Origin of the sequence: Neisseria sp. DTU_2020_1000833_1_SI_GRL_NUU_006 (genome assembly GCA_032388755.1) — a bacterium.
Lineage (GTDB): Bacteria > Pseudomonadota > Gammaproteobacteria > Burkholderiales > Neisseriaceae > Neisseria > Neisseria sicca_C.
The window spans coordinates 2,473,193-2,579,073 of sequence record CP135593.1; the positions used below are offsets into that span (position 1 = coordinate 2,473,193).

A 105,881-nucleotide genomic window follows, 5' to 3' on the forward strand; every position below is an offset into this window, starting at 1 on the left:
TATCGACAATCTGAAAACCGAACCCGTCGGCGAATTGCGTATCTCCCTAACATCCAGCGTTATCAGTTCCCGCGCTTTTCAGACGGCGTTTGCAAGATTGCAAACCGAGTTTCCCAAAATCCGCCCCGTCCTCAATTTCAGCGATACCTTGGACGACCTGCAACACAATCAGACCGACATCGCCATACGCGGCGGCGACCGCGCTTTGGATGATCCCAACCTTGTCGCGCGCCATCTCGTTACTTGGCCGTACACCATTTGCGCCGCGCCCGATTATCTCGACCGCCATCCGCCCATCACCCATCCCTCGCAGCTTCACGCCCACCGCTGGCTGCACTTCCTGCCCGTGCGCACGACCTTGCAACACGGCGGCGAAAGCTATTTCCTCGACATCGCCGACAGCATTGCCTGCACGCATCTTGCCGCCGTGCGCAGCCTGACCGAAAGCGGTTTCGGTTTGTCTTTGCAAGTGGGCGGCGAAGTTCGGGAAAAAATCGCCCAAGGTCGTCTGAAAACCGTTTTGCCCGAATGGACGCTGCCGCCGGTCAGCCTCTATTTGGTGACGCCTTATCGCGTCCAGTCCGCCAAAACCGAAGCCGCCGTCCGTATCTTCACGGAAAGTTTCGCCAAGGAAGCAGACGCATGAACGCGGAAAATTGGTGCGTTTACCTGATTCTGTGTGAAAACGGCGCGCTTTACTGCGGCATCAGCAACCGCCCGCAAGAGCGGTTCGCTGCCCACCTCGCCGGCAAAGGCGCGAAATATACGCGGCTGAACAAACCGACGGCGATGCGTATCGTTTCAGACGACCTCTCCAAAAGCGAGGCGCTGAAACAGGAAATCGCCATCAAAAAACTGACGGCAGGGAAGAAGCGGGAATTGTGGGAAGCGGTGGCGGGAAATATTTTCCCTATCCAATAGCATGGATATTTCCGGCAGTTGTGTGATAAAAGGTCGTCTGAAAAACAGAGTTCAGACGACCTTGATTTTCTGTAAGCCGTCGAATTTAACATTCCTGAAAGATAAGTTGAAATTCCCTAACCGGCAGCATAGTATAATGCCCGCTTTCCGCAAATCTTGAGGCCGCCATGAAACCGATACCCTATATCCTTGCGGCTGCGCTCTGCCTCAGCAGCTCAGCCGTATCCGCAAATCCCGTTACCTATATCTGCAAAACCGCAAACGGCATCGTCTTTACCAACCAGAAAACCGGTGCCGAATGTACCGTGTCCCATGTTGACGGCAGCGCGACCGTCAGCAGCGAAGAAGCCGACAGCGCCGTTCCCGAAACGGTCAACCTGAAAGAAGCCATCGGTCAGGCAGCCCCCGAAATCGACGACATCAAAATCCTTCCGCGTCCGGCAGTAAGCAGCGTAACCAACACCGCAGAAGCCGCCAATCCCCGCCTGGATGTGAGACTGCGCAACCAGCCGGATGCCAAAGCCGCCAAAGCGCGTACCGCAGAGATGAACCGCAAAGCCAAAATCCTTCCTGCGCCCGTTGTATCCGCACCTGCGAAGCCACAAATGTCGCGTAAGCAAATCCTTCAAAAAGAAGTCCGCAACGAACAGGCCGCACTCGCCCGCGCCCAATCCCAACTTGCCGCCGCCCGCCGTCAGGGGGATCAGGCAAAAATCAACCGCCTGACCCGTGATGTCAGCGACAGGCAGGCAAGCATCCGCGCCATGCAGAACGAAATGGGGCGTTGATTCTTTTTTATAGCTTTATTGCAATCCACCTTCAAAAGGTCGTCTGAAAAGTAGCGGAACCCGCTATGGATATTTCAGACGACCTTTTTGCGTTGTTTTCCCATGTTTGCTAGCGAGAGTTTGAAAGATCGGAATGTAGCGTGGGCTATGCCCACGAGTGCAGTTGGCGGGAGTCATGGCAGAGGAAAAGTTGTGTTTCCCTGACTTGGCAAGCTTCTGCTGCCAATTCTTTTCCTTGCGATAGAAGACGGTAAGCGCAAGATGAAGGATTAATTCTACAAATCAATACCGTTGCGACGGCGTCTCAAATTTTCTTTCTGTATTTTCATTCAAATATAAATATCGTCTTAAACGACATATCCATAAATGCAATATGAGAGTTTGGCATGAGAATTGCAGGGTTTAGACATAGTTCCACTTTTAAAAGTAAATATACGTTAAAAAATAAAAGAAACTTAAAGATTATCGGAGCTTATTTTGTATGAGCGGTGATTTGATGAAGTTTCTACACTATATCTACTGATATAGATATGTTCTAAAAATTGTATCTAAGTGACAATTAACGTCAGCTTGATTGGTTTTCAATAATATATAAACAAAATAAATGAATGCCTGTCTCATAAAATCCGCGTGTGCCTGAAGAAGAAGATCCGGCGGCGGGGCAGTGCGGGGAGTACGTCTTGTTTTGATTGTATATGCCTGAATCCAATCCGATATTTTTAATAAATCCAACCAAGAGAGATTGTTATGAATAAGATTTTCAAAGTTGTATGGAACCGTACCATCGGCTCTTTCGTCGTTACTTCCGAATTGGCGAAGGGACGTGTCAAATCAAGCAGCGAAGGTGCTGAAGGGGATGTGCGCGCCTCAGAGGAAGGTCGTCTGAAAACCTTATTCAGACTGACGGCGTTGAGCGCGGCATTATTGGGATTTTCCGAAGTGGCTTGGGCTGAGATTCCAGAAAAACCTGCAACAGGTGGGGCGACATTTGCCATCGGTAATGGTTCGACTTCAGCAAATGGAACGGGGGCTCTTGCTATTGGTAACAATGCACAAGCTAAAACTAATGGAGCTTTGGCAATCGGTCCGAATTCAACTAATACGACTATTGCGAATGGTAATAATGCTATTGCAATCGGTGTTAATCTTCAGACAACTGGACAAAAGGCGATAGGGATTGGTACGGATACTACTGTTAATGGAACAGGTGCTATTGCGATTGGTAACAATGATTCGAATAGGATGACGAATCAAGGTGTTAACGGGAATGGTGCCATCGGTGTGGGTAGTAATTTAACAGCGCGTGGTAACAATGCAATTGCTGTGGGTACGGAATCTCAGGCAACGGCAAACCATGCGATTGCTATCGGTACTGGTACGCGAGCAACGGGAGAAGATTCTATCGCTATTGGTAGGTCTGAAGGCATCAAGTGGACGCGAGCAGACAATAAGCAAAGTGTAGCTATCGGTTGGACGGCACAAGCAACAGGTGCGACCCAAGCAGTTGCTATTGGTCCGGATGCTGTTGCCTCAGGCACGCAATCCACTTCTATCGGTAATAATACCCGCGCAACAGGGGATTCATCCATTGCCATCGGTGGCGACGATTGGAATATCGTACGGACCAAACAAGTTGCAGCAGCAGGAAATAAACTGGTCCATCAGGTATTCCAAGACTTGACCGGTATGCCAATGAAGCAACAAGGTGAGGCTTATGGCAATCCATTTAAAGGTACGACTGCCGGCGATGCCGCCGTCGCTATTGGTGTAGCCGCACTCGCTGAAGGTGCGTTATCAACTGCTTTTGGTTCGGGGACATCTGCATCAGGCGTGGGGGCTGCTGCATTTGGTGTAGGCGCAACCGCCAGTCAGAATAAATCCGTCGCCATCGGCGCGGGTTCGCATACGCGTACCGATGCAACGGCTGTGACTGAAGCAACAGTTAATGGTGTCACTTACAGAGGTTTTGCGGGAACAGAACATATCACTACCGGCTCTCAGGTTTCTTTCGGTTCGGCAGGCTATGAGCGTCAGCTCAAGCACGTTGCGCCGGGCGCGATTACTTCAACTTCTACCGATGCGATTAACGGCAGCCAACTTTACGCTCTTCATGTAGGGGCGGGTAATATTGCCAAATCGGTCGCCGATGCATTGGGCGGTGGTGCGGCTGTCAGCAATGATCCGACAAATAATCAGGGTTCTTTCGTAACCTTACCGTCTTATGACGTGCTCAAAGGTAGCGACACACCGAATATGGCAGGTAATGGTACAGCTAACTTCAATGCAACTCCTGCTCGGAGCGTTGCTGATGCGCTGACCAATCTCAATACTTACGTCAACCAAGGCTTTGCCGTCAAAGATAATTCGGGCGCGGCGAAGGGCATTGTTTCGCCCGGCGAAAGCGTGCAGTTTGCCGACGGCAATGCAACTACCGTTACCGTTGATACCGAAGCAGACGGCAATACTAAAATCAAATACGACGTTAAGGTGGACGACAAAACCATCAAGGTTGTTGACGGTAAGCTGACCGGTACGTCACAAACCCATTTTTACAGCGTCAAAAACGAAGATCAAACTAAAGGTAACTACAACAACGACGGTGCGACAGGCGACAACGCGCTTGCCGCAGGTGTAGATGCTTCTGCGACTGCCAATGGTACAACTGCGGTAGGTCTGAAGGCTCAGGCATCGGCTGAATCTGCCATCGCAGTCGGTAGCGAAACCAAAGCAGCGGCGAAAAATGCGGTAGTAATCGGTAACAAGGCTTCCGTCGAAGCAGCCACAGGCTCTGTTGCTAGTGTCAACGGTACGACTACGGGTGAAGGCTCGGTCGCCGTGGGTGCGGCAAGTAAAGCCAGCGGTACGAACGCGACCGCGGTCGGTCAGTCGGCGAATGCTTTTGGTCAGAATTCTTTTGCAGGCGGTCAGGCATCCAATGCATTGGGCAAATCTAGCGTAGCATTGGGCGATGGTGCAAATGCACTTAATGACTCTGCTGTGGCTTTGGGTGCTTATACCAACGCGAATAATGCAGGAGCAACGGCTGTCGGTTTCAATACCAATGCTTCGGGCTGGGCATCATTTGCAGGTGGTCATTCCGCCAAAGCCGAAGCAAGTAGCGCGGTTGCTCTCGGTCATGAGGCGCAGGCAGTAGGCGGTAAGGCAGTCGCTATTGGTAAGTCTAGCCATGCTACCAAGGAAAGTGGCATTGCGTTGGGTGATGGCGCGAAGGCTGCCGAAGTGAATGCTATTGCTATCGGTTCGGGCAATAATGCTTGGAAAGAAGATTCTATCGCGTTAGGGCGTTTAGCCAATGCAGACGGCGAGGCTTCTTTGGCGCTTGGTTTGAACAGCCATACACGTTTGGAAAACGCTATCGCTTTAGGTAATGGTGCAAACGCTGATCATAGCAATAGCATCGCCATCGGTAAATCCAGTCATGTAGTTGCATCCGCGGGAGTTGCTATCGGTAATGATGCACAGGCTTTGAAATATAGCTCCGTTGTTATCGGTGATCAGGCTCAATCCAATAACTCGCGCTCTGTTGTCATCGGCTATAACGCTTCTGCAACCAATCCTGCAATGTCTGCATCCGGACAAGATTACAATCAAACCGTTGCTATCGGTTCATATGCCAATGCATGGGGTGATCAATCTACTGCCATTGGTAACAATGTAAAAGCACAAGGCAATTCTTCTATCGCTATCGGTGCGGACGACTGGGAGAACGTTGCGGTGAAAACTGTAGCCGGTACGGGTAAAACGGTTAAAGAGGTTTATCAAGACTATACCGGTGATGTGATGGTAACCGGTCAAAATGCTACTGAACAGACGACCTCAGGCGAAGCTGCGGTAGCGATTGGTACTAAATCAAAGGCAACAGGCGAATTGTCTACCGCCTTTGGTACGGGTACACGTGCCGAAGGCGTTGCCTCTGCTGCATTCGGTATGGGCGCGAAAGCTACTAAAGGTAACTCTGTGGCAATCGGTGCGGGCAGTAAGACTGCAACCGATGCAACCAAAGTCAACGAAGCTACTGTCAACAATCTGAAATACTCAGGTTTTGCAGGCGGCAACAATGTTAATCCGGGCGACCAAGTGTCTTTCGGTACGGCAGGCTACGAACGTCAACTGAAAAACGTTGCCCCGGGCGAAATCTCTAATACTTCTACGGATGCCATCAACGGCAGCCAGCTGTACGCGGTACAAAACGTTTTGGGCAATACTGCTAAAACTGTTAAAGGTGTATTGGGCGGCAATGCTGCAGTCGGCGAAGATGGCAGCTTTACAATGAGCAACATCGGCGGTACAGGCAAAAATACCATCGATGAGGCAATCCGTGATCTGAATGCTAATGCGTACAAACCGTTCAAGCTGACAACAGCGAAAACTGCTAATACCAACGGTACGGTACAAGATGACTCGCTGCAAAACATTACCAGCGGTTCGACCATTACGCTGGAAGCGGGCAAAAATATCTCCCTGCGTCAAAACGGTGCAACCGTCAGCATCAATACCGTCGATAATCCTGAATTCACGGGCAAAGTTACCGCTAAGGGCGGATTGGATATGGGCGGCAACAAGATTACCAATGTTGCCAAAGGCGATACTGCCGGCGACGCGGTTAATCTGGGTCAGTTGCAAGAAGCAATGGCAAACCTGAGCGTCAGCACGCTGACGACTGTCAATAATGATGCGCCGTTCTCCTATATAGATAAAGACGGTAGATTGCTGAAGCGGGAGGTAACCGTAGATTCAGGTACGGGCGCGAAAACTGTATCGTTCAAACATATGGACGACAGCACTCCGTACACGGGTGACGTAACCATTGCCGCATTAAACCCGACCGATCCGCAAACCACTACTCCGACCACGGTCGGCAATGTGAAGAACGGTGCTAAAGACAATGATGCAGTCAATGTTTCCCAGTTGAACAAAATCGCCGAAGCCATCGGTACGAAAGTGAATCCGGACGGAACGATTACTGCACCGACTTACAACGTCATTTCAGGCAACCCTTCGACTGCAAGCGTAGCTAATTACAACAAAGTGGGTGACGCGCTCACCGCTTTGAGCGATGCCGTACGCACACCGTTGAATTTCGAAGGCGACACAGGCACGAAATTTGACCGCCAACTCGGCAGCACCGTAGCAGTCAAAGGCGGACAAACTGATAAGACTAAGCTATCCGATAATAATATTGGTGTAGTTTCAGACGACCAAAATCACACGTTGAACGTCAAATTGGCAAAAGAATTGACCGGCCTGACTTCCGCAGCCTTCGGCGATGGCGTTACTACTGGAGGTACGACTGTTAACGGCTCCGGCGTAACCATCGGCTCCGGCAGCAACCCTGTGAGCCTGACTGCGGGCGGACTCTCCAACGGCGGCAACAAGGTTACCAACATTGCTGACGGCGTGGCAGATAATGACGCAGCAAGCTATAAACAAGTCAAAGCCGCGAAAACCGAGGTTCAAGGGGGTACGAATGTTGCCAGCGTAACCAAAACCGATAACCCGACTGACGGTCATACGGTTTACACCGTCAACGCCAAAGGTGCAGCCGTAGCGCTCGACAGTAGTGTGGACGGTCTGAAACTTACGTCGTCTGAAGATACAACCACCAATGTCACTACCTACAAACTGGATTTGTCAGACAAAACCAAAGCCTCTTTGACAAAAGCCGACAGCGCATTGCAAAACATCGGCGTACAAGTCAACGGCACAGATGCTAAAACCTTGACTAAAGACGATTCAACGCTGAACTTCGTTAATGGCACAGGTACGACTGCCGAAAACAAAGGGGGCACCGTTGCGTTCAATGTCAATAAATCTACGTTGACAGCAGGTACTGGTGGCGTAATCAGTGCGGATACAGCAGGCGATGCATTTGCTACCGCAACTGATGTTGCCAATGCCATCAATAAAGCCGTTGCCGACAGCGAGAAAATCAGCATCGTAGCGGCAGGCGATAATACCCATGTTACTTCTCAAGTTACTGGTAATCAGACACTTTATACCGTTCATGCCGATAAAACGACTGTGAGCGTAAAAGCTGACGGTAAGCTGGCATTGAATCCGACTGAAGCGACAAACAGTAACCAAACCAAAACCACCAACTACGAACTCGACCTTACAGACGACGCCAAAGCCGAGATTCAAAAAGGCGTGGAGGCGAAAACTGCTGTCGACAGCAAGGGTGTTGCATTTGCGGGTAACAACGGAACAACCGATGCCGCCAAACTGGGTGAAACCGTCAATCTCAAAGGCGACGACCAAAACGTCGTTACTGAAGCTGGAGCAGACGGCATTAAAGTCAAATTGAAAGACGAAATCACTGTCCAAACCGTCAATGCCGATAAACTCAAAGCAGGTAATAGTGTTCTGACCACAGACGGACTGAACACACCGCAAGTCACCGCAGGCGATAGTGTGTTAAACGGTAATGGATTGAACATTGCCAATGGTGACAATCCTGTATCCCTGACCAAGTCCGGCTTGAACAATGGCGGCAACAAGATTGCCAAAGTAGCCAAAGGTGCGGCAGACACCGACGCGGCAAATGTCGAGCAAATCAAACCGCTTGCAGCCGCATTGAACACGACCGTCGGTGCGGACGGTACGGTCGGACAGCCGAGCTTTACCGTCAAACAAGCCGACGGTACGGCAGGCACGCCTGTACATACCATTCAAGATGCTTTGAACAAAGTCAGCGACGAGTTGAACAAAGGTCTGAACATTGCCGCAGACAACGGCAATGCGGACAAAGTCAACTTGGGCGAAACCGTTACCTACACAAGCAAAGATAAAAATATCGTAACAACTGTAGGTAGCAACGAAATCGACTTCAGCCTTGCCAATACCGTCACCGTCGGCAAAAACGCTTCAGGCGGCAATCCTGTTACTATCGATGGCACGAAAGGTACAGTAAGCGGACTGACCAACAAAACGTTAGGCGGTACGGATTTCGCAGCCAAAGGTCAAGCTGCAACAGAAGAGCAGATCAATGCCGCACAAACCAATCTGGCAAATGTTTTGGGTACAGGTTCAATCAACCAAAACGGTACGGTAACGGTTACCAATATTGGTGAAACAGGCAAGACCACCGTCAGCGATGCGATTAAATCCGTCAAAGAAACCGCTGAAAAAGGCTGGAATCTGCAAGCCAACGGCGATACTGCCGAAAAAGTGGCGGCAGGCGAAACGGTAACGTTCAAAGACGGCAAAAACATCAAAGTAACCCGCAACGGTAAAAATATCACCGTAGCGACTTCAGACGACGTCGAGTTTAATAAAGTAACCGTCGGCGACAGTGAGTTGAACGGCAGCGGATTGACCATCTCTAACGGCGCGGCAGGATCTTCCGTATCCCTGACTAAAAACGGTCTGAACAACGGCGGTAACAAAGCCTCCAACATCGCTAAAGGCACTGAGGATGCCGACGCGGTAAATGTCGAGCAACTTAAACCGATTGCAGCCGCATTGAACACAACAGTCAACCCGACAACGGGTGAAGTGGCTGCGCCCGCGTTCACCGTAACTAAAGCGGACGGCACGAAAAATACCGCTGTCGGTACGGTTCAAGAAGCCTTGGATAAGGTGGGCGAAGAGTTGAAGAAAGGTTTGGTCATTGCCGCTGATGAAGGGTCGTCTGAAAAAGTCAACTTGGGCGACACCGTTACTTACACCGGTACCGATGGCAACATTAAGACCAAAACCCTGCCGGGAGGCAAAGTTGATTTCGGTTTGAACGACAAAGTTACGTTGGGCAAAGCCGGCGGCACTCCGATTGTACTTGACGGTACGAACGGCACGGTAAGTGGACTGACCAACAAAACCTTGGGCGGTGCGGACTTTGCCACCAAAGGCCAAGCCGCGACTGAAGAACAGTTGAATGCCAGCCAAGCAAACCTGAAAACCATCTTGGGCGGTGATGCAGAAAATACCAACGGCAATATCACCATGAGCAATATCGGTGGTACTAACCAAAATACGGTTCACGACGCAATCAAGTCTGTGAAAGAGACGGTGGAAAAAGGTTGGAAGCTGCAAGCGAACGATGATACTGAAGAGAAAGTTGCTGCCGGCGAAACGGTTAACTTCAAAGACGGCAAAAACATCAAAGTAACCCGCGACGGCAAAAACATCACCGTAGCTACTTCAGAAGATGTTGAATTCAATGCCGTCAATGCCACCAATGTGATTGCAGAAACCGTTATCGCAGGCAACAGCGTCTTGACTACCGAGGGTCTGAAAATTGGTGCGGATAATTCTCCGAGCCAAGTGTCCCTGACTAATACTGGACTGAACAACGGCGGCAACAAGATTGCCAACGTAGCCAAAGGTACGGCAGATACTGATGCGGTTAACGTCAGTCAAATCAAACCGTTGGCAACAGCGTTGAATACGACTGTTGGTGCGGATGGTTCTATCGCAGCACCTAACTTTACCGTCAAACAAGCCGACGGTACGGCAGGAACTCCTGTACATACTGTTCAAGAAGCATTGGACAAAGTGGGCGACGAGTTGAACAAAGGTCTGAAGATTGCCGCTGACGAAGGGTCGACTGAAAAAGTCAACTTAGGTGACACCGTTACTTACACCGGTACCGATGGCAACATTAAGACCAAAACCCTGTCGGGAGGCAAAGTTGATTTCGGTTTGAACGACAAAGTTACGTTGGGCAAGACCGGCAGCACTCCGATTGTGCTGGACGGTACGAACGGCACGGTAAGTGGATTGACCAACAAAACGTTGGGCGGTACAGACTTTGCCACCAAAGGACAAGCCGCGACCGAAGAACAGCTGAACGAAACCCAAGTGAATCTGAAAAACATCTTGGGCGGCAACGCAGCCAACAACAACGGCAACGTAACGACCAGCAACATCGGTGAGACTGGAGCAGACAACGTTCACGACGCGATCAAGTCAGTGAAAGAGACTGCCGAGAAAGGCTGGAAGCTGAAAGCGAACGACGAAGCCGACAGCGACAGCGAAAAAATCGCCGCAGGCGACACCGTGACCGTGAAACAAGGTAAGAACATCCGAGTGAAACGCAGCGGCAAAGATCTGACGGTTGAAACTTCAGACGACGTTGAGTTTGATCATGTCAAAGCTGATTCAGTGGCAGCGACCAGCGTGGTTGCCGAAAGTGTTATCGCAGGCAACAGCGTCTTGACTACCGACGGTCTGAAGATCGGTGCAGACGGCTCTCCGAACCAAGTGTCACTGACTACTGCCGGTCTGAACAACGGCGGCAACAAGATTGCCAACGTAGCCAAAGGTACGGCAGCCACCGACGCCGTCAACGTCGCCCAGCTGAACGAACAACTCGCCGCCACCGAAAAAACCACCACCGTCGTTGCCGGTAAGAACGTGACCGTCAGCGAAAAAGTGGACGGCAACAACACCGAGTACACGGTTAACGCCGACAAGACCACCCTCAGCCAAGCGGCGGGCGGTGCGGTTAAAGTCAGCGAAGGTGCGAAAGACGCCGACGGTGTTACCGATTACACGCTGGATTTGACTGACGAAGCCAAAGCCGACATCGCCAAAGGCGTCGCGGCGAAAGACGCGGTGGACAACAAAGGCCTGACCTTTGCCGCCGACAACGGCACGACCGGTGCGAAGAAACTGGGTGACAGCCTGAGCGTCAAAGGCGACGGCAACATCCTGACCCGCGCCGACGAAAACGGCATCGGCTTCTCGCTGGCCGACAAGATTACCGTCGGCAAAGCCGGCAACGGCAACAAACCGCTCGTAATCGACGGTACCGCCGGTCTGATTTCCGGTCTGAGCAACACCACCCTGGGCGGTGCGGACTTTGCCACTAAAGGCCAAGCCGCAAGCGAAGAGCAGTTGAACGCAGCCCAAGCCAACCTGGAGAAAATCCTCGGCGGTAACGCGGCCAACAACAAAGGCAACGTGACCACTACCGACATCGGCGGTACCGGCAAAGACAACGTCCACGACGCCATTGCCGCAGTGAAAGAAACTGCCGACAAAGGCTGGAACCTGAACGCCAACGACGAAACCTCGTCTGAAAAAATCGGCGCAGGCGACACCGTAACCTTCAAAGAAGGCAAAAACGTCAAAGTCAGCCGCGACGGTAAGAACATCACCGTAGCGACTTCAGACGACGTCTCCTTCGACAAAGTGACCGTAGGCGGCAGCGTTCTGACCGACAACGGACTGACTGTGGGCAACGGCAAGGCAGGCAAACCTGTCAGCCTGACCAAAGACGGTCTGAACAACGGCGGCAACAAAGTCACCGACATCGCTGCAGGCGAAGCCGACACTGACGCAGTGAACGTTGCACAGCTCAAAGCAGCCGCGGCGAAAGCCACGTCCAAAGTGGACAGCGGCAATGACAACATCGTCGTCACACCAGAGCAAAATGCCGACGGCAGCACCACTTACAAAGTGGCGACCGCGCCCAACCTCAAAGCCGACAGCTTCACCGCAGGCGATACCGTTGTGAACAACGACGGCGTCAAAGTCGGCGATAAAGTGGCATTGGGCAAAGACGGTCTGAAAGCAGGCGATGTGAACATCACCGCCGACGGCATCAACGCAGGCAACAAAGCCATCAGCAACGTTGCCGCCGGTGTGAAAGACACCGATGCCGCCAACGTCGGACAGTTGAACCGTCTGACTGCCGCCGCCAAGACCGAAGTCGAAGCCGGTACCAACATTGCAAGCGTTACCGGCAAACAGGGTGCGAACGGTCAAACCGTTTACACCGTCAACGCAGACGGCGCGAGCGTCTCCGCAGGTTCCGACAACATCGTCGTGACCAAAGGCAACAAAGACGCCGACAACGTAACCGACTACGCCGTTGACCTGTCTAAAGCCGTCAAAGCCGACATCGCCAAAGGCGTCGCGGCGAAAGACGCGGTGGACAATAAAGGCATCAGCTTCGCAGGCGACAGCGGTACGACCGTTGCCAACAAACTGGGCGATACCGTCGCCGTTAAAGGCGATGCCAACATCACCACCACCGCAGGCGCGAACGGTATTCAGGTCGGCCTCAACAAAGACCTGAAAGTCGACAGCGTCAAAGCAGGCGATACGGTTGTGAACAACAACGGCGTCAACGTCGGCGACAAAGTGGCGCTGGGCAAAGACGGTCTGAAAGCAGGCGATGTCAACATCACTGCCGACGGTATCAACGCAGGCGGTAAGAAAGTAACCGGCGTCGCCGCAGGCACCGTCGCCGCAGGCAGCACCGATGCCGTCAACGGCGGACAACTGCACCGGGTTTACGAACTGATCGGCAGCAACGGCGGCAACGTCAACACCGCACCGCCGGCAGTCGAAGCAGACGGCAAAGCAGGCTTGGGTAATATCAAAAACATTACCCTGGTGGACAACAGCAACAATCCGAACGTGACCAACGTCACGAACGAGACCAAGATTGCCCAGTCCAACGGTTACAGCCTCGTGACCTACAACGTCGAAGACCAAGGCATGTACGTGACCAACAACGTCATCGAAGCCGTAGGCCGTATGAACGAACAAGGCATCAAGTTCTTCCATACCAACGACGGCGAAGTGAACCCCGACGTACAGGCACGCAACGGCGAAGACTCCAGCGCGAGCGGCGCATACGCCACGGCGGTCGGCTTCCAAGCCGCCTCCAAAGGCACCAACGCCATCGCCATCGGTAAAGGCGCCAAAGCCAACGCCGAGAACACCATCGCCATCGGTACCGGCAACATCGTCAGCGGCAAAAACTCCGGCGCCATCGGTGACCCGACCGTAGTAAGCGGCAACAGCTCTTACTCCATCGGTAACAACAACAACGTATCCGCCGACAACGCCTACGCATTGGGCAGCAACATCAAAGCCACAGTCAACGACTCCGTCTACCTCGGCGACCGCGCCCAAACCCAAGGCATCCATACGGCTGATGCGGCCAAAGGCGAAGCCTATACCTACGGCGGCCTGAACGACAAAGCCGTGGCAGGCAAAGCAGGTTCGACTGCCGCCGCGAACAAAGTCGTCGGCGTCGTCACCGTCGGCAACGGTACGGACGAGACCCGTCAGGTACAAGGTGTGGCGGCAGGCGTGGTATCGGCGGATTCGACTGATGCGATCAACGGCAGCCAGTTGTATTACACCAACCAGGCGATTGCCAACGTAGCGACACAAGCGACAGCAGCGAAAACCGAAGTTACCGCAGGTAAGAACGTCGTCGTTAACCAAACGACCGGCAACAGCGGACAGACCGTGTATAACGTTGCTACTGCCGATAAACTCGACGTAACCAGCGTAACCGCAGGCGGTGTAACCGTTAACGCGCAAGGTGTCAGCATCGCTGCACCGACCGCCCATAATCCGGCGAATACCGTCAGCCTCAGCCCGATCGGTCTGAACAACGGCGGACAACGCATCACCAACGTCGCCCCGGCGAAAGAAGGTACCGATGCGGTCAACCTGAACCAGCTCGCCGGCGTGGGTAACGCCCTGCAAAACAACATCGAACGCGTCGGCAAAAAAGCCTATGCAGGCGTGGCAGGTGCGATTGCACAAGGCTCGATTCCGCAAGTAACCCGTCCGGGTGCAACCGGTATCGGCGTGGGTAGCGGCTACTACGGTGGTCAATCCGCCATGGCAATCGGCGTGTCTGCGATGAGCGACGGCGGTAACTGGGTTGTTAAAGGCAACTTCTCTGCCAACACAGACGGCCACGTCGGTGTCGGGGCAGGTGCGTTGTACCAGTGGTAAGCTAACGGCTCTTAGCTGAAGCAAAGCAAAGGTCGTCTGAAATCCAAAACAGGGTTTCAGACGACCTTTTTATATCTTGTATGAGGGATAAATTGGTTTTATTTGAAATTCATGGCTGGAAGGATGATGGAAGTTGGATTTCTTCTGAAATCTAGAGCGACATCACGACTTTTCAGACGACCTTTGGTGATTCAATTTACCAAATCCCTGTAAACGTTTTTTCCGCCCGCCAAAATTTCCAACGCGATTTCGGTGTGAGTGTTAATACGCCGCCGTTTTCCCCATCGGTCGTCAAGGTCAGTTTTTTCAGACGACCTGTGTGCAGCGCCTGCCAAATCGGGTCGAACCAGCGTTGTTCCCAATCCTGCAAAATATCTTGGTAGGCCAGTACGTCCGCCGTCGACCCGGTAACGGTCAAACCATCCATAAAAATGACGGCAGTGTCTGTTCCTGTTTCTTGCATCCAAGAGGCAAAGGCGCGAAAGTCGTATGGTGCATCTATGCGGTCGGAGGCAAATTGCGCCCACGGGCTGTCGGAGAATAGGGCGGATGATTGCTGCGTCCCTTGAATATCATGCCACAGCCACAGACCGTTTATCGGCGGTGTTCCGAGTTGGTTGCGAATGTTGTTGATCGGGTGTTGGTGCAGCCACATTTGAATTTCTGTCTGCTTGGCTAACCATTGTCCGCTATCTTTGCCTGATGCTTGTTCAGATGACCCCATTTGTCCGTAAATATCCAATATGGGCTGAATTTGCCAGTCTTGCGGATTGGGTAATAAGACAAGCCACAAATCGGGGCGAACGGGGACGAACCGCCAACCCTCGTCCTGATAAAAATCAGACAGTTCGCGACATAATTCATCTGCCTCGTCAGTGGCAATACCGATATATTCGCCGCCAACGACGCTGACTTGGTGCAAACCCATCTGCTGCCATAGCGGGGAAACCAATGCGGCAGGTTGTTGCTGTGGAACGTTTGCAGCAGTTTTTGCGTGTTTGAGCAGGCTGCCGTCCCATAAATAACGCCCGTAAAATTTTGATGTTTCAACTGCTTGTTTGTGTAAATGTCCGAAGCGAAGCAGACGGTTGAAGGCTGGCAGGGTAAGAGGGGGGACGGATTCGTCGCTTTGGCGGTTTAGCGACGGAATGGCAAGGGTCAGGTTCATGGCAGGCGGCAGGTTGGGAAAAAGCATCATTTTAAGGGAGAATGCCGGCCATTCCCAAATGTCTATGGGATGGGACGTTTGAAGCAATATACGCGATTGTGATATAATTACGGACGTAAATTTCAGAAAAAACGGGTGTAAATCAAAACAATAGCCTTGATAATACGCCCTTGGTTCCCCATTGTGCTGTTTGCCGGACTATGAAAAAGGTCGTCTGAAAGACGGATAAATAGCAGACAGTCTTCTTTTAAATGAAAATCACATTGCCCGTGCGGATTGATAAAGCAGCCGCACCGCCGCATTAAAAGGATAATTCGTGATCGAAACAACCCGATTTCCCTTATTGCGCCGATTTTGGCACAACAAACCTATCCGCTGGTCTCTGTTGGGCATCCTTTTGCCCGTTTCCGGCGCGATGACTGCCTATGCAGTAACCGAACCTGTTCCCGAGTATCAAGGATTTAAAGTCGAGCGCGTTTCTGAAGAGCTGCCGGCGGTTTATGTTGAAACCGGCAATTTTCAGTCCAGTTACTGGGCGCAAGAAGTCGTCCAGCAGGGCGACTCACTCGCCGATGTGCTTACCCGCATGGGGGTCCCCCAAACCGACATCAAGCAAATCATGGCGAAAAACAGTGCGGAACGCGATATGCAACATTTGCGCGCCAACCAGTCTGTCAATATCCGCATCGATGCTTCGGGACAAGTTACCGACGTACAGTTTTTCACGGATGAAGAGCTTGAGCGCAATCTTGTCGCTTTGGAAAAAGTCAAAGGCAAATGGCAGGCTTCTACATCGGAAGTGGATATGAAGACCATGCCGACCCTGCGTTCCGTCGTTGTCCGCACTTCCGCGCGCGGTGCAATGGCGCAGGCGGAAATTCCTGTCGAAATCCGCGAGTCGCTGAGCGAAATTTTCTCCGACGTACTGAGCTTGGAGGATTTGAAAGAAGGCGATGTGATACGATTGCTGTATGACAGCATGTATTTCCGCGGACAACAAATGGGTACGGGCAATATTCTGGCAGCCGAAATTGTCAAAGGCGGTAAAAGCTATCAAGCCTATTATTACAGCCAGGGTAAAGGCGACGAAGAGAGCGGCAGCTATTATGATCAAAGCGGCAAATCGCTCCAGCAAAAAGAGGGCTTCAACATCGAGCCTGTCGTCTATACGCGCATTTCATCCCCGTTCGGTTACCGGGTCCACCCCGTTTTACATACCGTCCGTATGCATACCGGTATTGACTACGCGGCTCCTTCCGGTACGCCGATTAAAGCGACCGCTGACGGCGTGATTACCTTCAAAGGCTGGAAGGGCGGCTACGGTAATACCGTTATGATCCGCCATTCTAACGGCGTTGAAACCTTATACGGGCATATGAGCGCGTTTACCCCTGCCCAAGGTACGGTGCGTGCAGGCGAAGTGATCGGATTCGTCGGTACGACGGGACGTTCTACCGGTCCGCACCTGCACTATGAAGCACGCGTGAACAGTCAGCCTGTCAACCCGACTACGGTTGCCCTGCCGACACCCAAGCTGACGCCAACCAATATGGCTGCATTCCGTCAGCAGCAGAAATCGGCAAATACCATACTTGCCTCTATCCGCGGGTTGCCTGTTTCTGTGGCGCAGTTGGATTAATCAGGCTGCCCATAGTATTGGGGTATGCCTTAAAAGGTTGTCTGAAAACCAGGTTTAAGGTTTTCAGATAACCTTTTGCATTGGGATAAATACGAAAACTTTTTTCAGTTCATATGGCTTGAGGAAAGTTTTTTGGGAGGGATTGCAAATAACAGAATGCGCTAGAATCTCAATGATATAGTGGATTAACTTTAAACCAGTACGGAGTTGCCTCGCCTTGCCGTACTATCTGTACTGTCTGCGGCTTCGTCACCTTGTCCTGATTTAAATTTAATCCACCATATCAGGACGGTATTTCTGCGAGAGAGATTTAGAGATATGTATTTGCTGTCATTTTGAAACATGTCTTCATGGCGGAGAGTACATTTGTTTTTGAGCAAGATCGGCAGGTAACGTTTTTATTTCATGTGTTATGTTGTGTGATTGCCATAAGAGACTTGTTATCAAAAAAGGTCGTCTGAAACCGAATTTGAGGTTTCAGACGACCTTTTCGTTTTTTGATACCGATGTGTGGTTTTCAGCGTTTCTTTCAGTTTTCTTGTAAAGAAACCGTCTGTTTGGCGAGGGGAGCAGGATGCAGTGCAGTCAGCTTCTTCGTCAAGATATTCAAAATCACACCGTAGGCTGGCAGGAAGAAGAGGGTGCAGATGGTGAGTTTGAACAGGTAATCGACAAAAGCGATGTCCTGCCAGTTTGCTGCCATAAATTCATCGCTGCTGGCGTAGAAGGCAATGGCGAAAAATACCAGCGTATCCAGGGCGTTGCCGATGACGGTTGATGCGGTCGGGGCAATCCACCACGCTTTCAGACGACGTAATTTGTTGAACACAAAAATATCAAGGATTTGTCCGAGTGCGTAAGCGGCAAAGCTGGCTAAGGCGATGCGTCCGACAAAGGTATTGAATTCGGATAGCGCGCCTAAACCTGTCCAACTGCCGTCGTGGAACAAAACGGAAAAGATGTAGGAAAGCAAAAGGGCGGGGAACATGACCCAAAAGATAATCCGCCGTGCCAAGTGCGAACCGAAAATGCGGACGGTCAGGTCGGTGGCAAGGAAGATGAAGGGAAAGGAAAACGCGCCCCAAGTGGTGTGGATGCCGAAAATTTGGAAGGGGAACTGCACCAGATAGTTGCTGGCGGCAATGATGAGGATATGGAAAAGCACCAGCCAGAAGAGCGCTTTCTGTTGTTGCACTGTTGTAAATTCGTACATGGAAATCTTTCGGAAAGGCTTTCAGACGACCTTCTCGTGAAAAAGGTCGTCTGAAAATGCGTAAAAAGGGGATGGATTATTGGCTGTCGTGTTCGAACAGGCGTTTGCGTGCCAGTGTTTCGAACTCGGTACCTGCTTTGCCGTAATTGGCAAAGGGATGAATGGCGATGCCGCCGCGCGGTGTGAATTCGCCGAAAACTTCGATGTATTTCGGATCCATCAGGGCAATCAGGTCTTTCATGATGATGTTGACGCAGTCTTCATGGAAATCGCCGTGGTTGCGGAAGCTGAATAGGTAGAGTTTCAGGGATTTGCTTTCCACCATTTTGATGTGCGGGATGTAGCGGATGTAGATGGTGGCAAAGTCGGGCTGCCCGGTCATGGGGCAGAGGCTGGTGAATTCGGGGCAGACGAACTTGACGAAATAATCGTTGTCGGGATGTTTGTTGTCGAATGCTTCAAGAATTTCGGGAGCGTAGCCGGTCGGATATTGGGTTTTTTGATTGCCCAAAAGAGAGATGCCTTGCAGCTCTTCGGTATTGCGGGACATAAGGGTTTCCTTAGTTTTTTAATGTGGGAGGTTTTCGAACCACGAAAGGCGGATTGTAATATAAGGCAGGGGTGATGTGTAACCTTTATGCAGCATCGGAGGTCGTCTGAAGCTATTTGCAATTAAACGATTTGAATTGTAACCACAATTTTAAAAAATGATTAAAAATGTAATTTTTCAAATGATTGCTTTATTTTCAGCTTATTTCTGTCAATTACAGGTAAATAAAGCCAAGCAATAAGAACTAAGCAGGTGTCGGAAAGTCCTAAGAATCGGTTTGATGGAAGACAAAAGTTGGTAGTTCGCTTTTATGCAAAATAATGTTTTTTGCATAAAAAGTACCATTCGTTATTAACTTTAACCGATTGTCAGATTTTCATCAGAAGAATAGTCAATTAGATTAGTATGTTCACATAAAACAAATATTTGGCATTTTGATTCAATGATTTTTTCATCGTTGCTCCCATCGGATGGGGCGGCGATTGAAGTTGGTAATTAAGAGGAATAAACCATGAGTTTTTCACAAACCGATTTGACCACGGCATTAAAAACCCTATCTGACCGCCTGCCTCAATTTTCCGAGCAGCAGACCAGGGCTGGGCGGATGTTGCGGGTCGTAACCGAACGCCTCAGTTCGCATCTGAATGATAATCTGAAAGTATATGGCATCAATGAAAACCTCTGGTTTGCCTTGATGGCGGTTTACGTCAGCCCCAACAGTGAAATTTTACCATCACGCTTGAGTGATTTGATGGATCTGACCCGTACCAGCGCGACCAGATTGTCGGACGAAATGGTCAGCCGGGGCTGGGTTGCACGCTATATCAACCAGCAGGACCGCCGTCAGATTGTGCTAAAATTGACCCCCGAAGGTGAGGTTTTTATCCAAAAAGTATGGCCGCAGGTTTCCAGTACGAACCAAGAGGCTTGGAAAGATTTCACCGATGAAGATTACAACCAATTGCAATATTTGTTGGGTAAGCTGCTGCGCCGGCTGGAGGGCTGATAAAGCGGATGCAGGATGTGGCGGATACCGATAATAAAACGGAGTATTCCATGAAAGCCAATCCCTACAAACAGGGAATCTGTATCGCTACCGCCATTCTACTTTCTGCCTGCGCTCAATTCGGTAAACAGGCTCCTTTGGAAGAACCTACCAATTACGGGCTATCTGAAGGTAAGTCTGCAGCCATGGTTCAAGATGCGTGGTGGATGCAACTGAACGACCAAAAACTTAACCGATTAGTTGCACTCTCTATCCGTAATGCTCCCGATTTGCGTATTGCTAAGGCGCGCTTCGAACAAGCACAAGCGCAGCTGGGAATCACTGAAGCCGCAAGCAAAATGCAAATCGGGTTGTCCGCGCGAGGGGCGGGAGCATATGTTGCTCCTAAGCCCTCATCCGGTCATATTGATACTGACCATACCTTATTATTGGCAAATACTGCTTTACAGGGTACTTGGTCGTTTGACTTTTGGGGTAAGAACCGGAAACAGGCCGCGTCCATATTAGGAAAGCGCAAGGCCATTTTGTACGAGGCCCATCAAACGCGTATTGATATCGCCAATGCGGTTGCATCACAATATTTCACATGGCAGATGTTGTTAATACAACAAAATCTATTATCCGAGCGTATGGAAACTGCAGACAAGATGCAGCAACTGATACGCAGAAGGATTAATGCCCGCCTGGCTTCTGCAGAATCGCTTTATCCGGTTGAAATGCAACAGCAAAGTATGCAGTTGGAAAAACTGGAGTTGGAGCGCCGAATTGCTAAAGTGCGTCATGCTTTAGCAATATTAAGCGGGACAACACCTGACGGTTTATCTTTGTATATGCCTGAAAAAATGGCAGCAGTTCCTGTCGCTCCAATCAATAAAATCCATGCAGATTTATTGGGTGCCCGCCCGGATATTGCTGCACAAAAAGCTATGTTGGAATCTCGGTTCAATACGGTTAAAGCGACAGAAGCTGAGTTCTATCCCAATATAGAACTCAAAGTTTTGGCAGGTCTGGCACATATTGATGCTTTTAATGTTGTACGAGGGCGTACATCGGGTATGATCGGCGTACTTCCTGCCTTAAATCTGCCAATTTTTACTTCAGGAGCATTACAATCTAAGTTGGCAGGGCGGCGTGCCGAATATAATGAACAGGTAGCCCTTTATGACCGTACTGTTTTAAATGCCATGCGTACTGCTGCCGATGCGGTTGTTGACTATCAAAATATGCAGAAACGACAAAGCATTTGGGAGAAAATGCAGGAAACTGCTGAAAAAACAGTCCGTAACGCGAATAGCCGTGTCAATGCGGGATTAGATAATGGTCTATCTGCTCTGCAAAAACAGAACGAACTTCTGCAATTAAAAATGCAGAAAGCACAATATCAAGCCGAGTCATTGATTGCATGGAGCAATTTAAATACCCAACTGGGCGGAGGATTTAAGCTTGAGCCTTTGGGACGAAATGTCTCAAAAAAAAGTACAGGTAAAAAGGTACGCTGAGGAAAACAATGGCAGCTTGTTAATCAAGCTGCCATTTTTGTTTTCTCTTGATTGCTAATAGAGTATAAGTGGATTGGTAAAAACTAGGGAATGTAAAGACAGTTTTATAGAAATGCCAATATGATCCTCGATCAATGTACTATATTAGTTTTCCCTTTGGCGTGTTTGTATATAGAACCTGACTGTTCAGGGACGATTACTAGGTTTCAAATGATGTTTTACTTGCGAAAAACACAAAACCCGTTACTTAAAAAGCAGCGGGTTTTGTGTTATTCGGTTTTGAGTATCTGATATAAGGGGAACAGTATGTCTCGTATATGCGCACTCCGATGAGATAAGAAAATGAAAAGGGGGGAATCGTTGTTTAATGACTCGGAGCAGGACGGCATCCGAGTGAGTACTATTATATAATAATAGTAATTATTATCAATAAAAATTTTCAAAATTAATATAACTTATTGAAAAAATATTAAAATTATTTTTTAGATTTGAATGAAGGCTGAAGCAAAAGATGAAAATATTAAGTATCTGATTGAATTTACTAGTGTTTGAATAAGATGTTTTGAGCAGCTATTGGTCTATTGGTGTAGGGTAAGGTATGTATTAATCAGAAGGTCAGGGGGGAAAGCAAATATCAATTTTCAAATAACAGATTCTTATGAATCTTACGGCTTGCTCGCTATAAGCAAAGCTTCATAATCCATTTAAATATTATTCTTAAAATAAAGCGGTCTCGCTACTTTACTTGCAAGACCGCCTTATTTTCAATAATTTAAAATTTTGGTTTTAGAATAAGGAATCTAATTGTTTATTATTGCCGGTATTGCTTGGCAAAACTGGCTCCTCTTGTAAGTCTTGGCGGTCAAGACGGTTAGAGCTTTGTGGATCAGGCATATCATCGTCAGAAGATTGGCTGGTACGCTTAGATGGTTGAGAGATCGGGCGTGGTGCTACTCCACCGTTTTCCAAGGCTAAGTCAGAACTGGTAGTTAGTCGTTCCTTCATATAATACTCGCCACCATTAGAAACTATGCCTTCAGGTGCTTTCATTCCCTTGATCTCAGTGCCTTTGAGAGCGTAACGCATATAATCTACCCATACCGGAATTGCAATCGTTCCACCATAACCTGCACGCCCCATACTGCGGGGTTTGTCAAAACCAACATAAACAGCAGTTACCACTTTGGGATTAAAACCGACAAACCATGCATCCTTGTTGTCATTGGTCGTTCCGGTTTTACCGGCAATGTCGCTTCGACCTAATGTTGTTGCACCTCGAGCAGTACCAGCACGGACTACGTCTTGCATAATTTTATACATGATATATGCGTTTCGAGGATCAATTGCCTGAGGAGCATTTTCTCCTGCAACTAAGGGTTGCATCTGTGCTTTCAGACGACCTTGGCTATCGTAGATTTTGTCAATAACATAAGCTGAGATTTTATAACCACCATTGGCAAAAACACTATATGCCTCTGCAATACGGAGTGGAGTAGTTTCTCCAGTACCCAAAGCCATCGATAAACTTGCGGGAAGCTCAGACGGTTTGAAACCAAAACGCTGAGCATATTGCTGGGTGTATCCGATTCCGATAGACATCAGGATGCGGATAGAGACCATATTTTTCGATGCAGTTAATGCTTGGCGCAATGTAATGTAACCAGAATAACGCCCATCTGAATTTTTTGGAGACCACACACCACCATTTGCTCCTTTTCCTGGTAGAGATATTGGGGCATCATTTATCATGGTTGAGGCTGTCATACCTTTAGCTAGTGCAGCAGAATATACGAAAGGCTTGAATGTTGAACCAGGTTGGCGCATCGCCTGAGTTGCACGGTTAAAAGTTTTGCTATGGTAGTCATAGCCACCAACTAATGCTTGAACAGCTCCAGTTTTGGCATCTAAAGAAACAAGTGCGCCTTGTAGTAAAGGTTCTTGTACAACGGTCCAGCCATTGCCAATATTTTTCACTCTGATGACTGAACCGCGCCGGATACGGTCTTCCCCCATCTTTTCATTATTAACTGCTTTAGCTGCAAAACCTAACGATTTAGTGTCAAGGGTAATTTTACGACCGTTGGGTAGTTGGATTTGTACCGCTTTTCTAGAGGCTTCTAAGACAACCGCAGGAACCATTTTATCCACGGTATATAAAGTAGATAAATATTGGCTGACTGTTTCTTCAACATCATCTGTTTTGCTGAGGTCAATGTAGTTTTCTGCTCCTCTGTAGCTACTGCCTCGGTCAAAGTTTCTTAAGACCTTACGCAATGCTTCGGTAGCAACACGCTGATTTGCAGTATTTACGGTTGTATAAACATGAAAGCCTTGGGTGTAGGCTTCTTCACCATATTTTTCATATAGTTCTTGACGAACCATTTCTGCTACATACAACGCGTTTTGATCAATTTTTTGTACAAACCGCTCGTAATGTAATTCTTCTTTTAATGCGTCGTCACGTTGCTGAGAAGTAATCATCCCTTCTTCCAGCATATTATTCAGGATATAAGTTTGTCGCAGTTTGGCGCGTTCTGGATTCACAATGGGATTGTATGCAGAAGGAGCCTTAGGTAGCCCGGCCAACATGGCAGCCTCGGCCAAAGTCAAGTCTTTAACATTTTTATTGAAATAAATCTGCGCTGCCGAAGTAAACCCATAAGCGCGTTGTCCCAAGTAAATCTGGTTGAAATATAGCTCTAAAATCTTATCCTTGCTCAAGGATTGTTCAATTTTATAGGCTAAAAGTGCTTCGTTAAATTTTCGGGTAAATGTACGTTCACTGCTTAAATAGAAGTTTTTGGCAACTTGTTGGGTGATAGTGCTTGCACCAGATTGAACGCCTCCTGCAACGATATTACTAATCGCTGCTCGAGCAATACCCCAAACATCTACGCCCCAATGTTCGTAAAAGCGTTTGTCTTCAGCGGCAATAACCGCGTTCTTGAGAATATCGGGAAAATCGTTGATTTTGGTAAATTCACGCCGTTGCTCACCATAGACGCCAATAATTTGCCCATCTGCCGAGTAAATAGTCAATGGCATTTTGGGTTGGTAGTGTTGTAAGGAGTCTAAGGGAGGGAGTTTGGGGTAGGTTACTAAAATTGCTATAGCAATCAATCCAGTAGTAAAAATTGCTAGGCCCAACATCAAACCGATACAGGTTGTTATAATCTTTTTAATCATGACTAGGTAATAATTTTGCCATTATTGGTATTAAATAAAGTAAAATAGATATCGATTTCTATAAAACACGGCATTTCTCGTGTAAAGAGCAAGTCCTTTACGGATATCGAAACAGTTACTCACTCCTAATAATACAGGGAAATCTTATGATTGGCTTATCAAAAAACCCTAAAAATACAACTAGTAAGGCTGGAAAGTCCTCTTCAGGGTTAAGCAACCGTTCTGCCATCGGCATCGATATTAGTCAGCATGCCATCAAGATGGTTCAGCTGTCAGGGCGTAGTTTAAACCAAATTCAGTTGGAAAAATACGTTATTACTAAATTACCTAAAAATATTGTAAAAGGTAACAAAATTCAAGACTACGACCAACTTGTTACTTATTTGCAACATGCATATTCGCAATTGCGCAGTTCTTGTAAGAATATTATTGCAGCTATTCCTCAAGGATTAGCGACGATTGAGCAAGTGGTTTATTCACAAAAGGATACTGAGTTGGATTTGGATGAATTTGCAGAATCCGAAATCTCCTCAATCGGACCTATCGATGAAATAAATTATGATTATCAGGTCGTCGGTGCGTCTGTTATTCCGGCGGGGCAGCAGATTTTGACGGTTGCAGCGCGTAAGGATGACGTTGAACCCATGATCGAAATGTTTGAGGGGGCAGGATTGTCCTTATCGGCGTTAGATTTGGATTTATTGGCACAGCGTAATGCCTTCGTATTTTGGATTAACCAGTACGCTCCTGAATTAACAAATGAAAAAGTTGCTATATTTGGAATTTATGCAACACAGATGTATGCGTTGATTATTCAGAATGGGCAAATTCTATACAGGCAGGAAATGCCTGTAAGTACTGAGCAATTGAACCAGTTGATTCAACGTACATATCAGGTTACGGAAGAAAAAGCTGCCCAAATGATGGTATCTACGAGTAAACCAACTGATTATCAAGCACAAATTGCAGACCGTTTTAATGTTCAAGTGGCTCAGGAAGTGCAAAGAGTATTACAGTTTTATTACACAACACAGCCGACAGATGCTTTTTCAAATGTGAAGCATATTTTATTAACTGGCTCTGCATCGCAACAGACTGGTTTGGCTGAAAGCATTTTTTCGCAGACAAATACAGCAACACAATGTATTCAGCCAGTTACATATGTGGAGCGAGGCGGTAAGGTCGATTTGTCACAGTTACAAGTTGATGCTTCTGCTTTAACACTTGCATTTGGATTAGCATTAAGGGGATTGTAATATGACTGAATTAATTAAAATTAACTTTCTTCCATATAGAGAAGAAATTAAGCAACGTAAAAGACAGCAATTTAAAATTTTGATGCTTTCTTCGTTATTAATAGGAGTTGGTTTATCTGCAATAGCTTATTTAGCGATCAATAATGCTATTAGTGATCAAGAAAGTAGGAATGCATTTTTGGAAGCAGAAATTACCAAGTTGGATAATGATTTAGGAGAAATAAAAAAATTACAGCAGGAAAAAGAAAACTTCTTGGCTAAAAAGCAAAAAGTTGAGGAGTTGCAAGAAAAACGTTCCCAAGCTGCATATATCATCGATAGTTTGAATGTGGTTATTCCAGATAATACTTATATTACTTCTCTTGATGCAGAAAATCCGACTTCTTATAAGATTACAGGTCGGGCGATTAGCGATAATAAAATTGCCATGTTTATGCGGTCTTTGCCAAGTACAGGTATTTTTACGCAGCCAGAACTTTTGGAAATTAAGAAAATTGATAATTATCAAGAGTTTAATATTAAATCTATGATTGGTTCTGCGAGTATTCCAGTCAAGTCGGAGAGAGAAGCAATTAATGATGATCCGACGAAAGCACAGAACGGGGAGGAAAAGTAAATGGCCTCAGCAAAAGTAAAAAATTTGGATATTCAGAATTTATATTTGTTGAACCCTGCTGCAAAGTTTGTATTAGCTGCATTAGCAGTTGCAGGGGTATTGGCAGTTGGCTATGGAATAGTATTTCGTGATCAGCTGGAAACACTTTCAACCCAAGAGGCAAAGGAGGAGGAGTTAAAGGAAACATATACGAAAAAGAGTATTGAGGCTGCAAGTTTGGATAACTTGAAAGCTGAATTAATATCTATTCGTTCTTCATTTGACATCTTGTTAAAACAGTTACCGACTGATGCTGAAATTCCTACTTTGATTCAAGAACTGCACCAGGCAGGTTCAGCAAACGGTCTTCGCTTAGATAGTGTAGTTCCACAGGTTCCGGTCAATGATGGGCCAATACAGAAGTTACCGTATGAAATATCGATTACGGGCAAATATAATCAGATTAACCAATTTGCTAGAGATGTTGGTGGTTTATCGCGGATAATTACATTGGAGTCGTTAAAAATATCTCATGTTTCAGATAGTAAAAATAGCAAAGATAGTAAAAATGATATTTTAACGCTCAGAGCAATTGCGACGACTTATAAAGCCCGCCCGTCAGATGAGGTAGCAGCGGAACTTGCCGCTCAGCAGAGTCAGGCACAGGGAGATTCAGAAAATGGCCAAGCCAATTCTGAACAAAAATAATAAATGATAGGAAAATCATGAAAAATAAAATTTTCTTACTTACAAGTGTCCTGTCATTGACGGGGTGTACACCGGCATATGACGATTTGAATGAGTGGATGACTAAGACACGTCAGGATGCCAAGTCTCATATCATTCCATTTGAGGCTCCGGTAGTGAACCCTCCGGCTGTTTATAATCCACCGGCTTACAGTGGTTTAAATGCATTCGATTTTCGACGGTTGGATAATGCACCTAAAGGTAGCAACGCTCCAAATCCTAATCGTCCAAAAGAAGCATTGGAAGCATTCAGTTTAGAAAATATGCGGTACGTAGGGATGCTGAGCAATGGCAGTAAAACTGCCGGTTTTATTGATGTAAATGGACATGTCTATACAGTTTATCCGGGGAACTATATCGGACAAAATTATGGAAAAATCCAAAGCATTACTGATGATTTGATTGTTTTGACAGAGTTAGTTGAGGATAGTTCGGGCAATTGGATTTATCGAAAGGCGGAATTGCCATTAAGCAATAATGCTGAAAATAGTTCAAATGATGCCAGTAATGCTTCAGCAACGAATTCAAACTAATTTAAGGGGTCTCACTTCATGAAAACTAAGAATATGACGAAATTATTTGCCGGTATCAGTATGATTGCAGCAGCACAAATTGCATTGGCTGGTAATATTACTGATATTAATGTATCAACTTTGCCGGATAGTCAAAAAATTATCAAAATCCGTTTTGACCGGGATGTGATTAGCCCGAGCGGCTTTGTTACATCCACTCCGTCCCGAATTGCCTTGGATTTTGCCAAAACAAATATTCAATTGGCTCAACCTGTATTGGAATACGCGGATTCTTTGTTAAATCAAATTACTGCGGCTCAGAATAATGACCGATCTCGCATTGTTTTGGGATTGAATAAAGCGGCGCAATATAATACCGAAGTCCATGGTAATGAAGTATGGGTATTCGTTACAGAATCATCTGATCGAACCACAACTTCTGCGGCTATTTCAAATAATGCAAATGCACGTCAGAAGGCAGGCTCGTCTGAAGCAGTTAAACAAACGGTAAATTCAGCTAATATTGACTTCAGGAAGGGTGCACATAACTCAGGTATTGTGGAATTGAATGCGCCTGCTTTTACAGGAAAACCTGAAGTGAAGCAACAACGTGATCGGGTTATTATTACTCTGAAAAATTATCCGTTGCCGACACAAGCGCAACGCAGTTTGGATGTTGCCGATTTCAGTACACCGGTTAAAAATATTACGTTAAAACGTATTGGAAATGATGCTCAACTAATTATTCGTAATAATGGCAATTGGGATTTCAATACCAAAGCTGCAAATGGTCAATTTGCTTTTGAAGTAATGCCTAAGTCCGCAAGTACGGAATCAAGTGGGCTGAATGCAAATCCAAACAAATCTTTCCGCGGCCGTAAAATTTCCCTGGACTTCCAAGATGTTGAAGTACGTACCATTTTGCAAATCCTTGCGAAGGAGTCAGGGGTTAATATCGTGGCCAGTGATTCCGTGAATGGCAAAATGACACTTTCTTTAAAAGATGTGCCTTGGGATCAGGCTTTGGATTTGGTTATGCAGGCGCGTAATTTGGATATGCGTCGACAAGGCAATATTATCAATATCGCACCTCGTGATGAATTGTTGGCTAAAGATAAGGCTTTCTTGCAGGCGGAGAAAGAAATTGCCGAACTGGGGCCTTTATATTCCCAAACTTTCCAATTGAAGTATAAAAATGTAGAAGAGTTCCGGAAAATTTTGCGTTTGGACGACAACAATAGTGGAAACTCCAATGGTAGAAATACCTTATTGAGCAGCCGTGGCAGTGCGCTGATCGATCCTGCGACGAATACTTTGATTATTACGGATAATCGAAATGTTGTAGAAAAATTCCGTAAATTGATTGAGGAATTGGATGTACCGACTCGTCAAGTCATGGTTGAAGCCCGTATCGTTGAAGCAAAAGACGGTTTTTCGCGTGATTTGGGTGTGAAATTCGGTGTCGCAGGATCCAAAGGAAGCAACGCTTGGGGTAACTCTTGGAGTAATGCGCAAGATAACCAGGCTGTTTTGCGAGGCGATGCAAATTACCGTACATGGTCTTTACAACCGAACATTAGCCTGCCTGCGGCGGCGGCAACTAATAATATTGCTCTAGTACGAGCTTTGTCATCAGGTGCATTGGGTTTGGAAATTTCTGCTTCGGAGGCTACCGGTAAAAGTAAAACCATTTCTAATCCGCGTGTCCTAACTCAAGACCGTAGAGAGGCTACTATTGAGTCCGGTACCGAAATACCGTATCAGGAGGCTTCTTCCAGTGGTGCAACTTCAGTTTCGTTCAAAAAAGCCGTGTTGGGCTTAACGGTAACGCCGAATGTAACGCCTGATGGTCAAGTTATTATGACTGTAAAAATTACCAAAGATACGCCGCAAGACTGTACAGTGGACTCTTTGATTACCAAATGTATTCAGACTAAAAACTTGAATACTCAGGCGATGGTTGAAGATGGTGGCACGTTGATTGTTGGCGGTATCTATGAAGAAGATAATAGCGATACGATTAACAAAGTACCATTATTGGGCGATTTGCCAGTGGTAGGCAATTTGTTCAAATCCCGTGCGAAAAAAGAAGAGCGTCGCGAATTGCTGGTTTTCATCACTCCGCGAATTATGGATGGTGTAGGCAGCAATCTCCGCTACTAAAATTGGAAAAGGCATATACTCGGAAGGGTATATGCTTTTTTAATTGGCACAAATTAGATAGGGAATTTTAGGGATTTTTGTTTATTTTGGAAGGAATATGGTGAAATATCCATAAATGGTAATAGCTATATTCGATGATGTATTTCTATTTATTGAGGAGTTAAATCTAGACTTCGCCACATAGTAAGAGATATTGAGTTTTTTATACACTGAAGGCTACTTTCATTCTAAATTGTTTGTGACAAATGAGTGGGGCAAAGCTGCTATTACTATAAATAGGTCGTCTGAAAACATCACGTAATCTTTAATACCATCCATGGTCTTAGGTAAGCAGGGTTAAACACGATATAATCGGTATTGTCGGAAAACTAAGTATAAATAAGCGCCAACGCATGCCTGGCAGTATTCATAAATCTTGTATCGGATGAACACCTTCATGGAAAAGCTCAATGGTAATTTAATTCTTATCGGATTGATGGGGGCAGGAAAAACAACGCTGGGAAGGCAGTTTGCTCAAATGTACGATTGCCCGTTTTATGATAGTGATTTGGAAATTTGCTCAGCGTCAGGTGTTTCTATTTCCACTATTTTTGAGATGGAAGGAGAGGAAGGATTCCGCCACCGTGAGACTTTGATGCTGAAAAAGCTGTCGGCATTAAACGGCATTGTGTTGTCGACGGGAGGGGGTTCGGTTTTGCGTGAAGAAAACCGATGTTGCCTGCGTGAGCATGGTACGGTGGTTTATTTGCATGCATTACCTGAGGTGCTGTTGGAGCGTACACGTTATGATAGCAGCCGCCCGCTTTTAAAAACGGACGATCCTTTAAAAAAATTACGCGAATTGTATATGGTTCGGGATCCGATTTATCGTGAGACCGCGCATATCGTTATAGAGTCGGAGAGCTGTGCTAAAACCCTTCGAAAATTGGTTGAATGTTTGGATGGGCAGAAATTCATTGAATATGATGATTGAAGGTGTTGCCTTTGTTGATTAGGTCGTCTGAAATGTAAAAACGGTTTCAGACGACTTTTAGTTATATGTTCGCCCCCACCTATTGGTTTTGCTTGATAAAATGTTCTTTATCTAACTAGTCAGTTTTCAATAGAGCGGTAAGCGTATATTATTTTGCGTTGTTACTACATGATTTATTTTGACAAGGAGTCTTCTCCTATGCGTACTTTGACTGTTCAAACTCCGTCTCACCAATATCCTATTTTTATCGGGTATGACCTTATCGGGCAGGCTGATAGTTTACTTAAGCCTTATTTGAATAAAACAGCCGCAATCATAACCAACGAGACTGTTGCGCCTTTATATCTGAAAAATCTTCAAATGAGTTTGGACAGAATCGGTATCAGGCATTTCAGCATTATCTTGCCGGATGGCGAAAAATATAAAAACTGGCAGACATTGAACCTTATTTTTGACGGATTGATGGAAAACAGAGCCGAACGGAAAACTACACTAATTGCATTGGGTGGCGGGGTAATCGGCGATATGGTCGGCTTTGCCGCTGCAACGTACCAACGAGGTGCGCCGTTTATCCAAATTCCGACAACTTTGTTGAGTCAGGTGGATTCATCCGTTGGTGGGAAGACGGGTATCAACCATCCGCTTGGAAAAAATATGATTGGTGCGTTTTACCAACCGCAGGCGGTCTTGGCTGATTTGGAAACATTGAAGACCTTGCCGCGCCGAGAATTATCGGCAGGTATGGCAGAAGTTATTAAATATGGTGCGCTTGGCGATGTTGATTTCTTTGAGTGGTTGGAACAAAACGTTACGGATTTGATGGCGCAAAACCAAGAGAAATTGACGCAGGCGGTATATCACTGCTGCAAAATGAAAGCCGACATTGTTGCCAAAGATGAAACCGAACAAGGTATCCGCGCGTGGCTTAATCTCGGCCATACTTTCGGACACGCTATCGAGGCGGAAATGGGTTACGGAGTATGGTTGCATGGTGAGGCAGTGGCAGCGGGTTGCGTGCTGGCAGGTAGATTATCCGAAGAATTGGGTAAAATTTCCGATGCGGACACACGTCGAATCGCTGTTTTAATGGAGGCTGCAGGATTACCGTCATTGCCGCCTAAATTCCCGTTTGAAAAATGGATCAGCCATATGAGTCATGACAAAAAGGTCAGTAGCGGCGTGATGCGCTTTATCGGGCTGAACCGTTTGGGGGAAGCCAATATTACTGAAGTTAGCGATATTGATATTTTAAAGCGGACTTTGCAGCCGTATTTGTAATGCGCATTCCAGTAAATGTGCCGTGCATATTCATTGTCGCATGAGTCAAAAATAGAGAAGGTCGTCTGAAAAGTTTTCAGACGACCTTTTTATATGATTAAGGTAGGAGTGGAGTTTGTATCAAACCGAGTTTTTCATCAAAGCCGAACATGATATTCATATTTTGAACAGCTTGTCCTGCCGCCCCTTTAACTAAGTTGTCGATGACGGACAGAGCGATCCATACATTGTCAGACGAAGATTTTTGGATGCTGACACGGCAAAGGTTTGCCCCGCGCACGCTGCGGGTTTCTGGTGTTGAACCGGCCGGCATGATGTCCACAAAAGGACTGTCCCGATAAAATTCGCGTAAAACAGCTTCCGGATTGCAACCGTCCTCAAGATGCAGGTATAAAGTGGCGTGCATACCCCGGATCATGGGTGTCAGATGGGGAACGAAAATGAAATGTTCGGCAATTCCTGGTTGCAATGTGGCGATGGTTTGCCGAATTTCGGGCTGGTGTCGGTGTCCCGTAATGCCGTAGGCTTTAAAATTATCCCCTGCCTCGCAAAGCAGCGAGCCGGTATTGGCTTTCCGACCTGCGCCGGATACGCCTGATTTACAGTCCGCAATCAATGGCATCTGCGGTTTCAGACGACCTTCTTTCAGCAATGGGAGTAAAGGCAGTGAAACGCAGGTCGGATAACAGCCGGGGTTGGCAACGATTTGTGCAGATGCGATGGCATCGCGGTTTAATTCACTTAACCCGTACACCGCTTGAGGAACAATATCGGGGCTGGCGTGCTTCATTTTGTACCAATGTTCCCATGTGGGAATATCCTGTATACGAAAGTCAGCGGATAAGTCGACGATGCGGATACCTTTTTCCAAAAGACGGGGGGCATCGTTCATGGCGATTCCATTTGGGGTGGCGAAAAAGACAATATCGCATTTTTCTAAACCGGCGTGTTCGGGGGATTGAAAGGTCAGATCGTAGACTCCCCTCAGACTGGGAAAGTAATCAGAAACTGCTTTACCTGACTCGCTGCGGCTGGTTACCGTTGTAATTTCGATATTCGGATGACTGCTGAGAAGCCGTAAAAGCTCTACGCCGGTGTAGCCTGTTGCACCGACGATGCCGACTTTGATTTTCGAATTCATAGATTTCTCCAAGAGTAATTTTTAGATGTAGGCAGATTTGCCGGTATCGACTTCGTTCGAATACTGTTGTCCATTATAGAGGAACGGTGATGTATAGTGGAAACAGCCACTATGAGCAATACGAAAAAGTACTGACATCTATAAAAGAAAAAGTCGTCTGAAAACATGGAAGACGAGTTTTCAGACGACCTTTAAAGGGAAAATACTTAATGGTTATTTCCGTCCATACAGGATAAGTGGTGAGCAACCTATTTTATTTTAAACAGTTACAGGGCAATCTCTACTTAAAACAGCAATGAAGTAGGATCTCCGTCTGCCGGCAGATCATATTTGGGATAGGAAGGTGTAGAAGCCGCCGGTGGGGGATTGTATTCGGCAGCTTTGGGTTTGCTTGGTGAGTATTCCGAAGCCGCTTTCGGAGTCGGAGTATCTTCGGCATCTATTTCGATTTCAGAACCGGCGGGTAATACTTCATCTTTCACCGGGGCTGGTTTCGGCATGACTTTCGGTTTGCTGAAGGCACTTGAGCCGCTCATCCATGCCAAGGATTTCAGCGGGGTTTTCAATTTGACGCCTTTAGCACAGGTCAAACAGTTTGCCGCTCCGGTACGCGCCTTCAAAATTGCATCGATACGGGCGGCATTAATCGTTTTGCCGTGCGCCTTAGCCCAGGCGGCAATACTTTTTTTCAGAGCATCGGTATCGAGGTTCTTTTTATTGTAAGGATCGCGATATGCAGCCAGCCAAAGATTTTTATTGGCATCTTCGTTGAGGCTGGCAAGTTGGTAAATGACGGAAGCAGGGGCGCCGGTTGCGATGGTTTTTGCAAATTCAAGCGCATCCGGAGACTTCATGCGCACACAACCGTGGCTACGGACGCCCGGTACGCTGGCAGGCGCGTTCGTGCCGTGAATGCCCAAACTGAATTTCGGATCGCCCAAGCGGACAAAGACAGGACCCAGAGGATTATTGGGGCCGGGCGGTACGGATTTGACGCCGTCTCCGCGTTCTTTTTGAATAGATTTCGGAATGTGCCAAGTAGGATTAAAAGCTTTGGCTCCGATTTTGTGTTCCCCAAGGTTGGTTTGGGTCATGGCTTTGCCGACAGCAACGGGATAAATTTTTGTTAATTGTCCGTCGGTATAGAGGAACAGACGCTGTTGCGGAATGTTGATGACAACATGTTGACCTTGTGAGACGGGGGAAACATCAGGAACAGGTGTGTTGGCAGTTGCGTAGGCGGCCAAAGCTGCAAGGCTTGTACTGAAGAGAATTTTTTTCATGTTTTAAAATTTAAAAAAGGGGGGGGGAAATATTTCGGGCAATCATACCTGAATCTTTTTGGTTTTGTGCGAGAATATGCGTTTTTGCAAACAAAATGTGCCCTGTCGGGCAAAATGGATTTTCTTGATGAAGATGCGGACAGATAACAGGCAATATGAGGGCGAGGCGGATATTTTTTCTTTGGATTATGAAGGAAGAGGTGTCGCGCGCGTTAATGGTAAGGCATTGTTTATTGAAGGAGCGATGCCGGGAGAGCGGGTGCGGTTTGAAATCATCCGTTCAAAAAAACAATTTGATGAAGCACGGGTCATTGACATTACCCGATATTCGGAAAATCGAGTTGAGCCGAAGTGTAGGTATTTTGATACATGCGGTGGTTGTTCAATACAGCACATTGATTCGACAGCCCAGATTGCATTTAAACAACGCATTATGGAAGAGCAGTTGGAACGCATCGGCAAAATCCGACCCAAGCAGATTCTCCCAGCTATATATGGAACACCATGGCATTATCGGGAGCGTGCCAGACTGAGTATTTCAAAGGATGCAGGTGGTCGTCTGAAAATCGGGTTTAAGGCAAAAAAGAGTCATGAAGTGATTGATGTCGATTCATGTATGGTGTTGCCGGCTCATATTTCTGAGAAGTTGCCAAAAATAAAGCAAATGTTGCAAAGTTTGATAGATTTGGATTTGCTATTCATTGAGTTTTTTAATAGCGAAAAACTAACGGTTTTGAACATTTGTTCCGGAAAAAAAAACCGCCTAGTCAAAAATTGAGACAACTTGAAAAATGGTTTGATACGATATTCGGTCATGAGAAAAAACAGTGGCAGATTTGGCTGCAAGCCCGAAGACAGGAGGCCCAGCCATTCTATCCGAAAGATTGTCAGCCTTTGGGATATGCTTTACCTGAGTTTGAGGTTGAAATGCCGTACAAACCCGGGGATTTTACCCAGATTAATGCAGGCTTAAATGGAGTGATGGTTGGCAGGGCTTTGAAACTTCTAGATATTCAGAAAAACGAGCGTATTGCAGATTTGTTTTGCGGGCTTGGAAACTTCAGTATTCCTATGGCAAAAAGCGGGGCTGAGGTGGTTGGAATCGAAGGTGAAGGTTCGTTGGTTAAGCGAGCACGAAACAATGCTTCGGCTAACGGTTGTTCCGATAGGGTATCCTTCTTTGAAGCGGATTTGTTTGAAACAGATGAGGTTGTGGTAGCGTCATGGGGTCAATTCGACAAGATGTTGCTTGATCCCCCGAGAGGCGGTGCCTATGCTGTTGTCAAATCACTACATGCTCCGTATTTGCCGGTAAGGATAGTATATGTTTCTTGCAATCCGGCAACCTTTGCCAGAGATGCGGAAGTGCTGGTAAATAAGGGCTATAAGCTGAAATTGGCAGGGGTAATGAATATGTTTGCACAGACTTCGCATGTCGAATCTATAGGTGTCTTCGATTTGGAAAATAGTATATAGGTATTTGCAAAATGGTTTTTTATGTAATTATCGGTTGAATCATGTTATCATAATTCACTCAGAAAATAAGATGATTCGGCAATTTTGATGGTTGCTGGATATGAATATAAAATATAGTTTGTTTGCTGCTCCACAGTAACGGGAGGTGTTCTTGGATTATTCACTTTTAATCGTATTGTTGGCGCTTTTGTTGGTTGTATTGCTGTTTATCCGCTTCAAACAAAGCGGAACGACACATAAAAAAACAACTAAGGTTGCCAAATCATCAATACATCATAACAAACCAAATCAAAAAGATGAGGATGTTGTTACTCCGGATTGGATGGATCAGGTCAATCAATCCGTTTCTAATACTGAACAACAGGATTGGGAATGGGGTGGTGGAGAGACCTCTGGCTCAACAGCATCAGTATCTGCCCAGGAAGTTGATCCTCTGACTGAATATCAGGTGTACAAACAGTTCGGTTATGAAAGCAAGGCTGCGGAGTCTTTAGCCGGGTATCTGAACGGATTAGGTGATGGAGCTCCCGAAAAGCTGGTTCATGAATTAATCGGGCTGAGTCTCCGTGTCGGTAATATCGATATGTTGGCTGATGCGTTGGAAAAACACGGATTGGTTTTGTCCGAAGAGAGTTTGGCTGAATACGTTAAGGTCGGTTTAATGACTGAGCCGACGCACTTGCGCCTGCGTGTTTTGGCGGAGGAGCGTTTGAGATGGAGCTTGCAGGAAATTGAGCGCAGAATTGGTGAAACTTCAGGAATAGAAGATTCTCCAGAATCGGATTCAACTTCATCAGATGATGTGCAGCACACTTCTCCAACTTCTCAAGCTTCAAAACGTTCTTTAATCGTGTTGGGAAAAAAAGAATTTAATGACATCACCCCTGAGGAAATGGGTGCAGTTATTGGGTTTGTTAAACCTGAGCACGGTGCGAAAATTTTGAAGGATAAGGTTGATTATAAAACGGCAGTACAACAATACAACCGTGCTATTCAAACCTCTCCAAAACCTGCCAGCTTAATTATTGATGCTTTGAAGTTGGACTACCAAAATGAAGAAATTGGTCAGTTTGCGCAACATTTATGGAAGCTTTATCACTCACTCGGCCAATATGGCCGCCAAGTGAAAGAACGTATGCTCGGCTGGGGATATAGTCTAGGCTATCATGAGGTTTTTGATGATTTGGAAAAGGGACCAAATGAGAACCGCGTAAAAGAAATCGGTTTGGCCAGAGGTTATTTGCAACCTACTTCTTTGCAAATGAAGGCAAAATACCGAGATTTGGTACAAAAAGACTCGTCCGTTATCAGCATGAATTCTTCACCTGCTGATGAGGCTCTAAAAGAAGTCGAGTCGCTATTGATGTATGGTCAGTTGGATTTGGCTGTTGATACTTTGGAGCAGGCCGTACTGCAATATCCGCAAGAGTCTCAGCTATATATCATGTTGTTTGATCTTTACGAAAGAGTTGAAGACTGGGCACGTTTGGAACATTTCTTACGCATCTTGCGTGAACGCGTTGTCAGTTTGCCGGAAGAGGTTATTTTGGCTATGAGCCGTTTGCTTCAACGCGTAAATCAATATTCAAAAAAATAAAATAACATTTAGAGAGTACCATCTATGGACAATCTGTTACCTAAAATTAAAACCATACGGGTTATGCTTTGTGATATGAAAGAGCAGCAGGAAGCTGTATTCCGTATGGCTTTCAAAATGCACAATACGACGAATTATCAAATTATTGGTACGGGTTCTGCTGAAAAGCCGGATTTGGTTCTGGTAGATACAGATACGGCTGACGGTATTGAGACTTGGAAAACGTTGAAAATTGAATATTCCGATATTCCAGTTGCGATGTTTTGCTCACAAGAACCTTCCGTGGAGACGCCATATCTCCCTAAACCGGTCAAATTTGATACCTTGTTTCCTGTATTGAGAAGTTTGGCTCAAGGTGGCAATGTTTTTAATCCTGCTGATAGTGAGGCAGCAAAACAAAATACTCAGGGTAATGGTAGTACCGAAGGGCGAAAAGCAACAATCAAACGGTTTAATCCGAATAAAGGATTGTTGGGAGCATTGAAGTTCGCTAGTCAAGGCCATCAGGATATTGCCGTTTTACATGAGGGCAAGCCGGTATTGATAGTTTTCCCAAGTATTCAGCGTGTTTTGTTGACTGTTAATGCGCATGATTTGGAGGGGCTTTGTAAAGATGACGATCTTTCTGTGGTATGCAAAGTAGTACCTGATAATCCTCAATGGAAGGAGAAAGCCAAAGTTACCATTATGTCTTGTCTGTGGCAGATGGCGATTTGGACTGCACAAGGTCGTCTGATTTATCCGATGACACCTCAAACTATTTTTACATTGAAACGTTGGCCCAATCTGACCAGGCTGGCTCCTGTGCCTGAATCTATGAGACTGTCCGCCTTTTTGACTAAAACATCGGTTAATCTGAATATCCTCTATAAGGTTATGCCGTTGGAGATGCCTGATATATTGAATTATCTTGCAGCTACCTCCGTAACCGGTTTCTTGGCAACGGACACTGAATACGCACACAATCAGACTAATGTTTCCGAACAAGTTGATGTAAATAGCAATGTGCCTGATAGTCAGATGGTAAAAGATGCTGAGAAGATTGCAGGACCGTCGCAAGAACAGCCACGCGGACTGCTGCAACGATTGATGCGTAAGTTATTGGGAAAACGATAAGAAGGACATGTAATGAAGGAAAATAAGATTATCTTTACCGGTCCGGTCGGAGTGGGTAAAACAACAGCTATTTCAGCTTTGTCGGATGAGCCTCCTGTGCAAACGGACGCATCAGCTTCCGATATGACATTGGTGCGAAAAGGTTATACTACTGTAGCAATGGATTATGGAGTTATTCATTTGGATGAAGAGGTGAAGGTCCACCTTTATGGTACACCGGGGCAGGAACGCTTTAATTTTATGTGGGAGATTTTAAGTCAAGGTAGTATGGGTTTGGTTCTACTTTTGGATAATACCCGTACTAACCCACTAAAAGACCTGCAATTTTTCTTAGAGGCTTTCCGTGAATTATTGAAAAAAGCCCCGCTGGTTGTCGGTGTCACCAAGATGGATATTCGATCATTGCCAAGCGTTGACGTTTATCAGAAATACTTGGCTCAAAACAATTTTAATGTGCCGGTATTTGAGATTGATGCTCGAAGAGAAGATGATGTAAAACAATTGGTAAGTGCAATGTTGTTCTCAATCGACCCGGGTTTAGAGGTATAAAATAAATGGAATCGACTCTTTCTTTACAATCAAATTTATATCCTAAAGTTACACCGGCAGGGGCATATTATGCGGTGACGAGTGATACTCCCAGTGCCAGCCGCACTTTGTTATATAGTTTGCTGAAAGCAAGCCCGACAGAGGTTATCAGCAGTGAGAAAATTTTGGCATGGGCAGATACGAGCGATATCAATACCGCTTTGAATTTACTGTACCGTCTACAACGCCTTGAATTTTTGTATGGTGATGAAAATGCCAGTAATGAGGATATGCATCTTACTGACGAGCAATTGCCTTCCTTATTGGAGCAACTTTCAAGCTCAGGTAAGGCATTATTGGCAGACGAGAACGGATTGTATTTTGCAAATGCGAATTTTCATCACGAGGCTGCCGAAGAGTTGGGGCTTTTGGCCAGTGAAGTGACAAAGATGGACAGCAGCCATCGCCTATTAATCCGTAATAATCTGCATATTAATAATAATGCATGGGGTATTTGCGATCCTTCAGGACAAAGTGAGTTGACTTTCTTCCCCTTATATATCGGTAATACCAAGTTGATTTTGGTTATCGGCGGTATGCCTGATTTGAACAAGGAGGCATTTGTAACCTTGGTCAAAGTTTTATACTACCGCTATGGAAGCCGTTAACACACTAGATACCGATTATTATTTTAGAATGGAATATGTATGCAACAATTATTGATTTCTGTATTGAGCGATTTGAATAATACCTCTCCTGATATTACTGCTTCAGCCGTTATTTCTACTGACGGTTTGCCTATTGCAACCATGTTGCCGACGCATTTAAATGCAGACCGTGTTGGTGCAATGTCGGCAACATTGCTGGCATTGGGTAACCGCTCCGTCCATGAGTTGGCTTGCGGTGAGCTTGATCAGGTCATGGTGAAAGGGAAGACAGGTTATATTTTGCTGAGTCAGGCAGGAGAAAACGCTGTTTTGGCTTTGATGGCAAGGGAAAGCGGTAAGCTGGGTTTGATTTTGTTAGATGCCAAGCGTGCTGCGAAGCATATTGCTGAAATTCTATAAATTCCGGTTTCCATCTGTATTTTGGGAACTTACGCCATTGTATTTTTTTAAAATAGTGTTGACGTAAGTTACTTCTTTCTCTATAATTCGCAATCTTTCCCCGATAGCTCAGTCGGTAGAGCGACGGACTGTTAATCCGCAGGTCCCTGGTTCGAGCCCAGGTCGGGGAGCCAAATATAAAAGCCTGATTGTTTCAGGCTTTTGTCTTATTTACTTAGAGGTCGTCTGAAATATTTCAGACGACCTCTCTCGCTTTTTATGATGTTTTAAATACGACGCATCCTTATTTATAGGAAATTTTCCAATCAGGAATACACAGCCTAATCCTTGATTCTTAGGGAAAATAGTGGTTCAAGAACGTTTAGCGTTATGATGCTTGTACTGTTGCTTTTTATTATATATGTTCATTTACTAAATAAGAAAATGCATAGGGTAGATATGTAGGATTTTTGAAGCAGTATAAGTGGATACGATTTTCAATAGTTTTCGTGTTTTTCATCAAACGACATCTTCTATGGGGAAATTCTCACAAGGTGTTCACGCTTGTTTTGGCTTTCGTCTTGAATCTGTTGCTTGGTGAACAAAAAAAGCTACTTGGAAAATTAAATGTTGGTAAATTCAAGGAAATCTTGGAAGTATTTTATATTTGTTTTTAGCAGGCAGAGTTGATGAATGATAAGATGGAAATGAATGAAAAAAGAGTGATGACATTAGATGACTGGATACGGCAGTCTCCACTACCGCGCATAGAGGCACGTATGCTTCTGCAAAAGTCAGGAGGTTACAGCCGTGTTCAATTAATAATGCAGGGAGCAGAAGCGATTCCGGCAGATGTTTTCGTGCGGTTGGAGAGTTTGGCGGAACGTCGTCTGAACGGTGAGCCAATGGCTTATATCATGGGTGGCCGGGAGTTTTATGGCCGTTGGTTTGAAGTCTGCCCTGATGTTTTGATTCCCCGTCCGGAAACCGAGCATTTGGTTGAAGCGGTTATCGAACATCTTCCGAAAAACGGACGGATTTGGGATTTGGGTACCGGTAGCGGAGCGGTTGCCGTTACGGTGGCATTGGAGCGGAAGGATGCAGAAGTACGCGCGTCTGATATTAGCAGGCAGGCTTTGGTTGTTGCCTGTCGAAACGCAGAAAATTTGGGCGCAGCAGTTGAGTTTGCATCAGGATCATGGTTTGATACAGATAAAACGTCGTCTGAAGACAAATATCGTTTTGACGTTATTGTTTCTAACCCTCCTTATATTGAGGCAGATGACAGCCATTTGAATCAAGGAGATTTGCGCTTTGAGCCTCAAACGGCATTGACCGATTTTGCCGACGGCTTGACCTGTATTCGGGAGCTGGCACAGCGTGCGCCTGAATTTTTGAAAGAGGGCGGGTGGTTGCTGTTGGAACATGGATATAACCAAGGTAGAGTGGTACGGCAGATTTTGTCGGAAAATGGTTTTACAGAGATTGAAACCCGACAGGATTTGGCCGGTTTAGACAGGCTGACTTTGGGCATCAGGCGACATATTGAATAAGAGTTTTGGTGGTTTGAATAATAAAAAACCAAACGTCAAATCCGTACACACCAATACAGTTTGGAATTTAAAAAGGTCATCTGAAAACCCAATTTTTGGTTTTCAGACGACCTTTTTTAAGATTACGCTTTACAAATCAAATTCAGCCACGACCGGCGCATGGTCGCTCGGGCGTTCTTGCGCGCGCGCGTCCAAATCGACATAAACGTCTTTCAACACGGCAGACAGGGCGGGGCTGATGAGCTGGTGGTCGATGCGCAGTCCGAGCTTGCGTTGGAACATTGCGCCGCGATAGTCAAACCAAGTGTAAAACGCGCCTTCGGGGTGGATTTGGCGCAGGCTGTCGGTCAAGCCCAAATCCAGCAGATTTTTGAACCACTGTCTCTCGATGGATGAGCAGTGGATTTTTTCATGCCATTTTTCAGGATCGTAGCAGTCGGCATCGGCGGGCGCGATATTGAAGTCGCCGAGCAAGACCAGTTTTTCGTGGCGGGTCATTTCGTCGCGGACAAATTCAGTCAATGCGGCAAACCATTGTTCTTTATATTGAAATTTCGGGCTGTCGAGGGCTTCGCCGTTGACGCAATAGACATTGATGACGCGCACGCCGTTGACGGTTGCGGAGATGACGCGGCGTTGCGGGTCGTCGGGCAGGGTAGGCAGACCGACGTGCACGTCTTGCGGTTCGCTGCGGCTGATGATGGCGACGCCGTTGTAGGTTTTTTGTCCGCTCCAAACGCTGTGCCAGCCCATCATTTGCAGGGCGGCAGCAGGAAATTTGTCTTGGTCGAGCTTGAGTTCTTGCAAGACGAGGACATCGGGCTGATGGTCGGCAAGCCAGTTTTGCACCTGCGGCAGGCGCACGTTGAGGGAATTGACGTTCCAAGTGGTGATTTTCATGCGGATTCCGTGTGTGAGGGTCGTCTGAAAAGCGTTTCGGGCTTTTCGGGCAAAATAAGGACAAAACAAAAGCGGTTCATGAAAACCGCTTTTGTTGGGTAAACGGGACGCTATTGTAACATTAGGGGATTTCGGCGGCTGCCGGTTTTGAAACAAAAATCCGTTTGAGAAAACAAGGCTCAACAGCCTTTAGGCGGCTTTACGGTTTTCCAAATGGCGCAGCGTATCGAGGATTGCGGCGGCTTCTTCGGATACCAGCCTGTATTCGATGATGCGGTGGTAGCGGGTGAAATCGATCAGACCTTCGGAGCGCAGGCGCGCGAGGTGGTTGGAAACGGCGGTCGCAGGCTGTCCGAGCGCTTCGGATAATTCGGCGATGCTGCGTTCGCTGTCCATCAGCATAAACAAAATGGTCATGCGTTCGGGGTTGGCGATGAGTTTGAGAAGGGAAGAGAGACGTTTGGTTTCCATGGTGTATGCCTTTCTGTTCGTGTAGTTTGATTTGAGAAGCATTACAAAAAGAAGATGATTGTGATTCTTCTTATATTTTTACGAAATTTCAAATGCTTACGTTTGTAAGTGTACATCAATCAGGCGCAAAAGAGAGCATTTGCGTTTAAATTTGCCGTAAATAATTGTTGTTTGAACAAATACCAATGTAATTTAAAATAGGCAAAAAAGACGATTTTTTAGAAATGAAAAACAAGGTTTAATTTATAAGGAAATGAAAAGGCAGATGTGTAGATTTGGATTAAAATTTAAAAAATAATTTATAAACAGATAAATATAAAAAGCAAAGCTGTTTTTCCGATATTTGTATTGATAGCAGACAGCTGTTTTTGAAAATTAACGAAGTTTTAGGGAAAGCCTTGGCTGTATGTTTTCAGTCTGTAAAAATTTTACAACAGTTACTATTAATTTTGTTATTTGATTTGAGGGTGCATCTTGATGGGGGCGGCGTGCAGACAGTCAACGAGGTATCGACTGCCTGCGTATTCGGCTATACAATCCGACCACCTTTCTTTGGTATACCTTTATGTATATTCTGATTACCTTTTTCTTCAAACTCTTCGCCGCCATGCCGCTGCGCCTGCTGCACGCATTGGCGGGCGTGTTGGGCTGCGCGGTTTATTATCTGCGCCGTGAGGATCGCGAACGCGTATTTGACAATATGCGGACGGCCGGTTTGCAGCCCGATGAAGCGGCGGTCAAGGCTGTGTTCCGCGAAACGGTCAAAGGCGGGTTGGAATTGCCCGTGGCTTTTTTCAGACGACCTGAAAGCATAGAAAAATTGTTTGTAGAAGTACGCGGATGGGAACATGTACAGGCTGCGTTGGATGCGGGCGAAGGATTGTTGTTTATTACCCCGCACATCGGCAGCTACGACCTTGCCGGACGGTATATCAGCCAACAGCTTCCGTTTCCACTTACGGCGATGTACAAACCGCCGAAGCTCAAAGCGATGGATGAAGTCATGCAGGCGGGGCGCGTACGCGGCAAAGGTAAAACCGCGCCGACCAGTATTCAAGGCGTTAAGCAGGTCATCAAAGCCTTGCGTGCGGGCGAAGCCACTATCATTTTGCCCGACCATGTCCCCGCGCCCGAAGAAGGTGGAGACGGTGTGTGGGCGGAGTTCTTCTGTAAACCGGCTTTTACCATGACGCTGGCAGGCAAGCTCTCGCAGGTAAAAGGGGTTAAGGCATTGTTTTTCTGCGGAGAACGCCTGCCGCAAGGACGCGGGTTTGTCCTACATATCGAACCTTTACGCAGCGAACTGAACGGCAATAAAGAACACGATGCGCGGGTAATCAATGAAAATACGGAATATTGGATACGCCGGTTCCCGACGCAATATCTGTTTATGTACAACCGCTACAAACAGCCCGCAGGTGCGCCGGAGCCTCCCGGGCATGGGTGAAAAAATGTGAAAGGTCGTCTGAAAACCTGGGGTTTGAGTTTTCAGACGACCTTTTTTAATCATTTTTGTGGACGGATTCCACGCTATGGGTTTGTTAGTAATTCGAGGTGGGGCACAAGATACGCCGTGCTTAGATTGATTTGAAACCCAACGAAAATCGGATAATTCGCAATGTTGGGTTCGACAATCCAATTTGCCTAAAGGTCGTATGAAAAGTATTTTCAGACGACCTTTTGCCTTGATGGCGCAGATGGTGGCGTGAGCTTTGCCTACGAAAATAGCGGGTAAAAGAGGTCGTCTGAAATTTTGGGTTTGATTCGTGGGCAAAGCCCATGCTATGGGTTTGGTGTGATTGGCGGGTGGATACGCGCTACGCGGTGGATGGCTAATCCCCTGTAATATCTGCTTTATCCGAGCTTCGCCACCTCCCCGAACACTTCCCGCCACAATTTCCTGACATTGCCGTAATGGGACAGCAATTCGTCGGTTACTTCGGTTTTTTCTGCGTCGCGCAGTTTGGTGTTGTGTTGCTGCTGGCGGTAGAAGCGGTAGGCGGTGCGGCTTTGTTCGGCGAGGGTTTTGCCGATGAGGCCGCAGTCGGCGGCGATGTTCAAGAGGGCGATGTTGCCGTAGTTGTCGAGGAGTTGCGGATATTGGCGGGCATGGGCAAGGATGAGGTATTGGACGATAAATTCGACGTCGACCACGCCGCCGCGCGCGTATTTGACGTTGCTGTCAACCGGCGGATGGGTGGGGAACATTTTTTCGCGCATTTCGATGATTTCGCCTGACAAGGCGGTTTGGTCGCGTTCGGCGGTGAGGATTTCGGTGCGGATGCGGTCGAAGGTCGTCTGAATTTCGGGTGTGCCACAAATAAAACGGGCGCGGGTGAGGGATTGGTGTTCCCATGTCCATGCGTTTTCGCGCTGATATTTTTCGAAGGCGGCGATGCTGTGGGCGAGGAAGCCGGCGTCACCGTTGGGGCGCAGGCGCAGGTCGGTTTCGTAGAGGCTGCCTGCGCCGGTGGCGGCGGAAAGCCAGTTGGTCAGGCGGCGGGCGAGGCGGCTGTACACGTCGCCCGCGTCGGGGTGGGGATCGTCGTAGAGGTAGACGAGGTCGAGGTCGGAGGCGTAGCCGAGTTCTTTGCCGCCGAGTTTGCCGTAGCCGACGACGGCGAATTGCGGGGTGTCGCGGTGTTTTTTGGGCATGTCCGCCCATGCGCACGGCAGGGCGGCGGTGAGGATGGTGTCGGCGAGGGCGGAGAGTTGGTCGGAGAGGGATTCTACCGTCCACAGTCCGGCGAGGTCTTGGACGGCGAGGCGGAAGACTTGGGCGTGCTGGAAGCGGCGCAGGGTGTCCATTTGCGCTTCGGTGTCGCCGCCGCAGGCTTTGAGGTCGTCTGAAAGGGCGGCGGCAAGGGCTTGCCAGTCGAACGCGGTATCCAAAAGCTGCGCGCTGATGAGTTCGTCCAGCAGAATCGGATATTTGCTTAGATACGCCGCCACCCATGAGCTTTGGCTCATAATCTGCGCCAGTTGCGCCAGGGTTTGCGGATGTTCGTTGAGAAAGGCGAGATAGGCGGAGCGGCGGTTGATGTTTTCGAGGAAGTCAAACAGCCGCATCAGCGTATCGGTCGGGTTGTTTTGCTCTGCCGCCGCCTGTACCAACAGCGGCACAATGGCGTCGAAACGCGGCTGGGCGTGTGCGGAGAGATGGCGGTATTTATGACCGTGCCGGATTTGGTCGAGCCTTGCGGCGATGGTTTCGGCATCGAACCCGTGTTCTTTCAGACGGCCTTGCCGCTCTTCTTCGTCGGGTTTTTCCTGCCATGCCCACTGCCATTCGCTGTTGTCCTGTGTTTGTTCTTCGGGTTCGCTCAAAATTTCGTTGAACAACTGATTGACCTTGTTACGATGAACGTTGAGGTCGTCTGAAAAGGCGGCGTAGCTGTCGAAACCCATGCTTTCGGCGAGCAGTTGCTGCTGTTCGGGCGAGGAGGGCAGGGTTTGGGTTTGCTGGTCGTCCCAGTATTGCAGGCGGTGTTCGACGTCGCGCAGGAAGCGGTAGGCGGCAAGCAGGGTTTCGACGTTTTCAGACGGCATGATGCCCAGCTCGGCAAGCTTCTTCAGCGTTTCCTGCGTGCCTTTCAGTTGCAGCGCGCGCATTTGCCCGCCGCGTATCATTTGGAAAATCTGGGCGATAAATTCGACTTCGCGGATGCCGCCCGCGCCGAGTTTGATGTTGTCTGCCATGCCTTTTTTGCTGACTTCGCTGCGGATTTGGCGGTGCAGGTTGCGCATCGCTTCATACGCGCTGTAATCCAGATATTTGCGGAACACGAAGGGGCGCACCAGCGATTTGATGTCGTTCGGATACGGGGTAACCACGCGGCCTTTGCACCACGCATAGCGTTCCCATTCACGCCCCTGCGTGATCAGGTATTGCTCCAGCGCGGTTTCGCTCAATACCAGCGCGCCCGAATCGCCGTCCGGCCGCAGCCGCATATCGACGCGGAACACCTGCCCGTCGGCGGTGATGTCGTTCAGCAGCGCAATCAGTTTCTGCCCGACTTTGGTGAAAAACTCCTGATTGCCCCGTTCGCGCCTGCCGTCGGTGTCGCCCGATTTGGGATAGACGAAAATCAAATCGATGTCGGAAGACACGTTCAACTCATAGCCGCCCGCCTTGCCCATCGCCACCACGCTCAAATGCTGCGGCGATTTGGTATAACGCCCGATCGGCGTGCCGTACATGTCCCGATAATAGGCGTAGGCGAAATCCAGCGCGGTATTGACGGCAAAATCGGCAAACAGCGTAATCGTGCGGGTTACTTCGTTTAAATCGCTGATGCGGTTTATATCGCGCACGATAATCTGCGACACGACATAACGGCGCAACTCGCGCAACTGCCGCGCCAATTCTTCATCGTTTTCTTCCGCGCGGATTTGGTCCCAATCGGCAAAGGCTTGGAAATCCGCTTCGGTTAAAACCTTGTCCAACATGGGCAGGAAAATTTCGGGCTTGAGTTTGCCGTTGTCGAGCTGGCGGGCGAGGAACAGGGAATGGCGGCGGGCGGTGTCGAGGCGGTTGTCGGACATTTCGGATTCCGTTTGGAAGGATGACGGGAATGTGATAGTGGATTCACTTTAAATCAGGACAGGGTGAGACAATGCCGTACCGGTTTAAAGTCAAGCCACTATATCATAGCAATCTTGGAGGTCGTCTGAAACAGTAAAACACCTTTCAGACGACCTTTGCAAAAGCTGACGGCAAAGCGTTTACATGGCAAAATACCGCCTGTTTGCAGGTCATCCGAATTTTTCAGACGACCTTTTACCCTCTTCAAAAGGAATCCCCATGTCTTTGCAAAACATCATCGAAACCGCCTTTGAAAACCGCGCGGACATCACCCCGACCACCGTTACCCCCGAAGTCAAAGAAGCCGTGTTGGAAACCATCCGCCAACTCGATTCAGGCAAATTGCGCGTCGCTGAACGCTTGGGCGTGGGCGAATGGAAAGTCAACGAATGGGCGAAAAAAGCCGTGTTGTTGTCGTTCCGCATCCAAGACAACGAAGTCCTCAACGACGGCGTAAACAAATACTTCGACAAAGTGCCGACCAAGTTTGCCGACTGGTCTGAAGACGAATTCCGCGCCGCCGGTTTCCGCGCCGTACCCGGTGCCGTTGCGCGCCGCGGCAGCTTCGTTGCCAAAAACGTCGTCCTGATGCCGTCTTATGTCAACATCGGCGCATACGTTGACGAAGGCGCTATGGTCGATACTTGGGCGACCGTCGGCTCTTGCGCCCAAATCGGTAAAAACGTTCACTTGAGCGGCGGCGTCGGCATCGGCGGCGTACTCGAACCGCTGCAAGCCAGCCCGACCATTATTGAAGACAACTGCTTCATCGGCGCGCGTTCCGAAATCGTCGAAGGCGTGATTGTTGAAGAAGGCAGCGTGATTTCCATGGGCGTGTTCATCGGACAATCCACCAAAATCTTCGACCGCACTACCGGCGAAATCTACCAAGGCCGCGTACCGGCAGGCTCGGTTGTCGTGTCCGGCAGCATGCCTTCCAAAGACGGCAGCCACAGCCTCTACTGCGCCGTCATCGTCAAACGCGTGGACGCGCAAACCCGCGCCAAAACCAGCGTCAATGAATTGTTGCGCGGTATTTAACCGGCGAACAGAAAAGGGGAGGTCGTCTGAAACAGCCCGAAACATAAACGGGCTTCAGGCAAACGGTTTCCCTGTTTGAATAGAAAAAGGTCGTCTGAAAAACCGGATTTCGGGTTTTCAGACGACCTCTTTATTTACGGTATGCAGCGATATTGCGTTGTATAGTGGATTAACTTTAAACCAGTACGGCGTTGCCTCGCCTTGTCGTACTATCTGTACTGTCTGCGGCTTCGTCGCCTTGTCCTGATTTAAATTTAATCCACTATATGACTTAAAATAGAGAAGTCAAAAAATATAATTTAAAACAATATATTATCCTGTTTTTCTAGAATTGTTGTATGCAATCGCGTATAATTCTGCGATTAATTTGTTTAACGGTCGTATCAGACGCATGCCGTCTGAAACCGGATACAGGAGCCCAATTACCATGATGACCTTATATTCAGGCATTACCTGCCCGTTCAGCCAACGCTGCCGTTTCGTGTTGTACGAAAAAGGCATGGATTTTGAAATCAAAGATGTCGATATTTTCAACAAGCCCGAAGACCTTGCCGTAATGAATCCGTACAATCAAGTACCTGTTTTGGTTGAACGCGACCTCATCTTGCACGAGTCCAACATCATCAACGAATATATCGACGAACGTTTCCCGCATCCGCAACTGATGCCCGGCGATCCCGTGATGCGCGGACGCGGGCGTTTGGTGTTGTTCCGCATGGAAAAAGAATTGTTCAACTTCGTCCATGTTTTGGAAAACTCCAACGCGACCAACAAAGAACAGGCTAAAGCGCGCGAAGCCATCGGTAACGGGCTGACAATGCTGGCTCCTGCTTTTGCGAAGAGCAAATACATCCTCGGCGAAGATTTTTCTATGATTGACGTAGCGCTGTCTCCTTTGTTGTGGCGGCTTGATCATTACGACATCAAACTCGGCAAATCCGCCGCACCTTTGTTGAAATACGCCGAGCGCATTTTCCAACGCGAGGCTTTCATCGAAGCACTGACGCCCGCCGAAAAAGCCATGCGCCGATAAGCTTCCGAAAGGAGATACCATGACGACTTCGACCAAGCCCTATCTGCTTCGTGCCTTATATGAATGGTGTATCGATAATAGCCAAACGCCGCATCTGGTCGTTTGGGTTAACGAACATACCCGCGTACCCATGCAATATGTCCGCGACAATGAAATCGTACTGAATATCGGCCCGACCGCCAGCCATAATCTGAATATCGATAGCGATTGGATCAGCTTTTCCGCCCGTTTCGGCGGAGTGGCGCACGATATTTGGATTCCCGTCGGTCATGTCATAAGCATCTTCTCACGCGAAAGCGGGGAGGGGATGGGGTTCGAAGTCGAGCCTTACGAGGCGGATGCTTCCGGTAAGGAGGCGCAGCAGGAGCCGGCGGCAGATAAGCCGACTGACGGAGAACCCGCCAAGTCAGGCAAGGTATTGAAGTTCGTCAAATAAAACGAAAGGTCGTCTGAAAGTAGATTTCAGACGACCTTTTTACTCATATGCATGATCTTTCAGGTTGGGTTCTTTAGAGGAAATTACGTTATCCGTTTGCCCAAGATAACCACATCCGCTTCAAATGTTTCCAAATCGCACACTGCGGGCAATCTGCCCCATTCTTGAAAACCGAACGAGTGGAAAAGATGCAGGCTGGGGTGGTTGTGTCCGAAAATCACGGCCAAAACGTTTTTAATGCCCAAGGAGGGCGCACGCTCCAACATATTGCGCAGCAGGATTTTACCGACGCCGACCCCGCGCATATTGTGTCGGACATAAATACTGATTTCCGCACTGATGTGATACGCGTGGCGCGGATAATAATCGCTGAAGCTGCCCCATGCCAGCAATTCGCCGCTATGGTTTTTCAAGACATAAAGCGGACGTTTGCCGGAATGTGCTTCAAACCAAGGCTTGCGGGTTTCGATGCTGACGGGCGATAAATCGGCGGTAGATTGGCGCGCTTCAATCGTACTGTTGTAGATTTCGACAATGTCGGGCAGGTCTTCTGTTTTCGCTAGAGTAATCGTATATTCCATTTTCAGGCGACCTGACGGCTATTGGATGAGTTTGGAAATGGTTTTAAAGGCAGGATGTTTCGCATCCCCCATCAGGTTGAATAATAGGCTCTCAACGTTGGATACGGCGGCTCCGGCAGTAAGCATCTGCTGCAAGGCATTGTCTTTGTTAAGCGCGTTTCTGGAGGTGGTGCATTCGTAAGGAATGTGGACGCGGATATTGTGCTTGAGCAAGTCCAAGGTCGTCTGAAGCATACAGATGTGCGCTTCCGCACCGATTAAGATGATGTTTTCGATTTGTTTCTCTTTCAGAATAGCCATGACTTCGGGTGATGCGGCGGAAAAACGGGTCTTTTCAAATATCGGCGTATTGTGCAGAAGCAGGGATATGGCGGGAGTCGTTTTACCCAAACCCTTCGGATATTGTTCCGTTGCTGCAAACGGTATGTTTAGAGCCGACAAGCCTTGCAGCAGGATGCGGCAATGTTCGACCATTTGTTCGCTGCCGTGCAATGCGGGCAGCAGGCGTTCCTGAATATCGACAATCAGGCAAAGCGTATTTTCCGTGTTCATTTGGATTTCCTTTCAGACGACCTAGGTAGGAGAGATTTTTGTATCATTGCCACACAATACAGTAAAAGTACTTAAAATCAGTTTATTTTAAGAAAAATAAACACCATGGCAGGACAGTTTGCCAAAGTGTTCTGTATTATGCAAAGGCTTTTCAGGGTTTCCGCTTCTAAGGGATCTGGGAGAGCTGATTAAAACAACTTTGAAAATCACACGGAGGTAATATTATGGGATGGATTGTTACGATCATCATCGGTTTTATCGTCGGCGTCTTGGCAAAATTCCTGCATCCCGGCAGAGAAAATTTAGGATTCATTATGACTACTCTCTTGGGTATAGCCGGATCGGCTTTAGCCGGATTCGTAGGTCAAAGTTTAGGTTGGTATCGTGTAGGCGAGCCTGCAGGATGGATTGCATCAACCATTTTTGCAGTAATTATTTTGGCAGTTTATACCCGTTTTTTGAGAATCCGTTAATAAATATGGATTAAAATAGGGGTTGGCTTGTCGGTCTGTCTCTTTAAAGCGTAATATAAATACCATACTGTTATTTTCTTTCTAAAAGAAAAGGTAGTATGGTATTTTTTAATTCTTTTGGGTAAAAGAAAGAAATACGGCAAGGGTAACTGAATATTTAAAGATAAAAAGAAAAAATCCTGCATGATATTTGCAGGATTTTTATTTTGGGGTGGCTGATGGGGCTCGAACCCACGACAACTGGAATCACAATCCAGGGCTCTACCAACTGAGCTACAGCCACCGTAAAACTAAAATTTTGGCACGCCCGACAGGAATCGAACCTGTAACCCCCGACTTAGAAGGTCGGTGCTCTATCCGGTTGAGCTACGGGCGCTCATGCCGATTCGTGCTAAAGCATTATTGGTCGGGGCGGTGGGATTCGAACTCACGACCCTCTGCTCCCAAAGCAGATGCGCTAACCGGGCTGCGCTACGCCCCGACTTGAAGAATGAAACTATACAGATAGGTTGGTGAAAGGTCAACTGTATTTTTAAGTTTGTTTTTATTTATTTTCCTATCTTTCTATTTTTTATTAAGATTTATTTTTATGGGTATGTCAGGAAACAGAATGGGAATATGAGTTTGAATGTGCAGGAATGTGGTTTTACGGGATGTGTCAAACCGGTTTAAAAATGCGATAATCGCCGATATTGTTCATTTTGATTGGGAAGGATGGTTTATGGCTGCACAATTAATCAACGGTAAAGAGGTGTCGGTCAAAAGACTGGCAAAAGTTGCCGAAGCGGTGGTAAAGCGTCAGGAAGATGGTTTGCGCGAACCTTGTTTGGCGGTCATTCTGGTGGGTAATGATCCTGCCAGTGCGGTATATGTCCGCAATAAAAAGCTGGCTTGCGAAAAATGCGGTATCCGTTCTTTGTCTTATGAGCTGCCCGAATCGACTTCCCAAGAAGAGTTGTTGGATTTGGTAGGGCGGTTGAATGAGGATGATGCTGTAGACGGTATTTTGGTGCAGCTTCCGTTGCCGGCACATATCGACAGTCAGGCCGTTCTGGAAAATATTGTTCCACATAAGGATGTGGACGGCTTCCATCCTTACAATATAGGACGGCTGGTGGTGAAAATGCCGCTGATGCGGCCATGTACGCCCAAAGGCGTAATGACGCTTTTGGAAGAATACGGGGTCGATCCAAAAGGGAAAAAAGCGGTTGTTGTCGGTGCTTCAAATATTGTAGGCAGGCCCCAGTCTTTGGAACTATTGTTGGCACGCGCGACGGTAACGGTATGCCACAGTGCGACGCAGAATCTTGCTGATGAAGTGGCTGCGGCGGATATTTTGGTCGTCGGCGTGGGTATCCCGAATTTTGTTAAAGGCAGTTGGATTAAGCCCGGTGCGGTTGTGATTGATGTCGGTATCAACCGTTTGGAAGATGGCAGTTTGTGCGGTGATGTGGAGTTTGATGTGGCAAAGGAACGGGCGGGTATGATTACCCCTGTTCCCGGCGGCGTCGGTCCGATGACGATTGCGACGCTTTTGGAAAATACCTTGCACGCGGCTGCACTGCATGACTGAATGATTTAAATTGTTATGGAAAAGCCGAGCCGGAATACACGGGAGGAATACAGTATTCCGCGTGTTCCGGCTTGGCTTTTTGATGTTGTGGTAAAGGTCGGCGGATTCGCATTTGAAGTGCAACTTTCCATAACAGAAAAAGGCCAGCATGCGGCAGCATACGGCCTTTCCTGCAAGAAAGATTGCCATGAGCTACACACAACTGACCCAAGACGAACGATACCATATCCAATACCTGTCCCGCCACTGCACCATCGCCGAAATCGCCAAACAACTTAACCGCCACAAAAGCACCATCAGCCGCGAAATCAAGCGGCACTGCATCCAAGGACAGCAATACAGCGCCGAAAAAGCACAGAAGCAAAGCCGGCTGACCAAACAGCACCGGCGAAAACCCTATAAGCCCGATTCGCAGCTGGTTCAACACATCGACACCCTTATCCGCCGCAAACTCAGTCCCGAACAAGTATGCGCCTATCTGCATAAACACCACGGGATCACACTCCATCACAGCACCGTTTACCGCTACCTTCGCCAAGACAAAAGCAACGGCGGCACTTTGTGGCAACATCTCAGAATATGCAGCAAACCCTACCGCAAACGCTACGGCAGCACATGGACCGGAGGCAAAGTGCCCGACCGCGTCGGCATAGAAAACCGACCTGCCATCGTCGACCGGAAAACCCGCATCGGCGATTGGGAGGCCGACACCATCGTCGGCAAAAATCAGAAAGGCGCGTTATTGACCTTGGTCGAACGCGTTACCCGCTACACCATCATCTGCAAATTAAAGAACTTAAAAGCCGAAGACACTGCCCGGGCGGCCATTAGGGTATTAAAGGCATATAAAGCCAGAGTCCACACCATCACCATGGATAACGGCAAAGAGTTCTACCAACACACCAAAATAGCCAAAGCATTAAAGGCAGAAACCTATTTTTGCCGCCCTTACCATTCGTGGGAGAAAGGGCTGAATGAGAACACCAACGGACTCATCCGGCAATATTTCCCCAAACAAACCGATTTCCGAAACATCAGCGATCGGGAGATACGCAGGGTTCAAGATGAGTTGAACCACCGGCCGAGAAAAATACTTGGCTGCGAAACGCCAAGTGTTTTATTCTTAAATCTGTTCCAGCCACCGGTACCCTGGTGTTGCACTTGAAATCCGAATCCAAGGTCGTCTGAAATCAGTCGGTACATGATTGTCCCTTACGATTTCAGACGACCTTTTTTATTTTTTCAACAGGTGCAGCAGATATTGGCCGTATTGGTTTTTTGCCATCGGGCGGGCGAGTTCTTCCAAACGCTCGTCTGAAAGCCAGCTGTTGCGCCAAGCGATTTCTTCGAGGCAGGCGACTTGCAGGTCTTGGATGTTTTGCACGGTTTGGACGAATGAGGCGGCTTCGTGCAGGCTTTCATGCGTACCGGTGTCCAACCATGCAAAGCCGCGCCCCAAAAGCTGGACGGATAATGAACCGTCGTCAAGATACATTTGGTTGAGCGTGCTGATTTCGAGTTCGCCGCGTGCGGAGGGTTTGACTTGTTTGGCAAATTCTACGACGCGGTTGTCGTAGAAATATAAGCCCGTTACCGCCCAGTCGGATTTGGGCTGTTTCGGTTTTTCTTCGATGGATAAGGCATTGAAGTTTTCGTCAAATTCCACGACGCCGAAACGTTCGGGGTCTTTGACCTGGTAGCCGAACACGGTGGCGCCGTGTTTTTTAGAGGCAGCTTGCTTCAGGGTTTGGGAAAACGACTGGCCGTAGAAAATATTGTCGCCCAAGACCAAGCAGACGTTGTCGTTGCCGATAAACTCTTCACCGATGATGAATGCTTGCGCCAAGCCGTCGGGGCTGGGCTGCTCTGCGTAGCTGATGGAGATGCCGAAATCGCTGCCGTTGCCGAGCAGTCGTCTGAAAGAGGGATTGTCTTCGGGGGTGGTGATGACTAAGATTTCGCGTATTCCTGCCAACATCAATACGGACAGGGGGTAGTAAATCATGGGTTTGTCGTACACGGGCAGGAGCTGTTTGGATACGCCGCGCGTGATGGGGTAGAGGCGCGTGCCGCTGCCGCCGGCAAGGATGATGCCTTTCATAAGTTTCTCCTGAAGGGGTGTGTTTTAGATTTTCAGACGACTTCCCTGACTGAGAAGGTCGTCTGAAAACTTATTTTCCTGTTCCTAAACGTTCCAAGCGGTAGCTGCCGTTCAATACATTTTGCCACCAGGTTTTATTGTTCAAATACCATTGCACCGTTTTGCGGATGCCGGATTCGAACGTTTCCTGCGGTTTCCAGCCCAGTTCCCTGCCGATTTTGGCGGCATCAATGGCGTAGCGCACATCATGGCCGGGGCGGTCTTGCACAAAAGTAATCAAGTCTTCGTAACGCGCCACACCGTCAGGTTTTTCGGGAACAAGTTCTTCCAACAGGGCGCAGATGGTTTTAACCACTTCGATATTGGCTTTTTCATTGTGCCCGCCGATATTGTAGGTTTCGCCGACGACGCCTTCGGTAACGACCTGATACAACGCGCGGGCATGGTCTTCGACAAACAGCCAGTCGCGGATTTGCATCCCGTCGCCGTACACGGGCAGGGGCTTGCCGTCGAGCGCGTTCAGAATCATCAATGGAATGAGTTTTTCAGGGAAGTGGTACGGACCGTAGTTGTTCGAACAGTTGGTTACGATGGTCGGCAGACCGTAGGTGCGCAGCCATGCACGCACAAGGTGGTCGCTGGATGCCTTGGAGGCAGAGTAGGGGCTGGACGGAGCGTAGGGCGTAGTTTCGGTAAACAAATCGTCCGTGCCGTGCAAATCACCATAGACTTCGTCGGTGGAAATATGGTGGAAACGGAAGGCTTCGCGTTTTTCAGACGACATCTGTTGCCAATAGGCGCGCGCAGCTTCCAGCAGGTTGAACGTGCCGACGATGTTGGTTTGGATGAATTCGCCGGCGGAATCGATAGAGCGGTCGACATGACTTTCCGCTGCCAAGTGCATTACGGCATCGGGCTGGTGTTGTGCAAACACGCGGTCAAGTTCGGCACGATCGCAAATGTCCACTTGCTCAAAAGCGTAACGGGGACTGTCGGCTACGTCGGTCAGTGATTCGAGATTGCCCGCGTAAGTTAATTTGTCGAGATTGATGACGGAATCTTGGGTATTTTGGATGATGTGGCGGACAACTGCAGAGCCGATAAAGCCCGCGCCGCCGGTAACGAGGATTTTTTTCATGGGATGGGTCTAAGATACAGTACAGCCTCGAATTATAACTGTATCTATTTTTTTTGCAGCTTAAAATTTAACTTAATGTTACGTAATTTTCTATTGGTTCTATTTTTCTTTACAGGCATGTAGCGTTTTTTATGACATAAAGGAACAACCCTGTTGTTTTAAATTCAATTTGATAATGTAACTGCTTTTTTAGGGCAAAGACTTTTCGCATGTGGCGGGAGTTGGGCGTGCCGGAACATAAAATGCGTCCTGCCATATATCTTGCTTTTGCCGATATGGTGCTCGGTATGATTCCTGTTGTCGGTACGCTTATCGATATTTTCTTGCAACCGAGCCGCCGTACTTTGAAAGTCATCAATGAATATGTGCGCAGCGAGTATGGCGTGGATCGTGACCTGCATTTGGAGTGCCCGTTTATGCACGCGGCTTTGGAGAAGAAACAGCAACAATCAGATTTTTGGCGCAAACCTGTTGCGGCTTGGTTTTATCTGCATCTACCGGATTTTTTTGGTTTGATTGTGTTGGTGTTGATGGGCTGGATAACGGTGCAGTAAGTAAATGGGCGTGGAGCGGTATGACTTATCTGTTTCACGCTGTTGCCGGTTGGTTTTGAATGTTTGTGATTTGAATGGAGATATATAGCAGGTTAAGTTTGAATCAATATTGCGTTTTAATGTCCGAGGTATAGGGAGAATTGCTCTCTAAGTATGAGCGTACCAAGTGTATGAGCGTACCAAGTGGACTGGTTTCGTACTGTCTATACTATCCGCGATTTTGCTCTAATTTAAACTTAACCTGCTATATTTAAAACATACGTTTAGGTTTTGCTTCCTAAAGGCGCAGACAATGACAAATCACTGACTTAATTGATGTCCAAACGTTCCATACGGTAGCGCATGGAGCGGAAGCTGATGCCCAAAAGCTTGGCTGCCTGAGTGCGGTTGTAACGGGTTTGCTGCAACGCTTGTTCGATAATGCCGCGCTCGATTTGGTCAAGGTAATCTTGAATCTGCATGGTGCGCGGGTCAAACGGCGGAAGCGGTTGGTGATCCAACGTTTCACCTTTTCGTGTTTCGGAATCGGCGATGTCGTCAAGGCTGAGGTTTGGATGGTCGTTTTTGGGCGTCGTCGTGTTTTGGATTTGCAAATCATCCAACTGGATAACTTGTCCGACAGTCAGGGCGACGGCGCGTTCGAGGATGTTTTCGAGTTCGCGGAAGTTGCCGGGATAGCTGTAATGCAGCAGGGCTTCTTGCGCTTTGGGACTGAGTTTGTAGGTTTGCGTACCGTGGCGGTGTTTATAGAGCAGGTACAGAATCAGCGCCCCCAAGTCTTCACGCATTTCGCGCAGGGGCGGCATATGCAGGGTAACGACGTTGAGGCGGTAATATAAGTCTTGGCGGAACGCGCCGCTGTCAACGAGGGCTTCAAGGTTCTTGTGGGTAGCGCAGATGATGCGGACATCGACGAAAGTTTCGCGGGCATCACCGATGCGGCGCACGGCTTTTTCTTGGATGGCACGCAGGAGTTTGACTTGCATAGCAAGCGGCAAGTCGGCAACTTCGTCGAGGAACAGCGTTCCGCCGTCGGCGTGTTGGAAGAAGCCGAGACGGTCTTGGTCGGCGCCGGTAAAGCTGCCTTTTTTGTAGCCGAAGAATTCGCTTTCCATCAGGTTTTCAGGAATCGCGCCGCAGTTGACGGCGATAAAGGGCTTGTCAGCACGATCGGACAATTCGTGGATGGTACGCGCAGCCTGTTCTTTACCGGTACCCGATTCGCCGGAAATGTAAACGGGCACGCCGCTGCGGGCGAGGCGGCGGATCAGGTGGCGGACTTCGACCATTTGGGGCGAACTGCCGAGCAGCCGCGGCATATCTTCTTCGCCGCCTAATTCGGGCACGTCTTCGTTCGCACGCATGGCGATTTCGCCGGTGGCAAAGCGTTCTTTCATGGAACGCAGGCTTTCGGGTACGGAGACAGAACCGCTCAAGTCGCGTTTGGGCGGCTTGGGCGGAGTTTTGGGCTTGTTGAATGCGGCAGCAACAGGCGCGGACGGTTTTTCGGTTGGAGGCTGGGCAATTTCGTCCGTGCTGTTGGAAACAGAAACGGCAGATTTAACCAGCGAACGCAGTTGGGAAAGGGTAATCGGCTTTTGCAGGTAGTCAAACGCGCCCGCATTAAGGGCTTCGACCGCCTGGTCGGCATTACCGAAAGCGGTAATGACGGCGACAGGGGTGTCGAGCATGAGTTCGTCTATGTATTGGACGACTTCGAGGCCGGAGCCGTCGGGCATTCGCATATCGGTCAAGACAAGGGAATAGTCGTTGTTGTCGAGCTTGTCTTTGGCATCTTCTACGCCGACGGCGGTCTGCACGCGCAACCCCATCTTCATCAGCGTCATTTCCATCAAGTCACGGATGTCGGCCTCGTCGTCGACGACCAATACTGGGTCTTGCAGCTTACTCATTGTGTTCTCTCGGTAAAATCAGTTCGAATCCGTTCATTTCGGGGTGGTAATGGAGTTGACCCATATTGGCGTGTGCCAGTTCGCGGGCAACGTACAACCCCAATCCCGTACCCTGTTTTTCCGTGGTGTAGAACGGCTCGAAGAGATGGTTGCGGACTTCGGGCGAAATGCCTTTGCCGTTATCGGCAACGACGATGGAAATGTGCATCCTGCCGCTGGGGCGGATCAGGACGGTAATCGCGTTTTCGTCCTGACGGCTGTGCCGCCACGCGTTATTGCAGAGGTTCCACATGATTTGTTGGATGTGCATCACATCAGCGAGGACGGTAAGGTTGTTGCCGTCCATGTTCATGCGCAGGCAGCCGATGGCTTCGGAATTGTTGAGCGTGAACTCTTGTTTGAAGTCGAGCCAGAATTTCATCAGGTTGATCGGCTCGCGGCTGATATTGTCGCGTTTGTTGAGTAAAGAGATGTCTTCCAACATTTTATCGATGCGCTGGATGTTGCTGTCGATGATGCCGCAAAGCTTGGCTTTAACGGGATCGGGTTCGGCATCGTCATCACTTTCTTGCAGCAAATCGCTGGCGTGACGGATGGCGGACATCGGATTACGGATTTCGTGGGCGAGGTTCGCGGTAAGCTGTCCGAGCGAGGTGAGCTTGGTGGACATTGCCTCTGCCGCGACTTCGCGCAGCGAACGGACATACAGCATGAGCAGTTCCGTCTGTTCCTGAATCAGCGGGACGGCGCGGACGTGCATGGCGTGTTGGAAGATGTGGATATCGGTTTCAAACGGTTTGTCGGGATGATATTGCCAGCGTGTAACCAATTCGCCGAATACGACTTCCTGCTGGTCAACCACCAAACCGGGGAAATAGGTTTTTGCCTGTTTGTTGAAAAGCCAGACGCGCTGGGTGCTGTCGATGACGATAACGGCTTCCTGCACGCGGTTGAGAACGAGGCGGTTCAACCCGCTGATGCGGCGGTAGGCAAGCTGATGGCGGCTGGCAGATTCGGTTGCCTGCTCCAGATAGCGGGCAGCAAACGAAGTCAGCATGGCGACAAGGTAACACGCACCGCTGAGCAGAACCGTAGTAATCAGAGGCTGCGTATCCCAATCAAACGGATGCAGACGGATGCTGCCGTCAAGCAGCAGATTGAAGAAGAACAGCATGGACGCATAACCTGCGTACAGCATGGGGTAATGCCCGTAGCTGAGGAGGCAGGACGTCGCGACGAAAGGAAGGACAAGGATGCCGAAGCCCGAATCGACTCCGCCGGCGATATACACCAGTATCATCATCATCGAAATATCGACGACTGCGCTGGCATTGGGCAAATCCAAAGTCTGCCATTGCCAGTCCGGACGGGCGACGGATAACAAGATGAGGAAAGAATACAGCGCTGCCCAGCTGTAAAATTCGACGGGAGGGAATGACATGCCGATATGGGTGCCATTACTGTAAACGCCGAAAGCATGCATGACCAACAGCGGCAGCACGATGGCAATGCGGGCAATATTGATTAAACCGGGTATCCGCTCGCTCAGGTTTCCCAGTTCCTGAAAGCCGGACTTACTCATATCCGCAACCCTTTTTGTTTATTTTTATCATTATTAGTACCTGTTTTTGAAATCGTTCTGCAATATTTCCGCAGACGGTCGTAAATATTTTTTTAATTTTGTCAGCATAACATAAAACGACCGTGTTTTCTAGGTTTTCAATGTGTTATCGTTTCCTCTGTTGCTTATTCGGAAGCTGCGGATAAGGTTTTCAGACGACCTGAGATGTCCAAAACCTTCCCTTTTTTGCCGCGTTTGCCCTCGATATCGCAAATGCGCAATTTTTCCTGATGCGCCGCACCGCGCTTGCCGACGGTTTCAACGATGAATTCCGCAGCCGTGGTTACGAGAACGTGTTCCAGCGATGCGCCTTCGGTCAGCGACATCAACTGCAAACCGCGCCCTTTGGGCATGACTTTGAGTTCGCCGATGGAAAACGCCAAGAGGCGGTGGTCACTGCTGGCCAGTACGATTTTGCAGTCGGGGTTGATGAGCGAGGAGGCATAAACCGCAATCGGCGGCAGGACGGTTTCGCCGCTGTCCACGGTCATCACCACTTTGCCCGCTTTCACGCGTCCGACCATGTCGCCCAGCTTGGCGATGAAGCCGTAGCCGCCGCTGCCTGAGAGCAGGTAGTGCTGTTCGGGCTGGCCGGTGAGCATGGCGACGGGTTTCGCGCCGTTTTGCAGCTCGATTAACGATGAAACGGGCACGCCGTCGCCGCGCCCGCCGGGGATTTCGGCGGCATCGAGCGTGTAGGTCCTGCCCAATGAATCCAGGATGACGACGGGCAAAACAGTACGGCCTTCAAGGGTTTGTTTGAGGCGGTCGCCTTCTTTGAACGCGGTTTGGCTCAAATCAAGGTTGTGTCCGGCACGGCTGCGTATCCACCCTTTTTCCGACAGAATCAGCGTGATGGGTTCGTCGGCGGTGGTTTGCGTCAACACGGCGCGTCCGGCCTCTTCCACCAGTGTGCGGCGCGCGTCGCCAAACTGCTTCATGTCCGCCTGCATCTCTTTGATAATCAGCTTGCGTTTTTCGTTTTCGTCACCCAAAAGGATATTCAGACGGCCTTGTTCTTCACGCAACTCGTTCAATTCTTTTTCGAGTTTGAAACCTTCCAAACGTGCCAACTGACGCAGGCGGATTTCCAAAATGTCTTCGGCTTGGATTTCGGTCAGCCCGAACGCCACCATCAAATCGGTTTTCGGGTCGTCTGATTCGCGGATGACTTTAATCACTTCATCAATGTGCAGAAAGACTTTCAGACGGCCTTCAAGGATGTGCAGCCGTTTTTCCACTTGGTTCAAACGGAATTTCAGACGACGTGTTACGGTCACGACACGGAAATCCAGCCATTCCTGCAAAATCGTTTTCAGGTTTTTCTGCGCGGGGCGGTTGTCCAGCCCCATCATCACCAAGTTCATCGACACATTGCCTTCCAGCGAAGTCTGCGCCATCAGCGTGTTGATGAAGGTATCCGTATCGATACGGCTGGATTTCGGCTCGAACACCAGACGCACGGGATGTTCGCCGTCAGACTCGTCGCGTACGCGGTCGATTAAATCCAGCATCAGCTTTTTGGTGTTGAGCTGGTCTTGATTGAGCTGCTTTTTGCCTGCTTTCGGTTTCGGGTTAGTTTGTTCTTCGATTTCGGCAAGGATTTTGGCGGAATTGGCGTTCGGCGGCAGCTCGGTCACAATCACGCGCCATTGCCCGCGCGCCAGCTTCTCGATTTCGTAACGCGCACGCACGCGCACGCTGCCCTTGCCGGTTTCGTAAATCCGGCGCAATTCGTCCATCGGCGTGATGATTTGACCGCCGCCAGCAAAATCAGGCGCGGGGATGTATTGCATCAGGTCGGCGGTTTCCAGCGTCGGCTTTTTCAACAGCGCAATCGCCGCCTGCGTGACTTCGTTCAAATTGTGCGACGGAATTTCGGTCGCCATGCCTACCGCGATGCCCGACGCGCCGTTGAGCAACACCATAGGCAGACGGGCGGGCAGGTGCAGCGGTTCGTCAAACGCGCCGTCGTAGTTCGGCACGAAATCCACCGTCCCCTGATTGATTTCGGACAACAGCAATTCCGCAATCGGCGTCAGCCGCGCTTCGGTGTAACGCATCGCCGCCGCCCCGTCGCCGTCGCGCGAACCGAAGTTGCCGATGCCGTCGATTAAGGGGTAGCGCAAGGTAAAATCCTGCGCCATCCGCACCATCGCCTCATAGGCGGAACTGTCGCCGTGCGGGTGGTATTTACCCAAAATCTCGCCGACCACGCGCGCCGACTTCACCGGCTTCGCCCCCGCCGTCAAGCCCATATCGCGCATGGCAAACAAAATGCGCCGCTGCACGGGCTTCTGGCCGTCTGAAACTTCAGGCAGCGCGCGGCCTTTGACCACGCTCATAGCGTATTCGAGATAGGCGCGTTCGGCGTATTGACCTAAGAGCAGGTAGTCTTCGCCGACAGGGGATGGGACGGAAACGTGTTCGTTCATAAGGAAGCTGGAAATAAAGGTAAAGGGCGATATTGTAAAGTATAGTGGATTAACTTTAAACCAGTACGGCGTTGCTTCGCCTTGCCGTACTATCTGTACTGTCTGCGGCTTCGTCGCCTTGTCCTGATTTAAAGTTAATCCACTATAAAAATGGGGTTTCTGTTAGAGAAGGGCAGGTCGTACTGAGTTTTGATTGGGCATTGGCGGGAAGTTTATGAAATTTTAGATATTAAGGGTCGTCTGAAAATTTTCAGACGACCCTTAAATATACAGTAGTGGTCAATATTTCAGTACGGATCCAACCGGTTTGTTAGCCTCATGCCTGTACGTTGGATATAAATGCCTAGTTGGGTCGGAGAAAGTATTTTCAGACGACATAGAAGGTCGTCTGAAAAGCTTTGGTTTGAAAAAGTAGGTATCGGCATTCTATAAAACTGCACAGTTCCGGAAATGCAGCAGTTATTCGTACACAATTCCTGCAATTATCTCATGTTCGTTCAACCCGCCGTATTGTTGTTCCCAATCGTGTGAGGCTTCGAGTGTATCGCATTCTTGGGCAACGGATAATTGAATACCGTCCATTTTGTCGGAGGCCATTCCGCTAAGTCGGTCGCACATCTCTGCAGAGAGATTTTGTTCGGAAGATTGATGGGCTTCTGAATAACTGTAAGGGAATGCCAAAAATCCTAAAACGAAGGCAGCAATGGCGAGCCATGCATTTTTACGGTAACGGGTCATTATATCCTCCAATCAAATAAAACTAAGATTTTTCTTACTTGCTTGTGTCAAACAGCCTTTGCTTCATGAAAATCTGATTACAATCATCGTAATATATGCCATGTTTTACCTGATTATGGCTGAAGAAGGCCTGGTTTTTTTGAAGCGTTGGAAGAATCATACTAAGCAAAAACAAAAAATGCAATACTTTTTCTTAATTCAACTAATATTTTTCTTACATTTTTAATAAAACTAAGGTAAAATAAACCCACAAGTGCTTCATTGTAGGAGGCGCATTTCAGCCTGAGGATCGATATGGATACATTTAAAGACAGATTGGTGTTTTTGTGGAAAGACGAAGCGCGCCAAGCCAAAATTGCCGCAGACATTGATATGACCATTGCGGGATTTAGTAGGATTTGGAACGAAGGCGGTTTGCCGAAATCGGAAACTCTAAAAAAAATCAAACAACTGAAAGGTTGCAGTATTGACTGGCTGTTGACTGGGGAGGGGAGTCCGTTCCCTAATGCGCAAGTTCCGTCTTCTACTGCAGTTGCTTATGATACATTGGGCAATCCAGTTGATATCGACGAGTTTGTCTTTGTTCCGCGTTATGATATTCAGGCTGCCGCCGGACATGGGCGGTTAGTAGGTGATGAAAAACCTGTTTTTACCATGGCATTCCGTCGGTATTGGGTAGAAAATTATGTTACCCGTGATACTAAAAACCTTTCCGTTATTTCGGTCAAGGGGGATTCTATGGAAGGGGTTTTGAATGATGGGGATACTATTTTAATCAATCATGCTGAGACTGCGCCGAAGGATGGGCTGTACGTTTTGAGGCTTAATGAGAATTTGTTGGTAAAACGATTACAGCTGATGCCAGGCGGGGTGGTGAATGTGATTTCCGCCAATGAGGCTTATCCGACTTTTGAAATTGATTTGAATAATTTGACTGACGATGTTGCCATTATCGGGCGTGTCGAGTGGTTCGGGCGAAATATTTGAATGGTGTAGTCCTTGTATTTTCAGACGACTTGTTAAGTAGTGGTTTATGGTTTTTATCTCTATTGATAAATATAGAAGTGGACTCCATCTTGCATGGAGAAGTCCGTGAAGCTGCAACTCTTGATGCCGGTCAATCTGAGGGCAGACTTGCTTTAGGTTAAGGTTTGCAGGACAATATCGAAAATATTCATATAAAAGGAAACACATCATGTCAGACGAAAGTCCAATTATTTTCACTGATAGCTGCTGTACCAAGGTTGCCGATTTGATTGCAGAAGAAAACAATCCCGATTTGAAATTACGCGTGTTTGTTAATGGCGGAGGTTGTTCGGGATTCCAGTATGGTTTTACTTTTGATGAAATCAAAAATGATGACGATTTTGAAATTCAGAAAAACGGCCTGACTTTCTTGGTGGACCCGATGAGCTACCAATATTTGGTTGGTGCGGAAATTGATTACACTGAAAGTTTGCAAGGATCGCAATTTGTTATTCGTAATCCGAATGCAGAAACGACTTGCGGTTGCGGGTCATCCTTCTCAGTTTGAGCCATATGTAGATAAAAAAGGCCGTTTGTTTATACAAACGGCCTTTCGTTTGTAATTGCTTTCCAATAAAAATCATCTGTCTTATAATCTATAATTCCCTTTGGGAATATTTACTCATGTACTATCTGTTATTTGATTTACATTCAGCTTGGTGCCGATAGGTTGCATACCCAAAGCTAATTATCAGATAGTTGGGTAGTTTAGGAAGTTTCGGGAGTAGTGTCTAAGTCAGATGATAGGTTGACGGATCGCTGCCGTGTATCATGGTATAAGCAAAATCAAGCCGGTTTCCGTGAATGGGATTAAAAGTTCGGTTTGTTCTAGGATAACAATGAAAAACTCTGACAAACTTTACGATGTTTATGTTTCTTATCCGCCAGATGTCGATCATGAGCGTATCAATGCATGCCTATATGATAACTTGCCGGAAAAAGAAGCAGAAGATTTGGTTCAGGCACTTTCTGAACGTCCGCAAGCGATTATTGCCGAGAATTGTACGCAGGATGAGCGCGAGAATGCGCAGCAGTATTTCAACTACTTGGGGCTTGATGTTATTGTGCGTCAGTCCATGGAGTTGCAGGTAAGTGAGGACGAAGGTGAAAACGAGGAAGCGTCTTTAAAGCAATGTCCCGTTTGTATGACGATTACGGAGGATGTGGCAGCAGAGGAATGTGCCGTCTGCCATTTCCATTTTGCCAGTGCAACCGAGCAAATCATCCAGCGTAAACGTATTGAGTGGCAGGAAAAGGTGGCGTTTGAGCATAAAAAACAAGCTGAAATCGCTCATAAATTGCAACTTGAAAAAGAGCGGGAAGAGAAGTTGATGCGGAAAGAAATCCGTGCCGAACTTGAAAGCAAATTGCGGCAGGAGTTGGGGCAGGATCCTAGACTGGAAGCCCTTACTTCCAAACGCAATATGATTGTTCTGGTTTCTGTTTTGGGTGTGTTGGCTATGTTCGGCTTGGTGGCGGCAGGATATTTGGCAGCCAAATACCTTTGATGAATGCTTTTAAATTTGAATATATCGTAGACCGGATTTCATTTTGAAATCCGGTTTTTATTATTGTGATGTCCTGCTATGAAGAGTTGTATTGATTTTGTGGGGATACTGTATCGTGTCTATTGAAACGGATTGTCCAATGTACCATAATCCGACTGTTCTATTCCTATTAAAGCAATAAAGGTCAAAATTATGTGCCAACTGCTCGGCATGAACTGTAATACCCCAACGGACATTATGTTTTCCTTCGAGGGTTTCCGCCGCCGCGGCGGCATTACCGACCATCACGCAGATGGATTCGGTATCGGTTTCTTTGAAGGGAAAGGTGTACGCTTGTTCCACGATGACAAGCCCAGCGCCGATTCTCCGGTTGCCGACCTGGTTCGCGCCTATCAAATTAAATCTGAAAACGTCATTGCCCACATCCGTAAAGCCTCGCAAGGGCAGACCTCTTTGGCCAATACCCATCCTTTTATGCGTGAAATGTGGGGCGAATATTGGCTCTTCGCGCATAACGGGCATTTGATTGATTTTTATCCGGAACAAGGCGAGTATTACCATGCTGTCGGTACGACCGACTCCGAACGTGCATTTTGTTATATCCTCAACCGGCTTCGCAGCCGCTTTGCTGAGAAACCTGATTCCGATACTTTGTTTGATGTCGTTGCCGCGCTAACTCACGAAATTCGCCGCTTCGGATTGTTCAATTTTGTAATGTCCAACGGCGACTGCCTGTTTGCCCATGCCAGTACGCTGCTGCACTATATCGTGCGTAAAGCTCCTTTCGGCAAGGCACGGCTTTTGGACGATGACGTGATGATTGATTTTTCCGCAGTTACCACCCCGAATGACAAAGTCTCCGTTATTGCCACACTGCCCTTGACCCGAGACGAAACTTGGTCGCAATTAGCTGTTGATGAATTAGTCATGTTCCGAGACGGTGATATTGTCCGCAGCGACCGCCCTGAAAGCCCTGTTTACATGAGCGCGGAAGAGGGGTTGGCAATTGCCCGCGCAGTCGGCGTGTCCGTATAAATATGAAAGGTCGTCTGAAAAATGTTCAGACGACCTTTTTTATGTCGCTTTTATCAATAATTGGTCGAGCAGAACTGCTCACGCTTGTCTGCATCGGCGGCATAACACGTCAAGCCCATTCCCGCCGCGTTGCTGTTGTTCGCCTTCGCTCCCGGTTTTTTGTTCACCAAAACCTTGCCGTTTTTCCCAATCTCCACGGTTACGCCTTTACCGTTTTTCAGCTTCCATTTCAATACCTGCGCATCGGCATTCTGACACTTATTGACCGTACAGCCGCCTTCAGCCGCGACATTACCATTTTTATAAATCACACATTGCTGCTGACTGTCGGTACAGGCCGCATAGGCAGCAACGGAAAAACAGGAAATCAGCGCGGCAAACAAAACAGGTTTCATGGTTTGGACTCCTTGGGTGGTGATGATGGGTTGGTAATATTTGGAACTATACGCCTGTTTGTATGGGTAAACCAGCGGGTATGAGATAAGTAATATATTGATTTAATATTTAAATAAATTTCTAATTTTATCAATCAGTTGGTAATAAAATATTCATTAGCGCGATATTAATATAGTAGTTGCTTCTGCCTATCTTTTCTTTATGCAGGAATCCACCTTCTGTCAGTTCGTCCAGATATTTGGCGGCACTGGGGCGGGAAACGTTCAGCGTTTTCATCAGGAAATCGATTTTTGTGTAGGGATGATTGAACAGGTGGTTAATCAGGTCTTGGCTGTAGAAGTTGAAGTTTTCCCTGATGCGGTGTTTGTAGTCCAGCATCGCCTGATGGATGTGCTGCACGGTATCGATGCCGTCCTTGGCGGTTTGTTCCACGGCTTCCAGCATATACAGCAGCCAACCTTCCCATTCACCCGTATCGCGTACGTGTTGCAGCAGGCGGTAATATTCGCTTTTGTTCCGCACCAGATAGCGGCTGAGGTATAAGACGGGAATATCCAGCAATCCGGTTAAAACCAGATACAGCACATTGATAATCCTGCCTGTTCTGCCGTTGCCGTCGTAAAACGGGTGAATGCTTTCAAACTGGTGGTGGAGCAGCGCCATGCGGATCAGCGGATCGATAGGTTTTTCCGTGTTGTCGTCGTTGATAAATACTTCCAATCTACCCATCAGGTGAATGATGTCATCCGTATGTTGCGGCGGCGTATAGACGGTTTCGCTGGCACGGTCGTTTCTCAGCATCGTCCCCGACTGTTGACGGAATCCGGCACGGTTCTTTTCCAACTCGGCCTGTATCGTCAAAATATGATTGTTGGTCAGCATTCCGTGTTCTTGGATAAGGTCGAAGCCGCAATGCAGCGCTGAAGCATAATTTTGCACTTCTTTGATGGCAGGACTGGACGGACTTGCCGATATTCCTGCACGGAACAGTTCGTCATGGGTGGTAATGATATTTTCGATTTCGGAACTGTCTTTGGCTTCCTGCAAAGACAGCGTGTTAATCAGAATGCCTTGGTTGGGAATGCTGCGGCAGATACCTTTTAATTCAGCCAGATAACGATGGGCGGAATTCAGTTTTTTCAAGACAGGGACCGTTTCGAAATCTATTTCGGGAGGGAATTGTTCGATCGAGTACATTTTAGGGTTTCGGTTAAATGATAAAAAAATCCCGTTTTTTTGCTATATCGCTTCGATATGATAAAAAAACGGGATTTTTTTTACAATTTAATTTTATTTATTTGTTTCAAAACGGTTTTAATTTAAATAGCACTTCAGACTACTGTTACCGCTTCAACTTCGCAAACGCATCCGCCATCGCCGAATTGGTCGGGGCGCGGTCGTTGCGTTGGGGTTTACGGTCGCGGCGTTCCTGATGTCGGGTTTCAGACGACCTGTTGCCTTTGGCTGCGCTACCCGCCTCGTCATCCAGTCGCATGGTCAGCGCGATGCGTTTTCTGGCGGCATCGACTTCCAGCACTTTCACTTTCACCACGTCGCCGGCTTTCACGACTTCGCGCGGGTCTTGGACGAACTTATTGGACAGGGCGGAGATGTGCACTAGGCCGTCCTGATGGACGCCGATGTCCACGAACGCGCCGAAGTTGGCGACGTTGGAAACCACGCCTTCGAGTATCATGCCGACTTGCAAATCGCTGATTTCGTGGATGCCTTCGGCGAAGGAGGCCGTCTGAAACTCGCCGCGAGGGTCGCGGCCGGGTTTTTCCAGCTCGGACAGGATGTCCAGAATGGTCGGCAGGCCGAAGCGTTCGTCGGTGAAGTCGGACGCTTTGATTTGCTTCACGCGCTCGCGGTTGCCGATGAGTTCGGCGGCGGTAATGCCTTGTTGCGCCAGCATTTTGGCGACGACGGGATAGGCTTCGGGGTGGACGGCGCTTGCGTCCAGCGGCTCTTTGCCGCCGTTAATCCGCAAAAAGCCCGCCGCCTGCTCGAAGGTTTTTTCGCCCAAACGCGGTACTTTCAGCAATTTTTTGCGGCTGTCGAACGCGCCGTTTTCATCGCGGTAGGCGACGATGTTTTGGGCAAGGGTTTGATTCAAACCGGAAATCCGCGCCAAGAGCGGGGCGGAGGCGGTGTTCACGTCCACGCCGACGGCATTCACGCAGTCTTCGACCACCGCGTCCAGTGATTTGGCGAGCTGGCTTTGGTTCACGTCGTGCTGATACTGGCCCACGCCGATGGATTTGGGGTCGATTTTGACCAGTTCGGCGAGCGGGTCTTGCAGCCTGCGGGCGATGGACACCGCGCCGCGCAGGGAAACGTCCAAGTCTGGGAACTCGCGTGCCGCCAGTTCGGACGCGGAATAAATCGACGCGCCGGCTTCGGACACGACGATTTTGTGCAGCCCCATTTCCGGCATTCCGCGCACCAGTTCGCCCGCGATTTTGTCGGTTTCGCGGCTGGCGGTGCCGTTGCCGATGGCGATGAGCTTCACGCCGTGCTGTTTAATCAGGCGAGACAGCGTTGCCAACATATTGTTTTCTTGGTGCAAATAGACGATGACGGTATCCAGCAGCTTGCCCGTGTCGTCCACCACGGCGCATTTTACGCCGTTGCGGTAGCCGGGGTCGAGACCCAGCGTGGTCAGCCGTCCGGCGGGCGCGGCAAGCAGCAAGTCTTTGAGATTGCGGGCAAACACGGTAATCGCGTCGGTGTCGGCGGCTTCTTTCAGACGACCTAAGGCTTCAAGTTCCAGCGACAAAAAGATTTTCGCGCGCCAAGTCAGGCGCACGGTGTCGCGCAGCCATTTGTGGCCGTCTGAAACCTTGAAGCGGCGGGCGATGATTTGCTCGTATTCGCTTTGCTGCGTAATCGGCGTGTCGTCGGGCTGGTATTTGAGCGCGATGTTCAACACGCCTTCGTTGCGGCCGCGCAAAACCGCCAGCGCGCGATGGCTGGGCATGGCGCGGACGGGTTCGCGGTGGTCGAAATAATCGCTGAATTTTTCGCCTTCGGTTTCTTTGCCTTCAACGACTTGCACGTGGATTTCGGCTTCGTTCCACAGCTTGTCGCGCAGCGTGCCGATGAGTTCCGCGTCTTCGGCAAACTGCTCCATCAGAATCGCGCGCGCGCCGTCCAATGCGGCTTTGGCGTCGGGGACGTTTTCGTTCAGGTAGCCTTGCGCGGCGGCTTCCACGTCCTGCGGCTGCTCGGCAAGCAGCACGTCCGCCAGCGGCTGCAAACCGTGTTCGCGCGCGATTTGCGCTTTGGTGCGGCGTTTGGGCTTGTAGGGCAGATACAGGTCTTCCAGCGCTGTTTTGTTGTCGGCGGCTTCGATTTGCTCCCTGAGGTCGTCTGAAAGTTTGCCTTGCTCTTCAATGCTTTTTAAAACAACGGCTTTGCGCTCTTCCAGCTCGCGCAGGTATTGCAGCCGCTCGGCAAGCTGGCGCAGCTGCGTATCGTCCAGCCCGCCCGTGGCTTCCTTGCGGTAACGGGCGATAAAGGGCACGGTCGCGCCGTCGTCCAAAAGCTCGACGGCAGCGGTGATTTGCGCGGCGGTGGCGGAGAGTTCTTGGGAGAGGATTTGGGTGATGTTCATGGGGAAAGGTCGTCTGAAAAAGTGATTATTATATCAATGGCAGAGAAGGGTGGAGGAGTCGTCTGAAAATGGAAATCGGTTTGGAATACATGTCAAATCGGTTTCAGACGACTTTTATCGTGAGGCATTAGGCTGTCGTTTTCTTTTTCTGTTTTTTTAGCCAGTCCTTTCCTAGCAAGATGCCGATGGTGGCGCAGAAGAGGGCGGCAAACCACAAGTAGAATCCGGCACCGTAGCCAGTAATGCCGATAACTTCGGAATTTTTGTGAATCGTAGTAAGCGAGAAAGTCAGTATGGCGAGGACCCACATAAATACGAGCAGCCATTTCATCATCCATATTTCGATTTGTTTTTGATACCAATACAGAATGACTGCCGCCATCCAAAAATAATTGGCATAGACGGCAAAATAACCAATATTGAAGAAGCCCATAAACCAGCTGAAGAGGGAACCTAGCGTCAAGATATAGATGCCGTTATGGGCTTCCCCTTCTCCGTAGAAAAAGACAGTGCAAAAAAGCGATGTTATCCATAAGATGATGGATAAGGTGTTAAAAAAGGCAGAAATTTTATTTTGGTGTTTCATGGTGGATAATGGTTCTGAATAGGAAATGCGGTTAAAACGGCAAACTTGCCGCTATTTCTGCGTGCGTGGGAATATAGGTTGGCTTGAATATGTTACAAAACGTCGTCTGAAAACCCTAAATACAGTTTTCAGACGACGTTTTATTTTTAATTGCCTTAAATCTCGCTACCGCCGACGGTCAGTCCCGAATCAATCCGCAAGGTCGGTTGTCCGACGCCGACAGGAACGCTTTGCCCGTCTTTGCCGCACACGCCGACACCGCTGTCCAACGCAGTATCGTTACCTATCATGGAGACGTGTTTCAAAACTTCGGGGCCGTTGCCGATGATGGTCGCGCCTTTGACGGGATATTGCAGTTTGCCGCCTTCGACCCACCACGCTTCGGATGCGCTGAAGACGAATTTGCCACTGGTGATGTCCACCTGTCCGCCGCCGAAATTGACGGCGTAAATGCCTTTGTCGATAGACGCGATGATTTCGTCGGGTTCGTAGCCGCCGTTTTCCATGAAAGTATTGGTCATGCGCGGCATGGGGGCGGAGGCGTAACTTTCGCGGCGGCCGTTGCCAGTGGATTGCGTACCCATCAGGCGAGCGTTGGTTTCGTCCTGCATATAGCCAACCAAGATGCCGTCTTCAATCAATACGGTGCGGCGTGTTTCGTTGCCTTCGTCGTCGATATTGAGCGAACCGCGTCTGTCGGCGATGTCGCCTTGGTCAACGACGGTCACGCCTTTGGCGGCAACGCGCTCGCCGATTCTACCTGAAAAGACACTGGTTTCTTTGCGGTTGAAATCGCCTTCCAAGCCGTGTCCGACGGCTTCATGCAGCAACACGCCCGGCCAGCCGTTGCCCAAGACAACGGTCATTTCGCCCGCGGGTGCAGGGCGGGATTCAAGATTAATCAAGGCTTGTTTGACGGCTGAATCGACAAACTGCCGCACCAAAGTTTCATCGAAATAAGCCAAGTCGTAGCGTCCGCCTCCGCCCGCGCTGCCTTGTTCGCGCCTGTCGCCCTGTTTGGCAATAACGGTAACGTTCAGGCGCACCATCGGACGAATATCCGCCGCGTGCCTGCCGTCGAGGCGGGCAATGTAAATCATGTCGTATTCGCAAGTCAGCCCCGCCATCACTTGCACAATGCGCGGATCGGCGGCTTTGGCAAGCGTTTCCACTTTGTTCAATAAGGCAACTTTGGCAGCGGAATCGAGACCGATAATGGGATTCAGCACCGCATGGACGGATTTGCCGTATGCGGCGGACGGCACTTTGACAGAAGCTTCGCCGCCTGCCGCGCCGATGACGCGGACGGCTTGGGCGGAGCGGTTAATCGAATCGATACACAAACTGTCCGCATAGGCAAAAGCGGTTTTTTCGCCCGAAACAGCGCGCACGCCCACCCCCTGATCAATTTGGAAGCTGCCCGATTTGACGATGCCCTCTTCCAAATGCCAGCTTTCAAAAGCAGTGCGCTGGCAGTAGATGTCGGCGTAATCGACGTGATGCGCGCCGATGATGCTCAGGCTTTTGGCGAGCAGCTCAGGGGAAAGGTGATTGGCTTCGAGCAAATCGCGCTGTACGGTAGCGTAAGTTGAGTGCATGGTTTTCAGACGACCTTCAGGGCTGGGTAAACTTGGGGCTTGATTATACGGCATTTGTTATGGCTTTGGATATGTCGATTGTTTGTATTTATAAGGGGTTAGGGTCGTCTGAAAACAAGGGGCGGATAGGGATGATTTCTCAGATGGACCGGTATTTACATAATTAAACTGTTTTGAACATTGCATCTTGTCATTCCATGTTATACATTTGCATACAAATGAATACAAAACAAATCAAACGAATATGAATGCAACAAACCGTATCCCAGTCAGCGTGCGAATCACTCAGGAAGACGCTGATTTTATTGCTGAATTAAAAATCGATGGCGCGAATACGCCGTCTGAAAAAATCCGCGAGCTGCTCAAGCAGGCGCGTTTGGCACATACGCAGACGCGGGATTACGGTTCCGCGCTGACGGCGCAGGAGCAGTTTTTCCAAGCGGCGAAACATGACGTGCTGCACGCGGAAAAGCAGGCGGGGGTGCATTCGCATATCGTCGCGCGCTTGTTTGAGCAGCTGCCCGACTTGGGCGCGACGCTTGCCGCCGACCTGCCCGAAGAAGCCGACCTCGAAAGTTTGAAAAAATACGAACGCGAACTGATGTGGCGTATCGTCCGCCTCACCGACAGCATCTTGCAGCTCGCCGTAACTGGCAAAGGCGCGGCATACGACGATACCGTGCTGCAACAGCTTGAAAATACTTTGAAACTGGCGAAGATTGTGCAGCAGGCGGGCGAGGTTTGAGGTCGTCTGAAAAAATGGGGCGCATGAAATAGAAGTATTTGTTTGCCGCTATTCCCGTACAGGCTGCCATGCCCGAATATCCCGAAAACGCCAAGGTCTGGATTCCCGCCTGCGCGGGAATGACGGACGGTTGATTACCCCCGTGCCAACTTAAAATCAAACACATTTTATTGAAAGGAAAATCCAAATGAGCGAAACCCTATCCCGCAGAGTGGGCCGTCTGGTGAGCGGCGGTTTTCATGCCCTGATTGATGCGGCGGAGAACCTTGCGCCCGAAGCAGTAATGAACGAGAGCATCCGCGAAATCGAGCGGGCGGTGGACGAAGTGCGTGCCGAATTGGGCAAAGTGTTGGCGCAGAAACACCTTGCCGCCAAGAAAATGGCGGATGAGAGCAACCGCCACGAAGCCATCGATGCCAATCTGCAAGCCGCCGTAGCGGCGGGGCGCGACGATCTTGCCGAGGCTGGTATCGCCGAACAAATGGACATCGAAGCGCGTCTGCCTGTTTTGGAAAACACCATCGCCGACTGTGCCGCGCAGGAAAAAGAACTTGAGGGCTTTATCGCCGCCTTGCAGGCGAAAAAACGCGAGATGCAGCAGCAGTTGCAAGACTGGCGCGCCGCACAGCAGAACGCTGGCGCAGGCAAAGCGGCAGGCGGCAGCGACCTCAACCGCATCGCCCGTGATGCCGAAAAAAGCGGCAACGCTTTCGACCGCGTGATGGGACGTCAGAACGCGGTACACAGCAGCACCGATGCCGCGCAGTTGGCAAAATTGAAGGAATTGGAAGACTTGAGCCGCAACAACCGTATTGCAGAACGCTTGGCGGCATTGAAGGCGGGGAAATAAGTTTTCAGACGACCTCCTTTGTCGGAAAGGTCGTCTGAAAACGGTACGATGAAGGTTACAGGTTGATACGGAAATGCTTCGTTAAATTGTAAATGGGAACGGTATTATTTATGCACAAACCCTTTATCCTGATTCGGAAGCATTCTCTGTTTCGCCCTGTGGCAGCGGCAGGCAGCATTCTTCTGTTTGTGTTAGCGGTTTTCAATCCTCCAAACTGGTTTTATGTTTTGTCCGCTATCGTACTGCTTCTGATGTTGTATTTCTTATGGCGTCAGAATAGGGGGATTCCGATCATTTTTCATACTGACGGACAAATTTTTGTCGGTAAAAAACCATATTCCCTTACTCTTGGCGAATTTAAAGGTGTTGCATCTGCATTCTGCCGTTGTGGACAAACCAACTTTTGCCTGAGGATTGCGCTGATTCCGAAAAATGTCTGCCATCCTGTGCTTATTGTGCAAGAAATTTCCGATGTCCCGATGACGTGGCGCAGTGTTCCGAAGCCTCCTCCTGCGGAGTTTGATAACTTACGGGCAGAACTTGCTGATCGCTTGAATCTGCAAGACTTCGGATTTCTCGGCATTATGGGAGACGATGAATGGCACTTTGCCGTAAACCGTCTGCCAAAGGTACACTAAAATACAGATGTAATAATTGAAGGCGGGGAAATAAGTTTTCAGACGACCTCCTTTGTCGGAAAGGTCGTCTGAAAAGAAAAACGCCGCGCGGAGCTTGTCCTTGCGGCGTGTGGCGGAACAAATCAGTAGTCGATGCGTTCGCTGATGATGCGTAAATCCGGCCATGAGAAAACGATGTCGTATTCGCGTCCGTTTTTGAAGGCTTCGGCTTTCAATACGGGGCGGCCGCGGCGGTCGTCGGCTTCGATTTCGTGAACTTGGTAGCCGCGTCGTTCGAGAATCCGCATGACTTGCGCGCGTTTTTGCTCGAAAGACGGATCGCTGTAAATTTGGTGTTCGATGTAGTCGTCATCGTAATACTTGCCGTTGCGGTAACGGTAGTCGTCATTACGGTCGTAATCGCGCTCATAGCGGTCGTCGTAACGATCATCATAGCGGTCATCGTAACGGTCATAACGCTGCTCGTAGCGGTCGGTACGATAGTCGTCATCGTAATAGTCGTAAGGATAAGGGGCGGCGCATGCGGTCAGTGCGATACTGCCTAAGAGTAATACCGGTAAAAGTTTTTTCATGTCGTATCCTTTCGGGACGTGGTAAGTCAAATCAAGAATATTCGGAAGCGGATTATATAGTGGATTAAATTTAAATCAGGACAAGACGACGAAGCCGCAGACAGTACAGATAGTACGGCAAGGCGAGGCAACGCCGTACTGGTTTAAAGTTAATCCACTATAAATCGACGCGTTCTACGAGAATTTTTAAATCGGGATAAGACATCACGATTTTGTATTCCAAGCTGCCTTTGTAGGCCTCAAATTCCAAAACGGGTCTTGCCCAATAGAGGTCGGTGTCGGAATCGTGGACTTCGTAGCCTCTGTTATGCAGGATGGACAAAGCGCGGTCGTGGTGTTGCGCGAACGCCGGGTCTGTCTCCATGCGGTATTGGGCGTAGTCTTCGTAAAGGTCGAAACCTTCTGCTGCAAGAAAAATGGCGCAAACAGCGGCGACAGGAAGCAGCAGTTTTTTCAAAAGCGGTTTGGACGGCTTTGTATATTGCGACTGAGAATGTTTCATTTCGTTCCCTTTGCGTCTGTTGTCGGTATAGACATTTAAACACGCAGGACTTAGGGAAAAGTTAGGAGCGTTTTCAGAAGACCTTTCTTTACGGTACGCACAGGTCGTCTGAAAAATAGGGGAATTTCATGATTTTTGCCATCTTGATCGGCTTGCTAACCGCCGTCTTGCTTTACTTTGTGATGTTTAAGGATTGGGACGAATTTGTCGAATGCGTCGAATTCTATTGCACACCCGACATTATCAGCGCACTGCGGGGGCGGTATTGGGATGACGTATGGGCGGAAACCAAAATCCTGCTGTGGCTGGGCATCAGTTTGGCGGCGGGCGCATCGGCTTATGCCTGGCTCAACTAGAGTCGGCGCTGCAAGGCGGATACCGTCTTTATTGCCGCGAACAGTAAATAATTGAAAGGAATGTCAAAATGAGCAAAAAACACACCTACCGTACCGCAACAACATGGACGGGCAATCTTGGCGAAGGCACATCATCCTACACCGCTTATTTGCGCAACTTTACCGTTTCCGCCGAGGGCAAGCCCGACCTGCACGGTTCCGCCGACCCGGCCTTCCGCGGCGATGCGGGCCGCTGGAACCCCGAAGAAATGCTGCTGGCCGCCGTTTCTGCCTGCCACAAACTATGGTACCTGCACCTGTGTGCCGACGCGGGCATCTGCGTTACCGCCTACACCGACCACGCCGAAGCGGTGATGGACGAAGGCGAGAATGGGAGTGCGGGGCGTTTTGTCTCCGCCGTGTTGAAGCCGCGCGTTACCATCGCCGCAGGAAGCGACCGCGCCAAGGCTTTGGAACTTCACCACGAAGCGCACCGCCTGTGTTTCATCGCCAATTCGGTCAACCTTCCGATTGAATGCCGCGCTGAGATTGAGAGTGAAGAGGTCGTCTGAAAACCGAATGTCTGTTTGGGATGCACGGATAGGTCAAATTCAAATAAGGCATACCTAATGCCGTCATTCCCGCGCAGGCGGGAATCCAGACCTCGATTCTTCAGAAGTATTATTTGAAGATTGCCGTAATCTCAAACTTCTGGATTCCCGCCTGCGCGGGAATAACGGCAATCAAACATTCAAATTTTCGCAAGCAGTCTATTTAAGGTCGTCTGAAAGTTGACAGAACAAGGAACGGAATATGTGGAATTTAATCAACGCCCCCGAAACGGAAATCTTCGGCATCGCCATCGCGCTGATGGTTTTGCTCGGCGTGTTGGAAGTCATCTCCATGCTGGCGGGCGGCATCAGCGACTGGCTGGACAACCTGCTGCCCGACAGCCTGACCGAAACCGCGCACGCCGAAGTCGGGCTGGACGCTGTGGACGCGGGCGTGTTCGTCAGGTTTCTGAGCTGGCTGTATGTCGGTCGCGTGCCGGTGTTGATGCTGATGGTGGTGTTCCTTGCCGTGTACGGACTGACGGGCTACCTGTTTCAGACGACCTTTGCCGCCGTGTTCGGCAGCTATCTGAACGGATGGCTGGCGGCAATCGCCGTGTGGTTCCTTTCGCTGCCGCTGGTGCGTCTGACGGCGGGCGGACTGTACAAAATCATGCCCAAAGACGAAACCACCGCCGTTTCGCAGGAAAGCCTAATCGGACGCATCGGTACGGTAGTGCTGGGCGAAGCACGGGTGGGCAGCGCGGCGCAGGTGCGGGTGAAGGATGTGTATGGTCAACAGCATTATGTGATGGCGGAACCGGATTCCGACGAAGTGTTGAAACAGGGCGACGCGGTGTTGCTGGTGTCGCTGGAGGGAAATACGTTTAAGGCAATTTTGAATCCGAGCGGGAGCTTGGTGGATTGAGGTCGTCTGAACAGATAAACGCCGGTTTGCAATGAATCACCATTTATCAATTAATTAGAAAAACAAAACGGGGATAGATATGGATTATTTGGCGCAGTCCAAGCGCGATATGCAATCCCTCATCGAAGCGTTGAAAAACAAGCTGCCGCTAGGGGTCATCGTTGTCGGCGACGGGCTGCTGTTTAAACATTCATTATTCAGAGGTTTGTTATTTCAACCCTTGGTTGCTTTCTTGTTCGGCCTCATCGGCGTAGGCGGTCTCTGGCTGAAGATGGTGAAATGGATGGATCCATCGTTTTCAAGCAATATGACTTGGCTGCTGGCTATTGTACTCACGCTATTGTGGCTGTGGCGCGTGGAACGTTGGTGGTGCGGGCTGACGATCCGGAAATCGATTTATATTGATCGCGAAAAATTGATTATTTACGGCGCATTCGGACGCATCCGTTATCAAGGCGGACATGACGGGGCTTACAGGAAGTTTGACCGTATACATATGAGTGACATCATCGGAGTCAGTTTGATTACCGAACGCAGAGGAACAACAGTCATCGGCGGGCTGCTGGGCTTAGGAAGACACAATATCTGCACAACAGCTTCCCGAAACGCATTGATTGAATTAACAGGTTGGCAGTGATATTCAAGGTATAAGCTCGGTAGGTCGGATTCTTGAATCCGACAAATTGCCCCGTTTCATCAGTATTGCACATAACCGAAATTATCGTATTGCAAGAATCCGACCTATCTTTAAAACCCCAGATTTTTAACCTTTCAGACGACCTCAAATTCCAAAAAACCGTCTGAACCGACACCTCTCAAGTAGTCCGTAGCGTGGGCTTCGCCCACGAAGCAAACATCTCGGATGATCGTTTGATTCAAAAGACAGTAGGTCGCGGACAAAGCCCACGCTACGGTTTGCTCACTTAGCAAATCGGTGGAAACTGGAAGAAAAGCTTTCTAGGGAAACGAATAAACCCTATTGAAGATTTTTGATTTCGAAAGGAAAGAATGATACACAAATTTTTTGTGAAAGTTTCAACTAATAAAAATGAAATTAAGATTTTGAAAGTTATACGAGCTTTTAATCAAGAACCGATTATTGAAATTCAAAGAAGACTTAAAAATAAAGAAAAGATTCTTGAAACCTTATATTTAGATCTGGAAAAGCTAAGAGAATTCAGAAAAGTACTAAGAAGCATTATAAATCTGGGTGGTGAAATTCGTTTATTCCTTGATAGCGAGGACGATGAGGTTAGTCTAAATTTTCTGGATAACATAATTGCTTCTCAGGAAGATACAAAGAATTATATAGAGGAAGAAGACGCCTTCTTACATGATGAGGATGAATAAAAGAATCACAACTTTATAAGTCCTGCTGCGAATTTGCTCGCTAAAAATTTTATAAAACTAACAAAAAACACCGTTATGGTCGTTATTTTAAGCTTGGTAGGTCGGATTCTTGAATCCGACGAACCGCTCCGTTTCAGCCGTATTGCACTAACCGGAATTATCGGATTCAAGAATCCGACCTACCTTTAAAACCGCTATTTTTAACCTTTCAGACGACCCTAAACCCTAAAAAACCGTCTGAACCCACGCCCCCTCAAGGGTATATCGACAACAAGAAAGGAAAACCCATGAACTTAGTTTCCATCGGCATCATCGCCGGCGTCATACTCGTTGCGCTGTTCGTACTCGGCCTCATCCTCACCCGCCTGTACCGCCGCGCCAGCAAAGAAGTCTCCTTCGTCCGTACCGGCTTCGGCGGCGAAAAAGTCATCATGAACGGCGGCGCGATGGTGCTGCCCGTGCTGCACGAAATCATCCCCGTCAACATGAACACATTGCGCCTCGAAGTGCGCCGCGCGGCGCAGCAGGCGTTGATTACCCGCGACCGGATGCGCGTCGATGTGATGGCGGAATTTTACGTCCGCGTCAAACCCAGCGCCGAGAGCATCGCCACCGCCGCGCAAACGCTGGGTATGAAAACCATGTCGCCCGACGAATTGAAAGACCTCGTCGAAGGTAAATTCGTCGATGCACTGCGCGCCGTTGCCGCCGAAATGGCGATGGAAGAGCTGCACGAGAAACGTGTTGATTTCGTTCAGAAAGTGCAACAAGTCGTCAGCGAAGACTTGTTTAAAAACGGTCTCGAGCTCGAAACCGTTTCTCTAACCGGCCTCGACCAAACCAGCTTCGAATTTTTCAACCCGCAAAACGCCTTTGACGCGGAAGGTCTGACCAAACTGACCGAAACCATTGAAGGCCGCCGCAAAAAACGCAACGAAATCGAACAAGACACCGATTTGGCGATTAAAACCAAAAACCTCGAAGCCGAGCAGCAACGCCTGAAAATCTCGCGCGAAGAAGAATACGCCAAACTCGAACAAGAACGCGAAATCGCCGTGCGCCGCGCCGAACAGGAAGCCAGCATCGCCGAGCAGGAAGCGCAGAAAAAACGCGAAGCGGAAGAAGCCAAAATCGCCGCCGAACGCGAAGTGGATTTGAAACGCATCGCTGCCGAACGCGACATTAAAAACGAAGACATCCGCAAAGCCCAAGCCGTCGAGCAGGCGGAGGTCGAGCGCCGCAAAGCCATCGAGCTTGCCGAACAAGACCGCGCCATCGCCGTTGCCGAGAAATCGCGTGCCGAATCCGAAGCCAAAGCCGAGGCCGACAAAGCCCGCGCCGCCGCCGTGCGTGAAGAAGAGAGCGTGATTACCGTACGCGAAACCGAACGCGCCGAACGTGCCAAAGCCGTCGAACTGATTGCCGCCGAAGAAGCCGCGCAAAAAGACGCGATTTCGCTCACCGTCGCCGCAGAAGCCGAGAAACAGGCCGCGCAAGACCGCGCCGAAGCCGTGCGTATCGCCGCCGAAGCCGAAGCCGAGAAACAACGCCTGCAAGCCAAAGGTGAGGCCGATGCCAAAGTCCTGCTGGCGCAAGCGCAAGAGCAGCAATACAAAGTCGATGCCGAAGGTACCCGCGCCGTGAACGAAGCCGCCAACGTCCTGAGCGTCGAACAAGTCGAAATGCAAGTGCGCCTCGCCCTGTTGAAACACCTGCCCGACATCATCCGCGAATCCGTGCGCCCGATGGAAAACATCGACGACATCAAGATTCTGCAAGTCAACGGCTTGGGCGGATTCAGCGGCGCTGCCAACGGCTCCGAAGGCGTGTCGGAAGGTCAAACCACACAAGCCAGCCTCGCCGACCAAATGGTCAACAGCGCCCTGCGCTACCGCAGCCAAGCCCCGCTGGTTGACGGCCTCTTGAAAGAATTGGGCCTGAACGGCGGCGACATCAACGGTCTGACGCAAGGACTGGATAAAGGCATCGGCAAAGAATAAGCCTCGCCGTTAAGAAGGTCTGAAAGCAAAGGTCGTCTGAAACCTCGAAACAGGGTTTCAGACGACCTTTTGTCAGATGTTTTAGTATAAAATCCCACTTTATTTTTTTCTCCCCGTCCTTATCCCATGCGCCTGACCCACATCAAACTCTCCGGCTTCAAATCTTTTACCGACCCGACCACGATTCATGTTCCGGGGCAGCTTGTTGCGGTTATCGGGCCGAACGGCTGCGGCAAGTCGAATGTGATTGACGCGGTGCGCTGGGTGTTGGGCGAGGCTTCGGCTAAGCAGCTTCGCGGCGAGAGTATGCAGGACGTGATTTTTAACGGTGCGGCGACGCGCCGTCCTGCGCCGAGGGCTTCGGTGGAGCTGGTGTTTGACAACAGCGACCACAGTTTGCAGGGGGCGTGGGGACAGTATGCCGAGGTGAGCATCAAGCGGCAGTTGACGCGTCAGGGTGAATCGACTTATTTCATCAACAATCAGACTGTGCGCCGCCGCGACATTACTGATTTGTTTCTGGGTACGGGCGTGGGCGCGCGCGGTTATGCCGTTATCGAGCAGGGAATGATTTCGCGCATCATCGAAGCGCGGCCGGAGGAGTTGCGCGCCTATATCGAGGAGGCGGCGGGTGTGTCCAAATATAAGGAACGCCGCAAGGAGACGGAAGGTCGTCTGAAAGACACGCGCGAGCATTTGCAGCGTTTGGGCGATTTGCAGAACGAGTTGGCGCGTCAGGTGGAAAAGCTGGAGAAACAGGCGGAAACCGCCGAACGCTACAAATCCCTGACTGCGCAGTTGAACCAACAACAGGATTTGCTCGATTACGCCCAATGGCAGCAATCGCTTGCCGCCGCCGACAAGGCGACCGCGCAGCATCAGTCTTTGCAGGCGCAACAGGACGAAACTGCCGCGCAGGTTCAGGCGTTAAACGACGAAGTACACGCTTTGCAGACCGCCGAACAGTCGCAGCAGCAGGCGGTGCACGAATTGAGCAACAAACGCGGTGTGTTGCGCGAGCAGATTGCCCGTTTGGAAGAACAAATCCGCCATCAGCAAAACCTGCACCAACGCATCGAACGCGACAAGCAGGCGGCGCAGGCGCAGATGCAGCGCATCCATCAGGAGCAGCAGCAAATCCGCGTGCAGCTTGAAGAAAACGAGTTGCAGGCGGAAGAAAAGCAAACCGAATTGGCGGAATGGGCGATGCAGGTTGCCGAACACGAAGAGCGTCTGCCCGAATTGGAAGAAGCCCAAGCCACGCTCAATGCCGCCTTCCAAACCCAGCAGGACGAGGCAAACCGCATCCGCCGCGAACTGGCGTTGAAACAGCAGCAGCTTGCCCATGCCGAACAAACCGTTGCCAAGCACGAAGAACGCAAAGGTCGTCTGAAACAGGAAAACCAAGCCCTGAACATGCCCGACGAAGCCGAAACCGCCGCCGCGCAGGAAGCCGCCGCCTTGTTGCAAAGCCAGCAAGAGCATTACGAAGAGCAAATCATCGCCGCCGAAGAAGCTTTACACGCCGCCCGCGAGGCGTTTCAGACGGCCTCAAACCGCTTCCAAAACCTGAAGCAGCAACACATCACCTTGCAGGCGCAGCAGCAGGCGTTGTCGCAAATCCTGTCGCAACAGCAGGAAGCCGCCGACTTCTGGCAGGCAACCGACCACGCCGCCGCGCCGCAACTGTGGCAACGCATCACCGCCCCCGCCGAGTGGCAGCACGCCTTGTCCGTCATCCTGGCCGAACGCCTGCACGCCCGCGCCGTATCGAACGGCTTCGTGCCGCCCGCGCCGTTGCCACAGGGGCAGGCGGCATGGCTTTCAGACGACCTCTCCGGTGGCATCAAAAAATCCCTGCCCGTACAGGCATTGCTGAACCAAATCCAAGCGCAGCCGCCGTTTCAGACGGCGTTGCACCACTGGCTCGACGGCGTATTGTGCGCGCCCGATTTGAGCTACGCCCTCGCGCATCAAAGCGATTTGGGCGCACACCAAATCTGGCTCACGCCAGAAGGCCATCAGGTCGATAAAGTCAGCGTCCTGCTCTATGCCAAACCCGCGCAGGAAAGCCTGATTGCCCAAAAAGCGCGCCTCGACGGCATCGCGTCCGAACTGGAAAACCTCGCTCCCGAACTCTCCGCCGCTGAAGCCGCGTTCAAACAGGCGGAGGCTGCCGTGCGCTCGTCCGAAGTGCAACACAAAAACCTGATGCAGCAGCAACAGCAGCACACGCGCCAATACAGCCAAGCGCAGCAACGCGCCGCCGAACTTCTGGCGCGCACCAACCAAGGGCAAATCCGCCGTGAACACATCGAGCGCGAACTGGCGCAGTTGGCGGAAGAACAGACCGTGTTGCAACACACGTCCGACGGGCTTTCAGACGACATCGCTACTTTGCAGGAAGCCGCCGCCGAACTCGAACACCAGCAGCAAACTACCGCGCACAGCCGCCATGAGCAGCAAGGCCGTCTGAAACAGGCGCAGCTTGCCCTGCTCGAAGCCAACCGCCAATACGGGCTTGCCGAAGTCGCCGTCCACAAGCTCAACCAGCAAAAACAAAACTACCAACAGCAAATCGCCCGACTCGAGCAGCAAACCCTCGACTGGCAGGAACGCCAGCAAGAGCTTGCCCTCGCCTATGAAACCGAGTTCCAAAACGACGAGCAGCACATCAAGCTCGACGAGTTGACCGAAGCCGTACAAACCTTGGACGAAGAATATATTGTTGTGCAAGAGAAACTGGCTCAGATACAAGAGAAGGGCAGGGAGCAATACGTCCGCGTACAAGCCCTGCAAACCAAGCTGCCGCAGCTTCAGGCCGCCACCCAAACCGCCCTGTTGCAGCAGCAGGAAGCCCTGATTAACGCCAAACGCTACCATCAAAACCTGACCGAACGCGCCGCCGATTTGGATGCGCTCGAAGCCTTGGCGAAAGAATCGCCGAAAGTATTGAACAGCAGCATCGGCAGCCTCACCCAGCAAATCGAAGCCCTCGGCGCCGTCAACCTCGCCGCCCTGCAAGAACTCGAAGAAGCGCGCGAACGCGACGGCTACTACCGCAGCCAGAGCGAAGACGTGCAGGCCGCCATCACCCTTTTGGAAGAAGCCATCGCCCAAATCGACGACAAAACCAAAGCGCGTTTCAAAGAAACCTTCGACGCCGTCAACGGCAAAGTCCAAACCTTCTTCCCGACCCTGTTCGGCGGTGGCGAAGCCACACTCAAAATGATAGGCGACGACCTCCTGACCGCAGGCGTGTCCATCATGGCGCGCCCGCCCGGCAAGAAAAACAGCACCATCCACCTCCTCTCCGGCGGCGAAAAAGCCCTCACCGCCATGAGCCTCGTGTTCGCCCTGTTCAGCCTCAACCCCGCCCCCTTCTGCCTTCTGGACGAAGTCGACGCCCCGCTGGACGATGCCAACACCTCGCGTTTCTGTAACCTGGTCAAAGAAATGTCGGCGCAAACCCAGTTCCTCTACATCTCCCACAACCGCCTGACCATGGAAATGGCGGAACAGCTCGTCGGCGTAACCATGCAGGAAAAAGGCGTATCGCGCGTCGTTGCCGTGGACATCAAACAGGCGTTGGAAATGGCGGAACCGTGATGAGTTGGCGGAGTTTTGGTTGTTTGAATTTGAAATAGGAAAGGTCGTCTGAAAATGTATTTTCAGACGACCTTTTTCAGATATTCAGACGATGGGTTTAATCGTCGTCATAATCGTAGTAATCATCATCCCAGTCGCGATACTTGCGATGGTGGTGTTTGTGTTTTCTGTAACGTTTTTCATGGCGGTAGTAATCGTCGTATTCATCGCGATCACGACCATAGCGGTAGTAGTCGTCGTAGCGGTAACGGTCTTCGTACTCGTCTCTATCTTTTTGGTTCATTTTTTTATTGCGGTAGGCGTAGGCGTTACCCGCCAAACCGCCGGCAACAGCGCCTATAACGGCACTTGTTGTGTCTTTACCCACCAAGCCGCCCAAAGCTGCGCCTGCGGCCGCGCCGGCGATGGTGGCTTTTTTCCGGTTTTCAGTCCCCCGGGCTTGCGCATCGATGGCGGGAAGGCTGAGGCTGGCGGCGAGCAATACCGCCATGATTGGTTTCATAGTCATGAACTCGTCCTTTTGTGAATCACGGCTGTGCCGAAGTATTCTCATTATAATCAGTCCTTTGTTTACCTTTCGCCCGCCTGTGGAAAATTAGCGTAAACAAATGTTGCTTTTGTGCGGTGCGATTGCCGGGCTAAAGGATTAAATGGATTGAGGGCTTTTAGGATTTTAGATTTTACAGTAATAAAAAAACACCCCGAGGCCGTCATGCGGTTTCGGGGTGTCGGGTTTTCAGACGACCTGTGCGGTCTTTGTAATATTTGTTGGAAAAAGCCTATTCTTCAGGCAGCCGCCATACGGAAAGGATGAATCCTCCCCAAATGACGACGAGTGCGATAATCATCATGATGATGGCTATGGTACTCATTCTTTATCTCCTTGTTCATGTTCGTGTTCGTCTTTGACGTTGAAGTTTTGACCATGCTTCCAAGGCAGCAGCGACAGAATGACAGAAAAAACAAACAGACCGACCGACATACCCCAGCCGAAGATATTGAGGAAACCGTCGGGATAGTTCGAGTAGTTCTCTTTAAGCAGGCCGCTGGTGTCTTGGTAAAGCATATAACCGAGCATGACGACGGTAAAGATGACGCAGGCCGTCCAAATCGCACCGACGCGGACGGAGGAGAGCGCGTTCAGGTGGTTGCGCAGCTCGGGCAGTTTGCGCAGGGCGACGATGGCTAATACATAAACAAAGCCGACAGCGACGATGCCGTAGGTGTTGACGAATTTGTCCAAAACGTCCAAAACGGGCAGGCCGGTGGTCGTACCGAAGAGCAGGGTAGAGATAATGCCCATCGGTATGCAGACGAGCAGGGTAGCGTTGACGCGGCCGATGTTCAATTTGTCCTGAATGGCGGCAACGATGACCTCGACGATGGAAATCATTGAGGTAATGCCTGCGAATACCAGCGAACCGAAAAACAATATGCCGATGATTGCACCCAACGTACCTGCCTGATTGATGATGGTCGGGAAGGCGATGAAAGCCAAACCGATGCCGCTGGAAGCAACTTCGCTGACGGCTTGTCCTTTGGCTTGCGCCATAAAGCCCAGCGCGGCGAATACGCCGATACCGGCGAGCAATTCAAAGCTGCTGTTGGCAAAGCCGACAACCAAGCCGGTACCGCCCAAGTCGGTTTTTTTCTTCAGGTAGGAAGAGTAAGTTATCATGATGCCGAAGCAGATGGAGAGCGAGAAGAAAATCTGACCGTATGCGGCGACCCAGACTTTGGGATCGGAAAGTTTCGACCAGTCAGGCGTAAACAGCGCGTCCAAGCCCTTGGCCGCGCCCGGCAGCGTCAGTGAGATGCCGACCATGATGATGAACATAATCAAAAGCAGCGGCATGAAAAACGACGATGCGCCTGCTACGCCTTTTTGTACGCCCAAAGCCATGATGATGCAGGTAAACAGCCATACGCCGATCAGCGGGCCGACGACTTTGCCGACAAAATCCAAGCCTAAGGCTTCAGGACCTGCCATGTTCAAAAAGTCTTTAAAGAAAAACGCCTGCGGATCTGCGCCCCATGCCGCGTTCAGTGAGTAATACGCATAGCTTGCCGACCAGCCGATGATGACTGCGTAATAGATGCAGATGATGATATTGGTCATGACGTTCCACCAGCCTACAGGTTCGAACCAGCGGCCGAGGCGGCGGAAAGCCAGCGGGGGCGAGCCGCGGTAGCGGTGGCCGATGGCGTAGTCGAGCAGCAGCAGCGGGATGCCCGCAGTCAAGAGTGCGACCAGATAGGGTAGGAGGAACGCACCGCCGCCGTTTTCGAAGGCGATGTAGGGGAAACGCCAAATGTTGCCCAAGCCGACGGCAGAGCCGATGGCGGCAACCATAAACGCGCGGCGGTTGCTAAACGTCGCGCGTTCGTTTGTTTTGGAATCAGACACTTTGATACCTCTTGCTTTGATGTGGTATGAAAACAGCCGCTTGGCGGCTTACGGTTATAGAAATGAGGTTTGACAGGGGTAATGTCGTCTGAAAAAACAGTCGGCTTGTGGCCTTTGTTTACAATCTATGGCTGTATCGTAAAAAAATTTAACAGGCTTGGCAAGCGGAAAACAGATTTAAGTTGCGTTTCGGGCGGCTTTGTGAACTTTAGACGATCTTGTATTGCGCAAGGGAGGGTGAGTTGCCGGATGCGGACGATATTGTTTTTTGGCGTTAGGACTTGTTGCGCAATTCGGTATGGAACCGAATACACATTGCTTTTTAAGGAATGACGTAAAAAATAAAAGGTCGTCTGAAAACCGATTTCAAAGTTTCAGACGACCTTTTATCTTTTCCGGCAAACCCGGCTTACCCTCTGCGCAATACGGCGGTGTTGACGTATTTTTGGATGCCGGTGGCGATGGCGTCGGCGCATTGGCGGCGGAAGGAGTCGCTGCCGAGCAGCCGCTCTTCGGTGGGGTTGGACAGAAAGGCGGTTTCGACGAGGATGGACGGGATGTCGGGCGCGCGCAGGACGGCGAAGTTGGCTTCGTCAACGCGGCCTTTGTGCAGTTGGTTGAGTTTGCCCAATTCGGTCAGGACGGAATGTCCGAGTATGCGGCTGTCGCGCATGGTGGCGGTTTGGGTCATGTCGAGAATGGCGTTATCGACGCTGCGGTTGCCGCTTTTAAGGACGCCGCCGATGGCGTCGGCGTTGTTTTGGGTTTGGGCGAGGAATTTGGCGGCGGAGCTGGTCGCGCCTTTGGTATTGAGCATGTAAACGCCGGTACCGCGCGCAGACGGGCTGGTGAAGGCGTCGGCGTGGATGGAGACGAACACGTCGGCATGACGGGCGCGGGCTTTGGCGACGCGCACGCCCAACGGGATGAAGATGTCTTCGTTGCGGGTCATGTAAACGGTGTAGCCTATGCTTTCAAGGCGGTTTTTGGTTTCGCGGGCGATGGAGAGGACGACGTTTTTCTCTTTCAAGCCGCTGGGGCCGATGGCGCCGGGGTCTTCGCCGCCGTGACCGGGGTCTAGCATGACGACGGGGCGGCGTCCGCCGCGGTTGGAGCGGGGAGGTGCGTCTTGGGCAATGTTCGTGCGATCGGTAGGACGTTGTGTCTGCAGGCGTTTCGGCGGGTTGCCGTTGAGCAGCGCCATCATCGGGTCGTTGGCATCGACGCCGTGCGGGTAGAGGTCGATGACGAGGCGGTTTTTAAAGCCGCCGACAGGGGCAAGCGAGAAGACTTGCGGATAGGCGTTTTGCTTGAGGTCGATCACGACGCGCACGGTCGTAGGGGTGTTTTGTCCGGCACGGATGCTGCGGATATAGGGGTCGTCGGGCAGGACTTTGCCGGAAATGCCTTGCAGGACGCTGTTGATGTTGGCGTTTTGGATGTCGATGACGAGCCTGCCGGGGTTTTCCAAGGCGAAATGCTGATATTGCAGGGCGCGCGAGCTTTCGATGGTGATGCGGGTATAGGCGTGCGAAGGCCAAATACGGGCGGCGACGAATTGGGCGGGCGGCGCGGCTTTGGCGAGGGCGGAGGCAATCGGCGTGAGGGTGAACAACAGTCCGGCGGCTTGGCGGACGACTTGTCTTCGTGTCAGTTTGAATTTAACCATGCTTCTAAACTTTTTTGTCCGTTGGCAGTGTGTGCGGTAGCGGTGCAGGCCCTGCCCTGCGCGGCGTGATTCAGGGATACGGTGATGTCTGCGGGCGGTGTGAACGCGCCGCCCTGTTGCGGCCATTCGATGATGCAGACGCTGTCAGGGGAGAACAGGTCGTCCAAACCCGCATCTTCCCATTCTTCGGGCGAGGCAAAGCGGTAAAGGTCGAAATGATGGAGCGTGAACGCTTCCAGCGGGTAGGATTCGACGATGGCGTAGGTCGGGCTTTTGACCGCGCCGGTGTGTCCGAGTCCGCGCAGGATGCCGCGCGTGAACGTGGTTTTCCCCGCGCCCAAATCGCCTTGCAGATGGATGACCAACGGCGCGCGCAGCGATTTTGCCCAACTTTCGCCCAGCTCGAGTGTGGACTCTTCGTCGGGAAGCCGGCGGGAAAAGGTTGCGCCCTCGCTCATGAAATCAGCCTTGTCGTGTTCTAAAAACCTTAATTATGCTGGATTTACGGGCATTTGCAAACATAAGGGAGGATAAAGTTAGATAAAGATGTTCCATATTTAACCGGTTTTCTCTTGTGAATGCTGCTTTGCTATTTATCAAGTAACCTTTATACGACAATTTTATGTCCGATCTTTAAAAATGCCGAAGAGCTAATTAAATTGCTTGGGGCATTTGCGGCTTTTTCGATTTAAAGTACCTTCACTATAAAAAACTTTACATTTACCTCAAACAGGTTTAAAACTCTTCCCTTTCCCCTATTCAGAAATTTGTTAACAATTTCCCCCTAAGGAGCTCAACATGAAAGTAGGTTTCGTCGGCTGGCGCGGCATGGTCGGTTCGGTTTTGATGCAGCGTATGAAAGAAGAAAACGACTTCGCCCATATTCCCGAAGCGTTCTTCTTTACCACTTCCAACGTCGGCGGCACGGCACCTGATTTCGGTCAGGCGGCTAAAACATTATTGGACGCGAACGACATTGCCGAGCTGGCGAAAATGGACATCATCGTAACCTGCCAAGGCGGCGATTACACCAAATCCGTGTTCCAACCCCTGCGCGACAGCGGCTGGAACGGCTACTGGATTGACGCGGCGTCATCCCTGCGCATGAAAGACGACGCGATTATCGTCCTCGACCCGGTCAACCGAAACGTCATCGACAACGGCCTCAAAAACGGCGTGAAAAACTACATCGGCGGCAACTGCACAGTCTCCCTGATGCTGATGGCGCTGGGCGGCCTGTTCCAAAACGATTTGGTCGAATGGGCAACCAGCATGACCTACCAAGCCGCATCCGGCGCGGGCGCGAAAAACATGCGCGAACTCATCAGCGGAATGGGCGCGATTCACGCCCAAGTGGCGGACGAGCTTGCCGATCCTTCCAGCGCGATTCTCGACATCGACCGCAAAGTGTCCGATTTCCTACGCAGCGAAGACTATCCGAAAGCCAACTTCGGCGTACCGCTTGCCGGCAGCCTGATTCCGTGGATTGACGTGGATTTGGGCAACGGCCAGTCCAAAGAAGAATGGAAAGGCGGCGCGGAAACCAACAAAATCCTCGGCCGCAGCGACAATCCGACCGTGATTGACGGCTTGTGCGTCCGCATCGGCTCTATGCGCTGCCACAGCCAAGCCATCACCCTGAAACTGAAAAAAGACCTGCCCGTTTCCGAAATCGAAGCGATTTTGGCAGGCGCGAACGACTGGGTGAAAGTCATCCCCAACGAAAAAGAAGCCAGCATCCACGAGCTGACCCCCGCCAAAGTCACCGGCACGCTGTCCGTCCCCGTCGGACGCATCCGCAAACTGGGCATGGGCGGCGAATACATCAGCGCGTTCACCGTCGGCGACCAGCTCTTGTGGGGCGCGGCCGAACCTTTACGTCGCGTGTTGCGCATCGTGTTGGGCAGTTTGTAAGATTTGCAGGTCAAACAAAAAAGCAACGGTTTATCCGTTGCTTTTTTTATCAAGGTCGTCTGAAAGTAGCAGGGTGGACGGATTTTTGAATTTGACGGTTTATAGTGATTTACATAGAAACCTTATGCCGTCATTTCCGTGCAGGCGGGAATCTAGAGATTTAACATCATGGCAACTTTGTAAATCTTTCTGAAGCTCCGAAATCTAGATTCCCTCCCGCGTGGGAATGACGGCATGGGCAAATTTTCAAACTTCGCTTGTGCAATACCTCCAAGGTCGTCTGAACGTCCTTTCAGACGACCCCTTCTTACATTTTCAGCTAAAATACGCGCCATTAAAGGACAAAGCCATGATGACGCCCGAAACCCAGAAACAGCTCAAAATCACCGACGTTTCCGCCAAGAAGCTCGACAAACTCAACCTCAACACCGCGTGGGATTTGGTTTTGCATCTGCCGCTGCGTTACGAGGACGAGACGCACATCATGCCGATTAAGGACGCGCCTATCGGCGTGCCGTGTCAGGTCGAGGGCGAAGTCATCCATCAGGAAGTAACGTTCAAACCGCGCAAGCAGCTGATTGTCCAAATCGCCGACGATTCCGGCAGCGTCCTTTTTCTGCGCTTCATACACTTTTACGCCAGCCATCAGAAGCAGATGGCGGCCGGCAAACGCATCCGTGCCGTGGGCGAAATCAAACACGGGTTTTACGGCGACGAGATGATTCATCCTAAAATCCGCGATGCCGAGAGCAGCGGTTTGGCGGAAAGCCTCACGCCTGTCTATCCGACCGTAAACGGTTTGAACCAGCCCACTTTGCGCCGCATTATTCAGACGGCCTTGGACGTTACGCCGCTGCACGACACGCTGCCCGATGCCTTATTGGGTCGTCTGAAACTGCCGCACCTCGCCGAAAGCCTGCGCCTTTTGCATTCGCCGCCGCCGAGTTTCACCATCCACCAGCTTTCCGATGGCACGCTGCCTGCATGGCAGCGGCTCAAATTCGACGAACTTTTGGCGCAACAGCTTTCCATGCGCTTGGCGCGGCAGAAGCGCGTCAGCGGCACGGCGGCGGCATTGGGCGGCGACGGTACGCTGACCCAAGCCCTGCGCCACGCCTTGCCGTTTGCCCTGACCGATGCACAAGAACGAGTCGTGTCCGAAATCCGCCGAGACATGGCGCAAACCCACCCCATGCACCGCCTGTTGCAAGGCGATGTCGGCAGCGGCAAAACCATCGTCGCCGCCTTGTCCGCGCTGACCGCCATCGAATCCGGCGCGCAGGCGGCTGTGATGGCGCCGACCGAAATCCTTGCCGAACAGCATTTCATCAAGTTCAAACAATGGCTCGAACCTTTAGGACTCGAAGTCGTCTGGCTCTCCGGCAGCCAGCGCAAAAAAGCCAAAGACGAAGCCAAAGCCAAACTCGCCGAAGGTACCGTCAAAATCGCCGTCGGCACGCACGCCCTGTTTTCAGACGACGTCGAGTTCCAAAATCTGGGCTTGGTGATTGTGGACGAACAACACCGCTTCGGCGTCGCCCAACGCCTCGCCCTCAAAAACAAAGGGCGCGACGTCCACCAGCTGATGATGTCCGCCACGCCCATCCCGCGCACGCTCGCCATGAGTTTTTTCGCCGACTTGGACGTGTCCGTCATCGACGAATTGCCGCCCGGGCGCACCCCGATTAAAACCCGCCTCGTCAACAACGTCCGCCGCGCCGAAGTCGAAGGCTTCGTCCTCAACATCTGCCGCAAAGGGCAGCAGGCATATTGGGTCTGCCCGCTGATTGAAGAAAGCGAAACCCTGCAACTGCAAACCGCCACTGAAACCCTCGAGCAGCTTCAGGCAGCTTTGCCCGAACTCAACATCGGCTTGGTACACGGGCGCATGAAGGCCGCCGAAAAAGCCGAAGTCATGGCTCAGTTTGCCGCAGGTCGTCTGAATGTATTGGTTGCCACCACCGTCATCGAAGTCGGCGTAGATGTGCCCAACGCCGCCCTGATGGTGATCGAACACGCCGAGCGCATGGGCTTGGCGCAGCTGCACCAATTACGCGGGCGGGTAGGGCGCGGCGCGGCGGAAAGCGTGTGTGTCCTCCTGTTTGCCGAACCCTTGAGCGAACTTGCCAAAGCGCGGCTGAAAGTCATCTACGAACACACCGACGGCTTCGAAATCGCCCGCCAAGACCTCAACATCCGAGGCCCCGGCGAATTTCTCGGCGCGCGCCAAAGCGGCGTCCCCATGCTGCGCTTCGCCAACCTCGAAGAAGACCTGCACCTCTTGGAACAGGCGCGCGAAATCGCCCCGATGCTGATTGAACAAAACCCCGAAATCGTCGAAGCGCATCTGGCAAGGTGGCTTGCCAGCAGGGAAGGGTATTTGGGCGTGTGAGGTCGTCTGAAAATCCAATCCCACTATTTTTACCTATGAAAACAGTCCCCACATCCCTGACTGCTACACCGTCATTCCCGCGCAGGCGGGAATCCAGGCATTTGGCTTTCAGAGAAATATTCAACGATTACCGCAGCATGGGCTTTGTCCACGGATATGGTTTACGGCAATATCAGATGTAGGTCGGATTCTCGAATCCGACATTTTGGACATTGGAGAAATAGCTTACAGTGGCGGGCAGGTTAACGGCCTATCGGATATATGCAGCAAGCTGTAGCGATGTAGGTATTTTTAGAAAAAAGGTCGTCTGAAACAAGTTTTCAGTGATGTAGGTCGGATTCTCGAATCCGACATTTTGGACATTGGAGAAATAGCTTACAGTGGCGGGCAGGTTAACGGCTTATCGGATATATGCAGCAAGCTGTAGCGATGTAGGTATTTTTAGAAAAAAGGTCGTCTGAAACAAGTTTTCAGACGACCTTTTTGCCTTATCAGCTTATATTGTAGCGTGGGCTTTGCCCACAGATGCGGTTTGCAGAAATATTGGTCTCGGCAGGGCGTTTATGTTTTACCGGCGAAACCCGCCATATTTTCAGACGACGTTTTTAGTCAAATCAAACGTTCAAAAATAAACTAAATATCTATAATTCGATTTTGAAAATGACCGCTTATCCGAATTAAAATCCGCTTATCAAATTCGTATAAAAAATCAACATAAAATCATCATATTAAAAATATATAAAACTTCAAAATACCGCTTGTCTAAAAACAATACCGTTTATCAAATCCATTTCAATATTATTAAAATAGGTATGAAAGTGACGAAATACGTCATATGACATAAAACGTTTCCCTTTTCTTCTCAAAAATGACAAAACACGTCATATCCCCCCAGAAAATCCCACGTCATAAAAAAGCCAAATCTGCCCGAAAAATCCTTCAAAACAAATTTAAACCTATTAAAAACATAAAATTACAAAATATTTTCACAAAAAATCCAAAAAAATCCAGACTTGGCATATCCCCTGCTTGATACATTACGTCCGGCAAGGGAAACGAAGCAACGAAGCCCGAACCGGGAAGCTGTATATTCCTTCTACTTGATGGTTTTACTCATAAACAAGCAGAGCCAAACACATTACGGATTTTTTAACAACAAACATTTTTATTCACAACACTTTTTAAACTGGAGTTTATTAAATGAAAGCAATCCAAAAAGGTTTCACCCTGATCGAATTGATGATCGTCGTAGCAATTATCGGTATTTTGGCCGCTGTTGCCCTGCCGGCTTACCAAGACTACACCGCACGCGCCAAAGTATCTGAAGTTGTATTGGCTGCTTCCCAATGCCGTACCGCAATTACCGAAGCTTCTCAAACCGGTTTGTCTGCTACTCCAACTGCAGATAATACTTTCGGTTGTGGCGAGGCAGGTACTACGGATGCTACTTCTACCCAATATGTTAAAGCAATTACAACCACCAAAGACGGTGCAATTAACGTAGAGGCTCAAAACATCAGCCAACTGGGTGAAAACGTTAACTTGACATTCACTCCTTATAAAGATACTGGTTTGACAAAAGCTATGGAAGCTGCCAATTTTAACCGTGCTACTTTGGTTAACGGCGGTATCAAAGGTTGGAAATGTGCTGCTGCTGCTGACAAAGGTATCCAAGCTAAATACCTGCCTGCTTCTTGCCGCTAATTCGGGCTTGAATAGCAAACCCCGCCTTTGGGCGGGGTTTTGACGTAGGTCGGATACTCGTATCCGACAAAAAGGCCGATGTTCACACATTGTGAAAATTCGGGAATGATTGGAATGTCGGATTCGAGAATCCGACCTACATGGATTTTTCGGTTTTGATGCGGGTCGGATACGTGTATCTGACAAAAGAAACGATGTTCACACCTTGAGAAAATTGGGGAATGATTGAAATGTCGGATTCGAGAATCCGACCTACATGGATTTTTCGGTTTCGACGTAGGTCGGATACTTGTATCCGACAAAAATCTTTCTGAAAAAAATCTAATTGAAAAAAGGGAATTCATGCGATACCGACGCTTTTATCAAACGGGCGGTACTTACTTTTTTACGGTGGTTACTGATAAACGACAAAAAATCCTGACTGATGAAACGGTGCGTTCGGCCTTACGGCAGGCGGTAATGACAGTTCGGGAGCGGTATCCGTTTGAAATTGAGGCATGGGTGCTGATGCCCGACCATCTGCATACGATTTGGCATCTTCCTGAGAATGATGCGGCTTATTCGGAACGTTGGCGGCAAATTAAACGCTCCAGCCAATATTTGATTGGAAGAAAATATCGGCTTTGGCAAAAAAGGTTTTGGGAACATACCATTCGTGATGAAACGGACTTTATCCATCATTTCAATTATCTACATTTTAATCCCGTAAAGCATGGCTATGTCGGTCAGGTTTCCGATTGGCCGTTTTCTACTTTTCACCGTTATGTGAAACAGGGGATTTACCCAAAGCACTGGGGTGGAAGCAATGTGGATTTCAGCATTAAATATGATGGGTAAGTCGGATACTCGTATCTGACAAACGTTTTATGTTTTACCGCTTTTGATTATGGCGGAAATGTTTGAAAATGTCGGATTCAAGAATCCGACCTACAGAATTACTTTTATTTTTAAGGTCGTCGAAAAACATCAACTACACACGTTAGGAACGAAATGAAACCGTCTTCAACACAGGGTTTTACATTAATCGAACTTATGGTTGTTGTCGCTATTATCGGCATCATCGCCGCTATCGCCCTGCCGTCTTATCATGCTTATACCATTCGAGCCAAAGTCAGCGAGGGTTTGTTGATGATGACACAGTGCCGCGAAGCCGTTACCGAGGCCTCTATGTCGGGGTTTATCGACGCGCCTTCTGCCAATAACGGGTTTAGTTGTGGTAATACAGGTTCAACCCATCTGACCTTTAATGTCGATACGGATGAAAATGGTAAAATCACCGCCATCATGCACAATATCCCCGAACTGGGAGAGCATAATAAGGTTGAACTGATTCCCTATACCGATGCGGAATTGACTACTCCGGCAACCAGTAAAGATTTTATGCGGGCAACAGCAAAAGAAGTACGCGGCTGGAAATGTTCCGCTCCGGCTGTCAACGGTATTTCGGCTATTTATCTACCGTCAAGCTGCCGTTAGAAATGTAGTGTGTAGATTGAATTAGCAGCCACAATATAGTGTGGACTTTGTCTATAAAGATATTTTTAGTGAAGAGGTCGTCTGAAAAGCGTTTTCAGACGACCTTTGTCATTTAAGGCTTATTTCCAAACCAAGAGCGCGTGGTTGCGTTTGCCGCGTCGTACGATGGTGTATTTGCCGAAACGTTTGTGCGCGTCGGTCAACAGATAGGCATCGTCGGGGCGTTCGGCGGCGTGGTTCGGGTTGTTCGATTCGGCGGCTTGGCCGTTGAGCAATACCGCTTTGCTGTTCACAAAACCGCGCGCTTCTTTGTTGGAAGAAGCCAAGCCGGTTTTGACTAAGGCTTCGACGACGTTGAGGTCGTCTGAAACTTTAAATGCGGGCAGGCCGTCGAGGGCGAGCTGTTCGAAGTCGCTTTCCGTCAGGCTGCTTTGGTCTTCGGCAAACAGGCTTTCGGAAATGCGCTGCGCGGCTTGCAGGGCGGCTTCGCCGTGAATCAGGCGGGTCATTTCTTCGGCAAGGATGCGTTGCGCTTCGGGTTTGGTGCCGCTGGCTTTGTCTTTCGCCTCGATGGCGTCGATTTCTTCGATAGACAGGAAGGTGAAGTATTTCAGGAATTTATACACATCGGCATCGGCAACTTTCAGCCAGAACTGGTAGAACTGATACGGCGAGGTTTTCTTCGCGTTCAGCCATACCGCGCCGCCTTCGGTTTTGCCGAATTTGGTGCCGTCGGATTTGGTGACCAGCGGCAGGGTCAGGCCGAATACTTGTTTTTGGTTCAGACGACGTGTCAGGTCGATACCGGCGGTGATGTTGCCCCATTGGTCGGAGCCACCGATTTCCAAAACTGCGCCATGGCGTTTGTTCAATTCGGCAAAGTCGTAGCCTTGCAGCAGGGAGTAGGCGAACTCGGTGAAGGAAATGCCTACGTCGTCGCGCTCGATACGCTGTTTGACGGATTCCTTGTTCAGCATGGCGTTGACGGAAAAATGCTTGCCGATGTCGCGCAGGAAGTCGAGGCAGTTCATGCTGCCGAACCAGTCGGCATTGTTCGCCATAATGGCGGCGTTTTCGCCTTCGAAGCTCAAAAACGGTTTCAGTTGGTTGCGGATGCTTTCTACCCAGCCGGCAACGGTTTCGGCGGAATTCAAGCTGCGCTCTACCGCTTTGAAGCTCGGGTCGCCGATCATGCCGGTCGCACCGCCCACTAAAGCAATCGGCGTATGCCCCGCCTGTTGGAAACGGCGCAATGCCAATACGGGCAGCAAGTGGCCGATATGCAGACTGTCGGCGGTCGGGTCGAAACCGCAGTAGAGGGAGATTTTTTGTTCATTCAACAAAGCATCTAAGGCTTCGATGTCGGTAGTTTGCGCGATAAGGCCGCGCGATTGTAGGTCTTGGATGACTGATTTCATTGAAACTTCCGTTGATTAAAATAGGCTAGATATTGATTTAGCAATTTCATGAATTTAATTATTTCTAAATTTTTGATCTTTTGAACATTATTTATACGGTCAAGTTATGTTTTTTGTATAATTTAGGTACAGTCCATTTGTGAAAAATTGTTTCTATGTAATGAAGTTCAGTTAATGCTTGGAATCTTAAAAATCTTATTTTTATTTTATCAGCTATTTCAGCAGCTTCTTTTAAATGTTCTGGATAGCTCTCGGGAAAATTCTTCCCTGGCGGATAAAAACTTTCAGCATACTTATTAAAATACCACGCTGATTTTCCATTATCGTCATTGTATCTAGGCTCCCATTCTGGAACTTGTATGTAGTTTCTTAGGTGACTATATTCATTCATAATTTCTTTTAGTTCAGTATTGAAATAGCATGAAATATGACTGGAAAAGCGTGTGCATTGTTTTTTCTCGCTAATATCATTACTTAAAATATCTATATCTACAAAAAATTCACTAGAAACACAACGATGGGAATAAATACTTGAATCTAAGTATAAAATCCTATTTTCTCCAATTCGTTCAATTATTTTCCTAGCATTTTGAATATCTTGTTGAAGTTTACTTTCAAATACTGGGCGAAGAACCGCAAATAATCCTGCTGACGAACCAATAAAATAAAATATATTTTTTACAATATCTATAAGATTGATATTAGACATTTTCCCTAAACTTTGAAGGAAGGTAGGCCAAGAAAAGCTTAGCCTACCAAATTTGATTTGCATTCTTTATACTTTCAGACGACCTTACTTACACGTTAAACAAAAAGTGCATCACATCCCCGTCCCGCACGACATATTCCTTGCCTTCCACGCGCATTTTGCCGGCTTCTTTGGCTTTGGCTTCGCCGCCGAGCAAGACAAAGTCGTCGTAGGAAATGACTTGGGCGCGGATGAAGCCGCGTTCGAAGTCGGTGTGGATGACGCCGGCGGCTTGCGGGGCGGTGTCGCCTTTGTGGATGGTCCAGGCGCGGACTTCTTTGACGCCGGCGGTGAAGTAGGTTTGCAGGCCCAAGAGGTCGTAGCCGGCACGAATCAGGCGGTTCAGACCGGGTTCTTCCAAGCCCATTTCGGCGAGGAATTCGGCTTTTTCGTCGTCTTCCAATTCGGCGATTTCGCTCTCCATCGCGGCGCAAACGGCAACGACGGGGGCGTTTTCTTTTTCAGCCAATTCTTTCAGGCGGTCGAGGTGCGGATTGTTTTCAAAACCGTCTTCGGCAACGTTGCCGACATACATGGCGGGCTTGGCGGTCAGCAGGAACAGCGGTTTGAGCATGGCGAGTTCTTCCGCGTCCAAACCGAAGGAGCGGACAGGTTTGCCTTCGTCCAGATGCGGCAGCAGTTTTTTGCACAGTTCGACCAGTTTTTGCGCGTCTTTGTCGCCTGAGCGGGCGCGTTTTTCTTCGCGGACGATGGCTTTTTCGACGCTGGCGAGGTCGGCAAGTGCCAGTTCGGTGCCGATGGTTTCGATGTCGGCAATCGGATCGACTTTGCCGGAAACGTGGACGATATTGTCGTCGTCAAAGCAGCGCACGACGTTGACGATGGCGTCGGTTTCGCGGATGTTGGCGAGGAACTGGTTGCCCAAGCCTTCGCCTTTGCTTGCACCTGCGACCAAACCGGCAATGTCGACGAATTCGACGATGGCGGGCTGCATTTTTTGCGGGTTGACGATTTTCGCCAGCTCCGCCATGCGCGGGTCGGGCACTTCGACGATGCCGACGTTGGGTTCGATGGTGCAGAAGGGATAGTTCGCCGCTTCGATGCCCGATTGGGTCAGCGCGTTAAAGAGGGTGGATTTGCCGACGTTGGGCAGGCCGACGATGCCGCATTTCAAGCTCATGGTTTTTCCTGAAAAGATAAAAGTTTAACGGCGGATTATAGCATATCGGGGAATGACTCAAAAACTGTAAAGGTCGTCTGAAAACGCCGTTTCCACACAACTCAAACCCTTTCAGACGACCCCGTCTCTGTTAAGCCTTGCGCCGAACGTGTACAATCGCCCCATCATACCTAATCCGTACAAACCGCATCATGACTATCAGCAAACAACGCCCCATCGGCGTTTTCGATTCCGGCGTCGGCGGCCTGACCAACGTCCGCGCCCTGATGGAACGCCTGCCGATGGAAAACATCATCTACTTCGGCGACACCGCCCGCGTTCCCTACGGCACCAAATCCCGCGCCACCATCGAAACCTTCGCCATGCAGATTGTCGATTTCCTGCTGGAAAACGATGTTAAGGCACTCGTCATCGCGTGCAACACCATTGCCGCCGTTGCCGGACAAAAAATCCGTCAAAAAGCAGGCAATATGCCTGTATTGGACGTGATTTCCGCCGGCGCACAGGCCGCTCTGAACACCACGCGCAACAACAAAATCGGCATCATCGCCACCAACACCACCGTCAACAGCAACGCCTACGCTCGCGCCATCCACGCCCAAAACCCCGACACGCTCGTGCGCACGCAGGCGACGCCGCTGCTCGTGCCGCTGGTGGAAGAAGGCTGGCTTGACCATGAGGTAACCCGCCTGACCGTGCGCGAATACCTCAAACCGCTCTTGGTGGACGGCATTGACACGCTCGTCCTCGGCTGCACCCACTTTCCGTTGCTCAAGCCCCTAATCGGCAAAGAAGCGCAAAACGTCGCCCTGGTCGATTCCGCCATCACCACCGCCGAAGCGACCGCCCAAGCGCTCGCCCAAGCAGGCCTGCTCAACACTGAAAACGACAGCCCCGACTACCGCTTCTACGTCAGCGACATCCCCCTGCGTTTCCGCACCATAGGCGAACGCTTCCTCGGACGCAGCATGGAACAAATCGAAATGGTCTCGCTGGGATAAGGCGTATCCCGCATACCAAAACGAGAGGTCGTCTGAAAACCCGTGTTTCGAGTTTTCAGACGACCTTTTGAATGAGGCGAATCAAAGCTATTGCCAATCCTGATCCGCTTGTCTCATCGTTCAAGCATTTCTCGGGTAACTAAGGGAATAAAATCCAAATTGCTGTCCACAGAGGCGGATAGCTTTTCGGGCAGACTGGGAGCTGCATCGTGGTGAAAACAGGCAAGATTGAGATCTACGCCCGATAGGCTTTCGGGGCGGCGGAAGAAGTTGTCTTCCTGATAGCGGTGGGAAGCAAACCAATAGCAACGATAATCCATGCGCTCAAAATGGCGGATTAAATCGAGGCGGTTGTCAGGCTGAGCCTCTGCAAAAATGATTGGTTTATGCTGTTCAATCAGGCGTTTTGCGCCGTTGAGTACATGGCTTTCAAAGCCTTCCGCATCGATTTTCAGCAAATCCAGCGCATTGAGTTTTTGAAGCTCGGGATGTCGGTCTAATGCAGTAAGGCGTATGGTTTCGTTTTAGCGGATACCGTCAAAGCTGGATTCGGTGTCAAAACCCTTGTCCAAAGAAAAACTACCGTAATTCCACTCTGTTTCATAATCTGAAGAGGGAATCTCCAGCCAAGCGTTTTCATCGCCAACGCCTTCTTGATAGGCGTAAACATTGGTCAGGCTGTTGAGTGATATATTGGCACACAGAGTTTGGAAAATCACCCGCTGCGGCTCGAAACAGAATAGTTTGCCGAGCTCGATATGTCGGGCGATGGGAATTGCGTGCATACCAATATTTGAGCCGACTTCGACGACATTGCTGTCAGCACGAAGATTGTTCAGAAGAAAACGGACTTCCAAATCCGACCATTCTCCATAAGCCTGCGCGTATCGACTGATGAAGTCGCCTTCGATTAAGTTAAACATGCCCCTTTTGAGCATATGTAAAGACGTCCGCATGATGATTCCCTTTAAAAAATAATGGATTGATTTGATTCGATACTTTGAAAATTATTTTCTTGATGCGTGTATCAGACTGCTCCGTCGGGGCTTAAATTTTGCCTATCGAATCAAGCCCGACAGTGTAGTCGAGTTAAGTCGAAGCCGACAAACCATCGGTATTCTAAGAGAAAAGGTCGTCTGAAATTAAGTTTTCAGACGACCTTTTTGTGTGTCAAACCGCTGTTAGGAAACAACTTCGCCTTGGGCGCGTTGTTTGTCGATGCTGCGGTTGATGTGCCATTGTTGGGCGATGGTCAGGAGGTTGTTGACTACCCAGTACAATACCAGACCGGCAGGGAAGAAGAAGAACATGGCTGAGAAAACCAGCGGCATGATTTTCATCATTTTTGCCTGCATCGGGTCGGTCGGCGGCGGGTTGAGGAATGTTTGGGCAAACATGGTTACCGCCATAATTACGGGCAGGATGTAGTAGGGGTCGGAGCGGCTAAGGTCGGTAATCCAGCCCAGCCAAGGTGCCTGACGCAATTCTACGGAGGCAAACAACGCCCAGTACAAGCCGATGAAGACGGGGATTTGCAACAGCATGGGCAGGCAGCCGCCCAGCGGGTTGATTTTTTCGTCTTTGTAAAGCTGCATCATGGCTTGCTGTTGCGCCATACGGTCGTCGCCGTATTTTTCTTTGATGGCTTGCAGTTTGGGCGCGGCGGCGCGCATTTTTGCCATCGAGCGGTAAGAGGCGTTGGTCAGCGGGTAGAGTACGGCTTTGACGATAATGGTCAAAACGATGATTGCCCAGCCCCAGTTGCCGATAATGTTGTGTAGTTGGTTCAAGAGCCAGAAGAGGGGGGAGGCGAACCAGTGTACTTTGCCGTAGTCTTTTGCCAGTTGCAGGTTGTCGGCGATGTTTGCGATGACGGATGTGGTCTGCGGGCCGGCGTAGAGGTTGATGGAGGCTTCGGCTTTCGCGCCGTTTTGGATGGCGGCAAGGGGAACGCTGACGCTGGTGCTGTACAGGTTGTCATTGCGGCGTTTGATGTCGATACGGCAGTCGCCTGCGGCGCAAACGCTTTGTCCGCCTTTGGGTTGGAGAATCCAAGTGGACATGAAGTGGTGTTCAATCATGCCGAGCCAGCCGGTTTGGGTTTTGCGGGCGTATTCGGCTTCGTTTTTGCCTGATTTGGCATCGTCGTCCAAGTCGGAGAAGCTGACTTTTTGGAATTTGCCTTCGGGGGTGTAAACCACCGGGCCGACGAAAGAGCGGGTAAAGTAGCCTTGACCTTCGGGTTCGCTGCGGTCGCGTACGATGCGGTAGTCTGCGCTCAGGTTGGCGGGCTTGCCGCTGGTGTTGGTGATGTCGAAACGGACGTTGACGAGGTAGCTGTCTTTGGTAAAGGTATAGACTTTGTCGATTTTCAGTCCGTTTGTTTCCGGCGCGCTCAGGCGGACTTCGACTTTGTCGCCGTTGAGGCTGTATTGTTTTTGCGGAGCGGTAAAGTTGACGCCTTTCAGGATGTTGTTGCCTTGTGCATCCAAAAGCTCGGACTGGGCAACATAGGTGTATTCTTTGCTGTCGTTAAACAGGGTGAAGGGTTTGTTTTCGTCGCCATTTGCTTTGTATTTGAGCAGGGTCATTTGACGCAGGTCGCCGCTTTTTTCGTCGATGACGGCTTTGACCGTGTCGGTTGTTACGGTAATCGGCGTTGCGGGGGCGAGTGCGGCTTCGGCGGCAGCGGTTGCGGCGGTTTGCTGCTGTTGCTGCGCGGCTTGTTGTGCCGGATTGGGTTTGGGGCTGGGGAAGAAATGTTCCCAGCCGGCAAAGATTGCCAGCGAAATGGCAAAAAATGCCACAAGTCTTTTAAAATCCATAAGAGATTCCTGGAATTGACGGGTATGTAATGGAGATGAAAACTGCTTCAGACGGCATTATATAGAAACCGACGGGAAATTAAAGGAAATCAAGTTATCCGAATGATTCGAATTACGGGACAGGGTCGTGTCCGTGTCCGCCGAAGGGGTGGCAGCGGGCGATGCGTTTGAGGGCGAGCCAGCCGCCTTTGAATGCGCCGTATTTTTTGACTGCCTCGACCGCATATTGCGAACAGGTCGGGGTATAGCGGCAGCGCGGCGGTATCAGCGGGCTGATGGCGTATTGGTAAAAACGGATCAGCGCGAGGATGAATTTGGACAACAGGGTATTCATCAGCGTTTGCGCATGAGTTGCGCCAATTGGTTTCGGGCTTCGGCGGCGTTTTGCCGGTTGAATGCCAGACGGACGCGTACGACGAAATCATGCGGCGGCAGGCTATTTTTGTTCAGCCTGAACCAATCGCGGATGACGCGCTTCATGTAGTTGCGTTCATGCGCGCGTTTCGCTGTTTTTTTGCTGACGACCAAGCCGAGCCGCGGATGGTTCAATCCGTTGTCGCCAGATTGGGAAACTTGCAGCAAATCGCGGCTGCGCCGGTTTTTGAACGCAAAAACGGATGAAAAATCATCCGTTTTTAATAAGCGGTACTGCTTTCCGAAGCGGTAGTCCAAAATTACACTGCCAAGCGTTTGCGGCCTTTGGCGCGACGGGCTGCCAATACTGCGCGACCACCGCGGGTTTTGGAGCGAACCAGGAAGCCGTGGGTACGTTTGCGTTTGGTAACGGAAGGTTGATAAGTGCGTTTCATGATGTTTCCTAAAAAATCGGTAGATAAATAAACCGTGAATTACACTCTAATTTTCATCTTTTGTCAATCTCGGTTGAGTAAATGGATATGGCGCGCGGGGTGATTCGGTTTGCGGATTCGCGTAGTGCTTTGTGGATAAAATTTCCGGCAGGTTGTGGATAAAGTTTGGCGGAGTGGGTATAATCGGCACTTCCTGTCCCTTTGTCGGGCGATAGGTCGTCTGAAAATGTTGATGCGGATTTATCGTGATGATTTTCCAAAAATAATTTCATTGTATTTCAGACGACGTCCGGTTTGGCGGATAGGGTTTGTGCGGTATTTGCGACACTTTTCCTGTCGGGCTGAAACCGCATTTTCAAGGGCTGCAATTTCCGACGGTTTCTCTCCGTTTCTTTCCAACGATTTCCACGACTCGAGCTTATTC

At 49.5% G+C, this 105,881-nt stretch carries 88 protein-coding genes, 4 tRNA genes, 1 pseudogene and 1 riboswitch (1 of these 94 cut by a window edge); of the genes and pseudogenes, 50 read left to right on the top strand and 43 right to left on the bottom strand.

Annotation, left to right across the window (positions count from 1 at the left end):
* From RSJ68_12070 to RSJ68_12085, 4 genes are all read left to right on the top strand, one after another.
* Positions 1 to 646, top strand: the 3' portion of a protein-coding gene (locus tag RSJ68_12070; GenBank protein WNU97107.1) for a LysR family transcriptional regulator. It extends 245 nt beyond the left edge of the window; only the last 646 of its 891 coding nucleotides appear in the window; its start codon lies beyond the left edge, outside the window; the stop codon is at positions 644 to 646.
* The gene (locus RSJ68_12075; GenBank protein WNU97108.1) at positions 643 to 921 is read left to right on the top strand and encodes a GIY-YIG nuclease family protein; all 279 of its coding nucleotides are present in this window, start codon (positions 643 to 645) and stop codon (positions 919 to 921) included. The genes RSJ68_12070 and RSJ68_12075 overlap by 4 nt, the downstream gene beginning before the upstream one ends.
* A 167-nt stretch (positions 922 to 1,088) precedes the next feature.
* A complete protein-coding gene (locus tag RSJ68_12080; protein ID WNU97109.1) occupies positions 1,089 to 1,709 on the top strand; it encodes a hypothetical protein in 621 nt (206 codons plus the stop codon).
* A 747-nt stretch (positions 1,710 to 2,456) separates the two neighbouring features.
* Positions 2,457 to 14,438, top strand: coding sequence for a YadA-like family protein (locus RSJ68_12085; protein WNU97110.1), 11,982 nt, complete (start codon positions 2,457 to 2,459; stop codon positions 14,436 to 14,438).
* A gap of 196 nt (positions 14,439 to 14,634) precedes the next feature.
* Here the strand turns inward: RSJ68_12085 and RSJ68_12090 are convergent, their stop codons facing one another.
* Positions 14,635 to 15,636 (bottom strand): hypothetical protein, encoded by a 1,002-nt coding sequence (locus tag RSJ68_12090; GenBank protein ID WNU97111.1) that lies wholly within the window; start codon positions 15,634 to 15,636, stop codon positions 14,635 to 14,637.
* A gap of 286 nt (positions 15,637 to 15,922) precedes the next feature.
* On the opposite strand from RSJ68_12090, the gene RSJ68_12095 reads away from it, so the two are divergent.
* Complete coding sequence (locus tag RSJ68_12095) at positions 15,923 to 17,245, top strand: M23 family metallopeptidase (GenBank protein ID WNU97112.1); 1,323 nt, start codon at positions 15,923 to 15,925, stop codon at positions 17,243 to 17,245.
* Between the two features lie 529 nt (positions 17,246 to 17,774).
* On the opposite strand, the gene RSJ68_12100 is transcribed toward RSJ68_12095, so the two are convergent.
* Complete coding sequence (locus tag RSJ68_12100; GenBank protein WNU97113.1) at positions 17,775 to 18,458, bottom strand: 7-cyano-7-deazaguanine/7-aminomethyl-7-deazaguanine transporter; 684 nt, start codon at positions 18,456 to 18,458, stop codon at positions 17,775 to 17,777.
* 76 nt (positions 18,459 to 18,534) lie between these two features.
* Complete coding sequence (gene queF / locus RSJ68_12105; protein ID WNU97114.1) at positions 18,535 to 19,008, bottom strand: preQ(1) synthase; 474 nt, start codon at positions 19,006 to 19,008, stop codon at positions 18,535 to 18,537.
* A gap of 4 nt (positions 19,009 to 19,012) precedes the next feature.
* Positions 19,013 to 19,057, bottom strand: a riboswitch (PreQ1 riboswitch).
* 462 nt (positions 19,058 to 19,519) lie between these two features.
* Between queF and RSJ68_12110 the strand changes: the two genes are divergently transcribed.
* Together RSJ68_12110 and RSJ68_12115 are read left to right on the top strand one after the other, a co-directional pair.
* Positions 19,520 to 20,014, top strand: a complete 495-nt coding sequence (locus RSJ68_12110; GenBank protein WNU97115.1) for a MarR family transcriptional regulator — start codon at positions 19,520 to 19,522, stop codon at positions 20,012 to 20,014.
* Positions 20,015 to 20,064: 50 nt separating this feature from the next.
* Entirely contained in the window at positions 20,065 to 21,513 is a 1,449-nt protein-coding gene (locus RSJ68_12115) for an efflux transporter outer membrane subunit (GenBank protein WNU97116.1), read from the top strand.
* Between the two features lie 786 nt (positions 21,514 to 22,299).
* On the opposite strand, the gene RSJ68_12120 is transcribed toward RSJ68_12115, so the two are convergent.
* Positions 22,300 to 24,699 (bottom strand): penicillin-binding protein 1A, encoded by a 2,400-nt coding sequence (locus RSJ68_12120; GenBank protein ID WNU97117.1) that lies wholly within the window; start codon positions 24,697 to 24,699, stop codon positions 22,300 to 22,302.
* A gap of 146 nt (positions 24,700 to 24,845) precedes the next feature.
* Between RSJ68_12120 and pilM the strand changes: the two genes are divergently transcribed.
* The 7 genes from pilM to aroB all read left to right on the top strand — a co-directional run bounded on the left by pilM (position 24,846) and on the right by aroB (position 32,223).
* On the top strand, positions 24,846 to 25,955 hold the full coding sequence (gene pilM, locus RSJ68_12125) for a type IV pilus assembly protein PilM (protein ID WNU97118.1): 1,110 nt from the start codon (positions 24,846 to 24,848) through the stop codon (positions 25,953 to 25,955).
* 1 nt (position 25,956) lies between these two features.
* Positions 25,957 to 26,571 (top strand): PilN domain-containing protein, encoded by a 615-nt coding sequence (locus RSJ68_12130; protein ID WNU97119.1) that lies wholly within the window; start codon positions 25,957 to 25,959, stop codon positions 26,569 to 26,571.
* The gene (gene pilO / locus RSJ68_12135; protein WNU97120.1) at positions 26,572 to 27,258 is read left to right on the top strand and encodes a type 4a pilus biogenesis protein PilO; all 687 of its coding nucleotides are present in this window, start codon (positions 26,572 to 26,574) and stop codon (positions 27,256 to 27,258) included.
* 17 nt (positions 27,259 to 27,275) lie between these two features.
* Positions 27,276 to 27,830 carry a pilus assembly protein PilP gene (locus RSJ68_12140; protein WNU97121.1) on the top strand — a complete coding sequence of 185 codons (555 nt, stop codon included), beginning with the start codon at positions 27,276 to 27,278 and terminating at the stop codon, positions 27,828 to 27,830.
* An 18-nt stretch (positions 27,831 to 27,848) separates the two neighbouring features.
* A complete protein-coding gene (pilQ, locus tag RSJ68_12145) occupies positions 27,849 to 29,972 on the top strand; it encodes a type IV pilus secretin PilQ (GenBank protein WNU97122.1) in 2,124 nt (707 codons plus the stop codon).
* 436 nt (positions 29,973 to 30,408) lie between these two features.
* Complete coding sequence (locus tag RSJ68_12150) at positions 30,409 to 30,945, top strand: shikimate kinase (protein ID WNU97123.1); 537 nt, start codon at positions 30,409 to 30,411, stop codon at positions 30,943 to 30,945.
* 198 nt (positions 30,946 to 31,143) lie between these two features.
* Positions 31,144 to 32,223 (top strand): 3-dehydroquinate synthase, encoded by a 1,080-nt coding sequence (gene aroB, locus RSJ68_12155; GenBank protein ID WNU97124.1) that lies wholly within the window; start codon positions 31,144 to 31,146, stop codon positions 32,221 to 32,223.
* A 97-nt stretch (positions 32,224 to 32,320) separates the two neighbouring features.
* Here the strand turns inward: aroB and argC are convergent, their stop codons facing one another.
* Together argC and RSJ68_12165 are read right to left on the bottom strand one after the other, a co-directional pair.
* Positions 32,321 to 33,364: an N-acetyl-gamma-glutamyl-phosphate reductase gene (argC, locus tag RSJ68_12160; protein ID WNU97125.1), complete on the bottom strand. Its 1,044-nt coding sequence runs from the start codon at positions 33,362 to 33,364 to the stop codon at positions 32,321 to 32,323.
* Between the two features lie 284 nt (positions 33,365 to 33,648).
* Positions 33,649 to 34,647, bottom strand: a complete 999-nt coding sequence (locus RSJ68_12165; GenBank protein ID WNU97126.1) for a L,D-transpeptidase — start codon at positions 34,645 to 34,647, stop codon at positions 33,649 to 33,651.
* Positions 34,648 to 34,744: 97 nt separating this feature from the next.
* Between RSJ68_12165 and rlmD the strand changes: the two are divergent.
* The 8 genes and pseudogenes from rlmD to prmC all read left to right on the top strand — a co-directional run bounded on the left by rlmD (position 34,745) and on the right by prmC (position 41,963).
* Positions 34,745 to 36,123 (top strand): annotated as a pseudogene (gene rlmD, locus RSJ68_12170) (23S rRNA (uracil(1939)-C(5))-methyltransferase RlmD).
* A 145-nt stretch (positions 36,124 to 36,268) separates the two neighbouring features.
* Positions 36,269 to 37,720: a 23S rRNA methyltransferase gene (locus RSJ68_12175; protein WNU97127.1), complete on the top strand. Its 1,452-nt coding sequence runs from the start codon at positions 36,269 to 36,271 to the stop codon at positions 37,718 to 37,720.
* A 24-nt stretch (positions 37,721 to 37,744) separates the two neighbouring features.
* Positions 37,745 to 38,836, top strand: a complete 1,092-nt coding sequence (locus RSJ68_12180; GenBank protein ID WNU97128.1) for a response regulator — start codon at positions 37,745 to 37,747, stop codon at positions 38,834 to 38,836.
* A 12-nt stretch (positions 38,837 to 38,848) separates the two neighbouring features.
* Complete coding sequence (locus RSJ68_12185; GenBank protein ID WNU97129.1) at positions 38,849 to 39,385, top strand: ATP/GTP-binding protein; 537 nt, start codon at positions 38,849 to 38,851, stop codon at positions 39,383 to 39,385.
* A 5-nt stretch (positions 39,386 to 39,390) separates the two neighbouring features.
* Complete coding sequence (locus RSJ68_12190; protein WNU97130.1) at positions 39,391 to 40,032, top strand: peptidase M23; 642 nt, start codon at positions 39,391 to 39,393, stop codon at positions 40,030 to 40,032.
* Between the two features lie 39 nt (positions 40,033 to 40,071).
* Positions 40,072 to 40,431, top strand: a complete 360-nt coding sequence (locus RSJ68_12195; GenBank protein ID WNU97131.1) for a roadblock/LC7 domain-containing protein — start codon at positions 40,072 to 40,074, stop codon at positions 40,429 to 40,431.
* A 97-nt stretch (positions 40,432 to 40,528) separates the two neighbouring features.
* Positions 40,529 to 40,604 (top strand) — tRNA-Asn (locus tag RSJ68_12200).
* 531 nt (positions 40,605 to 41,135) lie between these two features.
* Complete coding sequence (gene prmC, locus RSJ68_12205; GenBank protein ID WNU98409.1) at positions 41,136 to 41,963, top strand: peptide chain release factor N(5)-glutamine methyltransferase; 828 nt, start codon at positions 41,136 to 41,138, stop codon at positions 41,961 to 41,963.
* 129 nt (positions 41,964 to 42,092) lie between these two features.
* Here the strand turns inward: prmC and xth are convergent, their stop codons facing one another.
* On the bottom strand, positions 42,093 to 42,863 hold the full coding sequence (xth, locus tag RSJ68_12210) for an exodeoxyribonuclease III (protein ID WNU97132.1): 771 nt from the start codon (positions 42,861 to 42,863) through the stop codon (positions 42,093 to 42,095).
* 189 nt (positions 42,864 to 43,052) lie between these two features.
* Positions 43,053 to 43,334 carry a metalloregulator ArsR/SmtB family transcription factor gene (locus RSJ68_12215; protein WNU97133.1) on the bottom strand — a complete coding sequence of 94 codons (282 nt, stop codon included), beginning with the start codon at positions 43,332 to 43,334 and terminating at the stop codon, positions 43,053 to 43,055.
* Positions 43,335 to 43,899: 565 nt separating this feature from the next.
* Here RSJ68_12215 and RSJ68_12220 point away from each other — a divergent pair.
* Positions 43,900 to 44,781: a lysophospholipid acyltransferase family protein gene (locus RSJ68_12220; protein ID WNU97134.1), complete on the top strand. Its 882-nt coding sequence runs from the start codon at positions 43,900 to 43,902 to the stop codon at positions 44,779 to 44,781.
* Between the two features lie 407 nt (positions 44,782 to 45,188).
* Here the strand turns inward: RSJ68_12220 and glnE are convergent, their stop codons facing one another.
* Both glnE and RSJ68_12230 read right to left on the bottom strand, forming a co-directional pair.
* Positions 45,189 to 47,879, bottom strand: a complete 2,691-nt coding sequence (gene glnE / locus RSJ68_12225; protein ID WNU97135.1) for a bifunctional [glutamate--ammonia ligase]-adenylyl-L-tyrosine phosphorylase/[glutamate--ammonia-ligase] adenylyltransferase — start codon at positions 47,877 to 47,879, stop codon at positions 45,189 to 45,191.
* Positions 47,880 to 47,977: 98 nt separating this feature from the next.
* Entirely contained in the window at positions 47,978 to 48,127 is a 150-nt protein-coding gene (locus RSJ68_12230; GenBank protein WNU97136.1) for a hypothetical protein, read from the bottom strand.
* Positions 48,128 to 48,138: 11 nt separating this feature from the next.
* On the opposite strand from RSJ68_12230, the gene dapD reads away from it, so the two are divergent.
* From dapD to RSJ68_12245, 3 genes are all read left to right on the top strand, one after another.
* Complete coding sequence (dapD, locus tag RSJ68_12235) at positions 48,139 to 48,960, top strand: 2,3,4,5-tetrahydropyridine-2,6-dicarboxylate N-succinyltransferase (protein WNU97137.1); 822 nt, start codon at positions 48,139 to 48,141, stop codon at positions 48,958 to 48,960.
* A 427-nt stretch (positions 48,961 to 49,387) separates the two neighbouring features.
* Positions 49,388 to 49,993, top strand: a complete 606-nt coding sequence (locus RSJ68_12240; GenBank protein WNU97138.1) for a glutathione S-transferase N-terminal domain-containing protein — start codon at positions 49,388 to 49,390, stop codon at positions 49,991 to 49,993.
* Between the two features lie 19 nt (positions 49,994 to 50,012).
* A complete protein-coding gene (locus RSJ68_12245) occupies positions 50,013 to 50,429 on the top strand; it encodes a ClpXP protease specificity-enhancing factor (GenBank protein ID WNU97139.1) in 417 nt (138 codons plus the stop codon).
* 83 nt (positions 50,430 to 50,512) lie between these two features.
* On the opposite strand, the gene RSJ68_12250 is transcribed toward RSJ68_12245, so the two are convergent.
* Positions 50,513 to 51,010, bottom strand: coding sequence for an N-acetyltransferase family protein (locus RSJ68_12250; protein ID WNU97140.1), 498 nt, complete (start codon positions 51,008 to 51,010; stop codon positions 50,513 to 50,515).
* 18 nt (positions 51,011 to 51,028) lie between these two features.
* Positions 51,029 to 51,562 (bottom strand): isochorismatase family protein, encoded by a 534-nt coding sequence (locus RSJ68_12255; protein WNU97141.1) that lies wholly within the window; start codon positions 51,560 to 51,562, stop codon positions 51,029 to 51,031.
* Between the two features lie 224 nt (positions 51,563 to 51,786).
* On the opposite strand from RSJ68_12255, the gene RSJ68_12260 reads away from it, so the two are divergent.
* A complete protein-coding gene (locus tag RSJ68_12260) occupies positions 51,787 to 52,035 on the top strand; it encodes a GlsB/YeaQ/YmgE family stress response membrane protein (protein ID WNU97142.1) in 249 nt (82 codons plus the stop codon).
* Positions 52,036 to 52,242: 207 nt separating this feature from the next.
* On the opposite strand, the gene RSJ68_12265 is transcribed toward RSJ68_12260, so the two are convergent.
* The 3 genes from RSJ68_12265 to RSJ68_12275 form a co-directional block, all read right to left on the bottom strand.
* Positions 52,243 to 52,318 (bottom strand) — tRNA-His (locus RSJ68_12265).
* A 16-nt stretch (positions 52,319 to 52,334) separates the two neighbouring features.
* Positions 52,335 to 52,411 (bottom strand) — tRNA-Arg (locus RSJ68_12270).
* 27 nt (positions 52,412 to 52,438) lie between these two features.
* Positions 52,439 to 52,516: transfer RNA gene (locus tag RSJ68_12275), tRNA-Pro, on the bottom strand.
* 240 nt (positions 52,517 to 52,756) lie between these two features.
* On the opposite strand from RSJ68_12275, the gene folD reads away from it, so the two are divergent.
* The gene (gene folD / locus RSJ68_12280) at positions 52,757 to 53,608 is read left to right on the top strand and encodes a bifunctional methylenetetrahydrofolate dehydrogenase/methenyltetrahydrofolate cyclohydrolase FolD (GenBank protein WNU97143.1); all 852 of its coding nucleotides are present in this window, start codon (positions 52,757 to 52,759) and stop codon (positions 53,606 to 53,608) included.
* Between the two features lie 187 nt (positions 53,609 to 53,795).
* The gene (locus tag RSJ68_12285; protein ID WNU97144.1) at positions 53,796 to 54,773 is read left to right on the top strand and encodes an IS30 family transposase; all 978 of its coding nucleotides are present in this window, start codon (positions 53,796 to 53,798) and stop codon (positions 54,771 to 54,773) included.
* Positions 54,774 to 54,842: 69 nt separating this feature from the next.
* Here RSJ68_12285 and rfbA read toward each other — a convergent pair whose 3' ends face one another.
* Both rfbA and rffG read right to left on the bottom strand, forming a co-directional pair.
* Positions 54,843 to 55,709 carry a glucose-1-phosphate thymidylyltransferase RfbA gene (gene rfbA, locus RSJ68_12290; protein WNU97145.1) on the bottom strand — a complete coding sequence of 289 codons (867 nt, stop codon included), beginning with the start codon at positions 55,707 to 55,709 and terminating at the stop codon, positions 54,843 to 54,845.
* A 70-nt stretch (positions 55,710 to 55,779) separates the two neighbouring features.
* Positions 55,780 to 56,847: a dTDP-glucose 4,6-dehydratase gene (gene rffG, locus RSJ68_12295; protein ID WNU97146.1), complete on the bottom strand. Its 1,068-nt coding sequence runs from the start codon at positions 56,845 to 56,847 to the stop codon at positions 55,780 to 55,782.
* A gap of 209 nt (positions 56,848 to 57,056) precedes the next feature.
* Between rffG and RSJ68_12300 the strand changes: the two genes are divergently transcribed.
* Positions 57,057 to 57,401, top strand: coding sequence for a DUF4112 domain-containing protein (locus RSJ68_12300; GenBank protein ID WNU97147.1), 345 nt, complete (start codon positions 57,057 to 57,059; stop codon positions 57,399 to 57,401).
* Between the two features lie 308 nt (positions 57,402 to 57,709).
* On the opposite strand, the gene RSJ68_12305 is transcribed toward RSJ68_12300, so the two are convergent.
* From RSJ68_12305 to RSJ68_12320, 4 genes are all read right to left on the bottom strand, one after another.
* Positions 57,710 to 59,314 (bottom strand): sigma-54 dependent transcriptional regulator, encoded by a 1,605-nt coding sequence (locus tag RSJ68_12305; protein ID WNU97148.1) that lies wholly within the window; start codon positions 59,312 to 59,314, stop codon positions 57,710 to 57,712.
* Positions 59,307 to 60,896 carry a HAMP domain-containing sensor histidine kinase gene (locus RSJ68_12310; GenBank protein WNU97149.1) on the bottom strand — a complete coding sequence of 530 codons (1,590 nt, stop codon included), beginning with the start codon at positions 60,894 to 60,896 and terminating at the stop codon, positions 59,307 to 59,309. The genes RSJ68_12305 and RSJ68_12310 overlap by 8 nt, the downstream gene beginning before the upstream one ends.
* A gap of 164 nt (positions 60,897 to 61,060) precedes the next feature.
* Positions 61,061 to 63,370 carry a DNA topoisomerase IV subunit A gene (parC, locus tag RSJ68_12315; GenBank protein WNU97150.1) on the bottom strand — a complete coding sequence of 770 codons (2,310 nt, stop codon included), beginning with the start codon at positions 63,368 to 63,370 and terminating at the stop codon, positions 61,061 to 61,063.
* 459 nt (positions 63,371 to 63,829) lie between these two features.
* Positions 63,830 to 64,108 (bottom strand): hypothetical protein, encoded by a 279-nt coding sequence (locus RSJ68_12320; protein WNU97151.1) that lies wholly within the window; start codon positions 64,106 to 64,108, stop codon positions 63,830 to 63,832.
* 294 nt (positions 64,109 to 64,402) lie between these two features.
* Here RSJ68_12320 and RSJ68_12325 point away from each other — a divergent pair, with 294 nt between their 5' ends.
* From RSJ68_12325 to RSJ68_12340, 4 genes are all read left to right on the top strand, one after another.
* Positions 64,403 to 65,095, top strand: a complete 693-nt coding sequence (locus RSJ68_12325; protein ID WNU97152.1) for a helix-turn-helix transcriptional regulator — start codon at positions 64,403 to 64,405, stop codon at positions 65,093 to 65,095.
* 208 nt (positions 65,096 to 65,303) lie between these two features.
* Positions 65,304 to 65,642, top strand: coding sequence for an iron-sulfur cluster insertion protein ErpA (gene erpA, locus RSJ68_12330; GenBank protein WNU97153.1), 339 nt, complete (start codon positions 65,304 to 65,306; stop codon positions 65,640 to 65,642).
* Positions 65,643 to 65,973: 331 nt separating this feature from the next.
* On the top strand, positions 65,974 to 66,642 hold the full coding sequence (locus RSJ68_12335; protein WNU97154.1) for a hypothetical protein: 669 nt from the start codon (positions 65,974 to 65,976) through the stop codon (positions 66,640 to 66,642).
* A 192-nt stretch (positions 66,643 to 66,834) separates the two neighbouring features.
* Positions 66,835 to 67,677 (top strand): class II glutamine amidotransferase, encoded by an 843-nt coding sequence (locus RSJ68_12340; protein ID WNU97155.1) that lies wholly within the window; start codon positions 66,835 to 66,837, stop codon positions 67,675 to 67,677.
* Between the two features lie 53 nt (positions 67,678 to 67,730).
* On the opposite strand, the gene RSJ68_12345 is transcribed toward RSJ68_12340, so the two are convergent.
* From RSJ68_12345 to tldD, 5 genes are all read right to left on the bottom strand, one after another.
* On the bottom strand, positions 67,731 to 68,072 hold the full coding sequence (locus tag RSJ68_12345) for a hypothetical protein (GenBank protein ID WNU97156.1): 342 nt from the start codon (positions 68,070 to 68,072) through the stop codon (positions 67,731 to 67,733).
* A 130-nt stretch (positions 68,073 to 68,202) separates the two neighbouring features.
* Positions 68,203 to 69,270, bottom strand: a complete 1,068-nt coding sequence (locus tag RSJ68_12350) for a Fic family protein (protein ID WNU97157.1) — start codon at positions 69,268 to 69,270, stop codon at positions 68,203 to 68,205.
* 145 nt (positions 69,271 to 69,415) lie between these two features.
* Complete coding sequence (locus RSJ68_12355; GenBank protein ID WNU97158.1) at positions 69,416 to 71,689, bottom strand: Tex family protein; 2,274 nt, start codon at positions 71,687 to 71,689, stop codon at positions 69,416 to 69,418.
* A 127-nt stretch (positions 71,690 to 71,816) separates the two neighbouring features.
* Entirely contained in the window at positions 71,817 to 72,275 is a 459-nt protein-coding gene (locus RSJ68_12360) for a hypothetical protein (GenBank protein ID WNU97159.1), read from the bottom strand.
* 155 nt (positions 72,276 to 72,430) lie between these two features.
* A complete protein-coding gene (gene tldD, locus RSJ68_12365; GenBank protein ID WNU97160.1) occupies positions 72,431 to 73,927 on the bottom strand; it encodes a metalloprotease TldD in 1,497 nt (498 codons plus the stop codon).
* Between the two features lie 190 nt (positions 73,928 to 74,117).
* Between tldD and RSJ68_12370 the strand changes: the two genes are divergently transcribed.
* The 3 genes from RSJ68_12370 (at position 74,118) to RSJ68_12380 (ending at position 76,106) form a co-directional block, all read left to right on the top strand.
* Complete coding sequence (locus tag RSJ68_12370) at positions 74,118 to 74,618, top strand: hypothetical protein (GenBank protein ID WNU97161.1); 501 nt, start codon at positions 74,118 to 74,120, stop codon at positions 74,616 to 74,618.
* 187 nt (positions 74,619 to 74,805) lie between these two features.
* On the top strand, positions 74,806 to 75,468 hold the full coding sequence (locus RSJ68_12375; protein ID WNU97162.1) for a PspA/IM30 family protein: 663 nt from the start codon (positions 74,806 to 74,808) through the stop codon (positions 75,466 to 75,468).
* A 110-nt stretch (positions 75,469 to 75,578) separates the two neighbouring features.
* A complete protein-coding gene (locus RSJ68_12380; protein WNU97163.1) occupies positions 75,579 to 76,106 on the top strand; it encodes a hypothetical protein in 528 nt (175 codons plus the stop codon).
* A gap of 122 nt (positions 76,107 to 76,228) precedes the next feature.
* On the opposite strand, the gene RSJ68_12385 is transcribed toward RSJ68_12380, so the two are convergent.
* Positions 76,229 to 76,678: a PepSY domain-containing protein gene (locus RSJ68_12385; GenBank protein WNU97164.1), complete on the bottom strand. Its 450-nt coding sequence runs from the start codon at positions 76,676 to 76,678 to the stop codon at positions 76,229 to 76,231.
* Between the two features lie 157 nt (positions 76,679 to 76,835).
* Positions 76,836 to 77,180: a hypothetical protein gene (locus tag RSJ68_12390; protein ID WNU97165.1), complete on the bottom strand. Its 345-nt coding sequence runs from the start codon at positions 77,178 to 77,180 to the stop codon at positions 76,836 to 76,838.
* A 128-nt stretch (positions 77,181 to 77,308) separates the two neighbouring features.
* On the opposite strand from RSJ68_12390, the gene RSJ68_12395 reads away from it, so the two are divergent.
* From RSJ68_12395 to smc, 7 genes are all read left to right on the top strand, one after another.
* Positions 77,309 to 77,536, top strand: coding sequence for a hypothetical protein (locus RSJ68_12395; GenBank protein ID WNU97166.1), 228 nt, complete (start codon positions 77,309 to 77,311; stop codon positions 77,534 to 77,536).
* 68 nt (positions 77,537 to 77,604) lie between these two features.
* Complete coding sequence (locus tag RSJ68_12400; GenBank protein ID WNU97167.1) at positions 77,605 to 78,087, top strand: OsmC family protein; 483 nt, start codon at positions 77,605 to 77,607, stop codon at positions 78,085 to 78,087.
* Positions 78,088 to 78,328: 241 nt separating this feature from the next.
* Positions 78,329 to 78,994 carry a YqiJ family protein gene (locus RSJ68_12405; GenBank protein WNU97168.1) on the top strand — a complete coding sequence of 222 codons (666 nt, stop codon included), beginning with the start codon at positions 78,329 to 78,331 and terminating at the stop codon, positions 78,992 to 78,994.
* 79 nt (positions 78,995 to 79,073) lie between these two features.
* Complete coding sequence (locus RSJ68_12410) at positions 79,074 to 79,631, top strand: hypothetical protein (GenBank protein WNU97169.1); 558 nt, start codon at positions 79,074 to 79,076, stop codon at positions 79,629 to 79,631.
* A 371-nt stretch (positions 79,632 to 80,002) separates the two neighbouring features.
* Complete coding sequence (locus RSJ68_12415) at positions 80,003 to 80,344, top strand: hypothetical protein (protein ID WNU97170.1); 342 nt, start codon at positions 80,003 to 80,005, stop codon at positions 80,342 to 80,344.
* Between the two features lie 287 nt (positions 80,345 to 80,631).
* Positions 80,632 to 82,344 (top strand): flotillin domain-containing protein, encoded by a 1,713-nt coding sequence (locus RSJ68_12420; protein ID WNU97171.1) that lies wholly within the window; start codon positions 80,632 to 80,634, stop codon positions 82,342 to 82,344.
* A gap of 126 nt (positions 82,345 to 82,470) precedes the next feature.
* On the top strand, positions 82,471 to 85,953 hold the full coding sequence (smc, locus tag RSJ68_12425; protein ID WNU97172.1) for a chromosome segregation protein SMC: 3,483 nt from the start codon (positions 82,471 to 82,473) through the stop codon (positions 85,951 to 85,953).
* Between the two features lie 97 nt (positions 85,954 to 86,050).
* Here smc and RSJ68_12430 read toward each other — a convergent pair whose 3' ends face one another.
* The 5 genes from RSJ68_12430 to tsaE all read right to left on the bottom strand — a co-directional run bounded on the left by RSJ68_12430 (position 86,051) and on the right by tsaE (position 90,487).
* Positions 86,051 to 86,461 carry a glycine zipper domain-containing protein gene (locus RSJ68_12430; protein WNU97173.1) on the bottom strand — a complete coding sequence of 137 codons (411 nt, stop codon included), beginning with the start codon at positions 86,459 to 86,461 and terminating at the stop codon, positions 86,051 to 86,053.
* A 271-nt stretch (positions 86,462 to 86,732) separates the two neighbouring features.
* Entirely contained in the window at positions 86,733 to 86,825 is a 93-nt protein-coding gene (locus RSJ68_12435; GenBank protein ID WNU97174.1) for a methionine/alanine import family NSS transporter small subunit, read from the bottom strand.
* Entirely contained in the window at positions 86,822 to 88,360 is a 1,539-nt protein-coding gene (locus tag RSJ68_12440; protein WNU97175.1) for a sodium-dependent transporter, read from the bottom strand. The genes RSJ68_12435 and RSJ68_12440 overlap by 4 nt, the downstream gene beginning before the upstream one ends.
* Before the next feature lie 409 nt (positions 88,361 to 88,769).
* Positions 88,770 to 90,029: an N-acetylmuramoyl-L-alanine amidase gene (locus RSJ68_12445; GenBank protein WNU97176.1), complete on the bottom strand. Its 1,260-nt coding sequence runs from the start codon at positions 90,027 to 90,029 to the stop codon at positions 88,770 to 88,772.
* The gene (tsaE, locus tag RSJ68_12450) at positions 90,011 to 90,487 is read right to left on the bottom strand and encodes a tRNA (adenosine(37)-N6)-threonylcarbamoyltransferase complex ATPase subunit type 1 TsaE (protein ID WNU97177.1); all 477 of its coding nucleotides are present in this window, start codon (positions 90,485 to 90,487) and stop codon (positions 90,011 to 90,013) included. Before tsaE ends, RSJ68_12445 begins: the two co-directional genes overlap by 19 nt.
* A gap of 340 nt (positions 90,488 to 90,827) precedes the next feature.
* Here tsaE and asd point away from each other — a divergent pair, with 340 nt between their 5' ends.
* The 5 genes from asd to RSJ68_12475 all read left to right on the top strand — a co-directional run bounded on the left by asd (position 90,828) and on the right by RSJ68_12475 (position 97,515).
* A complete protein-coding gene (gene asd / locus RSJ68_12455) occupies positions 90,828 to 91,943 on the top strand; it encodes an aspartate-semialdehyde dehydrogenase (GenBank protein WNU97178.1) in 1,116 nt (371 codons plus the stop codon).
* Between the two features lie 349 nt (positions 91,944 to 92,292).
* Complete coding sequence (gene recG / locus RSJ68_12460) at positions 92,293 to 94,335, top strand: ATP-dependent DNA helicase RecG (protein ID WNU98410.1); 2,043 nt, start codon at positions 92,293 to 92,295, stop codon at positions 94,333 to 94,335.
* Between the two features lie 1,200 nt (positions 94,336 to 95,535).
* A complete protein-coding gene (locus RSJ68_12465) occupies positions 95,536 to 96,039 on the top strand; it encodes a pilin (protein WNU97179.1) in 504 nt (167 codons plus the stop codon).
* 342 nt (positions 96,040 to 96,381) lie between these two features.
* Entirely contained in the window at positions 96,382 to 96,876 is a 495-nt protein-coding gene (locus tag RSJ68_12470) for a transposase (GenBank protein WNU97180.1), read from the top strand.
* 153 nt (positions 96,877 to 97,029) lie between these two features.
* Entirely contained in the window at positions 97,030 to 97,515 is a 486-nt protein-coding gene (locus RSJ68_12475) for a pilin (protein ID WNU97181.1), read from the top strand.
* Positions 97,516 to 97,634: 119 nt separating this feature from the next.
* Here RSJ68_12475 and tyrS read toward each other — a convergent pair whose 3' ends face one another.
* From tyrS to ychF, 3 genes are all read right to left on the bottom strand, one after another.
* Positions 97,635 to 98,933: a tyrosine--tRNA ligase gene (gene tyrS / locus RSJ68_12480; protein WNU97182.1), complete on the bottom strand. Its 1,299-nt coding sequence runs from the start codon at positions 98,931 to 98,933 to the stop codon at positions 97,635 to 97,637.
* A gap of 91 nt (positions 98,934 to 99,024) precedes the next feature.
* Positions 99,025 to 99,705, bottom strand: coding sequence for a hypothetical protein (locus RSJ68_12485; GenBank protein ID WNU97183.1), 681 nt, complete (start codon positions 99,703 to 99,705; stop codon positions 99,025 to 99,027).
* Between the two features lie 25 nt (positions 99,706 to 99,730).
* Positions 99,731 to 100,822, bottom strand: a complete 1,092-nt coding sequence (gene ychF / locus RSJ68_12490) for a redox-regulated ATPase YchF (protein WNU97184.1) — start codon at positions 100,820 to 100,822, stop codon at positions 99,731 to 99,733.
* A gap of 188 nt (positions 100,823 to 101,010) precedes the next feature.
* Between ychF and murI the strand changes: the two genes are divergently transcribed.
* Positions 101,011 to 101,823 (top strand): glutamate racemase, encoded by an 813-nt coding sequence (murI, locus tag RSJ68_12495; protein ID WNU98411.1) that lies wholly within the window; start codon positions 101,011 to 101,013, stop codon positions 101,821 to 101,823.
* A 113-nt stretch (positions 101,824 to 101,936) separates the two neighbouring features.
* Here the strand turns inward: murI and RSJ68_12500 are convergent, their stop codons facing one another.
* The 7 genes from RSJ68_12500 to RSJ68_12530 form a co-directional block, all read right to left on the bottom strand.
* Positions 101,937 to 102,281, bottom strand: coding sequence for an FkbM family methyltransferase (locus RSJ68_12500; GenBank protein ID WNU97185.1), 345 nt, complete (start codon positions 102,279 to 102,281; stop codon positions 101,937 to 101,939).
* A 66-nt stretch (positions 102,282 to 102,347) separates the two neighbouring features.
* On the bottom strand, positions 102,348 to 102,746 hold the full coding sequence (locus tag RSJ68_12505; protein ID WNU97186.1) for an FkbM family methyltransferase: 399 nt from the start codon (positions 102,744 to 102,746) through the stop codon (positions 102,348 to 102,350).
* Positions 102,747 to 103,004: 258 nt separating this feature from the next.
* Positions 103,005 to 104,648, bottom strand: a complete 1,644-nt coding sequence (gene yidC / locus RSJ68_12510; protein WNU97187.1) for a membrane protein insertase YidC — start codon at positions 104,646 to 104,648, stop codon at positions 103,005 to 103,007.
* Between the two features lie 112 nt (positions 104,649 to 104,760).
* On the bottom strand, positions 104,761 to 104,982 hold the full coding sequence (gene yidD / locus RSJ68_12515; GenBank protein ID WNU97188.1) for a membrane protein insertion efficiency factor YidD: 222 nt from the start codon (positions 104,980 to 104,982) through the stop codon (positions 104,761 to 104,763).
* Positions 104,982 to 105,320, bottom strand: coding sequence for a ribonuclease P protein component (gene rnpA / locus RSJ68_12520; protein WNU97189.1), 339 nt, complete (start codon positions 105,318 to 105,320; stop codon positions 104,982 to 104,984). The genes yidD and rnpA overlap by 1 nt, the downstream gene beginning before the upstream one ends.
* A gap of 2 nt (positions 105,321 to 105,322) precedes the next feature.
* Entirely contained in the window at positions 105,323 to 105,457 is a 135-nt protein-coding gene (rpmH, locus tag RSJ68_12525; protein ID WNU97190.1) for a 50S ribosomal protein L34, read from the bottom strand.
* Positions 105,458 to 105,510: 53 nt separating this feature from the next.
* A complete protein-coding gene (locus RSJ68_12530) occupies positions 105,511 to 105,717 on the bottom strand; it encodes a hypothetical protein (GenBank protein WNU97191.1) in 207 nt (68 codons plus the stop codon).
* Positions 105,718 to 105,881 lie beyond the last annotated feature (164 nt).

Coding starts and splice junctions, on each gene's coding strand:
- RSJ68_12090 (WNU97111.1), bottom strand. CDS start 15,636: ATGATGCTTTTTCCCAACCTGCCGCCTGCCATGAACCTGACCCTTGCC.
- RSJ68_12085 (WNU97110.1), top strand. CDS start 2,457: ATGAATAAGATTTTCAAAGTTGTATGGAACCGTACCATCGGCTCTTTC.
- yidD (WNU97188.1), bottom strand. CDS start 104,982: ATGAATACCCTGTTGTCCAAATTCATCCTCGCGCTGATCCGTTTTTAC.
- erpA (WNU97153.1), top strand. CDS start 65,304: ATGTCAGACGAAAGTCCAATTATTTTCACTGATAGCTGCTGTACCAAG.
- asd (WNU97178.1), top strand. CDS start 90,828: ATGAAAGTAGGTTTCGTCGGCTGGCGCGGCATGGTCGGTTCGGTTTTG.
- RSJ68_12405 (WNU97168.1), top strand. CDS start 78,329: ATGTGGAATTTAATCAACGCCCCCGAAACGGAAATCTTCGGCATCGCC.
- prmC (WNU98409.1), top strand. CDS start 41,136: ATGACATTAGATGACTGGATACGGCAGTCTCCACTACCGCGCATAGAG.
- tldD (WNU97160.1), bottom strand. CDS start 73,927: ATGCCGTATAATCAAGCCCCAAGTTTACCCAGCCCTGAAGGTCGTCTG.
- RSJ68_12325 (WNU97152.1), top strand. CDS start 64,403: ATGGATACATTTAAAGACAGATTGGTGTTTTTGTGGAAAGACGAAGCG.
- RSJ68_12150 (WNU97123.1), top strand. CDS start 30,409: ATGGAAAAGCTCAATGGTAATTTAATTCTTATCGGATTGATGGGGGCA.
- RSJ68_12390 (WNU97165.1), bottom strand. CDS start 77,180: ATGAAACATTCTCAGTCGCAATATACAAAGCCGTCCAAACCGCTTTTG.
- folD (WNU97143.1), top strand. CDS start 52,757: ATGGCTGCACAATTAATCAACGGTAAAGAGGTGTCGGTCAAAAGACTG.
- parC (WNU97150.1), bottom strand. CDS start 63,370: ATGAACGAACACGTTTCCGTCCCATCCCCTGTCGGCGAAGACTACCTG.
- RSJ68_12445 (WNU97176.1), bottom strand. CDS start 90,029: ATGGTTAAATTCAAACTGACACGAAGACAAGTCGTCCGCCAAGCCGCC.
- RSJ68_12110 (WNU97115.1), top strand. CDS start 19,520: ATGAGTTTTTCACAAACCGATTTGACCACGGCATTAAAAACCCTATCT.
- recG (WNU98410.1), top strand. CDS start 92,293: ATGATGACGCCCGAAACCCAGAAACAGCTCAAAATCACCGACGTTTCC.
- RSJ68_12335 (WNU97154.1), top strand. CDS start 65,974: ATGAAAAACTCTGACAAACTTTACGATGTTTATGTTTCTTATCCGCCA.
- RSJ68_12465 (WNU97179.1), top strand. CDS start 95,536: ATGAAAGCAATCCAAAAAGGTTTCACCCTGATCGAATTGATGATCGTC.
- RSJ68_12220 (WNU97134.1), top strand. CDS start 43,900: ATGTATATTCTGATTACCTTTTTCTTCAAACTCTTCGCCGCCATGCCG.
- glnE (WNU97135.1), bottom strand. CDS start 47,879: ATGTCCGACAACCGCCTCGACACCGCCCGCCGCCATTCCCTGTTCCTC.
- aroB (WNU97124.1), top strand. CDS start 31,144: ATGCGTACTTTGACTGTTCAAACTCCGTCTCACCAATATCCTATTTTT.
- RSJ68_12420 (WNU97171.1), top strand. CDS start 80,632: ATGAACTTAGTTTCCATCGGCATCATCGCCGGCGTCATACTCGTTGCG.
- RSJ68_12400 (WNU97167.1), top strand. CDS start 77,605: ATGAGCAAAAAACACACCTACCGTACCGCAACAACATGGACGGGCAAT.
- RSJ68_12140 (WNU97121.1), top strand. CDS start 27,276: ATGAAAAATAAAATTTTCTTACTTACAAGTGTCCTGTCATTGACGGGG.
- RSJ68_12240 (WNU97138.1), top strand. CDS start 49,388: ATGATGACCTTATATTCAGGCATTACCTGCCCGTTCAGCCAACGCTGC.
- RSJ68_12285 (WNU97144.1), top strand. CDS start 53,796: ATGAGCTACACACAACTGACCCAAGACGAACGATACCATATCCAATAC.
- RSJ68_12195 (WNU97131.1), top strand. CDS start 40,072: ATGCAACAATTATTGATTTCTGTATTGAGCGATTTGAATAATACCTCT.
- RSJ68_12075 (WNU97108.1), top strand. CDS start 643: ATGAACGCGGAAAATTGGTGCGTTTACCTGATTCTGTGTGAAAACGGC.
- RSJ68_12130 (WNU97119.1), top strand. CDS start 25,957: ATGACTGAATTAATTAAAATTAACTTTCTTCCATATAGAGAAGAAATT.
- RSJ68_12375 (WNU97162.1), top strand. CDS start 74,806: ATGAGCGAAACCCTATCCCGCAGAGTGGGCCGTCTGGTGAGCGGCGGT.
- queF (WNU97114.1), bottom strand. CDS start 19,008: ATGTCCCGCAATACCGAAGAGCTGCAAGGCATCTCTCTTTTGGGCAAT.
- tsaE (WNU97177.1), bottom strand. CDS start 90,487: ATGAGCGAGGGCGCAACCTTTTCCCGCCGGCTTCCCGACGAAGAGTCC.
- RSJ68_12505 (WNU97186.1), bottom strand. CDS start 102,746: ATGTTTAACTTAATCGAAGGCGACTTCATCAGTCGATACGCGCAGGCT.
- RSJ68_12475 (WNU97181.1), top strand. CDS start 97,030: ATGAAACCGTCTTCAACACAGGGTTTTACATTAATCGAACTTATGGTT.
- RSJ68_12470 (WNU97180.1), top strand. CDS start 96,382: ATGCGATACCGACGCTTTTATCAAACGGGCGGTACTTACTTTTTTACG.
- yidC (WNU97187.1), bottom strand. CDS start 104,648: ATGGATTTTAAAAGACTTGTGGCATTTTTTGCCATTTCGCTGGCAATC.
- RSJ68_12340 (WNU97155.1), top strand. CDS start 66,835: ATGTGCCAACTGCTCGGCATGAACTGTAATACCCCAACGGACATTATG.
- RSJ68_12430 (WNU97173.1), bottom strand. CDS start 86,461: ATGACTATGAAACCAATCATGGCGGTATTGCTCGCCGCCAGCCTCAGC.
- rffG (WNU97146.1), bottom strand. CDS start 56,847: ATGAAAAAAATCCTCGTTACCGGCGGCGCGGGCTTTATCGGCTCTGCA.
- RSJ68_12165 (WNU97126.1), bottom strand. CDS start 34,647: ATGAAAAAAATTCTCTTCAGTACAAGCCTTGCAGCTTTGGCCGCCTAC.
- pilO (WNU97120.1), top strand. CDS start 26,572: ATGGCCTCAGCAAAAGTAAAAAATTTGGATATTCAGAATTTATATTTG.
- RSJ68_12305 (WNU97148.1), bottom strand. CDS start 59,314: ATGAGTAAGCTGCAAGACCCAGTATTGGTCGTCGACGACGAGGCCGAC.
- RSJ68_12350 (WNU97157.1), bottom strand. CDS start 69,270: ATGTACTCGATCGAACAATTCCCTCCCGAAATAGATTTCGAAACGGTC.
- RSJ68_12415 (WNU97170.1), top strand. CDS start 80,003: ATGATACACAAATTTTTTGTGAAAGTTTCAACTAATAAAAATGAAATT.
- RSJ68_12300 (WNU97147.1), top strand. CDS start 57,057: ATGTGGCGGGAGTTGGGCGTGCCGGAACATAAAATGCGTCCTGCCATA.
- RSJ68_12410 (WNU97169.1), top strand. CDS start 79,074: ATGGATTATTTGGCGCAGTCCAAGCGCGATATGCAATCCCTCATCGAA.
- RSJ68_12320 (WNU97151.1), bottom strand. CDS start 64,108: ATGACCCGTTACCGTAAAAATGCATGGCTCGCCATTGCTGCCTTCGTT.
- rfbA (WNU97145.1), bottom strand. CDS start 55,709: ATGAAAGGCATCATCCTTGCCGGCGGCAGCGGCACGCGCCTCTACCCC.
- RSJ68_12120 (WNU97117.1), bottom strand. CDS start 24,699: ATGATTAAAAAGATTATAACAACCTGTATCGGTTTGATGTTGGGCCTA.
- RSJ68_12310 (WNU97149.1), bottom strand. CDS start 60,896: ATGAGTAAGTCCGGCTTTCAGGAACTGGGAAACCTGAGCGAGCGGATA.
- RSJ68_12345 (WNU97156.1), bottom strand. CDS start 68,072: ATGAAACCTGTTTTGTTTGCCGCGCTGATTTCCTGTTTTTCCGTTGCT.
- tyrS (WNU97182.1), bottom strand. CDS start 98,933: ATGAAATCAGTCATCCAAGACCTACAATCGCGCGGCCTTATCGCGCAA.
- RSJ68_12190 (WNU97130.1), top strand. CDS start 39,391: ATGGAATCGACTCTTTCTTTACAATCAAATTTATATCCTAAAGTTACA.
- RSJ68_12245 (WNU97139.1), top strand. CDS start 50,013: ATGACGACTTCGACCAAGCCCTATCTGCTTCGTGCCTTATATGAATGG.
- RSJ68_12395 (WNU97166.1), top strand. CDS start 77,309: ATGATTTTTGCCATCTTGATCGGCTTGCTAACCGCCGTCTTGCTTTAC.
- xth (WNU97132.1), bottom strand. CDS start 42,863: ATGAAAATCACCACTTGGAACGTCAATTCCCTCAACGTGCGCCTGCCG.
- dapD (WNU97137.1), top strand. CDS start 48,139: ATGTCTTTGCAAAACATCATCGAAACCGCCTTTGAAAACCGCGCGGAC.
- argC (WNU97125.1), bottom strand. CDS start 33,364: ATGAATTCGAAAATCAAAGTCGGCATCGTCGGTGCAACAGGCTACACC.
- RSJ68_12380 (WNU97163.1), top strand. CDS start 75,579: ATGCACAAACCCTTTATCCTGATTCGGAAGCATTCTCTGTTTCGCCCT.
- ychF (WNU97184.1), bottom strand. CDS start 100,822: ATGAGCTTGAAATGCGGCATCGTCGGCCTGCCCAACGTCGGCAAATCC.
- RSJ68_12215 (WNU97133.1), bottom strand. CDS start 43,334: ATGGAAACCAAACGTCTCTCTTCCCTTCTCAAACTCATCGCCAACCCC.
- RSJ68_12260 (WNU97142.1), top strand. CDS start 51,787: ATGGGATGGATTGTTACGATCATCATCGGTTTTATCGTCGGCGTCTTG.
- RSJ68_12255 (WNU97141.1), bottom strand. CDS start 51,562: ATGAACACGGAAAATACGCTTTGCCTGATTGTCGATATTCAGGAACGC.
- RSJ68_12250 (WNU97140.1), bottom strand. CDS start 51,010: ATGGAATATACGATTACTCTAGCGAAAACAGAAGACCTGCCCGACATT.
- RSJ68_12385 (WNU97164.1), bottom strand. CDS start 76,678: ATGAAAAAACTTTTACCGGTATTACTCTTAGGCAGTATCGCACTGACC.
- RSJ68_12370 (WNU97161.1), top strand. CDS start 74,118: ATGAATGCAACAAACCGTATCCCAGTCAGCGTGCGAATCACTCAGGAA.
- RSJ68_12355 (WNU97158.1), bottom strand. CDS start 71,689: ATGAACATCACCCAAATCCTCTCCCAAGAACTCTCCGCCACCGCCGCG.
- smc (WNU97172.1), top strand. CDS start 82,471: ATGCGCCTGACCCACATCAAACTCTCCGGCTTCAAATCTTTTACCGAC.
- RSJ68_12115 (WNU97116.1), top strand. CDS start 20,065: ATGAAAGCCAATCCCTACAAACAGGGAATCTGTATCGCTACCGCCATT.
- RSJ68_12485 (WNU97183.1), bottom strand. CDS start 99,705: ATGCAAATCAAATTTGGTAGGCTAAGCTTTTCTTGGCCTACCTTCCTT.
- RSJ68_12360 (WNU97159.1), bottom strand. CDS start 72,275: ATGAAACACCAAAATAAAATTTCTGCCTTTTTTAACACCTTATCCATC.
- RSJ68_12180 (WNU97128.1), top strand. CDS start 37,745: ATGGACAATCTGTTACCTAAAATTAAAACCATACGGGTTATGCTTTGT.
- RSJ68_12435 (WNU97174.1), bottom strand. CDS start 86,825: ATGAGTACCATAGCCATCATCATGATGATTATCGCACTCGTCGTCATT.
- pilM (WNU97118.1), top strand. CDS start 24,846: ATGATTGGCTTATCAAAAAACCCTAAAAATACAACTAGTAAGGCTGGA.
- RSJ68_12185 (WNU97129.1), top strand. CDS start 38,849: ATGAAGGAAAATAAGATTATCTTTACCGGTCCGGTCGGAGTGGGTAAA.
- RSJ68_12080 (WNU97109.1), top strand. CDS start 1,089: ATGAAACCGATACCCTATATCCTTGCGGCTGCGCTCTGCCTCAGCAGC.
- pilQ (WNU97122.1), top strand. CDS start 27,849: ATGAAAACTAAGAATATGACGAAATTATTTGCCGGTATCAGTATGATT.
- RSJ68_12100 (WNU97113.1), bottom strand. CDS start 18,458: ATGTACGAATTTACAACAGTGCAACAACAGAAAGCGCTCTTCTGGCTG.
- rpmH (WNU97190.1), bottom strand. CDS start 105,457: ATGAAACGCACTTATCAACCTTCCGTTACCAAACGCAAACGTACCCAC.